We start from the raw sequence: 112,249 nt of genomic DNA, 5'->3' as shown, positions 1-112,249 counted from the left end.
GCGCCGCCGCGCCGCGGCCGCTGGCTGTGGCTCGCCACCGCCGGCCTGGCGGCCGCCGGCTTCGCGCTGCTCGTCGCACGCCCGCTGCATGCGCAGCCCGCCGACGCGCCGCGCCAGAAGACCGAGAGCCCCTACTTCTTCGTCAAGAGCGATTCGCCCGACGTGGACCGCCTGCCGCTGAAGGGCACCGACGTGCAGGTGCGCATCTCCGGCGTGATCGCCGACGTCACCGTCACGCAGACCTACCGCAACGAGGGCCAGCGGCCGATCGAGGCGAAGTACGTCTTCCCCGGCTCGACCAAAGCCGCGGTCGGCGGGCTGAACGTGCGCCTGGCCGACCGCCTGATCACCGCGCAGATCCGCGAGAAGCAGCAGGCGAAGATCGAGTACGAGACCGCGAAGAAGGAAGGCAAGACCGCCGCCCTGCTGGAGCAGCACCTGCCCAACGTCTTCCAGATGAACGTCGCCAACATCCTGCCCGGCGACGACGTGAAGGTGGAGCTGCGCTACACCGAGCTGCTGGTGCCGCAGGGCGGCAACTACCAGTTCGTCTTTCCCACCGTCGTCGGGCCGCGCTACAACAGCCCGCAGTCGTCGCAGGCGAACGCGAAGTGGGTCGCGCAGCCGACGCTGCGCGCGGACGTGGCACCGGACACGCGCTTCACGCTCAAGGCCAGCATCGACACGCCGCTGGGCATCAAGGAAGTGCGCTCGCTCACGCACGCCATCGACGTCAAGAAGGACGGCGAAGGCCGCCACGCCGACGTGGTGCTCACCGCCGACGGCCGTCCGCTGGACAACCGCGACGTGGTCATCGACTACCGCCTCGCCGGCGAGAAGATCGAGTCGGGCCTGATGCTCCACAAGGGCCAGGGCGAGGGTGCGGAGAACTTCTTCCTCGCCATGATCGAGCCGCCCAAGGCCGTGCCGGCCAGCGCCATCAGCCCGCGCGACTACATCTTCGTGGTCGACATCTCGGGCTCGATGCACGGCTTCCCGCTCGACACCGCCAAGACCGTGCTGGAGCGCCTGATCGGCGGCCTGCGGCCCAGCGACACCTTCAACGTGCTGCTGTTCTCGGGCAGCAACCGGATGCTGAACGCGCACTCCGTGCCGGCCACGCGCGCCAACATCGAGCAGGCGATGGCGACGATCAGGAACTACAACGGCAGCGGCAGCACCGAGCTGATCCCGGCCCTGAAGCGCGCCTACGCCGAGCCCAAGGCAGAGGGCGTGTCGCGCAGCATCGTGGTCGTCACCGACGGCTATGTCACCGTCGAGCGCGAGGCCTTCGATCTGGTGCGCCGCAACCTGAACAAGGCGAACCTGTTCTCCTTCGGCATCGGCTCCTCGGTCAACCGGCACCTGATGGAAGGGCTGGCGCGCGCCGGCATGGGCGAGCCCTTCATCATCACCGACCCGGTGCAGGCACCCGAGCAGGCGGCGCGCTTCCGCCGCATGATCGAATCGCCCGTGCTGACCAACGTGCGCGCCGTGTTCTCCGGCCTGGACGTCTACGACGTGGAGCCCGCGGTGCTGCCCGACGTGCTGGGCGAGCGCCCGGTGATCGTCTTCGGCAAGTGGCGCGGCGAAGCCCGTGGCGGCGTCACCATCGAAGGCCGCAGCGCCGCCGGCCCCTGGAAGCAGGAAGTGCGCATCGACGGCCGCACCCCGCAGGACGCCCCGGCCCTGCGTGCGCTGTGGGCGCGCCACCGCATCGCCGCGCTGAGCGACCAGGAGGCGCTGGAGGGCGGCGACGGCCAGCGCCAGGCCATCACCGGCCTGGGCCTGAAGTACAGCCTGCTGACGCAGTACACCAGCTTCATCGCGGTGGACAAGGTGGTGCGCAACACCGCGGGCAGCACCGCCGTCGACCAGCCCCTGCCGCTGCCGCAGGGCGTGAGCGAGAACGCGCTCGGCGCCGAGGTGCCCAGCACGCCGGAACCCGAGGTGTTCGGCGCGATGGCGGTGGCGCTGTCGATGCTGCTGATGCTGCGCCGGCGCGCGCGCCGCCACGACCCGCGCAAGCACACGGCATGAGGAACCGGCCATGACGCTCACGCACCTCGCCACCCGCCACCCGCGCTGGCTCGACGCCGGCATCCGGCTGGACCGCGTGCCGCCCGCCGCCTGGCTGGCCGCGCAGGCGCTCACCCTGTGGCCCACCTGGCGATGGATGGCGGCGCGCCTGGCCGACGGTTCCGACGACCCGCTGGGCCTGCTGGCCCTGGCCGCCCTCGCGGCCTTCGCCTGGCAGCAGCGGCGCGAGCTGCGCGCGGCGCCGCGCCTGGGCCTGCTGGCCTGCGCAGGCGCGTTGACGCTGGCGGCCAGCCTGCTGCGCGCCGGCCTCCTCGGCCTGCCCGCGCTGCCTCCGCTGGCCGCCGGCCTGCTGGCCGTGCTGGCGCTGGCGGCCGGCCTGCTCGCCTTCCTGCCGCGCCGGCAGGCCGCGGCGCCGGTGCTGGGCCTGGCGGTGCTGGCGCTGCCGCTGCTCTCGTCGCTGCAGTTCTACGCCGGCTACCCGCTGCGCGTCCTCACCGCCGAGGCGGGGCGCTGGCTGCTGGCGCCCTTCTTCGACGTGGCGCGCGAGGGCAGCAGCCTGTGGATCGACGGGCAGCTGGTCATCGTCGATGCGCCCTGCTCCGGCGTGCAGATGGTGTGGCTGGGCTACTTCACCGCCTGCGCGGTGGCGCTGTTCCTGATGCGGTGCACCGACCGGCGCTTCCTCGCCCGCCTGCCCGCCGTCAGCGCGCTGGTGCTGGCCGGCAACGTGCTGCGCAACGCCGTGCTGGTCGGCCTCGAGGGCGCGGGCCGGCCGCTGGCGCCGTGGGCGCACGAGGCGCTGGGCCTGGCCGTGCTGGCGGCCGTGTGCGGCGGCATCGCCTGGGCCATGCTGCGGCCGGCCGGCGCTGCGGCAGCGCCGCGCGCGAACCCGGGAGACCGCCATGCGCTGGCCTGACGCCCCGTGGTCCGCCCGCTGCTTCGCCAACACCTTCGCGCACCGCGTGCTGCACAAGGCGCTGTTCGCCCTGGCGATGGCGCTCTGCCTGGTGGCCACCTTCGCGGGCGGGCACGAGGGTGGCCCCTCGCTCGCCGCGTCCACCGCGCACGAGTGGCCGCGCGAATGGGACGGCGCGCCGCTGCGCCCGCTGGCCCTGAGCGCCGTCGAGGCCCGCTTCGCCCGCCAGTTCCCCGGCGACATCGCGCGCATGACCGACGAGCGCCACCTCTACGTGCTGCGCCACGTCGTGCGGCCCACCCGCATGCTGCATCCGGCGGCGGACTGCTACCGCGCGCTGGGCTGGCGCATCGAGCGCACACGCCTGGAGCGCGACGAACAGGCGCGCCTGTGGCGCTGTTTCCACGCCCGGCGCGACACAAGTGGCGCTTTGCGCGTGTGCGAGCGCATCGAGGACGCCGCGGGCCAGGCTTTCACCGACACTTCGGCCTGGTACTGGGCCGGGGTGGGCGGACGCTCCACCGGCCCGTGGCAGGCGGTGACGGTCGTCACGCCGCTGTGAGCCTGGATCCGCGAGAGGGAGTGTGTGAAGAAGGCCTTGCGTTTCGTGCTGTGGAGCCTGCTGGCGCTGCTGCTGACGGCGGCGGTGGCACTGGCCCTGATCGTGAAGATCGCCCTGGCGCCGGCGAAGGACGAGTGGGCGATGCAGCGCCGCATCGGCCCGCTGACGCTGGACCTGGGCGTGCCCACGCTGATCCGCCTGGCCACCACGCCCTGGTTCGCGCCCTGGCTCGACGGCCGGCGCTTCGACACCGCGCACGGCCCCGTGCAACTGCACTGGAACGAGGAGCGCCGCCAGCTGCAGGTGCGCTGCGCGCCCTGCCAGGCGGCCGTGCCCGCGCTGGGGCCGCAGCCGCTCAGGCTGGAGCACCTGGGCATCACCGTGCGCCGCGACGCCGGCCGGCTGGCCGGCGAGCTGGAGGCGGTGCCGCCACAGGGCACGCCCAACGGCGGCCCCCTGCAGGGCCGGTGGACCGGCCTGCTCACGCAGCGTGACCTGCGCGTGGAGGCCGACCTCGCCGACGCGCCCATCGCCCGCTGGTACGCGGTGCTCACGCCCGAGCTGCCCGAACTGCAGCGCGCGCAGATCGGCGGCACCGCCGGGCTGAAGGTGCAGTTCACGCTGCCGGGCGGCGCGGCAGGCCCGCTCGGCGTGCAGCCGCGCGTGGCGCAGTTCACCGTCGCCGGCCTGGGCACCGAGGCGATGCTGGGCGCGCGCACCGCCTGCGGCCCCGGCGCCGGCCTGCGGGCCGACAGCTGGCTGGCGCGCGCCGTGATCGCCGCCGAGGACCAGCGCTTCTTCCAGCACCCCGGCTACGACCTGGTCGAGCTGGCCGCCGCCTTCGACCGCAACCAGCACAAGGGCGGCATCGACCGCGGCGGCAGCACCATCACCCAGCAGCTCGCCAAGATGCTGGTCACCGGCAGCGAGCGCACGCTGGAGCGCAAGCTGCGCGAGATGCTGTACGCGGTGGAGATGGAGCAGACCCTGGGCAAGGCGCGCATCCTGCAGCTCTACCTGGACAACGCGCCCTGGGGCCGCGTGTGCGGCGCCGAGGCGGCGGCGAAGTCGTACTTCCGCCGCAGCGCGCTGCGGCTGGAGCCGGCGCAGGCCGTGTGGCTGGCGTCCATGCTGCACGCGCCGAGCCTGGCGGCGGAGCGCTGGGCGCGCGAGGGCGCGCTCGACCCGCAGCGCGTGAAGTGGGTGGCCGAAGGCGTCCGCGGCATCTCGCGCGCGCAGCGCGAGAGCCTGCTGCGTGCGGTGGACAAAGCCCGCTATCCCTGGCTGGCGGACTAGCCGGCCGGGCGCTCCAGCCGCATCCGTAGCGCCGACGAGACGACCCCCGGCCCGCCCCGCGGCGGTGCGCGCCGCGCGGCCCGGCGCTGGCACATGTCTTGCGATGGTGCGCCCATGCCAGACCTCCCGGCACCCCCGCCCGCGGCCATCGAGATCGTCGCGCTGACCAAGCGCTATGCCCCCGGCACGCCGGCCGCCGTGGACGCCATCGACCTGCGCATCGCCGCCGGCAGCTACTGCTGCCTGCTGGGGCCCTCGGGCTGCGGTAAGAGCACCACGCTGCGCATGATCGCCGGCCACGAGCGCGCCACCAGCGGCGACATCCTGCAAGGCCACCGCAACATCACCGACCTGCCGGCCGCCGAGCGCGGCACGGCCATGATGTTCCAGAGCTTCGCGCTCTTCCCGCACCTGTCGGCGCTGGACAACGTCGCCTTCAGCCTGAAGATGAAGGGCGTGGCGAAGGCCGAGCGCCACCGCCGCGCGCAGGACCTGCTCGACCGCGTGGCGATGGGCCATCTCGCCGCGCGCAGGCCGGGCGAACTCTCGGGCGGCCAGCAGCAGCGCGTGGCGCTGGCGCGCGCCCTCATCACGCAGCCGAAGGTGCTGCTGCTGGACGAGCCCCTGTCGGCGCTGGACCCCTTCCTGCGCATCCAGATGCGCGCCGAGCTGCGCCGCTGGCAGAAGGAGCTGGGCCTGACCTTCGTGCACGTCACCCACAGCCAGGAAGAGGCGATGGCCCTGGCCGACACGATGGTGGTGATGAACCACGGCCTGATCGAGCAGGTCGGCTCGCCGCACGGGGTCTACAACCATCCGGCCAGCGAGTTCGTGGCGCGCTTCATGGGCGGCCACAACGTGCTGTTCACGCCCGCCGGGCCGATCGCCGTGCGCAACGACCACATGCGCATCGCGCCGGCGGACGCTTCGTCCCCGGGCCTGCCTGCCACGGTGACCGACGTCGAGTACCAGGGCACCTACGTGCTGCTCGGCCTGCAGTTGGCCGAGGCGCCGCCCGGCAAGGCCGGCGTGTCGGTGCAGCTGCCCGAGGCCGCCTTCGACGCGCGCCCCTACGCCGTGGGCGAGGCCGTGCACCTGGGCTGGGCCGATGCGCATGCGCGGCCGCTCGGCCCCGGCGCCGTGCGGCCCGGCGAGGGTCCCGCCGCGGCCGCGCCGCCCGCCGCCGATCCGGCGCTCGCGCCCGACGCCACCGCGCTGCCGGCCGTGGCGTTCTGAACTTCTTCTTCTTTTTCCGCAACCGCCATCACGAAAGAGGCATCCGATGTCCGCACCCGACCGCACCGCCCGCCCAGCAACGATCAAGCGCCGCACGCTGCTGCAGGGCACGGCGGGCATCCTCGCGTCCGGCATCGCGCCCTTCGTGCACGCGCAGGAGAAGGTGCTGCGCTACCTGGGCACCGCGGTGAACCAGGACAAGGCCATCGCCGAGAAGTTCAAGGCCGACACCGGCATCGAGATCCAGTATGTGGCCGTCACCACCGACGACGTGACCAAGCGCGCCGTCACCGCGCCCAACAGCTTCGACCTGATCGACACCGAGTTCTTCTCGCTCCGGAAGATCGTGCCCACCGGCAACCTCAAGGGCATCGACGCCCGGCGCGTGAAGAACGCCGACAAGATCACCACCCTCTTCACCAGGGGCGAGGTCGCCGGCAAGGCCGTGGGCGACCAGGGCACGGCGCCCAAGAAGGTGATCTTCCTGGAAGGCGAGAAGAGCAAGGCCTTCGCCAAGGCGCCGACGCAGTGGATGACGCTCATCCCCACCACCTACAACGCCGACACGCTGGGCATCCGGCCCGACCTGATCAAGCGCCCGATCGAGAGCTGGGCCGAACTGCTCAACCCCGAGTTCAAGGGCAAGGCCGCGATCCTGAACATCCCCTCCATCGGCATCATGGACGCGGCGATGGTGGTGGAGGCCAAGGGCCTGCACAAGTACAAGGACAAGGGCAACATGAGCAAGGCCGAGATCGACCTGACGATCAGGACGCTCATCGAGGCCAAGAAGAGCGGCCAGTTCCGCGCGCTGTGGAAGGACTTCAACGAGTCGGTCAACCTCATGTCATCCGGCGAGGTGGTGATCCAGTCGATGTGGAGCCCGGCCGTCACCGCCGTGCGCAGCAAGGGCATCGACTGCGTGTTCCAGCCGCTCAAGGAGGGCTACCGCGCCTGGGCCTCGGGCTTCGGCCTGCCGGCCACGCTGTCGGGCCGGAAGCTCGATGCCGCCTACGCCTTCATCGACTGGTTCCTCGACGGCTGGGCCGGCGCGTACCTCAACCGCCAGGGCTACTACAGTGCCGTGCTGGAGACCGCCAAGGACAAGATGGAACCCTACGAGTGGGCCTACTGGATGGAAGGCAAGCCCGCCGCGCAGGACATCAGGAGCCCGCAGGGCGTGGTGATCGCCAAGGCCGGGAGCGTGCGCGACGGCGGCAGCTACGAGCAGCGCATGGGCGGCATCGCATGCTGGAACGCCGTGATGGACGAGAACGAGTACATGGTCCGAAAGTGGAACGAGTTCGTGGCCGCCTGACCTCGCAGCGATGAGCGCACCAGCGACCGCCGGTCACGCGGCTGCCCAGCCCCTGCACACCGTCAGGGCCTGGTGGCAGGCGGCGCCCTTCGCGCTGGTGTTCGCGCTGTTCTTCATCGTCCCGCTGGCCCTCATCGCGATGGTCAGCCTGTGGGACTTCAACGAGTACGAGCTGATCCCGGCGCTCTCGCTGCGCAACTACTTCAGCATCTTCGAGGGCTGCTCGCATCTCACCGACAACGGCGACCTGTGCGTCACGCTGTCCACCTACCTCTCGACGCTGAAGTTCTGCCTGCTGGTGTGGGCCATCACGCTGGTGCTGGGCTTCGCGGTGGCCTGCTTCCTGGCCTTCCACGTGCGCTCGCCGGGCATGCAGACGCTGCTGTTCGTGCTGTGCACCGTGCCGTTCTGGACCAGCAACGTCATCCGCATGATCTCGTGGGTGCCGCTGCTGGGCCGCAACGGCCTGGTCAACCAGACGCTGCAGGGCATCGGGCTGATCGACACGCCCATCGAGTGGCTGCTGTTCTCCGACTTCTCGGTCGTGCTGGCCTTCGTGCACCTGTACACGATGTTCATGATCGTGCCGATCTTCAACAGCATGATGCGCATCGACCGCTCGCTGCTGGAGGCCGCCACCGACGCCGGCGCCAGCGGCTGGCAGACGCTGTGGAACGTGATCGTGCCGCTGTGCAAGACGGGCATCATCATCGGCTCCATCTTCGTCGTCACCATCGTGATGGGCGACTTCGTCACCATCGGCGTGATGGGCGGCCAGCAGATCGCCTCGGTGGGCAAGATCATCCAGGTGCAGACCAGCTACCTGCAGTTCCCGCTGGCGGCGGCCAACGCGGTGATCCTGCTGGCGGTGGTGCTCATGATCATCTGGGGCCTGACGCGGCTCGTGGACATCAGAAAAGAACTCTGACCATGCAGGCCCGCACCTCCGATGCCCGCGCGCCCGGCTTCTGGCCGCTGGCCCTCGTGTTCGCGCTGTTCGTGCTGTTCATGTACGGCCCGATGTTCGCGATCTTCACGCTCAGCTTCCAGGGGCCCGAAGGCGGCCTCACCTTTCCGATGCGCGGCACGTCGCTGCACTGGTTCCGGCAGCTCGCCGAGGGACTGGGCACGGTGGACATCGCCGCCGCCTTCCGACGCTCGCTGATGCTGGGCGCGGTGGTGATGCTGCTGACGGTGGTGCTCTCGGTGCTGGCCGGCCTGGCCTTCCGCAAGCGGCTGGCCGGCGGCAACGCGCTCTTCTACGTCGCGGTGGCCAGCCTCATCATGCCGAGCATCATCGTCTCGCTGGGCATCGGGCTGCAGTTCCGCCTGCTCGACACCGGCCTCAAGGCGGCGCTGGCCGCGATGGGCGCCGAAAGCACGCTGGAGGACTACGGCACCGCGCTGGGCCTGCTCACCTCCGCGCTGGGCGCGCACCTCACCTGGACGCTGCCCTTCGGCCTGCTGATCATGTTCGCCGTGTTCAACCGCTTCAACCCGGCCTACGAGGAGGCGGCGCGCGACCTGGGCGCCTCGCCCTGGCAGAGCTTCCGCCACGTGGTGCTGCCGCTGATCGGCGCCTCGGTGGTGGGCATCGGCATGTTCGGCTTCACGCTGAGCTGGGACGAGATCGCCCGGACCTCGCAGGCCATCGGCGACGTCAACACGCTGCCCCTGGAGCTGCAGGGCCTGACCTCCACCGTCACCACGCCGGCCATCTATGCGCTGGGCACGGTGACGACGGTGGTGTCCTTCCTGGTCATCGGCATCGCGCTCGGCGGTGCGGCGCTGCTGCGCCGGCGGGCGTCGAAGCGGCGCGGCTGAAGCGCGCCGCCCATCGCCATGCCGGGCCTGCTGCTCGTCAACCCCAACACCTCGGCCGGCGTGAGCGGCCTGCTGCAGCAGCACATGCGCCTGGCGCTGGGCGATGCGGCCGCCGTCCACACTCTCACGGCCCGCTTCGGCGCGCCCTACATCGCCTGCGAGGCCAGCTACGCCGTGGCGCAGCATGCGGTGCTCGATGCATGGGCCGTCGCGCAGGCGCAGGGCCTGGCGCCCTCGGCCGTTCTGATCGGCTGCTTCGGCGACCCTGGCCTGTTCGCCCTGCGCGAGGGCGCGGGCGTGCCGGTGGGCGGGCTGGCCGAGGCGGCCTTCGCCGCCGCGGCGCGCCACGGCCGCTTCGCCGTCGTCACCGGCGGCGAGCGCTGGAAGCCGATGCTGCAGCGGCTGGCGCAGGCGCTGGGCCGGGGCGAACGCCTGGCCGGCGTGCACACCGTGACGCCCAGCGGCGCCGAGCTGCTGGCCGACCCGCAGGGCGCGCGGGCCCTGCTCGCGCAGGCCTGCCGCGAGGCGGCCGAACGCTTCCGCGCCGATGCCGTGGTGCTCGGCGGCGCGGCGCTGGCCGGCATGGCCGCGGATATCGCGCCGCAGGTGCTGGTGCCGCTGGTCGACAGCGTGCAGGCCGGTGCGGAATGGGCGCGCGCTGCCGTGGCGCAACCGCTCGCACAGGACGCCCCAGCCGGTTTCGGCGTGCCGTGGCACAACGTCTCGCCTGAATTGGCCGCGCTGGGTTGATAGCGGCGGCGTCTCATCGACAAGGGCCGTTCAGGCTGAGCTTGTCGAAGCCCCGCGCCGCGCTTCGACAGGCTCAGCGTGAACGGGTGGGGGCGTCGAACGCACCTCCGCCTCGGCTGACGCCGGAGGCCGGGCCCTCTTCCGATGTCGGCGGCGCACCGCGGCCGTAACGGCGCCTGCGCCGTCAACACCTCCGGCACAGCGGTCTCACCATAACTGCACCATGAAGACCCCCACGATCCGCAAGGGCCAGGCGCCGGGCACCCTGGACCGCGACGAATTCCGCCTGCGCTTCATGCAGGACTTCCAGGACCCGGCCTTCGCGGCGGAGGCCGGCGCGCTGGCGCGGCTCGAGGCCATCGCCTGGCAGGCCTACGACGAAGGCCGCAAGTCGCCCGCCACGCGCAGGGCGGGGCCGGGCCACGCGGACCCGGACTACGAACTCTCCGTGGACTGGATCGAGGCCCGCGCCCGCATCGACGCGGCACAGGCGGCCTGGGGCCGGCCGGAGACGCCCTCGCGCGTGCTGCTGGTCAACGGCTCGCCGCGCAACGACGGCACCTGCCCGGGCGAAGTCTCCAAGACCTGGCGCCTGGCCAACATCGCCCGCGAGGAACTGGAAGCCTCCGGCCTGCAAACCGACCTGCTGGACCTGAGCCTGCTCGCCTCCGGCTACGGCCGGCACATCCACCCGTGCAAAGGCTGCGTCTCCACCGCCATGCCGCTGTGCCACTGGCCGTGCAGCTGCTATCCCAACCACGCGCTGCGCCAGACCGGCGACTGGATGAACGAGATCTACGCGCGCTGGGTCGCGGCGCACGGCGTCATCGTGCTCACGCCCACCCACTGGTACCAGGCCACGAGCGCGCTCAAGCTGATGATCGACCGGCTGGTGTGCGCCGACGGCGGCAACCCCGACCCCACCTCCACCCACGGCAAGACGGTGGACGAGGCCAAGGCGCTCGAACTGCAGGGATGGGACTACCCCAAGCACCTCGAGGGCCGCGTCTACGGCGTGGTGGTGCACGGCGACGTGGCCGGGATCGAGGGCCTGCGGCGCAGCCTCAGCGACTGGCTGGACTGGATGGGCCTGATCGACGCCGGCACGCAGGCGCGGCTGGACCGCTACATCGGCTACTACCAGCCCTACGCCGACAGCCACGACGCCCTGGACGCCGACCCGGCGCTGCAGGAGGAGGTGCGCAACGTCGCGCGCGCGGTCGTCCATGCGGTGGGCGAGCTGCGCGCGGGCCGCCTGAGCCGCCCCGACGCCGGCCTGGGCCGGCCGCGGCCGAAGTGAGCACAACTGCGCGCCGCCTTCATCCTTCTTTACCTTCGCTCACCCCGCGTTGACCCCGCTCTCATGGACCGGACAAGCGGGCCTTCCACACTGCGTCTCACCTGCTGCACACATCGCCTGCAGCAGCAACCCAGGAAAGGAAGGACTCGCATGATCTCTCTTCGCCAACGTGTTCTGTGGGCCGGCGTGCTGGCCTCCGCCGCCTTCGCCGCCTCGGCCCAGACGCCGCCCGCCGCCGCCGAACCGGCCGCGCCTGCGCAGGCCCAGTCGGCGGCTCCGGCCAAGCCGCATGCCGAGCGCAAGGACTTCGCCAAGCGCTTCGAGCGCATGCAGCAGCGCCGCGCCGAGCGCATGGCTGCGCTGAAGGACAAGCTGAAGCTGAGCACCGCCCAGGAAGGCGCGTGGAACACCTACGCCGCCGCCGTGCAGCCGTCGCGCGACGCCAAGCCGCCGCAACGCCCGGACCGCGCCGCGTTCAGCCAGCTCACCACGCCCGAGCGCCTGGACCGCATGCAGGCCCGCCAGGCCGAGCGCGCCGCGCTGTTCGCCAAGCGCGCCGACGCGATCAAGGCCTTCTATGCGCAGCTCTCGCCCGAGCAGCAGAAGACCTTCGACACCGAAGGCATGCGCATGGGGCCGCGCGGCCACGGCCACCATCGCCACCACGGTCCGCGCCATCAGCCGGCCGGCGGCGAGGCAGGGCAGCAGGCGCCCAAGAGCTGAGCCGCACCGCGGGGGCGTGCCCCCGGTCGGCCCACAGGCCCGCGGCATCCGCCGCGGGCTTTTTTGTCGCCGGGCCGCCCCAAGACAAAAAAGCATCCCCTCGGGGGATCGGGCAAGCGCGAAGCGGTTGACCGAGGGGCTTTTTTTGTGCTCAGTTCGGCGTGCCGGTGCGCGTCGTCGGGTTGGTCGGCACGTTGTTCGGGCGTTCGCCCGTGTCACCGAAGGGGCGCGGCTGGTGCAGGGCTTCCTGCCGCACCTCCCCGCGCGTGCGCTGGCTCACCATCGGGGTGGCATTGGGCTGGTGGTTGGTGGTGGTGCTGGCCTGGCCGGGCGGCGTGTTGCTGTTCGCCAGGTTGTGGTTGTTCATGCGCGCCTCGGCCTTCACGCTGGCGCGCGAGTTGGGCATCGCCGTGTCCGGGCTTTGCGTGGGGTTGGGCACGCCGGTGCGCGACAGGGTGCTGCCCTCGCCCGTGGTCTGGGGCGTGGCAGGCGCGATCTGGGCCACGGCGGCGGCGCCGGCTGCCAGCAGCGTGGCGGCGATCGCGGGAGCGAAGCGGTGGGCATGGGTCTTCATGGCGGTTTCCTTTCGTCGTCGTTCGGGAAGGCGCGGTGGCGCGCGATCCCTTGCCCCCAAGGTACGTGCTGCGGTGCGGTGCGGGGTGTCGGGGCAGCCTGCGCCGCGCTGTAGGAAACGGGGCATGCCGGGCCGTACGCAGTGCCGGCGGGCGGGAACATTTGGCGCGTTCCTACAGGGGTCGGCCCGCCGGGCCGGTACAAAGGGCAAGTGTCCCTCCTGTCGCCCGCCCAACTTCCCCTGGCCGCTGCAGCACCCCAGAAATCGCTGAAGGTGATGACGGTCAACACCCACAAGGGCTTCACCGCGTTCAACCGCCGCTTCATCCTGCCGGAGCTGCGCGACGCGGTGCGCACCGTGGGCGCCGACGTGGTGTTCCTGCAGGAGGTGCTGGGCACCCATTCGCAGCACGGGCAGAAGATCGACAACTGGCCCGAGGCGCCCCACTACGAATTCCTCGCCGACACCATGTGGCCGCAGTTCGCCTACGGCCGCAATGCCGTCTACCCGAAGGGGCACCACGGCAACGCGGTGCTGTCGAAGTTCCCGATCGTGCACCACCGCAACCACGACGTCTCGGTGGCCGGGCCGGAGCGCCGCGGCCTGCTGCACTGCGTGCTGCGCCTGCCCGGCCGGCCGCTGGACGTGCACGTGATCTGCGCCCACCTGGGCCTGGCCGAGACGCACCGCCAGCAGCAACTGGAGCTGCTGTGCCACATCGTGCAGGACGAGGTGCCCGCCGATGCGCCGCTGATCGTGGCGGGCGACTTCAACGACTGGCGCAACCGCGCGCACGGCGTGCTGGAGGAGGGTGCGGGGCTGCGCGAGGTGTTCCGCCATGCCAACGGCGCGGCGGCGCGCACCTTCCCGGCGCGCTTCCCGGTGCTGCCGCTGGACCGCATCTACGTGCGCAACGCCGAGGCGCATGCGCCGGTGGTGCTGCCGCGGCGCCCCTGGTCGCACCTGTCGGACCATGCGCCGCTGGTGGCGGAGGTGCTGCTGTGAACCGCTGGCACGGGGGCAACCGCGTCGAACTGCTGGAGAACGGCGAGACCTTCTTCCCGCGCGTGTTCGAGGCCATCCGCCAGGCGCGGCGCGAGGTGATCGTCGAGACCTTCATCCTCTTCGAGGACAAGGTCGGCCTGGGCCTGCATGCCGCGCTGTGCGAGGCCGCGCGCGGCGGCGCCAAGGTGGACCTGATGATCGACGGCTTCGGCTCGCCCGACCTGTCGGCCGGCTTCCTCGGCACGCTGGCCGAGGCCGGCGTGCGGGTGCGCGTGTTCGACCCCGGCCGGCGCCTGTTCGGCCAGCGGCTGAACGTGTTCCGCCGCATGCACCGCAAGATCGTCGTCGTCGACGGCGAGCGCGCCTTCGTCGGTGGCATCAACTACTCGGCCGACCACGTGATGGACTTCGGCCCCAAGGCCAAGCAGGACTACGCGGTGGAGCTGGCCGGCCCGGTGGTGGCGGACATCCACCGCTTCGTGCTGCGCGCGATCGCGCTCGGCGGCAAGGGCGCGCGATGGTTCCGCCGGCGCCTGGACCACACGGCCGACGCCGCGGTCGAGCCGGTCGGCGGTGCCGAGGTGATGTTCGTCAGCCGCGACAACCGCCGCCACACCACCGACATCGAGCGCCACTACCTGGCGGCCATCCGCAGCGCGCGCGAGCGCATCGTCATCGCCAACGCCTACTTCTTCCCCGGCTACCGCATCGTCAAGGCGCTGCGGCGCGCGGCCCGGCGCGGCGTGGACGTGCGCCTGATCCTGCAGGGCGAGCCCGACATGCCCATCGTCAAGACGGCCGCCAGCATGCTCTACCACCACCTGCTGCATGCCGGCGTGCGCATCCACGAGTACTGCGAGCGCCCGCTGCACGGCAAGGTGGCGGTGGTCGACGGGGCCTGGAGCACCGTCGGCTCCAGCAACCTCGACCCGCTGAGCCTCTCGCTCAACCTGGAGGCCAACGTGATGGTGCGCGACCGCGCCTTCAACGCCGAGCTGTCGGGCCGGCTGGAGCACCTCATGCGCACGAGCTGCCAGCAGGTGGAGGCCTCGCAGCTCCAGGAATGGAGCGTCTGGCGGCTGGTGCGCAGCTTCTTCGTCTTCCATTTCATGCGCTGGTATCCCTCGTGGGCCGGCTGGTTGCCCCGGCACGTGCCGCGGCTGGAGCCGGCCCGGCCCCCCGTGCAGCCCGGTGACGCGCCGCCGCAGCCGCAGGGCCCGGCGGCGCAGACCGATGCGGCCTGATCGGCAGCAGACCCGCATCGGCACCATGGCCTGCTCTTCCGCCTCCCAGGCCACCGCCCAGGCAGGCGCGCCGTCGCGCCGCCACGCGCCGGCGGCGGCCTGGCGGCGCTGGCGCGGATGGCCGTGGGTGCGGCGCATCGCCATCGCGGTCTTCCTCGGCGTCGTCGTGGTGCTGCTGGCCAACCAGGCGCGCGCCATCGCGTGGGGCGAGGTCCTCGCCGCGATGCGTGCCTACCCCTGGCAGGTGCTGGCGCTGGCCGCCGGCTTCGCCGCGCTGAGCCACCTGCTGTACGCGACCTTCGACCTGATCGGGCGCCACTACACCGGCCACGCACTGCGCACCGGCCCGGTGATGGCGATCACCTTCGTCAGCTACGCCTTCAACCTCAACATGGGCACGCTGGTGGGCGCGGTGGGCATGCGCGCGCGGCTGTACGCCCGCCTCGGGCTGGACGCGCCGGCCATCGCGCGCATCGTGGGCAGCAGCATGCTCACCAACTGGCTGGGCTATTGCCTGCTGGCGGGCCTGGCCTTCCTGCTGTGGCCGCTGGCGATGCCCGAGGACTGGCACCTGGGCCGCATCGCGCAGCGCGTGCTGGGCGCGGCGCTGATCGCCGTGGCGGCCGCTTACCTGCTGGCCTGCGCCTTCTCGCCGCGGCGCGAGTGGCGCGTGCGCGGCCACGAGATCGCCCTGCCTTCGCTGCGGGTGGCCCTGGTGCAACTGGCGCTCTCGTGCGCCAACTGGAGCGCGATGGGCGCCGCCATGGCCGTGCTGCTGCAGGGCGCGGTGCCCTACCCGATGGCGCTGGGCGTGCTGCTCATCGGCGCGGTCGCCGGCCTGCTCTCGCGCGTGCCGGCGGGGCTGGGCGTGCTGGAGGCGGTGTTCGTCGCGCTGCTGGCGCCGCCGCTCACCCAGGCCGGGATCATCGCGGCGGTGCTGTGCTACCGCGCGATGTACTACTGGCTGCCGCTGGGGGTGGCGGCGCTGCTGTACCTGGGCATGGAGGCGAACGCGCGCCGGCTGGCGGTGGCGGCGCCGCGCTGAGCCGGCTCAGCCGCCGGCCACCGCCGTGCGCATCCTGCGCTGCGCGGTCTGGATGGCGGCCGAGTGGCTGTTGAGCTGCTGCAGCATGCCGTTGAGTTCGTTCAGCACCTTCGGGTCGCTCACCGTGAAGGTGCTGCCGGAGATCTGGATCTGCGACTTGTGCGCGTCCACGTAGTCGCCGATCCGGATGGCGCCGTCGAACACCGCGTCCAGGGCCGGGAACACGTCCCGGAAGATGCCGGCCGGCGTGGTCACGGTCTTGTCGTAGGCCTTGTCGAACACCGCCTTCAGGTCCTCCGGCTGCTGGAGCTGCGCGCGCGCCGCGTCGGCCCTGGCCAGGTTCTCGTCCAGCGCGCGGCGCATCTGCTGCACGCCCTCGCGCACGCTGCGCAGGTCGTCGCGCCGCGCCACCACGTCCGACAGCGAGCGCAGGGAGCCCTTCGCGACGATGCCGTCCATCTGCTGCGCGGTCCGGTTCATCGCCGTGTTGAAGTCGGTGATCACCGTGTAGTGCTGCGCATAGGCACCGAAGGGCTTCTTCTGTTCCTCGGTCGGCTGCGGCACGCGCACGCCGGGGCGGTCGATCACGCGCGTCTGCAGGAACTGGATGAAGGCGGCCCGCTCCTCGGGCTCCTTGCTGCCGCAGCCGGCGAGCAGCAGCCCGGCCAGCATCAGCGCGCATGCGTGCGCGAACCAGGTCGGAATTCTCGGGGCCATGCGCCGCTCCTGCAGGAAATGAGGGCGCCATCTTAGGCACCGCGGCGGGGCCGCCGTCAGCCGACGGATGGCCTATGGCCTTCTTCCGCCTTCGGCCTGTTCTTCAGAAGCGCACGGCGTAGCGCAGCCGCACGAAGTTCTCGCCCGGGTTGGGCTTGCGAATGCCGGCATTGGAGAAGTGCTGCAACCGCAGCGACAACTCGTGCTGCCCATGCGCGCCGAAGCTGTAGCCGGCGCCCAGCACCTCGGTGAACTGGAAGGCGGTGCTGAAGTCGCGCGAGGGCGTGTCGTAGACGTGGTCCATCACCGTGGCGCCCACGCCGCCCTCCACGAACCAGGGCGAGCGCCCCTGGTCGAAGCGCAGCCGCCAGGTGCCGATCACGCCGATCTGCGTGTACTCGCGGCGCAGGCTGCCCACGGGGGCGCGCCACTGGCTGGCGAACACGTCCCAGTAGAACGAGAGTGCGCCGGCCCGCACCGATTGCCGGGGCGTCCAGGGGAACAATGCGCCGGCGCTCAGCACCGTGGTGTCGCCGCTGTCGTGCGGCGCCTGGCCCGCCTCGACGTACACGCCGACGTCGCGGTCCTCGAAGGCCAGCGCCGCGGGCGAGGCCAGCATCGCCGCCGCGGCGGCGGCGCCCCATCCCAGCACGCGGCGCGCGCCGGGGGGCAGGAAGCCTTGTTTGTTGTGCATGGCTTTTCAGCTCCGATCTGCGGCCAGGCCGTCCGGACCGCGCTCGGCGCTGCCGGGTCAGCCTTTGCCCCGGCAGCAATCTTGCGCCGATCCGGCCGGCCGTGCACGGGCTGCCGTGCGCATCCCCGGGTAGGACATGGCCTCGCCCTCGCTCAGCGCGCCGAGGTGAGCGTGATGAGCGCGATCTCCGAGGGCGCGCCGAAGCGCTTGGGCGGGCCCCAGTAGCCGGTGCCGCGGCTGACGTACACCCACATCGCCTGCAGCCGGTGCAACCCCGCGGTGAAGGGCTGCTGCAGCGGCACGAACAGGTTCCACGGGAAGAACTGTCCGCCGTGCGTGTGGCCCGACAACTGCAGCGAGAAGCCCGCCTCCGCCGCCGCGGCGGCACTGCGCGGCTGGTGCGCCAGCAGCACGCGCGTGTGCACCAGCGGCGGCGCATCGTGCAGGGCGCGCTGCGGGTCGCTGGCGTGCGCCGGCACGAAGTGGCCGGCCGTGTAGTCCGTCACCCCCGCCACCAGCAGCGCGCACTCGAACAGCTCCTCGTCCGTCTGCGCGCCGTGCGTGCTGCGCGTCTGCAGCACCACGTGCTCGTTGAGCAGCACGCGCAGGCCCAGACGGCGCAGCTCGTCGATCCAGTCCGGCGCGCCGGCGTAGTACTCGTGGTTGCCCGTCACCACGAAGGTGCCGTGCCGCGCCTTCAGCCGCGCCAGGGGCGCGACGTGCTCGCGCAGTTCGGGCACCGTGCCGTCCACCAGGTCGCCGGTGATGGCGACCATGTCCGCGCCCAGCGCGTTGACCGCGTCGACGACGCGCTGCAGGTAGCGCTGCCGGATGGTGGGGCCCACGTGCAGGTCCGACAACTGCGCGATGGTGAAGCCGTCCAGCTGCGAGGGCAGCCCCTCGATCGGCACCTGCACCCGGCGCACCGCCGCCGTGCGGCGCGCGTTGACGTAGCCGGCCAGCGTCACCAGCGTGGCCAGCGCCACGACGGCGATGGCGCTCGCGCCCTCCCAGCGCGGCCAGTCCGGCGCCGCGCCGGCGGCCCAGGCGCCGGCCCATGCCAGCAGCAGGCCGGCGTCGCGCACCAGCGTGAGGAGGAACAGCGACGAGAACCAGCCCATCACCAGCAGGCCGGCCCACTGCACCACGGCCCACAGCCGGTGCGGCCCGCGCCGGCGCACGAAGGGCAGCGGCATGCACACCGCCGACAGCGCCAGCAACACCGCCACCACCGGCCAGGCAGGCGTGGCCGCCGCCAGCGCCGGCAGCAGGCGCAGGGCGACGAACACGTGCACGAGGGTCGTCAGAACGGTGAGGGAGGCCAGGGGCATGGCAGGGGTATGTTGCGGCGCAGCATACGACGAATCCGGGTTGTCTGCTCGGCGCCGCGCCGACCGGCGGATGGGGCTGGGCTGCTCTTCAAACAGGAGCAGCAGATGCAGCCCGCGCGGGGCTTTGCAAGGCTTCTTGCGACGATGTCTCAGGGATCGGAATCGGCCGCGAAAGTTCGGCCGGAAACGAGACATCCTGCCGGTGCGGACGCCGGCTGCCGGAGGAGGAGGACCGCGGTCAGTCGCCCTTGGCGGCGCCCTGCGCCAGCGCCTGGCGTGGCAACGTGGCCGAAGCCATGTCAAAGTTGGAGGGCCAGACGAACAGCGCCCGGCCCGGCGCGCCCAGCCCGATGGTCAGCGTCTGCTGCAGCGTCAGCGGGCCGATGGTGGCCTCCACGTCATAGGTGCCGGGTGCGAGGCGGGCCAGCATCAGCGGACCATGGGCCTGGGCCGACAGCACGTGATCGCCGTTGTACTTGTTGCGCACCTTCACCTGCACCGGCTCGGAGAACTCGCCGCGCCGGCCGCGTGCGACCGCGAACTCCAGCGTGGCGGCCCAGCGCGGGGACACCATGTCCATGAAGGCCAATTCTTGCTGGCTGGCGCCGCCGCACATGTACTCGACGCCCTCGGGCGCCATGCGGATCGGTGGGTTGGAGGCGGCATTCGCCGCGGCGGCCAGCAGCAACAGCGCGCTGGCGGCCGAGGCGACAAGAGCAGGGAGCTTCATGGCGGGGCGACGCAGGAGGAGAAGAAAAGAGGCGATCGGAGGCGGGCAAAGCTGCGGCCGGCCGCCGTCGGATTCTGCGTAGCAAGAGTCGGGCTCAGCGTCGGTATTTACGCCAATCGCTACGGAATCGATAGCGTTCCGACAAGGCAGGCTGCTGTCCTGGAGGCTCGACAGCATCGCCTGCCCGTGTGTCGGCAGCATGAAAGCGCCGTGCGTGCGCGCCCGCCTACAGCCGCGCGGGCCGGCGCCCGGGGCATTCGCCTTGCGGCCGTCGCCACAATGGGGCCCTGGGCGTGGCGCGAACACCGGCCACTGCCCGGGCCCCAACCCCCAGCCTTATCCCGGCGAGGAACTGCCATGCCCGACACCGCCGACACCGATTTCGACCCCGACAACTCTTCCGTCACCGCCCCGTCCAGCCTGCGCGACTGGCTGCAGGTGCTCAAGGAGGCCGACGAGCGCCGCCCCGACCTGCCGGGCGAGCACCTGATCGTGCTGGGCCTGGGCGTCGTGCTGCTCCTGTCCGCAGGCCGCAGCGGCTCCTTGCTGGGCCGGCTGGTCAAGGCGGGGGCCGGCGGCGCGCTGATCGGCCGCGCCGCCAGCGGCACCGGCGGCGTCGCGCGGCTGGCGCGCCTCGTTGCCAGCGTCACCGGCCGGCCGCTGCCCGGTCGCTGAGCCCTGCGCCAAGGGAAAAAGAAAAAGGCCCTCTGCCGAAGCAGAAGGCCTTTCGTCGTGCTGTCGTGTGGCGCAGGCTTACAGGGTCGGTGCCGAATGCGCGGCTTCGCGGGCCTCGGCGCGCACCGTGGCGCGGTCGAGCTGGCCGGCGAACACGGGTTGCTGCGATGCCGCTTCGCCATACAGGTCGCCGGCGCGGGCGGCCTGGATCGCGCCTTCGCGCACCGCGGTGCGCGAGACCGCCGAGTTCGAGGGCAGCGCGGTGACACCGGCGAAGGCCGCTTCACCGAACTGGTCGCCCAGGCGCGCGGCCTGCCGCGCTTCGGCGGCGACTTCGGCGCGGCTGCGCACCGAGTCGATGCTCAGCACGCCTTCATAGACTTCGGCGTGCGCCGAGCCGGCCACGCCCAGCAGGGCAAGCATCGTGGCACCGAGGAGTTGGGAGGTCTTCTTCATGGCAATTCCTTTCATTCGAATATCGATCAGTGGATGAATGTCGAACCGGTATCGGGGGGCGCCGTCCTTCGCTTGTCGCTCGGGGCGGCCACCGCAGCGGTGCCGAGTCCATCCAGAACCGCCTCTCACCTCGCTTCATGTCTACCGGTGGGCGGCGTCGTTCTGTGAGGAGAAGTGTGCGCCGAAAGCATAGGGAAAACCCGCAACTCGCGGAACCGCGGCGTTCACGCAGCGGAAACAATCGGGTGGATGCGGTCAAGAAAAAGGCCGCACGAGGCGGCCTTTACGGGAGGAAGTGGGATCGCCTTTCTTCGGCTCACACGTCGATGTTCGCCGCCCGGAGCGCATTGGTCTCGATGAAGTTGCGCCGCGGCTCGACCTCGTCGCCCATCAGCATGGTGAACACGCGGTCGGCCTCGATGGCGTCGTCGATCTGGACCTTCAGCAGGCGGCGCACCTCGGGGTCCATCGTGGTCTCCCACAACTGCTCGGGGTTCATCTCGCCCAGGCCCTTGTAGCGCTGGCGGCTGGTGGCGCGCTCGGCTTCGCTGAGCAGCCAGGCCATGGCGCCGCGGAAGTCGCTGACCTTCTCTTCCTTGGCCTTGTCGCCCTCGCCACGCCGCACGGCGGCGCCCTCGCCCAGCAGGCCGCGGAAGGTGTGGGCCGCCTCGGCCAGCGCGGCGTAGTCGGCGCCGTGCACGAAGTCCTGCGTGATCACGCTGCTCTTGATGTTGCCGTGGTGGCGGCGGCTGATGCGCAAGAGCGGCTTGTCGGTGCGCGCGTCGAACTCGTTCGACACCTCGGCCGGCGCGCCGTTGCTGTTCAGCTCGCGCAGCTTGGCCTGCAGCGCCACGGCGCTGGCCTCGGCCTCGGGCGTGGTGTCCAGGTTCAGCGCCACGCCGTCGGCGATGGCACGCAGCGCCTCCACGTCCATGAAGGCGCCCAGGCGCTCGATCACGGCCTCGGCGAGCTGGTGCTTGCGGGCCAGCTCGTCCAGCGTCTCGCCGCGGATCACATTGGCCGCCGGCACGGAGCCGTCAGGCGACCTTCCTGTGATGACGCTGGCGTCCTTCAGCGCCACCCTGAGCAGGAAGGCGTCGAGCGCCGAGCCGTCCTTGAGGTACTGCTCCTCCTTGCCGACCTTGACCTTGTACAGCGGCGGCTGCGCGATGTAGATGTGGCCGTTCTCCACCAGCTCGGGCATCTGGCGGTAGAAGAAGGTCAGCAGCAGCGTGCGGATGTGCGCGCCGTCCACGTCCGCGTCGGTCATGATGATGATGCGGTGGTAGCGCAGCTTGGCGATGTCGAAGTCGTCGGCGCCGCTCTTGCCGCTCTCGGCGCTGGCCTTGCCGATGCCGGTGCCCAGGGCGGTGATGAGCGTGACGATCTCGTTGCTGGTCAGCAGTTTCTCGTAGCGCGCCTTCTCCACGTTCAGGATCTTGCCGCGCAGCGGCAGGATCGCCTGGAACTTGCGGTCGCGCCCCTGCTTGGCGCTGCCGCCGGCGGAGTCGCCCTCTACCAGGTAGATCTCGCACTGCGAGGCGTCCTTCTCCTGGCAGTCGGCCAGCTTGCCCGGCAGGCCCATGCCGTCGAGCACGCCCTTGCGGCGCGTCATCTCGCGCGCCTTGCGCGCCGCCTCGCGCGCGCGGGCGGCCTCGACGATCTTGCCGCAGATGATCTTGGCGTCGTTCGGGCGCTCTTCCAGGTAGTCGGTCAGCGCCTTGGCGACGATGTCCTCCACCGGCGCGCGCACCTCGGAGCTGACCAGCTTGTCCTTGGTCTGGCTGCTGAACTTGGGCTCGGGCACCTTCACGCTCAGCACGCAGCACAGGCCCTCGCGCATGTCGTCGCCGCTGACCTCGACCTTGGCCTTCTTGGCCAGCTCGTTGCTCTCGATGTACTTGCCGATCACCCGCGTCATCGCCGCGCGCAGGCCCGTCAGGTGCGTGCCGCCGTCGCGCTGCGGGATGTTGTTGGTGAAGCAGAGGACCTGCTCGTTGTAGGCGTCGTTCCACTGCATCGCGACTTCCACCGAGATGCTGGTGCCGGGGATGCCGCCGTAGCTGTCGGCCGGGCGCTCGCCGATCGCATAGAAGGCGGTGGGGTGCAGCACTTTCTTGGCGCCGTTGATGAACTCGACGAAGCCCTTCACGCCGCCGGCGCCGGAGAAGTCGTCCTCCTTGCCGGTGCGCTCGTCGACCAGGCGGATGCGCACGCCGTTGTTCAGGAACGAGAGTTCGCGCAGCCGCTTGCTGAGGATCTCGTAGTGGAAGTCGCTGTTCTCCTTGAAGATCTCGGTGTCGGGCAGGAAGTGCACCTCGGTGCCCCGCTTGTCCGTCTCGCCGGTGATCCGCATGGGCGAGACCTCGACGCCGTCGACCTGCTCCAGCAGGCGGTTCTGCACGAAGCCCTTGCTGAACTCCAGCACGTGCACCTTGCCCTCCTGGCGCACCGTCAGGCGCAGCATCTTGCTGAGGGCGTTCACGCAGGACACGCCCACGCCGTGCAGGCCGCCCGAGACCTTGTAGCTGTTCTGATTGAACTTGCCGCCCGCGTGCAGTTCGGTCAGCGCGATCTCGGCCGCCGAGCGCTTGGGTTCGTGCTTGTCGTCCATCTTGATCCCGGTCGGGATGCCGCGGCCGTTGTCGGTCACGCTGATGGAGTTGTCGGTGTGGATGGTCACGACGATGTCGTCGCAGAAGCCCGCCAGCGCCTCATCGATGGAGTTGTCCACCACCTCGAACACCAGGTGGTGCAGGCCGGTGCCGTCGGAGGTGTCGCCGATGTACATGCCAGGACGCTTGCGCACCGCCTCCAGCCCTTCGAGGATCTGGATCGAGCCGGCGTCGTAGCCGCCGCCGTTGCCCTGCGGCGGGGTCTGGGGGGTCTCGGGCTGCTGCTGGTTGTCGCTCATCTTCGTACTCGTCCTTCCGGTCGGTTCCCTGGTTTTCTTCGGCTCATCAAAGACAAAACCCGCGGAAGCCCGCGGGGTGTCTGCGCAAGTCGCCACGCTGCGCGCGGCGGCGTCAGATTCGCATCGGCATCACGACGTACTTGAAGTTCGCGTCGTCGGGAATCGTGACCAGCGCCGAGCTGTTGCCGTCCTGCAGTTCCAGCTTGACCATGTCCTGGCTCATGTTGGCCAGCGCGTCGATCAGGTAGCTCACGTTGAAGCCGATCTCGATCGCGTCGCCGCCGTAGTCGATGTCCAACTCGTCCACCGCCTCTTCCTGCTCGGCGTTGTTCGACGCGATGCGAAGCGTGCCGGGCTCGATGTTCAGGCGCACGCCCTTGAACTTCTCGGAAGTCAGGATGGCGGTGCGCTGCAGGCTGGCCAGCAGCGCGGCGCGGCCCAGCGTGACGCTGTTCTTGTGGTTCTTGGGGATCACGCGGTTGTAGTCGGGGAACTTGCCCTCGACCAGCTTGGTGACGAACTCCATGCCGCCGAAGCTGAACTTCGCCTGGTTGTTGGCGAACTGCATCTCGATGGCCGGCGCGTCCTCGCCGCCCGCGTCCGAGAGCAGGCGCTGCAGCTCGATCACCGTCTTGCGCGGCAGGATCACCTCCTGCTTGGGCACTTCCACGTCCAGCGTGGCCGAGGCGAAGGCCAGGCGGTGGCCGTCGGTGGCCACCAGGCTGAGCTGCTGGCCCTCGGCCACGAACAGGATGCCGTTGAGGTAGTAGCGGATGTCGTGCACCGCCATGGCGAAGGACACCTGGCCCAGCAGGTTCTTCAGCGTCCTCTGCGGCACGCTGAAGGCCGGGCCGAAGCTGGCCGACTCCTGCACCAGCGGGAAGTCCTCCGCCGGCAGGCTTTGCAGGGTGAAGCGGCTCTTGCCGCCCTTGAGCACCAGCTTGCTCTGGCTCGACTCCAGGCTCACCACCTGGTCGGCCGGCATGGTGCGCAGGATGTCGATCAGCTTGCGCGCGCCCACCGTGGTGGTGAAGGCGCCCTCGTCGCCGCCCAGCTCGGCGGTGGTGCGGATCTGGATCTCCAGATCGCTGGTGGTCAGTTGCAGCTGACCGCCGGCCTTGCGGATCAGCACGTTGGCCAGGATCGGCAGCGTGTGCCGCCGCTCGACGATGCCCGCCACCGACTGGAGGGCCGCCAGCACCTGGCTTTGGGGAGCCTTCAGAACAATCATGAATCGACCTTTTCTCTCTTCGTCCTCGATCTTGACTCTTGCGTGTGTTCGCGCGAGCGCCCTGCATTGTCTCCGGCCCGCGTGAACACTTTGCTCATCCCTTGAGCGTCTGTTCCAGCACGTGGAGCTGCTGGTTCAGCTCCGTGAGCTGCTGGCGCTCACCCGCGATCTTGCGCACCGCGTGCAGCACGGTGGTGTGGTCGCGGCCGCCGAACAGCTCGCCGATCTCCGGCAGGCTCTTCTGCGTCAGCTCCTTGGCCAGGTACATCGCGATCTGGCGCGGCCGCGCGATGGAGGCCGGGCGCTTCTTGCTGTACATGTCGGCGACCTTGATCTTGTAATAGTCGGCCACCGTCTTCTGGATGTTCTCCACGCTGATCTGCCGGTTCTGGATCGACAGCAGGTCGCGCAGCGCCTCGCGCGCCAGCTGGATGGAGATCTCCTTCTGGTTGAAGCGCGAGTACGCCAGGATCTTGCGCAGCGCCCCTTCGAGCTCGCGCACGTTGGAGCGCACGTTCTTCGCCACGAAGAAGGCCACCTCCTCGGGCATTTCCGCGCCCTCGGCCAGCGCCTTGTTGATCAGGATCGCCACGCGCATCTCCAGCTCCGGCGGCTCGATCGCCACCGTGAGGCCGGAGTCGAAGCGCGAGACCAGCCGCTCGTGGATGTCCGTCAGGCCCTTCGGGTAGGTGTCGCTGGTCATCACGATGTGCGACTTCTTCGCCAGCAGGGCCTCGAAGGCGTTGAAGAATTCCTCCTGCGTGCGGTCCTTGTTGGCAAAGAACTGCACGTCGTCGATCAGCAGCAGGTCGAGCGAGTGGTAGCGCTCCTTGAACTCGTCGAAGGTCTTGCGCTGGTAGGCCTTGACCACATCCGAGACGAACTGCTCGGCATGGATGTAGAGAACCTTGGCCTGAGGCTGGTCGGCCAGCAGCTTGTTGCCCACCGCATGCATCAGGTGCGTCTTGCCCAGGCCGACGCCGCCGTAGATGAAGAGGGGGTTGTACAGGTGGCCCGGCGTGCCCGCCACGTGCATCGCCGCGGCACGCGCCATGCGGTTGGCCGAGCCCTCCACCAGCGTGTCGAAGGTGAGCTGCGCGTTGAGCCGGTTGCGAAAGCCCCCGGCCGGTTCCTCGGCGGCGCCGACCGCTTCGCGCGGCAGCTCGGCTTCGGCCACGGCGGGCATCGCGACCGGCATGCGGACGGGCATTTCCCGCGGAGCAAGCGCTAACTCAATGGCCACGGGCTGGCCGGAGAGCTTCTCGGCCATGTCGGCCAGGCGGGCAGCGTACTGGGCGCGGATCCAGTCCAGCTTGAAGCGGTTGGCGACGAAGACCGTCATCCGCCCCAGGTCGTCTGTGACCTGCGCGGTCAGGGGCTTGATCCAGGTGTTGAACTGCTGCTCGGACAGCTCCTGCGCGAACTGGTCGACGCAGGCCTGCCAGAGGCTGGCGCCCACCCCTTCAGCCGACATGGCGGGGTGGTTCAAGGCGTTGTCCCTCGGGCATCGAATGGTTGTTGGTGGTGTGGATAGCGGGGGCCGGCATGCCGCCGCGATTCTAACTTGTCAAAAACTTATCCACACCCCTTGACGGGGCCGCCGAAACCCGCTTGATGTCCGACGGAAGTTGCGGTGCGGCAAATCTTTGCGATAATCGCGGGTTCTCTTGAGTCCGCACGTCGGCCTGGCCCGGCAGGGCGGAATTCCCCAAGCCCGCCACCCCGGAGGCCCTGGCACGTCGCTCGTCGCTCTTGATCGAGCGGCCGTGGCCCGAAGCCTTCCGGCGGGCCGCCCTGTCCTTGGAAGAAGAAGCATCATGAAACGCACCTACCAACCGTCGAAGATCCGCCGTGCCCGCACCCACGGCTTCCTGGTCCGCATGAAGACCCGTGGCGGCCGCGCCGTCATCAACGCCCGCCGCGCCAAGGGCCGCAAGCGCCTGGCCGTCTGAGGCTGCGGGCCGTCGGGCGCGGGGGCGGGATCGGCACATGCGCCGGCTCCGCACGCGCGCCCAGTTCCAGGCGGCCCTGTCGGCTGTGACCGTGGCGCGGACCGCGCATTTCGCCCTGCATCGCTGTGCGCTCGCCGCTCCCGCTGCGGGCGCGGCGGCGGCGCAACCTCCTCTTTTCCAGCCTGCCGACGACGTCTGGCTCGGCGCGATGGTGCCCAAGCGCTGGGCGCGTCGCGCCGTCACGCGCAACGCCATCCGGCGGCAGATCTATGCCCTGGCCGAAGGCGCGGCGCTGCCGCAGGCCGCCCACGTGGTGCGGCTGCGCGCCGGCTTCGACCGCAGCCGCTTCGTGAGCGCCAGCTCGGACGCGCTCAAGCGCGCCGTGCGGGCCGAACTCGAACAGCTCTTCGCGCGCGCCGCGCGGGCCGACGCATCGTGATGCGGCGCCTGCTCATCGCCGTGGTGCGCGGCTACCGGCTGCTGCTCAGCCCCTGGCTGGGCGGCGCCTGCCGCTTCACGCCGACCTGCTCGCTCTATGCCATCGAGGCGCTCGAGCGGCACGGCGCCGCGCGCGGCAGCTACCTCGCGGCGCGGCGCCTGGTGCGCTGCCAGCCCTGGTGCGCCGGCGGGTACGACCCGGTGCCGGCCGCCGCCGGCCGCCGCGGCCCCGGGCTGTTCTCCTCACTGACCTCCGACAAGAAGTCTTCATGAACGACATTCGCCGCACCATCCTCTGGGTGATCTTCGGGTTCTCGCTGGTGATGCTGTGGGACCAATGGCAGGTCCACAACGGCCGCAAGCCGACCTTCCTGCCCTCGGCGCACCAGACCGCGCAGACCACGCCGGCCGACGCCCCCGCCGGCGGCGGCACCCCCGCCCCCGGCGCACCGGCCGCCACGGCGCCCGCCACCCTGCCGACCGCGGCGGACGGGCCCGCGGCCGTCGCGGCGCAGAAGGTCGAGATCGAGACCGACGTGTACAAGGCCACCCTCGACGGCCAGGGCGGCACGCTGGCGCGCCTGGAGCTGACGCAGTTCGACGAGGAGCTCAACAAGGGCGGGCTGATCCCCCTGGCGCGCAGGCTGGCCGGCATGGAGCCGCTGCCGGTGATCGACCGCAACGTGGTGCTCATGGACGACGGCGTGCCCGCCAACCGCTACCTGGCGCAGACCGGCCTGCTCAATCCGGTGGCCGGCGGCCCGGCCTTCCCGACGCACCTGGCGCCGATGGCCGTGCGCCCCGGCCCCCACAGGCTGGCGGACGGCCAGGACACCCTGGAGGTGGTCTTCGAGTCGCAGCCGGTGGGCGGCCTCAAGTACGTCAAGACCTACGTGTTCAAGCGCGGCCAGTACGTGATCGGCGTGAAGCACGAGGTCGTCAACGTCGGCGACCAGCCGCGCGAGCCGCAGCTGTACCTGCAGCTGCTGCGCCACGGCGCCGAGCAGAGCGGCACCATGTTCGGCACCAGCACCTTCACCGGCCCGGCTGCCTATACCGAAGAGAAGAAGTTCCACAAGATCAGCTTTGCCGACATCGCCAAGAACAAGGCCGAGGTGCCGCCGGCCTCCAGCACCGGCTGGGTCGCGATGGTGCAGCACTACTTCGCCTCGGCCTGGCTGCTGGAGCCGACGCACGAGGCCGGCCTGAAGCGCGAGTTCCGCGTGCAGGGCCCGGAGACGCTGGGCAACAACCTCTATGCCGTGGCGATGGTCGCCAGCCTGCCGGCGGTGGCGCCCGGCGCTTCGCAGACCGTCGAGACGCAGCTGTTCGCCGGCCCCGAGGAGGAGAAGAAGCTCGAGACCCTGGCGCCCGGGCTCGATCTGGTCAAGGACTACGGCATCTTCGCCATCATCTCCAAGCCGCTGTACTGGCTGCTCGACCAGCTGCACAAGATGCTGGGCAACTGGGGCTGGGCCATCGTCGCGCTGGTGGTGCTGCTGAAGGCGGCCTTCTACTGGCTCAACGCCAAGGCCTACGCCAGCATGGCCAAGATGAAGGCGATCAACCCGCGCATCATGGAGATGCGCGAGCGCCTGAAGGAAAAGCCGCAGGAGATGCAGCAGGAGATGATGCGCATCTACCGCGAGGAGAAGGTCAACCCGCTGGGCGGCTGCTTCCCGATCCTGATCCAGATCCCGGTGTTCATCGCGCTGTACTGGGTGCTGCTGTCCTCGGTGGAGATGCGCCACGCGCCCTGGATCCTGTGGATCAAGGACCTCTCGGCGCCCGATCCGTGGTTCATCCTGCCCCTGGTGATGACGGCCACCACGCTGCTGCAGACCTGGCTCAACCCCACGCCGCCGGACCCGATGCAGGCCCGGCTGATGTGGATCATGCCGCTGGTGTTCAGCGTGATGTTCTTCTTCTTCCCGGCCGGCCTGGTGCTGTACTGGATCACCAACAACGTGCTGTCGATCGCCCAGCAGTGGGTGATCAACAAGCGCCTGGGCGTGCTCGGCACGAAGAAGACCAAGTAGCCGCGCCGTCCGACGACGCGCCGGAAGGGGCCGCCGCTGCGCGGCCCCTTCCCGTTTTTGCTGGAAGAATCGCCGCATGCTGGCCCAGTTCGACGATCCCATCGCCGCCGTCGCCACCGCGTCGGGACGCGGTGCGGTGGGCATCGTGCGCGTGTCGGGCCGCGGCCTCGCGCCGCTGGCGCAGGCCCTGTGCGCGCGCGCCCTGGCGCCGCGCGAGGCCACCTACCTGCCCTTCCTCGACGCGGCGGGCCAACCCATCGACCACGGCCTGGCGATCTTCTTCCCCGCCCCGCGCTCCTTCACCGGCGAGGACGTGCTGGAGCTGCAGGCCCACGGCGGCCCGGTCGTCCTGCAGCTGCTGCTCGCGCGCTGCCTGGAGGCCGCCGCCGAGGCCGACCCCGCCACCGGCCGCCCGCGCCTGCCCAACCTGCGCGTGGCGCAGCCCGGCGAGTTCAGCCGCCGCGCCTTCCAGAACGGCAAGATCGACCTGGCGCAGGCCGAGGCCATCGCCGACCTGATCGACGCCAGCACCGAGGCCGCCGCGCGCAGCGCCGGCCGCTCGCTGGGCGGCGCCTTCTCGCGCGAGGTCCACGTGCTGCGCGACGCGCTGGTCCACCTGCGCATGCTGGTGGAGGCGACGCTGGACTTCCCGGAGGAGGACATCGACTTCCTGCGCCAGGCCGATGCGGCGGGCCAGCTCCAGGCGCTGCAGGACCGGCTCGCCGCGGTGCAGCAGCGGGCCCGCCAGGGCGCGCTGCTGCGCGAGGGCATCCGCATCGTCATCGCCGGCCAGCCCAACGCCGGCAAGAGCTCGCTGCTCAACGCGCTGGCCGGCGCCGAACTGGCCATCGTCAGCAACATCCCCGGCACCACGCGCGACGTCGTCTCGCAGACCATCCAGATCCAGGGCGTGCCTCTGCACGTCATCGACACCGCCGGCCTGCGCGACAGCGGCGACGAGGTCGAGCGCATCGGCATCGAGCGCGCCTGGGGGCAGATCGAGGAGGCGGACGCGCTGCTGTTCCTGCACGACCTGACGCGTGCCGGCCTGCCCGACTACCGGGCGGCGGATGCCGCCATCCGCGCCGCCCTGGCCGAGCGCCTGCCGGCGCAGGTGCCCGTGCTGGAGGTGTGGAACAAGGCCGACGCGGTGCCGCAGGCCGCCGTGCCCGAGGGTGGCCTGCGCCTGTCGGCCCGCACCGGCGACGGGCTGGACGCCCTGCGCCAGCGCCTGCTGGCGCTGGCCGGCTGGCAGGCCATGCCCGAAGGTGTCTACCTGGCGCGCGCCCGGCACGTTGAAGCCCTGGCGCGCGTGGGCGAACACCTCGCCCTGGCCCATGCCCACCTGCACGCCGCCGCGGCGCCCCTCGACCTGCTGGCCGAGGAGCTGCGGCTGGCGCAGAACGCGCTGAACGAGATCACGGGAGAATTCGGCGCCGACGAGCTGCTCGGCGTGATCTTTTCGCGCTTCTGTATTGGAAAGTAAGAGAAAGCGCCGAACAATGGCGCACCCATCACGAGAACCACCATGCCCGCCACCATCCAGGATCTGTGCCAGGCCATCGCCCAGAACACCAGCGACGATGCCTTCGCACCCGCCCTCCAGCCGGCGCAGTGGGAGGTGCTGGGCTCGTACCTGCAGTCCTTCGAGCTGGCGCCGACGCAGACGCTGATCGACGAAGGGGCGCACGACCGCTCGCTGTTCTTCGTCGAGTCCGGCTCGCTGAGCGTGCACCGCCTGTCCAGCAAGGGCGAGGTGCAGATTGCGATCGTCAACGCCGGCTCGGTCGTCGGCGAGGGCTCCTTCTTCTCGCGCCAGCCGCGCTCGGCCAGCGTCACGGCCGCGGGCGCCTGCCGCATGTGGCGGCTGACGCCGCTGCGCTTCAGCGAGATGGGCAACCGGCAGCCGGGCATCGCGCTGGAACTGGCGATGGCGCTGGGCCTGGTGCTGTCGCGGCGCCTGGGCCACAAGGCGCGGCGTGTGGCCGTGACCTGACGGCACGTGTAACAGCGCCACTTTTCTTTACACAACACTGTCTCCGCCCTATACCATTGTTACAAACAGTGGTAGGAGCCTTGGAATGCCTGTGGTATGCGGCGCCTGCGGCGTGGAGAACCGGGACGCAGCCAAGTTCTGTCGCAGCTGCGGCGCGCGGCTGGGCGCCGGCGCCCAGCCTGCCGCCGACGAAGGCGAGTGGCCGGTCACCATGCCGGCCGACCTGGACGAGGCAGACCCGGACCCGGGCGAGCGTACCGTCATCCTGCCGTCGCCCCGAGCCGGCCGCACTCCCGCACCGCCGCCCGCGGCGCCTGCTCCGGCGGCCGTGCATGCGCCGTCACCACCAGCGCCGCCGCCATCGCGCGGCAAGGCCCCGCTGGTGGCCGGCGTGTTGGCCGCTGCCGTCGTGCTGGCCATCGGGGCGGGCGTCTATCTGATGCGCGATCGCGGCGGACCGACGGCCGTTGCCGAAGCCCCTGTGCCTGCGCTCCCCGCGCCACCGCCCGTCGCGCCTCCGCCGGCGCCCGAGCCGCCGCCCGTGGCGGAACCCCCTGCCGCGCCGCCGGCGCCGCCCGCACCCGAGCCGGCGCCGCCCGTGCAGGAGGCAGCTCCGCCTGCGCCTGCCCCTTCACCGCGCGCCGCGGCGCCCCGTCCCGCCGCGGTACGCAAGCCGGCTCCGGCGCCTGTGCCCGCCCCGCCTCCGCCGGTGGCCGAGGCGCCTGCGCCTCCCGCACCGCCGCCTCCGCCGCCCGCGCCCGAGGCCGCATGTGCCGGGCAGAACTTCATCGCCCGGGCGCGCTGCCTGGTGGCGGAATGCGCCAAGCCCGCGCAGCGCGCGCATCCGCAGTGCGAGGCGGTGCGGCGCCAGCAGCAGGCAGAGGAAGAGCGGCGCAACCCGACGTACGCCAATTGAAGCGGCGCGAGCCACGAGAACACCATGGCCGCTCTGCCGCGCCCGCCCCACTTCTCCCGCCCGGTGCGTCCTGCGGCGGACAGGCACTCTTCTGACATCCCCCCGCGGAGGCCCGCATGACGCAAGGCCCTGCCGGCACCCCGCCGACGCCGCACTGCGCTGCCTGCGGCGCCGACCTGGCCGCGGACGCGAGCTTCTGCCCGGCCTGCGGGGCCGTGGTCTTCACCCAGCCCGTTCGCCTGTCGGCCTTCTCGCCATTGGACGCGGCGGACGATCCGGACCGCCCGCCGGGCTGGTGGCGTCGCACCGGCTGGATGTCGCTGGCGCTGGCGGCGATCGCGGTGCTGGGGCTGGGCGGCGTGGCCATCGCGACCCGGCCGGAGCCGATGCCGGACGTCTCGCCGCAGGCGCTGCGTGCCGCGCTGGAGCGCGGCGACGCGCAGTCGCGCGACCCCTTGTGCATGGCCAACGGCCTGGCCTATGACGCGCAGCCGGTGCATGTCCAGGCCGGCGATGCGGCAACGCTGTCGTGGATGGACACGCTGGCCGCGGCCGGCCTGTACGAGCGCGAGCCCGACGAGCCGGCCGGCGAGTCGGAGCCGCCGGCGCTGCGCACCTATGCGCCGCGCCCCGAACTGACGGACTGGACGGGCGGGCGGCAACTGTGCATCGCGCGCGGACTGCGCCTGGCCTCGGTGCGCGGCATCGGCGCCGTCGGGCCCACGCGCGTGCGGGGCCAGGTGTATCCGGGCGTGGCGGCCGAGGTGGTCTGGTCGCTCGACGGCGCCGCGCCCTGGCTGGCGTCGCCGGAGGTCGCCGATGCCTTCGCCCGGCAGCTGCCGGCCTGGCGCGGCGGGCGCTGGCAGGTGAGTCCGCAGGGCTGGCGCCTGATGCAGCAGCGCCGCTTCTTCCTTTACCGGGACGAGTGGATGACGGCCGAGCGGCTGGAGCGCGTCGCCGGCCTGCCGCCGCGCTAGCCGCGCTGCAGCCTGTCCACCGCCGCCGCCAGTGCGCCCGGCTTGCCCGAGAGCACCAGCGTATCGCCGTCGGCCAGCACCGTGTCGTCATGCGGATCGGCCGGCTGCCCGCCGTGGCGGCGCAGGCTGGCGACCCGCACGCCCACCGCATGCAGCGCGAGCTGCGCCAGCGGCTGGCCGATGGCGCGCGCGCCCGGGGCCAGGGTGAGCGTGTCCAGCCGCTCGTAGTCCAGCTCGTCGCCGGCGTCGTCGTCGGCCCCGTGGAAATAGCCGCGCAGCAGGTTGTAGCGGGCGTCGCGCTGTTCCTGCGCCAGCCGGATCACGCGCCGCATCGGCACGCCCACCAGCGCCAGCGCGTGGCTGGCCAGCATCAGCGAGCCCTCGATGGCCTCGGGCACCACCTCGGTGGCGCCGGCGGCCTGCAGCTTCTCCAGGTCGCGGTCGTCCTGCGTGCGCACGATCACCGGCACCTGCGGCGCATGCGAGCGGGTGTGGGCCAGCACCTTCATCGCGCCCGGCACGTCCAGGTAGGTGACCACCACCGCGCTGGCGCGCGCCAGGCCGGCGGCCATCAGCGCCTGCAGGCGCGCGGCGTCGCCGAACACCACCGAATCGCCCGCGGCGGCGGCCTGGCGCACGCGGTCCGGGTCCAGGTCCAGCGCCATGTAGGGGATGCCCTCCCGCTCCAGCATGCGCGCCAGGTTCTGCCCGCAGCGGCCGTAGCCGCAGATGATCACGTGGCGCGCCGTGTTGATGGTCTTGCGCGCGATCTGCGTCATCTGCAGCGACTGCTGCAGCCAGTCGCTGGCCACCAGCTTGCGCACGATCGCCTCGCTATACAGCACGATGAAGGGCGTGGCCAGCATCGACAAAATCATCGCGGCCAGCACCGGGCTGGCCAGCCATTCCGGCAGCAGCGAGCGCCCCTGCGCCAGCGCCAGCAGCACGAAGCCGAACTCGCCCGCCTGCGCCAGGTACAGGCCCGTGCGCAGCGACACGCCTGTGGTCGCGCCCAGCAGGCGCGCCAGCAGCGTCACCAGCGCCAGCTTGAACAGCAGCGGCAGCACCAGCAGCAGCGCCACCAGCACCCAGTGGTCCACCACCACGTGCCAGTCCAGCGACATGCCGATGGTGATGAAGAACAGGCCCAGCAGCACGTCGTGGAAGGCGCGGATGTCGGTCTCCACCTGGTGCTTGTATTCCGTCTCCGACACCAGCATGCCGGCGATGAAGGCGCCCAGCGCCAGCGACAGCCCGGCCTGCTCCGTCAGCCAGGCCAGGCCCAGCGTGACCAGCAGCAGGTTCAGCATGAACAGCTCGTCGCTGCGGCGGCGCGCCACCAGCGTGAGCCACCAGCGCATCACCCGCGGGCCGCCGTACAGCAGCAGCCCGACCAGCACCGTGGCCTTGAGCATGGCCAGGCCGAGCGCCTTGGCCAGCGCCTCCGGCGGCGCGCCCAGCGCCGGCACCAGCACCAGCAGCGGCACCACCGCCAGATCCTGGAACAGCAGCACGCCCATCACGCGGCGGCCGTGCTCGCTCTCCAGCTCCAGCCGCTCGGCCATCAGCTTGACCACGATCGCCGTGCTGCTCATCGCCAGCGCGCCCGACAGCGCCAGCGCCGTCTGCCAGCCCAGTTGCCAGCGCGGCGGCAGCACGCGCGACAGCGCCAGCGCGCCGATAGTGGCGGCCAGCATGGTCAGCGTCACCTGCAGCGCGCCCAGCCCGAACACGTGCTTGCGCATCGCCCGCAGCTTGGGCAGGCTGAACTCCAGGCCGATCACGAACATCAGGAACACCACGCCGAACTCGCCCAGGTGCTTGATGCCCTCGTCGTTGTCCGAGAGCCTGAGCGCGTGCGGCCCGATCAGCACGCCCGCCACCAGGTAGCCCAGCATCGGCGGCAGCTTGAAGGAGCGGCAGGTCACCACGCCGAGCACCGCGGCCAGCAGGTACATCAGCGTGAGTTCGAACGAGCGCATGGCCGGATGCTAGCAAGGGGCTTGCCGCCGTGCCGGCCGATAAAATTCCGCGATGCCCTCCCTGCCCCTGGATTCCGACGCGCTGCTGGCGCGCGCCCGCGCGACCTTCGACATCGAGTCCGCGGCCGTGCTCGGGCTGAAGGCGCGGATCGGCCCCTCCTTCATCGAGGCGGTGCGCCGCATCCTCGAGGTGCGCGGCCGGGTGGTCGTGATGGGCATGGGCAAGAGCGGCCACGTCGGGCGCAAGATCGCCGCCACGCTGGCGTCCACCGGGACGCCCGCCATGTTCGTCCACCCGGCCGAGGCCAGCCACGGCGACCTGGGCATGATCAAGGCGGTGGATATCGTGCTGGCCATCTCCAACAGCGGCGAGAGCGACGAGCTGGCCGCCATCCTGCCGGTCGTCAAGCGCCAGGGCGTGCCGCTGATCGCCATGACCGGCGGGCGCGAATCCTCCCTGGCCCGACATGCCGACGTCGTGCTCGACAGCGGCGTCGAGAAGGAGGCCTGCCCGCTCAACCTCGCGCCCACCGCCAGCACCACCGCGCAGATGGCGCTGGGCGATGCGCTGGCCGTCGCGCTGCTGGACGCGCGCGGCTTCGGCGCCGAGGACTTCGCCCGCTCGCACCCCGGCGGCGCGCTGGGCCGCAAGCTGCTCACCCACGTCAGCGACGTCATGCGCAGCGGCGAGGCCGTGCCGCGCGTGGCGCCCACGGCCGGCATCTCCGAGCTGATGCGCACGATGAGCATCCAGGGCTTCGGCGCGGCGGCCGTGATGGGCGAGGGCGGCCGGGCCGAGGGCATCTTCACCGACGGCGACCTGCGCCGCCTGATCGAGGCCGGCGCCGACCTGCGCACGCCCACCGCCGCCGACGTGATGCACCGCGGCCCGCGCACCATCCGCGCCGACGCGCTGGCGGTCGAGGCCGCGGAGCTGATGGAGCAGCACGGCATCACCCGCCTGTTCGTGGTCGACGCTGAAGGCCGGCTGGTCGGCGCGTTGAACACCACCGACCTGATGCGGGCCAAGGTCATCTGATGCCGGCCGTGCATTTCGCGCCCGAGCTGCTGCTGGCCGCGCAGGACGTGCGCGTCGCCTTCTTCGATGTCGACGGCGTGCTCACCGACGGCGGCGTGTACTTCAGCGCCGAGGGCGAGACGCTCAAGCGCTTCTCCATCCTCGACGGCTACGGCCTGCAGCTGCTGCGCCGCGCCGGCATCGAGCCGGTGGTGATCACCGGGCGCGACTCGCAGCCGCTGCGCGTGCGGCTGGAGGCGCTGGGCGTCGCCCATGCGCGCTACGGCGTCAGCGACAAGCGGCCGGCCGCCGAGGCGCTGCTGGCCGAATTGGGCCTGGGCTGGGCGCAGGCCGCCGCCATCGGCGACGACTGGCCGGACCTGCCGGTGCTGCGGCGCGCCGGCTTCTCCGCCGCGCCCGCCAACGCCCACGCCGAGGTGCGGGCCGCCGTGCGCCACGTCACCGCCGCCCGCGGCGGCGAAGGCGCGGCGCGCGAGTTCTGCGACCTGCTGCTCCTGGCCGGCGGCCACTACCAGCGCCTGCTCGACGCGGCCGAGGGAGCGGCCTCCTGATGGCGATGGACTTCAAGCAAGGCTGGGCGCTGCTGCGCATGGCGCTGGACCGCGCCAGCCTGTACCTGCCGATCATCCTGATGGGCGCGCTGGCGCTGGGCACCTACTGGCTGGTACGCAACGCGCCGCGGCTGGTCCAGCCGGCGGCCAAGGAGGCGCCGATACACGAGCCCGACTTCTTCATGCGCGACTTCACCGTCAAGAACTTCCTGGGCACCGGCCAGCTGCGCAGCGAGATGACGGGCAAGGAGGGCCGGCACTACCCCGACACCGACACGCTGGAGGTCGATCAGGTGCGCGTGCGCTCGATCTCGCCCCAGGGCCTGGTCACCCACGCCAGCGCCGACCGCGGCCTGTCCAACGGCGACGGCAGCGAGATCCAGCTCTTCGGCAACGCCATCGTGGTGCGCGACGCGGCCGTGCAGCCCAACGGCCGCGTGCTGCCGCGGCTGGAGTTCCGCGGCGAGTTCCTGCATGCCTACGTGGACACCGAGCGCGTGCGCTCGGACCGGCCCGTCATCCTCACCCGCGGCAGCGACCGCTTCACCGCCGACGCGATGGACTACGACCACCTCTCCGGCGTGGCCAACCTGCAGGGGCGGGTGCGCGGCTTCATCGCGCCACCCACCCCCGGCGCGCGGCGCTGACGCCATGCCACAGGCCGGCCCCCTGGTCTTCATCACCGGCGCTTCCAGCGGCATCGGCCAGGCGCTGGCCGCGCGCTATGCGGACGCGGGCTGGCGTCTGGCCCTGGTGGCGCGCCGCGTGACGGAAGTCCAGGCATGGGCGGACGCGCGCGGCCTGGGCGCCGAGAACTGCCGGGTGTACGGCGCCGACGTGGCCGACATCGACAGCATCGCCGCCGCCGGCCGGGCCTGCATCGACGCCCAGGGGCTGCCCGACGCGGTGATCGCCAACGCCGGCGTCAGCATCGGCATGGACACCGCCGAGCGCGAGGACCTGGACGTGATGGCGCAGACCTTCGCCATCAACAACGTCGGGCTGGCTGCCACCTTCCATCCCTTCGTCGCCGCCATGCGCCGGCGCGGCAGCGGCCGGCTGGTCGGCATCGCCAGCGTGGCCGCCATCCGCGGCCTGCCCGGCCATGGCGCCTACTGCGCCAGCAAGGCCGGCGTCGTGGCCTACTGCGAGAGCCTGCGCGGCGAACTGCACGGCAGCGGCGTCAAGGTCGTGACCCTGTGCCCCGGCTACGTCGACACGCCGCTCACGCGCGGCAACCGCTACGGCATGCCTTTCCTGCTGCAGGCCGACGCCTTCGCCGACCGGGCCTTCCGCGCCATCGAGGCCGGCACCAGCTACCGCGTGATCCCGTGGCAGATGGGCGTGGTCGCCAAGCTGATGCGCCTGCTGCCCAACGCCCTGTTCGACCGGCTGGCCCAGGGCCGCGGCCGCAAGAAGCGGCGCAGCGAGCAGTGACGGCCGGCCCAACGAAAAGGGCTCCCGAGGGAGCCCTTTTTCGCAAGATCCTGATGCGGCTCGCCTGAGCCGCACCGGATGCATCAATAACCGCTGTTGCCGCCGCCGTAGCCGCCGCCACCGCCGCCGCGATGACCACCACCGCCGCCGCCGCGCGGGCCGGTGCCGTAGGGGCTGCGGAAGCTGCCGTCGTTGCCGCCGCCACCACCACCGCCGCGGCCGCCGTAGCCGCCGCCACCGCCGCTGCGGCCACCGCCGCCATAGCCGCCGCCACCACCACCGCCGTAGCCGCCACCACCGCCGCCGTAGCCACCGCCGCCACCACCGTAGCCACCGCTACGGGGCGGGCGCGGCTCCATCGGGCGCGCTTCGTTCACGACCACGCTGCGGCCGCCCAGCGGCTGGCCGTTCATGCCCTGAATGGCGGCCTGCGCCTCGGCATCGCTGCCCATTTCCACGAAGCCGAAGCCCTTGGAGCGGCCGGTTTCACGCTCCATCATGACCTTGGCGCTGGTCACCGCGCCGAATTGGCTGAACGCCTGCTCGAGATCGCCGTCGCGCACCGAATAGGGCAGGTTGCCGACGTACAGTTTGTTGCCCATCAAGGGACTCCTATGAACACGAAAGAAAAGCGATGGAGTCCCGGGCGCGGGGACTGCCCCTTGTCTGAGGCAGGCCCGGCGAAACTGACCGATCACCCGATGGCCCGGCTGCCAAATGCAGGCCGAACGCCCGACCATTATGGGTGATTTATGTGCGGCGCCAACAGGAATTTGCCCCTGAATTGACCACTTGCGGCTTTCTTGTTGAAAGTAAGTATTCACTGATAAAAATGCGGCCGCGCAGAGCCTCGCGCGCATGGCTAGAATGCGCCCCGTCATTGGGGAGTAGCCGCCTTCCGCCGCCGCGCGAGAGGGCCTGCGTCAACAAACTTGCCTTGCCCCCACGCGAGGCATGGCGCCGGCAGTGAGAACCTGGCGAGACCATTGACTGCGCAGCTTCGGGAAAAAGGCCGAAGGGCTGCGTGGTCAATCGTGTCCTTCGGCCGAGGAACCCCACATACCCACATGGAAGCCTTTCTGGTGGCCACCGGCATCGTCGCGCTGGCCGAAATGGGCGACAAGACCCAACTTCTGTCCCTCGTGCTCGCCGCACGATTTCGCAAACCCTGGCCGATCGTGCTGGGCATCTTCGCCGCCACGGTGGTCAACCATGCGCTGGCCGGCGCGGTGGGTGCGTGGGTCACGCGCGTGCTGGGGCCGGACGTGCTGCGCTGGATCCTCGGCGTCTCCTTCATCGCGATGGCGGCGTGGATGATGATCCCCGACAAGCTCGACGAGGACGACACGCCGCGCACCTCGCGCTTCGGTGTCTTCGGCACCACGCTCATCGCCTTCTTCCTGGCCGAGATGGGCGACAAGACGCAGATCGCCACCGTGATGCTGGCCGCGCGCTTCACGCAGGACTACGTGCCGGTGGTGATCGGCACCACGCTGGGCATGATGCTGGCCAACGCGCCGGTGGTGTGGCTGGGCGAGCGCATCGTGCGCAAGGTGCCGATCCGGCTGGTGCACGGCGTCTCGGCCGTCATCTTCCTGGTGCTCGGCGTGGCGGCGCTGGCCGGCTGGGGCGCGTGACGGCGCCCGCGCCTATACTTCGCCTCGCGCCGATTTGCTCCAGCTTGCGGGCGCTTAACAAGTTCAGCTAAAGACGGACGCGGCACGAACCCGGCTCGTTTTTGGCGAGGCCGGGTTTTCTTTTTCTCCTCCATGTCCTTCGACGTCACGCCGCAATCCATGTCCTTCGCCGCGCCGCTGGCGCTGCGAAGCGGCGCCTCCCTCGGCGACTACACGCTGGCCTACGAGACCTACGGCACGCTCAACGCCGAGCGCAGCAACGCCGTGCTGGTATGCCACGCGCTCAACGCCTCGCACCATGTGGCCGGCCGCTACGCCGGCCAGCCGAAGTCCGAAGGCTGGTGGGACAACATGATCGGCCCGGGCAAGGCGGTGGACACCGACCGCTTCTTCGTCATCGGCATCAACAACCTGGGCTCCTGCTTCGGCTCCACCGGGCCGATGCACGTGAACCCCGCCACCGGCCGCGTCTACGGCGCCGACTTCCCGGTGGTGACGGTGGAGGACTGGGTCGATGCCCAGGCCCGCCTGCTCGACGCGCTGGGCATCGACACGCTGGCCGCGGTGATGGGCGGCAGCCTGGGCGGCATGCAGGCGCTGTCGTGGACGCTGCAGTACCCCGAGCGCGTGCGCCACGCGGCCGTGATCGCCAGCGCGCCCAACCTCAATGCCGAGAACATCGCCTTCAACGAGGTCGCGCGCCGCGCCATCGTGACCGACCCGGACTTCCACGGCGGCCATTTCTACGAGCACGGCGTGGTGCCCAAGCGCGGCCTGCGCATCGCGCGGATGATCGGCCACATCACCTACCTCAGCGACGACGTGATGAACGAGAAGTTCGGACGTGAGCTGAGGGAGGGCGTGGTCCGCTACACCACGCAGGACGTCGAGTTCCAGATCGAGAGCTACCTGCGCTACCAGGGCGACAAGTTCAGCGAGTACTTCGACGCCAACACCTACCTGCTGATCACCCGCGCGCTGGACTACTTCGACCCGGCCGGCGGACACGGCGGCGACCTCGCCGCCGCCCTGGCGCGCGCCACGGCGAAGTTCCTGCTGGTGAGCTTCTCCACCGACTGGCGCTTCTCGCCGCAGCGCAGCCGCGAGATCGTCAAGGCGCTGCTGGACAACCGGCGCAGCGTCAGCTATGCGGAGATCGACGCGCCGCACGGCCACGACGCCTTCCTGCTGGACGACGTGCGCTACCTGGGCGTGGTGCGCGCCTGGTTCGAAGGCATCGCGGGGGAGCTGCAATGAACGACCAGGTCATCCATGACGCGATCGTGCGCCTCGTGCCGCAGGGCGCACGCGTGCTCGACCTGGGCTGCGGCGACGGCACCCTGCTCGCGCGCCTGATGCGCGAGCGCGATTGCAGCGGCTACGGCGTCGAGATCGCCGACGGCAACGTGCTGCAGTGCGTGCGCCGTGGCGTGCAGGTGCTCCAGCTCAACCTCGACGAGGGGCTGACGATGTTCGAGGACGCCAGCTTCGACGTGGTGCTGCAGATCGACACGCTGCAGCACCTGCGCAACGCCGAGGTGATGCTGCGCGAGACCGCGCGCGTGGGCCGCACCGGCATCGTCGCCTTCCCCAACTTCGCGCACTGGCCCAACCGCGTCAGCGTGGCGCGCGGACGCATGCCGGTCACGCGGCGGCTGCCCTACCAGTGGTACGACACGCCCAACATCCGCGTCGGCACTTTCAAGGACTTCGAGATCCTCGCGCGCAAGAACCGCCTGCGCATCCTCGATGCCTTCGGCCTGCAGGACGGCCGCGAGGTGCGCTGGCTGCCCAACGCGCGCGCGGGCACGGCGGTCTTCCGCTTCGAGCGGGGCTGAAGCAGGCCGCTGCATGGCCTTCACCCTCGCCGCCGCGGCACACGCCGAGTTGCTGGTGCGCAAGAGCCGCTTCATCGCCTGCGTGCAGCCGGTGCCCGACCGCGCGGCGGCGCAGGCGGTCGTGGCGCGGCTGCGCGCAGAGCATCCTGCCGCCACGCATGTGTGCTGGGCGCTGATGGCCGGCGGCCAGTCCGCGGCGGTGGACGACGGCGAGCCGGCGGGCACCGCGGGCCGCCCGATGCTGGAAGTGCTGCGCCACCGCGAACTCGAGGGTGTGCTGGCCACCGTGGTGCGCTACTTCGGCGGCGTGAAGCTGGGCGCGGGCGGGCTGGTGCGCGCCTACGCCGAGAGCGTGACGCAGGCCCTCAAGGACGCGCAGCCGGTGCCGCTGCGGCGCATGCGCCCGCTGCGCTGCGCGCTGCCCTATGCCGCCGAAGGCGCGGTGCGGCGCGAGCTGGCGGCGGCCGGCGCGCAGATCGAGGACGTCGCGCACGGCAGCCTGGTGGAGATCGGCTTCGCGGTCGCCGAGGACGATGCCGACGCGCTGGTCGCGCGCATCGGCGACGTGACGCAGGGCCGCGCCGGATGGCTGTGAGCGCTGCGCGCGGGGACGCAACGAAGAAGGAAGTACTCCCCGACGCCCGCCCTCGGGGATTTGGTTACCGATCTTGCGTAATGAAGTGCAGCTCGCTGGTGAGCGCTCCCTACCATGCACCTTTTCCCCGAGGAGCACCCATTGGCATCGCAATCCCCCTTCTTCGGCAAGCGCGACCGTGACACCGACGCTGCGAATTCCCGTCCCGCGCCCCTGATGGGCGGCACCAATCTCTCGGGCACTCCCGTCACGCCTTCTTCGTCGCTCGGCACGTCCGGCACCGCCGCCGCCGTCAGCAACGGGGCGGTCAAGGAAGGCGGCAGCAAGCTCACCGTCGGCCCGAACATCAAGCTCAAGGGCGTCGAGATCACGGACTGCGACACGCTGGTGGTCGAGGGCACGGTCGAGGCGACCATGGACTCGCGCGTGATCCAGATCGCCGAGTCGGGCGCGTTCAAGGGCTCGGTCTCGATCGACATCGCCGAGATCCGCGGCCAGTTCGACGGCAACCTCACCGCCCGCGAGAAGCTGGTGATCCACGCCACCGGCAAGGTCACCGGCAAGATCCGCTACGGCAAGGTCGTCATCGAGGAAGGCGGCCAGCTCTCCGGCGAGGTGAGCGTGGGCACCGGCGGCAGCGAAAGCAGCAGCACCAACAGCAGCGGCAAGCCGGCACTGCAGGCCGCGGCCTGATCTTTCCGGCCGTTCACTTCCCGCGCCCGCGTTTCGGGGGCGCGGGCTCCGGCTCGGGCGGCGTCCAGCCCAGCCGCTGCAGCAGCGCCTGCGCCGCCGCGGGCGCACGCTCCTTGGCGCCATTGATGAAGTAGACGAAGGTGGGCCGTTCGCCCGCCCATCCCTTCGCGCGCTCGGCCCATGCGTCCAGGGCCCGGGGCGCATAGCCTGCCGGGTGGCCTGATTCGGCCCGCATCAGCCGGGCATAGGCGATCGGTCCCTGCGGCTCGTCGAAAGAGGGGAATTTCTCCGCGTCGGTGAACACCGTCGACACGCCGTACTTCGCTGCCAGCGCGCGGTAGGCCTCGCACAAAAAGCTCGGGTGCCGCACGTCCATCACGTGCTGCAGCGTGCGGCTGCCCGCCTTCTTCGGCAGCAGCGCGAGGAAGGCCTCGAAGTCCTCCGCCTCGAAGGCCTTGGTGGGCATGAACTGCCACACGATGGGCCCCAGCTTCGCGCGCAGCTCCTCCAGGCCGCTGCCTGTGAAGCGCGCGACGGAGTCCCCGGCGGCGCCCAGCACCTTGCGGTTGGTCGCGAAGCGGTTGGCCTTGAGCGAGAAGATGAAGCCGTCGGGCGTCTCGTCGTGCCACTTGCGGAAGGTGGGCGGCTTGAAGGTGCTGTAGTAGGTGCCGTTGACCTCGATGGCCGTGAGGCGGCGGCTGGCGTGCTGCAGCTCCCGGGCATGCGCCAGGCCCTCGGGGTAGAAGCTGCCGCGCCAGGGCTCGTAGGTCCAGCCGCCGATGCCGACGCGGACGGTGGATGGCTTCTTCGCAGGGCTCAAGAGACGCTCCGGGTTGATCCGGCGCACTCTACGCGTGGCGCGTTCCGGGCGCAAAATGGCCCGCTCGATCCTCCCCACGTACCAACTCGGAGAAGCTTCCGATGAACGCACCCCTGCACCGCGAAATCCCGGCCGGCCTGCTCGATGCCGAGCGCGCCCTGGCCGACGTCTCCTCGAAGTGGGACGGCGACATCGTGCGCCAGCTCACCGACTACATCGCCATCCCCGCCAAGTCGCCCGGCTTCGACCAGGACTGGGTGCAGCACGGCTACCTGGAGACGGTGCTGCGCAATGCCGCGCAGTGGGTCGAGGCGCAGAAGGTCGAAGGGCTGAAGCTGGAGATTGTGCGCCTCGAAGGCCGCACGCCGGTGCTGTTCTTCGAGGTGCCCGCCAGCGGCACGTCGATGACCGACACGGTGCTGATGTACGGCCACCTGGACAAGCAGCCCGAGTTCACCGGCTGGCGCAAGGACCTCGGCCCCTGGACGCCCAAGTACGAGGACGGCCTGCTCTACGGCCGCGGCGGCGCCGACGACGGCTACGCGGTCTACGCCAGCATCGCGGCGGTGCAGGCGCTGAAGGCCCAGAAGGTGCCGCATCCGCGCATCGTCGGCCTGATCGAGACCTGCGAGGAGTCGGGCTCCTACGACCTGCTGCCCTACGTCGATGCGCTGCGGCCACGCCTGGGCAACGTGGCGCTGGTGATCTGCCTCGACTCGGGCGCCGGCAACTACGACCAGTTGTGGCTCACCACCTCGCTGCGCGGCATGGCCGGCGGCACGCTGAAGGTGGAGATTCTCACCGAGGGCGTGCACTCGGGCGACGCCTCGGGCCTGGTGCCGTCGAGCTTCCGCATCATGCGGCAGGTGCTCGACCGGCTGGAGGACAGCAAGACGGGCCGCTTGCTGCCGGCCAGCTTCCACTGCGAGGTGCCGGCCGACCGGCTGGCGCAGGCCAGGGCCACCGCCGCCATCCTGGGCGACGAGGTCTACAAGCGCTTCCCCTGGGCGCACTGGGACTGCGGCGGTTCGACGGCCTTCGCGCTGCCCACCACCACCGATCCGGTCGAGGCGCTGATCAACCGCACCTGGAAGCCCACGCTCAGCGTCACCGGCGCAGAGGGCTTCCCCGCGCTGCAGGACGCCGGCAACGTGCTGCGCCCCTCCACCGCCTTCAAGCTCTCGCTGCGCCTGCCGCCGCTGGTCGATGCGGCGACGGCGATGGCCGAACTCAAGACACTGCTGGAGGACAACGCGCCCTATCAGGCGAAGATCACCTTCGAGGGCGGCGGCGGCGCCACCGGCTGGAACGCGCCGGCGATGGTGCCGTGGTTCGAGGACGCGCTCAACGCCGCCAGCCTGGCCCACTTCGGCGCGCCCTGCGGCTACATCGGCCAGGGCGGCACCATCCCGCTGATGAACATGCTGAGCGCCGGCTTCCCGACGGCGCAGATGATGGTCTGCGGTGTGCTCGGCCCGAAGAGCAACGCGCACGGTCCGAACGAGTTCCTGCACGTGCCCTACGCCAAGAAGCTGACCGCCGCGGTGGCCGAGGTGATCGCCGCGCACGCCGCCACGGCGGCCGAGCCGGCCGCGGCCTGAACGGCACCCCTGCCGTGCGCGACGACGGCACGCCGGGGCTGACGCGGCCCGACGGCGCGACCCTGGCGCTGTATGAATGGCCCGCGGCGCAGCCGCCCCGCGCCGTCGTCCAGATCGTGCATGGCCTGGGCGAGCATGCCGGCCGCTACGCGCACGTGGCGCGCTGGCTCAACGAACGGGGCCTGGCAGTCTGCGCGCACGATCACTTCGGCCACGGCCGCTCCAGCGGGCCGCGCGGCGGCCTGCCGCATCCGCTGCGGCTGGTGGAGGACCTGGGCGCGGTCGTCGCACGCACGCGCGAGCGGCATCCCGGGCTGTCCCTCGTGCTGCTGGGCCACAGCCTGGGCGGCCTGGTGGCGTCCAGCTTCGTGGCCCGCGCGGCCGCACAGGGCGGGGTGCCGGTGGATGCGCTGGTGCTCTCCTCGCCTGCCATCGACCCGGGCTTGTCGCCCTTCCAGAAGGCGCTGGTCGCCGTGCTGTCGCGCCTGGCGCCTTCGCTGCGCGTGGGCAACGGGCTGGACGCCGGCTTCATCTCGCACGACCCCGCCGTGGTCGCCGCCTACCGCGCCGATCCGCTGGTGCACGACCGCATCGGTGCGCAGCTGGCGCGCTTCCTGGTCGACGAGGGGCCCGCCGTGCTGGCCGCCGCGCCGCGCTGGCCGGTGCCCACGCTGCTGCTGTATGCCGGCGACGACCGGCTGGTCAGCCCGGCGGGCAGCCGGGCCTTCGCGGCCGCGGCGCCGGCGGCTCGGCTGCGCGCGGTCTGCTTCGAGCCGCTGTACCACGAGCTGCTGAACGAGCGCGACGCCGCGCCGGTCTATGCCGCCCTGCAGCAGTGGCTGGGCGAGCAACTCGGCGGTTGAGGCTGAATCAGGCCGCCGCTTCGCGCCGCCGCGCGCCTGCCAGCCAGCCCAGCGCCAGCGCGATCAGCGCCACCGGCACCAGCGAGCCGATGTTCAGCCACTGCCAGCCCTGCGTGGTCACCAGCACGCCCGACGCGAAGGAGGTGACCGCCAGCGTGGCGAAGATGCAGAAGTTCAGCGCCGCCTGGACGCGGTCCTTCTCTTCCGGGCGGTAGGTGCCCAGCGCCATCGTGGTGCTGCCGGTGAAGAGGAAGTTCCAGCCCACGCCCAGCAGGAACAGCGCGGCCAGGAAGTGGTGCAGGTCCACGCCCGACAGCGCGATCGCGATGCAGCCCAGGTTGAGCAGCAGCCCGGCCGCCATCACCGGCAGCGCGCCGAAGCGGCGGATCAGGTGGCCGGTGAAGAAGCCCGGCGCGAACATGCCGATCACGTGCCACTGGAGCACGAAGGCGGCGTCGGAGAACGGCAGGCCGCACACGTCCATCGCCAGCGGCGTGGCCGCCATCAGCAGGTTCATCACGCCGTAGCCCAGCGCACCGCCGGCGGCCGCGACGATGAAGGCCGGCTGGCGCGCGATCTCGGACAGCGGCCGGCCGGCCGGCGCGCCCGCTGCGCGCACCGGCGGCGCCGGGAAGCGGATGAAGGCCATCGCCGCCATCGACAGCAGCGCCACGCCCGCCAGCGCCAGGTACGCGCCGGCAAAGGGCGCCGGCAGCCAGCCGCGCGTGTGCGACGCCAGGTTGGGGCCCACCACCGCGCCGATCAGCCCGCCCGCCATCAGCAGCGAGACCGCCTTCTCGCGCCAGTCCGGCCCCACCAGCTCCGCCGCGGCGAAGCGGTACAGCGTCGCGTTGGCGCTGTAGTAGCCCGCCACCAGCGTGGCCAGGCACAGCAGCGTGAAGCTGCGGGTGGAGGCCGCGGCGGCGCAGGCCAGCGCCGATGCGAAGGCGACGACCAGCCCGATCTGGAAGGAGCCGCGCCGGCCCCAGCGCCGCTGCGTGCGCGCCACGATGCCGGTGGACAGCGCGCCGCCGACCACGTAGCCCATCACCGGCAGCGTGGCCATCCAGGGGCGCGGCGCCAGCGAGAGCCCGACCAGCCCGTTGATGGCGATGAAGGCGACGTTGTTGGTGAGGAAGAGGCCCTGGCAGAGCACCAGCAGGCCGAGGTGGCGGTTCATGGCGGCGGTTGTAGCACCGGTCCTGCAGGGGATCAGGAGGCCAGCGCCAGCAGGCCGGCCAGGGCCGCCAGCGGCGCCGTCTCGGCGCGCAGGACGCGCGAGCCCAGCGTCACCGTCTGGAAGCCGCAGGCGCGGGCGGCTGCTTCCTCCTGCGCGTTCAAGCCGCCCTCCGGCCCGCCGAGCACGAGTACCGGGCCGGTGCCGGCGGCCTGCGCCAACGGGCGCGCATCCGGCGAGAAGCCCAGCAGCAGGCGGCCGGCCGGCGGCGCGCCCAGGCCGGCCAGCCAGGCGTCGAGCGGCTGCACCGCATGCACCGGCGGCACGCGGTTGCGCCCGCACTGCTCGCAGGCCGCGACGGCCACCGCCTGCCAGTGCGCCTGCTTCTTCTGCGCGCGCTCGCCCGCCAGGCGCAGCACGCCGTGCGCCGTCAGCAGCGGCTGGATGCTGGCGGCGCCCAGCTCGGCGGCTTTCTCCACCAGCCAGTCCATGCGCTCGTTGGCCGGCATGCCGACGGCCAGGTGCACCTCGCGCGGCGCCTCGCGCTCGACGGGATCGTGGGCACCGACGCGCACCTGCACCTCGCTGCGGCCCATGCGCTCCACCGTGGCCGCGTATTCGCCGCCGCGGCCGTCGAACAGCGTGAGGCCGTCGCCCGGCTGCAGGCGCAGCACCTGCACGTGCCGCGCCGCGCCCGGCGGCAGCGCGAGCGACTGGCCGCCGGCCAGCGCTTCGGGGCAGTGGATGCGCGGCATGGCCCGCGCCCTACATCCGGCCGAAGCTGAAGGCCTCGGTGGTGGCCGTGCCTTCGACCTGGTCCACCAGCCGCAGCAGTGGCGCCAGCTCGCGGTAGCGGCCGGCCGTGGCGCGGATGTAGGCGATGAAGCGCGGCGTGTCGGCCAGGTATTTCGGCTTGCCGTCGCGCAGCGTCAGGCGCGCGAAGATGCCGGCCACCTTGAGGTGGCGCTGCAGGCCCATCCACTCGACGGCGCGGTAGAAGTCGCCGAAGTCATCGTGGACCGGCAGCCCGGCCTTGCGCGCGGCCTGCCAGTAGCGCACGGTGATGTCGAGCACGAAGTCCTCCTCCCAGCTCAGGAAGGCGTCGCGCATCAGGCTGGCGATGTCGTAGGTGATGGGGCCGTAGACGGCGTCCTGGAAGTCCAGCACGCCGATCCGGTCGTCATCGATCATCAGGTTGCGCGGCATGAAGTCGCGGTGTACGTAAGCCGACGGTGCGCTCAGGTTGGCCTCCACGATTTGCGCGAAGGTCCTGTCCAGCGTCTCCTTCACCTTGCCCTCGACCGCGACGCCGCGGTGGCGCGCCAGGTACCAGTCGGGGAAGAGCTGCAGTTCGCGCGTGAGCAGCGCGGCGTCGTAGGGCGGCAGCACACCCGGCTTCGAGGCGCGCTGCCAGCGGATCAGCGCGTCGATGGCCTGCTCGTAGCGGGCGCGGTTGGCCTCGGGCCGTTCGCGGTCGATGAGGTCGAGCATCGTCTGCCGGCCCAGGTCGTCCAGCAGCATGAAGCCGTCGGCCTCGTGCCAGTCCAGCACCTGCGGTGCGGCGACGCCGGCCTCCTTCATGAGCGCCGCCACCTTCACGAAGGGCCGGCTGTCTTCCTTGTCGGGCGGCGCGTCCATCACGATGCGTGCCAGGCCGGGGGTGTCCGTGTCCACCCGCAGGTAGCGGCGGAAGCTGGCGTCGGCCGAGGCCAGGCGCACGGTTTCGGGCCGCAGCCGCTGCGCCGGCGCGATGCGCTCGATCCAGCGGCGGAAGGCCTCGGCGCGGGCCGGGTCGGCCCAGGTCAGGGGGGCGGGCACATCGGCCGGGAGCGGGGAGGCTGTCATGGATAATCGAAATTCTACGAATCCGCCCCGTCCCGCCGGCCGTCGGCGCCCGGCGGAACCCTGCCGCGCATCGGCCGCCAGGGCCGCCCGCCACCGTCGCTTCGAGATTGCTTCTTCCCGACCGATGCACGACCTGACCCGAGCCACCCGGCACCGCCGCACGCCGCCGTGGCCCCTGGCCCTGCTGACGCTTGCGATGCTGCAGGCGCAGGGGGCCTGGGCGCAGTCGCCTGCCGACGCGGACGCGCCGCTGGTGCTCAAGCGCTCGCCCATGCTGCAGGAGCAGATCCCGCGCGCCGAGCGCGGCAGCCGGCCCAGCATCATCGAGGGCGACAAGGTCTCGGGCCGGCCCGACCTGGAAACGGTGGTCGAGGGCAACGCCTCGCTGCGCCGCGGCGACACGGTCATCCACGCCGACCGGCTGGAATACCACCAGCCCGACGACCTGGCCAAGGCCAGCGGCAACGTGCGTGTCAACCAGGCCGGCAACGTCTACGAGGGGCCCAAGCTGGAGCTGAAGGTCGAGACCTTCGAGGGCTTCTTCGACAACGTGCGCTACCAGCTTCTGGCCACCGGCGCGCACGGCGATGCCGACCGCATCGACTTCGTCGACGCCGACCGCGCGATCGCGCGCCACGCCACCTACACCACCTGCCGGCGCGAGGACTACCCGGGCTGGATGCCCGCCTGGTTCCTTAGCGCCGCCAACCTGCGCACCGACAGCGAGGAGAACATCGGCACGGCCGAGAACGCGCAGCTGACCTTCATGGGCATCAGCACGCCGCCGATCCCGAGCGTGAGCTTCCCGCTGAGCAACGAGCGCAAGAGCGGCTTCCTGCCGCCGACCCTGGGCATCGACAGCATCAACGGCCTGGAGCTGGCGCTGCCCTACTACTGGAACATCGCGCCCAACCGCGACGCCACCTTCACGCCGACGGTGATGAGCAAGCGCGGCATCAACCTGTCCAACGAGTTCCGCTACCTCGAGAAGAGCTACAGCGGCGAACTGCGGCTGGACTACATGCCCAGCGACAACCTGCCCGAGAGCCGCCGGGCGGAGGCCGTGACGGAGGCACTGGAGAACGAGAACTACAGCCGCGCCAGCCAGCTCATGGCCGGCAGCGTGCGCCGCTCGCGCTGGGGCCTGTGGGCCAGGCACCGGCACAGCTTCAATGCGCGCGACCTGGGGCTGGATTCGCTCACCGCCAACATCAACCTCAACCGCGTCAGCGACGACGACTACTGGCGCGACTTCAACCGCACGCCCACGCTGATCACGCGGCTGCTGCCCAACGACGCCTCGCTCAACTGGAGCAAGGGGGACTGGAGCGGCCGGGTGCGCACGCTGTCCTACCAGACGCTGCGCTACGACGCCTCGCCGATCGTCCCGCCCTACGACCGGCTGCCCCAGCTCACGGCCAACTACGCCAAGTACGACTGGAACGGCTTCGACTTCACGCTGGGCACCGATCTCACGCGCTTCCGCGCCGACGTGCGCGAACAGGGCCAGCCCAATGCCGACCGCGCCTATGCGCTGGCGCAGTTGAGCCACCCGTTCATCACGCCCGGCGCCTACGTCATCCCCAAGGTGCAGTTGCACGCGGCCAGCTACAGCTTCGATGCGCCGCTGGCCGACGGCCGCACCTCCGCCACCAGCGCCGTGCCCACCTTCAGCGTGGACAGCGGCATGACCTTCGAGCGCGACACCTCGCTGTTCGGCCGCGCCTTCCGCCAGACGCTGGAGCCGCGCGCCTTCTACGTCCACACACCCTACCGCGCACGCCAGAACGCGCTGCCGGTGTACGACACGGCGGCCAACGACTTCAGCTTCGCGACCCTGTTCACCGAGAACGAGTTCTCCGGGCACGACCGCGTCTCGTCCACCCATGCGCTGACCCTGGGCCTGACCTCGCGCCTGCTCGACCCCGACACCGGCGCCGAACTGGCCCGCTTCGGCATCGCCCAGCGCCGGCGCTTCGACGACCAGAATGTCACGCTGTCCAGGCGCGTCGGCCGGATCGGCAGCACCACCGTCGTCACCGCCGGCACCTCGCCGGTGATCGAGCGGGCCAGCGACCTGCTGCTCGGCGCGCAGGTCAACCTGAGCCCCAAGTGGAGCCTGGACACCACCGTCCAGTACAACCCGGACGAGCGCCGCTCCAACCGCAGCACCGTCACCGCCCGCTACACGCCGGGCCCTTACCGTACGCTCAGCGCCTCGTACCGCTACCAGGCCGACCGCATCTCGACCAGCGGCGTGGGCAACGAGTCGATCGACGTGGGCTGGCAGTGGCCGCTGAACGACCTGTGGGGCGACAAGGGCAAGGACCTCGGCCCCGGCCGCGGCCAGGGCGGCGGCCGCTGGTATTCCGTCGGCCGGCTGAACTACAGCCTGCGCGACAAGGTCATGACCGACGCGGTGATCGGCCTCGAGTACGACGGCTGCTGCTACATCGGCCGCGTCGTGCTGGAGAAGATCAGCACCGGCGTCGCCACCTCGACCAAGCGCATCATGTTCCAGATCGAGTTCCTGGGCTTTTCCAGCATCGGCTCCAGCCCGATGCGCACCCTGCAGCTCAACGTGCCGCGCTACCAGCCGCTGCGCGGTCCGATCCCGGCACCCAGCCGCTTCACCAACTATGACTGAGACCACGAGCCGACGGCTCCCGGAGACCCGCGCCATGAAGACTTCCCTGCGCTCCACCCTGGCCATCGCCTGCGCCGCGGCGATGGCATGTGCCGGCCTCGCGCACGCGCAGTCGGGCAGCGCGCCCGCGCGGCGGGGCATCACGGACATCATGCGCTCGGGCCCGGCGGTCGTGCCGCCGGCCGCGCCCCGGCCCGCGCCCGTGCAACGCGGCCAGCGCATCGCCGAATACATCGTGGCGCTGGTCAATTCCGAGCCCATCACCAACACCGAGGTGCAGAAGCGCCTGAACCGCGTGTTGGACGAGGCCGGCCCCGAGGCGCAGCGCATGCCGCGCGAGGTGCTGGCGCGCCAGGTGCTGGAGCAGTTGATCTCCGAGCGCGCCCAGCTGCAGCTGGCCAAGGAACTGGGCATCAAGGCCGACGACGCCGCCGTCGACCAGGGCGTCGAGATCGTGGCCCGCCAGAACCAGGTCGGCGTGGTCGAACTGCAGCGCCGCGTGGCGCAGGCCGGCATCTCGCGCGAGGAGTTCCGCGGCAACATCCGCAACCAGATCATCCTCACCCGGCTGCGCGAGCGCGAACTGGAGTCGCGCACCAAGGTCAGCGATGGCGAGATCGCGCAGTACCTGGCTGCCCAGCAGAGCGGTTCGGCGGCGGCGCAGGACATCAACATCGCCCAGGTGCTGGTGGCCGTGCCCGAGAACGCCGGCGCCGCGCAGGTGGCGCAACTGCAAAGGCGCGCGGAAGACATCGCCCAGCGCGCCCGCGCAGGCCAGGACTTCGCCGCCCTGGTGACCGAGTACTCCGACGCGCCCGACAAGAGCGCCGGCGGCGCGCTCGGCCTGCGCAGCGCCGAGCGCTATCCGCCGCTGTTCGTCGAGGGCACGCAGTCCACGCCGGTGGGCGGCATCGCCGGCCCGGTGCGCTCGCCGGCGGGCTTCCACGTGCTGAAGGTGCTGGCGCGCGAGCGCGGCGCGGCCGCCGACGCCGTGGTGCGCCAGACCCAGTTGCGCCACATCCTCATCCGCCCCGACGCGAAGCGCACCCCCGAGGAGGCCGTGGCGCTGCTGCAGGACTACAAGCGCCGCATCCAGGGCGGCACCGCCGACTTCGCCGCGCTGGCGCGCGACCACTCGCAGGACCCCGGCAGCGCCAAGAACGGCGGCGAGCTGGGCTGGTCGGTGCCCGGCCAGTTCGTGCCCGAGTTCGAGGAGGCGATGGACCGCCTGCAGCCCGGCCAGATCAGCGACCCGGTGGTCACGCGCTTCGGCGTGCACCTGATCCAGGTCGAGGGCCGGCGCGACGCCAAGCTCAAGCCGGAGGAACTGCGCGAGGCGGCCCGCAACACGCTGCGCGACAAGAAGATGGAAGAGGCCTACGAGGCGTGGTCGCAGGAAGTGCGCGCCCGCGCCTACGTCGAGCTGCGCGAACCGCCGCAGATTTGAAAACACCCCCAGTCTCCGCGGACTTCGTTCCGCTCCGCCAACCCCCTCAAGGGGGCACACGCTGCGGCCTGGCAAAGCCAGTTCCGCGCGTGTTCCCGCATGGCCCGCTCCGCGGCCCTCGGAAAGAAGCGGCCCGCCTGGGGTCGCTCGGAGCACCGGCGGCATGAAGGCGCACGCCCCGCGCAAGCGCTTCGGCCAGCACTTCCTGGCCGACCTGGCCATCATCGATGCCATCGTGCGCGCCATCGCGCCGCGCCCCGGTGATCCCATGGTCGAGATCGGGCCGGGGCTGGCCGCGCTGACCCAGCCGCTGGTCGAGCGCCTCGGGCACCTGACGGTCATCGAGCTGGACCGCGACCTCGCCGCGCGGCTGCGTGCGCATCCGCAGCTCGACGTGATCGAGAGCGACGTGCTGCGGGTGGACTTCGGCGCCCTGGCCGACGCGTCGCCCGAGGGCCGGCGGCTGCGCGTGGTCGGCAACCTGCCCTACAACATCTCCACGCCCATCCTGTTCCACCTGCTGCCCTTCGCCGGCCGCATCGCCGACCAGCACTTCATGCTGCAGAAGGAGGTGATCGACCGCATGGTGGCAGCACCCTCGACCGGCGACTACGGCCGCCTGTCCGTCATGCTGCAGTGGCGCTACGAGATGGAGAACATCCTGGCCGTGCCGCCCCAGAGCTTCGACCCGCCGCCCCGGGTGGACAGCGCCGTCGTGCGCATGGTGCCGTGGGCGCAGCCGGCGGCGGTGGACGTGGCCGTGCTCGAGCCGCTGGTGCAGGCCGCCTTCAGCCAGCGTCGCAAGCTGCTGCGCCACAGCCTCGGCCGCTGGCTCGAGACGCGCGGCTACACGGGCGACTTCGACCTGCAGCGCCGCGCCGAGGAAGTGCCTGTGGCCGAGTACGTGGCCTTGGCCCAAGCTGCAGGCGAATAGGTATTGCGCGGCAAGTGCCGCGCCCCCAGTGAAGCGAAGCGCAACGGGCCGAAAGCAAAAAGGCCGGGGTCTCCCCGGCCTTTTTATCTGGCTGGACAACTTCAAGACGCAAAGCGTCTTGAAGTTTTCAGGCTGCCGACAGCCAATAGCTGCTGTTGAAGGGGCTGCTCATGCGCAGCGCCAGCGGCGACACGTCCACCAGCTTGTCGGTGGGCATCTTCTCCGCGGCGGGGTCCGCCTCCAGAGGGATGCCGTTCACGGCGGCGCCCTGCGCGCCTGCCACCTGGGCCTCGTTCGCCCGTTCCGCTTGGCCTGCTTGTGCGGAACGGGCTACAGAAAAGAATAGAAGCATCGGAAGGGTACCTTGCGGTCCCCCCAGTAGTCCGCCGCATCCCGGAAGATGTCCAGCAGTTGCTCGCGCGCTTCCTTGTCGAACTTGGCCGTGGCCGGGATCTGCTCCAGCACCACCACGAAGCCCGGCTGCGGGCCCGACTTGTGCAGCGGGTCGGTCATGCAGTCGTACAGCGCGTCGAAGTTCTTGCCGAAGTGGGCCGGGAACATGAACTGCTGCGCGATCAGGTCGAGCACGTCCTGCTTGCTCTGGGCATTGGCCAGGTTGGCGTACAGGAAGTGCTGGCCAGCCGCCTGCGCGGCCTCCTGCAGGTCGCTCACGCGAAAGGCGCGGATCGACTGCACGATGTTCGGCCGCACGCCCCGAAGGGGCTGCTGATTCATCTCCGTCTTGGTTTCCATGGTGATCAACGAAAAATCTCCCGGACGCGTCGGTGCGTCACCCCTGCCGACGAAGACCGTGCCTCATGGAACGATCTTCCTGAAACTCGCATAGTGGTCCGCGGTGTACCAGCAGGCCTCGGGCTGCGCCGGACGGCCGCCGCAGACGATGCGGCGGGCGCCGCGATGGCGAACCCCGGGCGTGGGGACCGTGTACTCGCGGTAGTGGCCGCGCCGCTCCCTGGGAAGCAGCCGCTCGCGGTTGCCGAACACCGTGCCGTCCTTGTCGTGGCGGAACGGGCCGCCGGCGAGGATGGTCCGGTAGGTCTGCCGGCCCTGCTCGGGCAGCTCCGCCAGCGTGATCGAACGCGCCCGGCTTTCAGCCGCCGCTACCACGCCACCACCTGCCGTCTCCCGCGCCGAGGCGTCCAGGCCACCTGCCATCCCCGCCCAGACGGTCGCCACGAAAACGCCAGTAAGCGCTAACTTGGATACCGAAAAAGAACGCGGGGCGGTTGCCGCCATGGTTGCTGCCATCAAGGCGCGAAAGGCTGAAGATGCGGGCTTTGACTTACGGGTTAACCCGCAAACTCAAGCCCGCCAGTGTGCATCAGGCCTGCCCAAAAAGCAAGCGCCTGCCCAAGGATTGGGCAGGTGCCAGGGGGCGCCGCCGTGCAGATAAGTTAGCGCACGCTGTCGGCGTAGGCCTTCAGCGGTCGGCGTTGGCGTCGGCCACCGTGAGGGCGGCCATGTTCACGATGCGCCTCACAGTGGCGCTGGCCGTGAGAATGTGCACAGGTTTGGCCGCACCGAGCAGCACCGGCCCGATGGCGATGTTGCCGCCCGCCGCCGTCTTCAGCAGGTTGTAGGCGATGTTGGCGGCGTCGATGTTGGGGAAGACCAGCAGGTTGGCGTCTCCCGCCAGGGCGCTGTGGGGCATGACGGCCATGCGCTGGCGGCCGTCGAGGGCCACGTCGCCGTGCATCTCGCCGTCCACCTCCAACCAGGGCGACTGGACGCGCAGCAGCTCCAGCGTGCGCCGCATCTTCAGCGCGCTGGGATGCTCGCTGGTGCCGAAGTTGGAATGCGACAGCAGCGCCGCCTTGGGCTTGAGGCCGAAGCGCATCATCTCCTCGGCGGCCATGGTGGTGATCTCGGCCAGTTCCTCGGGGGTCGGGTCGTAGTTGACGTGGGTGTCGACCAGGAAGACCTGGCGCTCGGGCAGCATCAGGCCGTTCATGCAGGCGTAGATGGGCACGTCCTGCGGGGTGCTGGCGCTGCCGCCGGGGCGCTTGCCGATCACCTGGTCGATGTAGTGCAGGTGGTTGGCGGTGGTGCCCCAGGTGCCGCAAATCAGGCCGTCCACCTCGCCCTTGTGCAGCATCATGGCGCCGATCAGCGTCAGGCGCCGGCGCATCTCGATCTTGGCCACCTGCATGGTGATGCCCTTGCGCTCGGTCATGCGGTGGTAGGTCTGCCAGAAGTCGCGGTAGCGCTCGTCGAAGTCGGTGTTGACGACGTCGTAGTCGCGCCCCTCCTGCAGGCGCAGGCCAAACTTCTCGACGCGCTGCGCGATGATGGCCGGCCGCCCGATCAGTGTGGGCCGGGCGATGCCCTCGTCCACCACGATCTGGCAGGCGCGCAGCACGCGCTCCTCCTCGCCCTCGGCGAAGGCCACGCGTTTCTTGGCGGCGCGCTTGGCGGCGTCGAAGATGGGCTTCATCGTCGTGCCGGAGGCATAGACGAAGTTCTGCAGCTTGTCGCGGTAGGCGTCCAGGTCCTTGATCGGGCGCGCGGCCACGCCGCTGGCCTCGGCCGCCTTGGCGACCGCGGGCGCGATCTTCATCATCAGCCGCGGGTCGAAGGGCTTGGGGATCAGGTATTCGGGGCCGAAGCTGAGCTTCTCGCCCACATAGGCGGCGGCCACCTTCTCGCTCTGCTCGGCCTGCGCCAGGTCGGCGATGGCGTGCACCGCGGCGATCTCCATCTCGTCGGTGATGGTGGTCGCGCCGCAGTCCAGTGCGCCGCGGAAGATGTAGGGGAAGCACAGGACGTTGTTGACCTGGTTCGGGTAGTCGGTGCGCCCCGTGGCCATGATCACGTCGCCGCGCACGCCGTGCGCCGCCTCCGGCATGATCTCCGGGTTGGGGTTGGCCAGCGCGAAGATCACCGGGTGGGCGGCCATCTTGGCCACCATCTCGGGCTTGAGCACGTTGCCGGCCGACAGGCCCAGGAACACGTCGGCGCCCTCGATCACCTCGCCCAGCGTGCGCGCCTCGGTCTTCTGCGCGAACTGGGCCTTGTCATCGTCCATCAGCTCGGTGCGGCCCTCGTAGACCACGCCGGCCAGGTCGGTCACGTAGACGTTCCCGCGCTTGAGGCCCACCTTCAGCAGCAGGTTCAGGCAGGCCAGGGCCGCCGCGCCGGCGCCGGAGGCGACCAGCTTGACCTGGCCGATGTCCTTGCCCGCCACCTTCAGCGCGTTGACCATCGCCGCGGCCACGGTGATGGCGGTGCCGTGCTGGTCGTCGTGGAAGACCGGGATCTTCATGCGCTTGCGCAGCTCGCGCTCGACGTAGAAGCAGTCCGGCGCCTTGATGTCTTCGAGGTTGATGGCGCCGAAGGTGGGCTCCAGCGCGGCGATCACCTCGACCAGCTTCTTCGGGTCCTTCTCGTCGATCTCGATGTCGAACACGTCGACGCCGGCGAACTTCTTGAACAGGAAGCCCTTGCCCTCCATCACCGGCTTGGAGGCCAGCGGGCCGATGTCGCCCAGGCCCAGCACGGCGGTGCCGTTGCTGATGACGGCCACCAGGTTGCCGCGGGCGGTGTACTTGAAGGCGTTGGCCGGGTCCTTGACGATCTCCTCGCAGGGCGCGGCCACGCCGGGCGAGTAGGCCAGCGACAGGTCGCGCTGGTTGAGCATCTGCTTGGTGGCCGAGATGGCGATCTTGCCGGGCACCGGCAGCTCGTGATAGGCGAGCGCGGCGCTGCGCAACTGGGCGCGCTTGTCTTCGGCGCTCAGGTTCTGGGACTCGGACATGGAAGGCGGCTCCTTGGATCCCCGTGTGGGCGCTCGCATGCGGTGGGCTCGATGGCCGGCGCGCGGGGTTGTCTGTCGTGTCGAAAAGGGGCGCCGATTGTAGGACGCGGCCTTGCGGCATGCCGCTGCCGCTTGCGCATGAGGCCATGCATGCCATAGGCCGCATGGCCGGGCGGGGCGGGCGCCGCGGCTATGGCAATATCCCCGTCCCATCCCACCCCGCCGAGCGAGGAGCGCGCACCATGGCCCTGATGGATTTCATCAAGAAGCAGTTCATCGACATCATCCAGTGGACGGAGACCGGCGACGGCACGCTCGCCTGGCGCTTCCCGATGCAGGAAATGGAGATCCAGAACGGCGCCTCGCTCACCGTGCGCGAGTCGCAGATGGCGGTGTTCGTCAACGAGGGGCAGGTGGCCGACGTCTTCGGCCCCGGCATGTACAAGCTGACGACGCAGACGCTGCCGGTCCTCACCTACCTGAAGAACTGGGACAAGCTCTTCGAGTCTCCCTTCAAGAGCGACGTCTACTTCTTCAGCACCCGCCAGCAGGTCGACCAGAAGTGGGGCACGCCGCAGCCCATCACCATCCGCGACAAGGACTTCGGCGCCGTGCGGCTGCGCGCCTTCGGCAACTACGCCTTCCGCGTCGCCGACCCGAAGCTGTTCCACACCGAGATCTCCGGCACGCGCGACACCTACACCGTGGCCGACCTCGACGGCCAGCTGCGCGGCCTGGTGCTGCAGAACATCAGCAATGCCATCGCCGCCAGCGGCGTGCCCTTCCTGGACCTCGCGGCCAACCAGATCCAGTTCGCCAACGCGCTGATGGCGCAGCTGAACCCCGAGTTCGGCAAGATCGGCCTGAAGCTGGAGGCGATGACGGTGCAGAACGTCTCGCTGCCCGAGGAGCTGCAGAAGATCCTCGACCAGCGCATCGGCATGGGCATGGTCGGCAACGACATGGGCAAGTTCATGCAGTACCAGACGGCGCAGGCGATCCCGAAGTTCGCCGAGGGCGCCGGCCAGGGCGGCAGCGGCATCGCGGGCGACGCGATGGGCCTGGGCGCCGGCGTGGCGCTGGGCCAGGTGCTGGCGCAGAACCTCGCGCAGGGCCTGAACCCGCAGGCCGCCGCGCAGGCGGCCGTGGCGGCGGCGGCCCCGGTGGCCGCGGTGAGTGCCAGCGACGTGATGGCCACGCTGGAGAAGCTGGGCGAGCTCAAGGACAAGGGCATCCTGACGCAGGAGGAGTTCGACGCCAAGAAGGCCGAGCTCCTGAAGAAACTCGTCTAGGCATTGATGACCGAGGACAGCGGCAGCCAGCGCCACTACCGGGCGCCCTGCCCCGGCTGCGGCGCGCCGGTGGAATTCCGCTCGGCGCAGTCGGCCTTCGCCGTCTGCCCCTACTGCCAGAGCACCGTCGCGCGGCAGGGCGAGCAGCTTGCGCGCATCGGCAAGATGGCGGAGCTGTTCGACGACTTCAGCCCGCTGCAGCTCTTCGCCACCGGGCGCATCCAGGACAAGCCCTTCACCCTCGTCGGCCGCCTGCAGTACGCCTACGAGGGCGGGCGCTGGACGGAGTGGATCGCGCAGCTCGACGGCGAGGGCGAGGACCGCATCGGCGTGCTCAGCGAGGACAACGGCGCCTTCGTCTTCTCGCTGCCCTACCCGCTGCAGCGCCCGGCGCCCGCGGCCGACAGCCTGCGCGTGGGCGTCACCACCGCCATCGACGGGCGCCCCTTCACCACCGCGTCGAGCCAGGAGGCGCGGCTGGTCTCCGCCCAGGGCGAGCTGCCGCGCCTGCCCGCCCTCGGCCAGCCCTTCCGCGTGGTGGAGCTGCGCAACGAGCAGGGGCTGGTGCTCAGCCTGGAATACGACAGCGACCCGCCCGGCGCGTGGCTGGGCCGCTCGGTGCAGCTGGACGAGCTGCAGCTGACCGGCCTGCGCGCCGAGTCGGCGAAGGAAGACAAGGGCCGCAGCTTCACCTGCCCGAACTGCGGCTCGCCGGTCACGCTCCACCTGGCCGACACCAAGAGCGTCACCTGCCCGCAGTGCAGCAGCATCATCGACACCAGCAGCGGCATCGGCGGCGAGCTGAAGTACGCCACCCAGCGCGAGCCGGTGCGGCCGCTGATCGACCTGGGCGCGACGGGCCAGCTCGAAGGCGCGCCGTGGCAGGTGGTCGGCTTCCAGCACCGCATGGGCCAGGAGCCCGGCGACGACGAGCAGTTCGGCTGGGACGAGTACCTGCTCTACAACAGGAAGCGCGGTTTCCTCTTCCTGGTCGACGCGGAGGACGGCTGGAGCGCCGTGCGCCCGACCACCGGCGCGCCGACCCTCGCGCAGAGCGGCCAGACGGCCCGCTACCTGGGCCGCACCTACCGCCAGCAGTACGCCTACGAGGCCGAGACCACCTACGTGCTCGGCGAGTTCTACTGGCAGGTGGCGCGCGGCCAGAAGACCAGCAACCGCGACTACGCCGACGGCAAGGGCGGCATCCTCTCGATGGAGCGCGGCGATGGCGAGATCACCTGGTCGCACGGCAGCAAGATCGACAGCGCGGCGGTGGCGGCGGCCTTCAAGCTCGACGCGAAGAAGGACCTGTTCCGGCGCGCCGACGCCTCGCCTGTGAGCGCGGCCTCCGGGCTGGGCTGCGGCACCATCATCGTGATCGCGGTGATCATCATCTTCCTGATGATCGTCCTGTCCACCTGCACCAGTTCGTCCGGCGGCAGCGGCTACCGCAGCTCGGGCGGTTCGTACGGCGGCTACTCCAGCGGCGGAGGCCACAAGTGAGCGCAACAACTTTTTCCGGAGGTCCTCATGATGGGATTTGAATGGCTCAAGCCGGCGGTGATCCTCGGGTCGCTGCTGTACGCCGTCATCGGCGTGGTGGTGTTCTGGGTGTGCTTCCTCATCATCGACAAGCTCACGCCGGTCGACCTGTGGGCCGAGATCGTCGAGAAGCAGAACAAGGCGCTGGGCATGGTGGTGGCCGCCATGTGCCTGGGCATTTCCATCATCGTCGCCGCGGCGATTCATTGAGCCCCCCAGCTTTTCCTGCCGCTGCGCGGCATGGAACGCCACCCCCGAGGGGGAGGCGCGGCCGCCTTGGGGCGGCCCGGCGGCGGGCGCATGAGCTTTTCATGACCGCCGCCGTCCGCGCCGGCCCCTCCCCCGTCGCAGTCGCCCTGCTGGCCAGCGTCTTCGTCGTCGCCGCCTGCGGGCTGGTGTACGAGCTGGCGGCGGCGGCGCTCAGCTCCTACCTGCTGGGCGACTCGGTGCTGCAGTTCAGCACCATCATCGGCACCTACCTGTTCGCCATGGGCGTGGGCTCGTGGCTGTCGCGCTGGTTCGAGCGGCAGCTGCCGGCGCACTTCCTGCGCATCGAGCTGCTGGTGGCGCTGGCCGGCGGCTTCCTGCCGGCGCTGCTGTTCATCGCCAACGCCTACGTGCCCGACGCCTTCCGGCTGCTGCTGTACGGCATGGTGATGATGGTGGGCATGCTGGTGGGGCTGGAGATCCCGCTGGTCATGCGCATCCTGCGGCGCGACATCCAGCTCAAGGACCTGGTCTCGCAGGTGCTCACCTTCGACTACCTCGGCGCGCTGGCGGTGTCGGTGGCCTTCCCGCTGGTGCTGGTGCCGCAGCTGGGCATGATCCGCACCGGCCTGCTGTTCGGGCTGATGAACGCGGCGGTGGGCGTGTGGGCCCTGTGGCTGTTCCGGCACGAGCTGCGGCGGCTGCCGGCGCACGCGCTGGCCTGCGGCCTCACGCTGGCCGCGCTGGGCACCGCCTTCGTGTTCTCCGAGCGCATCACCACGCTGGCCGAAGACCGCTTCTACCAGGACCGCATCGTCTTCGCCGCCAGCTCGCCCTACCAGCGCATCGTCGTCACGCGCGGCGGCGCGGGGCACCGGCTGTTCCTCAACGGCAACCTGCAGTTCGCCGAGCGCGACGAGTACCGCTACCACGAGGCGCTGGTGCATCCGGTGATGGCGGCGCAGGGCGCGCCGAAGAAGGTGGCGGTACTCGGCGGCGGCGACGGCATGGCGGTGCGCGAAGTGCTCAAGTACCCCTCGGTGGAACAGGTCACGCTGGTCGAGCTGGACCCGAACATGACGCGGCTGTTCACCGAGCACGAGACGCTGGCCGCGCTGAACGGCCATTCGCTCGCCTCGCCCAAGGTGAAGGTCGTCAACACCGACGCTTTCCGGTGGTTGCAGGAAGATGGCGAGCTTTTCGACGTGGTGATCGTCGACTTCCCCGACCCCACCAACTTCGCCATCGGCAAGCTCTTCACCAACAGCTTCTACGCGCTGCTCGACAAACGCCTCGCGGCCAGCGGCTACGCGGTGATCCAGACCACCTCGCCGCTGGTGGCGCGCAGGAGCTTCTGGACGGTGGTGCAGACGGTGGAGTCGGTGGGCCTCACGGCCACGCCCTACCACGCGCACGTGCCCAGCTTCGGCGAATGGGGCTTCGTCATCACCAGCCGCCGTCCCTGGCGCCTGCCCGAGGCCCTGCCGCCGGGCCTGCGCTTCCTCTCGGCGCAGACGCTGCCGCTGCTGTTCGACTTCCCCCGCGACATGGACCGCGTGCCGGCCGAGGTCAACCGCCTGTCGAACCAGGTGCTGGTGACGACCTACGAGCAGGAGTGGGGCAAGGTCGTGGGGCACTGATGCGCCGCCGCGACTTCCTCGGTGCCGGCGCGGGCGCCCTCGCGCTGGCCGGCTGCGACGCGCCGCCCGGCATCGAGGGCGGCTTCACCGGCATCGACGTCACGCGCGGCCATGCGCTGCGCGACGGCCGCTGGCGCGATGCGGCGCCGGCCGAGACGCGCCGCACGCGCGTCGTCATCGCCGGCGGCGGCGTGGCGGGGCTGGCGGCGGCGCGGGCGCTGCGGCTGGCCGGCGTCGACGACTTCGCGCTGCTCGAACTGGAGGACGAGGCCGGCGGCAACGCGCGCGGCGGGCGCGTCGGCGGCCTCGCCTGCCCGCTCGGCGCGCACTACCTGCCCACGCCGGGCGACGACGCGCACGAGGTGCAGGACCTGCTGGAGGAACTGGGCCTGCGCCGGCGCGTGGCCGGCCGCTGGGAATACGACGAGCGCCACCTGTGCCACAGCCCGCAGGAGCGCCTGTTCTTCCGCGGCGAATGGCAGGACGGCCTGCTGCCTCTGCACGGCGTGGACGAGGCCACGCTCGCGCAGTACCGCCGCTTCGCGCAGCGCGTGGACGCACTGCGCCGCGCCGCGCACTTCGCCATCCCGACGCTGCGCGCGCCGCTGGCGCCCCTGCTGCTCGAACTCGACGCCCTGCCCTTCGCCGCGTGGCTGGACCGCGAGGGCCTGTCCGACCCGCACCTGCGCTGGTACCTCGACTACTGCTGCCGCGACGACTACGGCGCCGGCATCGCGCACGTCTCGGCCTGGGCCGGCATCCACTACTTCGCCAGCCGCCACGGCTTCCACGCGCCGGGCGAGGACGACGACGGCGAGCGCGACGCCGTGCTCACCTGGCCCGAAGGCAACGGCTGGCTCACCCGCCGCCTGGCCGCGCCGCTGGGCGAGCGGCTGCATGCCGGCCAGGTGGCCGTGCGCATCGCCGAGGTGCGCGGCGGCGTCGAGGTCGATGCGTGGGACGCGCGCGCGCAGCGCCTCGTGCGCTGGCAGGCCGCGCAGGCCGTCGTCGCCCTGCCCGTCTTCGTCGCCGCGCGCATCGTCGAGGGTGCGCCGCCCTTCCTGCGCGAGGCCGCGGCCCGGGTGCGGCACGCGCCCTGGCTGGTCGCCAACGTGCACCTGCGCGCGCCGCTGCAGGACCGCCCCGGCGCCGCGCCGAGCTGGGACAACGTGGTGTACGGCGCGCGCGGCCTGGGCTACGTGGACGCCAACCACCAGGCGCTGGACCCGACGCCGCGCGCCACCGTCCTGAGCTGGTACCGGCCGCTGGGCCCCAGCGCCTTCGACGGCGCGGACGCGGCCGAGGGCCGCCGGCGGCTGCTCGATGCGCCCTGGACCGCCTGGCGCGACGAGCTGCTGGCCGAACTCGCCGTGCCGCACCCGGACCTGCCGCGCCTGGCGACGCGCATCGAGATCACCCGCTACGGCCATGCAATGGCGATGCCCACACCCGGGCTGCTGGCGCGCATCGGCGGCCTGCCGCACCGGGCCGGCCGCCTCCTGTTCGCGCATGCCGACTGGTCGGGCTACTCGATCTTCGAGGAGGCGTTCACGCGCGGGCACCTGGCCGGCACGCTCGCCGCGGCCTGAGGCATCGGCCGGGCCCTACGCGCCGGTGCGAACCCGCGTGCCGCCGAAGATGTTGTTGCGCGGCACCGGCAGCCGGATGAAGTCGTGCGGGAAGCCCTGCGGCACGGCGCTCGCGGCATCCAGGCGGCGCAGCTCTTCGTCGCCCAGTTGCAGTTCCAGCGCGCCCAGGTTGTCCTCGAACTGCGCCAGCGTGCGCGCGCCCACGATCGGGATGGCGCCGCGCCCCGGCCGCTGCAGCAGCCAGGCCAGCGCCACCTGCGCCGGCGAGCGGCCCAGCGCCTGCGCGACGGCCTTCACCGTCTCGGCGATGTCCAGGTTGCGCTCGCTGAGCATGTCGTGCGTCAGTGCCACCTGCTGGCGCGTGCCGCGCACGGTGAGCGACTGCGCATCGCCCTGCGCCAGCGCGGCGCGGTCGTACTTGCCGGCCAGCACGCCCATGCCCAGCGGCGACCACGCCGTCACGCCCAGGCCCAGCGCCTCGGCCATCGGCACCAAGTCGCGCTCGACCGTGCGCTGCACCAGGCTGTACTCGACCTGCAGCGCCACCAGCGGCGTCCAGCCGCGCAGCGCGGCCAGCGTCTGCATGCGCGCCACCTGCCAGGCCGGCGTGTCGGAGATGCCGGCGTACAGCAGCTTGCCCTGGCGCACCAGGTCGTCGAAGCCGCGCATCACCTCCTCCACCGGCGTGGTGCCGTCCCAGATGTGCAGGTACAGCAGGTCGATGTAGTCGGTGCCCAGGCGCTTCAGGCTTTCCTCGACCGCGCGCACCAGGCTCTTGCGGTGGTTGCCGCCGCCGTTGGGGTCGCCCGGGTGCAGGTTCAGCGAGTACTTGGTCGCCAGCACCAGCCGGTCGCGCCGGCCGGCGGCGAAGCGGCCCAGCAGCGCCTCGCTGCTGCCGCCGGTGTAGAAGTTGGCGGTGTCGACGAAGTTGCCGCCGCGCTCGACGTACAGGTCGAAGATGCTGCGCGCCTCGCCCTCGTCGGCGCCCCAGCCCCAGTCGGTGCCGAAGGTCATCGTGCCCAGCGCCAGCGGGCTCACGCGCAGGCCGCTCGCGCCCAGCGTCAGGTAGTCGGTCAGTTCCATGGTGCGGTCCTTTCGGGAAAAAGAAGAAGTCGACGGGCCCGAAGGTAGACCGCCGATTCATCGGGAAAAAGCCGGTTGAGCCGCATGCGTCTTGAAGTGCCGCTTCATAATGGATCGCATGTCGCCCGAGCTGCTGCCCGCCATCGCCGCCTTCGCGCAGGTGGCGCGGCACGCCAGCTTCACCCGCGCGGCGGCGCAGATGGGCGTGTCGCCCTCGGCGCTCTCGCAGACTGTGCGCACGCTGGAAGCGCGCCTGGGCGTGCGCCTGCTGGACCGCAGCACGCGCCGCGTCGGCCTCACCGAACTCGGCCGCCAGTTCCTCGACGCCGCCGCGCCCGGCCTGGCGCAACTGGCGCAGGCGGTGGAGGGGCTGGACGAGCGGCGCGCCGCGCCGGCCGGCGTGCTGCGGCTGAACCTCTCCGGCGTGGCGGCGCGCGTGCTGCTGCTGCCGCACCTGGCCGACTTCGCCGCCGCGTACCCCGGCATCACGCTCGACCTGCACTGCGACAATCGCCTGCTCGACCTGGTGGCCGGCGGCTTCGACGCCGGCATCCGCCTGGGCGAGAGCCTGGCGCAGGACGTGGTGGCCGTGCCGCTGGGCGGCGCGCAGCGGATGGTGTGCTTCGCCGCGCCGCGCTACCTGCAGGGCCGGCGCCCGCCGCGCACGCCGCAGGAGCTGAAGGACCACGCCTGCGTCAACATCCGCCTCACGGCGGGCGGCCTGTACCGCTGGGAGTTCGCGCAGGCCGGCCGCGTGTTCGAGGTGGCGGTGCAGGGGCCGCTGGTGGCCAACGACAACGGCGTGCTGGTCGCCGCCGTGCGCGCCGGCGCCGGCATCGGCTGCGCCTTCGAGGGCGAGGTGCGGGCCGACTTCGAAGCCGGTACGCTGGTGCCCGTGCTGGAGCGCTGGTGGGCCAGCTTCCCCGGCTTCTACCTCTACCACACCAGCCGCGCGCAGATGCCGCGCAAGCTGCGCGCGTTCATCGACTTCATGCAGCCGCGCCTGCGCGAGGCGCCGCCGCAACGGCCCGCGCGCACCGGGCGCAAAGGAGCATGGCCATGACCTCCCCCGTTATCGTCCTCGGCGCCGGCATGGTCGGCACCTGCACCGCGCTGCATCTGGCGATGCGCGGCCACACGGTGGCGCTGGTCGACCGCCGCGAGCCCGGGCGCGAGACCTCCTACGGCAACGCCGGCATCATCCAGCGCGAGGCCGTCGAGCCCTACGCCTTTCCGCGCAGCATCGCCCGGCTGCTGGGCGTGGCGCTCAAGCGCGGGTCGGACGTCAACTACCACCTGCGCGCGCTGCCGCGCGTGGCCGGCGGGCTGGCGCGCTACTGGCGCCACTCCGGCGCCGCGCACTACCCGGCGATCGCGCAGGCCCATGCGCGCCTGATCGGGCACGCCACCAGCGAGCACGCGCCCCTGATCGCCGCCGCCGGCGCCGAGGACCTGGTCCGCCGCGAGGGCTACCTGCACATCTTCCGCGATGCCGCCGGCCTGGACGCGGCGCTGGCCGAGGCCGAAGCGCTGGCGCGCAGCCACGGGCTGCGCCACGCCGCGCTGGACGGCGACGCGCTGGCCGCCGCCGAGCCCGCGCTGCGCCGCCGCCTGGCCGGTGCGGTCCACTGGCTCGACCCCTGGAGCGTGAGCGACCCGGGCGAGCTGGTGGCGCGCTACGCGGCGCATTTCCAGCGCCTGGGCGGCACGCTGGTGCGCGGCGATGCGGCGACCCTGCGGCCCACCGCCACCGGCTGGCGGGTGCGCACCGACGACGGCCCGCTCGATGCCGAACACGCCGTCGTCGCGCTCGGCCCGTGGGCCGACCTGCTGCTGCGCCCGCTGGGCTACCGCCTGCCGCTGTTCGTCAAGCGCGGCTACCACCGCCACCACGCGGGCACCCCGGGGCCGCGGCTGCCGCTGTACGACGTGGCGCGCGGCCTGGTCATCGCCCCCATGCGGCGCGGCGTGCGCATCACCACCGGCGCCGAGTTCGCGCGTCGCGACGCGCCGGCCACGCCCTGGCAGCTCGGCCGCGCCGAGGCGCATGCGCGCGAGCTGCTCGACCTGGGCGAACCGGTGGAGCCGCAGCCCTGGCTGGGCGGGCGGCCCTGCACGGCCGACATGAAGCCGGTGATCGGCCCGGCGCCGCGCCACCGCGGCCTGTGGTTCAACTTCGGCCACGCGCACCAGGGCTTCACGCTCGGGCCGGTCAGCGGGCGGCTGCTGGCCGAGCTGATCGATGGCGAGGCGCCGCTGGTGGACCCGACGCCCTATTCGGCGCAGCGCTTCCCGTAGCGGGGAGGGGGTTACCGCCGCTCGACGACGATGGGCGCGAGGCGCAGGCCGTCGCGCAACTGCGCCTGCGCGGCGGCGGCTGCCTCGCGGCTGGGGTAGGGCCCGGCCTGCAGCCGGTGCGTGCCGCTTTCGCTGAACACGCGCAACTGCGGTGCCAGCGCCGGCAGCGTGCGGCCGGCCTGCGCCTGCAGGCCCTCGGCGCCGTCGCGCTCGCGGAAGGCGCCGAGCTGCACCCAGAAGCCCGCGGTGGCCGCCGCATCCTGCGGCGCGGGTGCGGCGGCCGGCGCGGCCGGAGTGGGTGGAGGCGTGGCGGCGGACGCCGGCGTCATCGGCGGCAGCTCGTCCACCTGCATGCTGCGAAAGCGCGGCGGCGGCGCGGTGCTGTCGCTGGCGGTGCCGGGCGGGGCAGGCTCCGCCGGCGCCTGGGCGAGCACCAGCGCCTGCGAGCGGTCTGTCGGGGTGGCGGCGACCGGCGCCACCCAGGCCGGCGGCACGGCGACGGCCTGCGCCGGCTCGGCGGCGGCCGGGGCAGGCGAGGGCGCCGCCGCGGCCGAGGCGAACTGCGTGCCGCCGTCGCGCCGCCAGGCGCCGGTGCGGATGTCCTCGTTGGTGAGGCGCTCGATCTCCACCGGCGCCACGCCGCGCAGCAGGTCGAGCTTGAGCGCGGCGGTGTAGCTCAGGTCGATGATGCGGCCGTCGTGGAAGGGGCCGCGGTCGTTCACCCGCACGATCGCCTCGCGGCCGTTGGCCGGGTTGCGCACGCGCACGTAGCTGGGCAGCGGCAGCGTCTTGTGCGCGGCCGTCATGGCGTACATGTCGTAGGGCTCGCCGCTGGCGGTGGAGCGGGCGTGGAAGCCGGTGCCGTACCAGGAGGCCAGGCCACGCTCGCGGAAAGGGCGGTCGTCGGTGATCGGCACGTAGCTGCGCCCGCGCACGCTGTAGGGCTTGCTGGTGCCGCCGCTGGCGCGGACGGCCTCCACGCGCGGCTCGGCGTCGGGCACGCTGGCCAGGTCCGGCGGCGGGGAGGAGGGGGCGCCGTCGCGGCCGATGCGTCCGCCGGGGCCGCTGGCGCAGCCGGCCAGCAGGGCGGCTGCCACCGCCGCGCCCATGCCCCAGGCGCGCAGCGCGCCGGCGTCGCCGCTGCGCGCGGGCTCAGCCAAAGACGGCCTCCCACAGCGCGCGCATGGCCTGCTGTTCCTTCGCCAGCGCCTCGGCCGGCACCTGCGTCGGCTCCTCGTTCAGCCGCGCGCGGTGCTGCACACGGCGCAGCTCGCGGTAGGCGGCGGCCGCGTCGCGGCCCACGCCCGGCGGCAGCAGGCCGGCCTCCTCGGCGCGCAGCAGCAGCGCGATGTTGCCGACGTTGGGGATCAGCTCGCGATGCTCGCGCGCGGCCGACAGCACCAGGAACTGCACCGCGAACTCCGCGTCCACCATGCCGCCGGGGCTGTGCTTGACGTCGAAGCGGCCGGGCTTGACCGGGTGCGCGGCGCGCACCTTCTCGCGCATGGCGACGATCTCGGCGCGCAGCGCGGCCACGTCGCGCGGGGCGGTGATGACGGCCTCGCGCACGGCGTCGAAGCGCTCGGCCAGCGACGTTCCGCCGCCGGGCCGCCCCAAGGCGGAACGCGCCCCCTCGGGGGGAAGCGAATCGCGCGAAGCGGGGAGCGTGGGGGCCACCTCGCCGCCGCCGGGCCGCCCCAAGGCGGCGAGCGCCCCCTCGGGGGGCAGCGAACCATGCGTAGCAGGGAGCGTGGGGGCCAGGTCATCGCCGAGCACGAAGCGCGCGCGCGTCATGGCCTGGTGCTCCCAGGTCCAGGCGGTGTTGCTGCCGCGGCCGAGCTGGTACTTCTCGTAGGCCTCGAAGGTGGTGCTCAGCAGGCCCGAGTTGCCGTTGGGCCGCAGCGCGGTGTCGATCTCGTACAGGTCGCCCTCGGCCGTCTTCACCGTGAGCCAGTTGATGAGCTTGCGCACGAAAGCGGCGTACACGTCGCCGGCCATCTCGTCGTCGTCGTCGTGCACGAAGACGATGTCCAGGTCGCTGCCGTAGCCCAGTTCCTTGCCGCCGAGCTTGCCGTAGCCGATGACGGCCATGCGCGGCGCCTCGCGGTGGCGGCCCCGCAGCAGGGCCCAGCACCAGCGGGCGGTGACGCGCAGCACCGTGTCGGCCAGGGCGCTCAGGTCGTCGGCCACCTGCTCGACGGTCAGGCGCCCGTCCACGTCGCGCGCCAGGGTGCGGAACACCTCGGCATGGTGCGCGCGGCGCAGCAGGCTCAGCAGGGCCTCCTCGTCGGCCTCGCCGGTGCTGCGCAGCGAGGAGCGCCGCGCCTCCAGCTCGGCCTCGAAGTCCTCGGCGACGAAGCGGCCGGCCAGCAGCTCGGCGCCGGCCAGTTCGTCGATCACGCCGGGGTGCTGCATCAGGTAGCGCGCCGGCCAGCGGGCCGCGCCGAGCAGGCGCAGCAGGCGCTCGTGCACACCGGGCCGCTCGACCAGCAGCGCCAGGTAGCTGTCGCGCCGCAGCAGCGGCTCCATCCAGTCGGCCCAGCGCAGGGCGGCGTCGATGCGCGCGGGTGCGGCGTCCGCCGCCTCGTCTTCGCCGTCGGGTGCGCGCAGCCACTGGCCGGTGCGGCGCACCAGCTGGTACAGGCGGGCGCGGGCGTCGTCGCGCAGGGCCTGCACGCGCGGGTTGTCGCACCAGGCGCGGATGCGTTCGGCCAGCGGCGGCGGCAGGTCGGCGAGCAGCTCGCCCAGGTCGGTGGGGGCCGGGGCGCGCGCGCCCTTGCTCCGGCAGTTGCCGTTGCACGGCTTGTCGCCGCCGAGCAGGCGGTCGAACTCCTGCGCCACGAACTCGCGGTGCGCGTCCAGCTCGGTGAGGAAGGCGCAGGTGCCGGGAAAGCCCATGGTGGCGGCGATCCAGGCCAGGTCCTCGTCGGCCACCGGCAGCATGTGGGTCTGCTGGTCGTCCAGGTACTGGATGCGGTGCTCGACCCGGCGCAGGAAGACGTAGGCCGCGGCCAGCGCGTCGGCCGCCTGCTGCGGCATCAGGCCGGCGCGCGCCAGGCGCTGCAGCGCGTCGAGGGTGGGGCGGGTGCGCAGCTCGGGGAACTGGCCGCCGCGCACCACCTGCAGCAACTGCACGGTGAACTCGATCTCGCGGATGCCGCCGCGCGAGAGCTTGACGTCGTTGGCCCGCTCGGGCCGGCCGGCGCTGCGGCGCGCGGCCTGTTCGCGGATCTGCCGGTGCAGGTCGCGCAGGGCGTCGAACACCGCGTAGTCGAGGTACTTGCGGAACACGAAGGGCAGCACCACGCCGCGCAGCGCCTGGGCCGAGCCGTCGGCCACGCAGGCGGCGGGCGCCACCACGCGGCTCTTGAGCCAGGCGAAGCGCTCCCACTCGCGGCCCTGCACCTGCAGGTATTCCTCCAGCGCGTCGAGCGAGACCACGCTGGGGCCGGAGTTGCCGTTGGGCCGCAGCGCCAGGTCGACGCGGAAGACGAAGCCGTGCTCGGTGGTGTCGCCGACCAGCGCGTAGACGCGCTTGACCGCGCGGGCGAAGTACTCCTGGTTGGACAGGCGCCCGCGCCCGTCGGGCAGGCCGGCGGTCTCGCCGTCGTGGTCGTACAGGTAGATCAGATCGATGTCGCTGGAGACGTTGAGCTCGCGCGCGCCCAGCTTGCCCATGCCGACGACCCAGAGCTGCGCACGGCCGGCATCGGGTCCGGGCGCGGCGGGCGCGCCGTGCAGCGCGTCCAGCTCGGCGAAGGCCTCGGCCACGGCGGTGTCGAGCGCGAACTCGGCCAGCTGCGTCACGGCGCGCGTCACGTCGGCCAGCTCGCAGCCGGCGTCGCAGTCCAGCACCACCAGGCGCTCCATGACGAGCTGGCGCACGATGCGCAGCGCGTCGCCCGCCGCGTCGCCGCGCCCGCGCAGGGCGGCGTAGGCGGCTTCCATGTGGGGGCGCAGCGGGGCGCCGGGCGGCAGCAGCGGCAGTTCGGCCGCGTAGCGGCGGCGCAGGCGCTGCACGAAGCGCGAATGGGCGGAGGCGGGCGGCACGGCGGAGGCCGGCGAGGAACCGGCGGGTGGGGCGCCGGTCATAATTTCCGACCCAGCGCGAGCCTCGATGAACGTCACGACGCCTTCCCCTTCACGACTGCTCAGGACGACCGCCCGGATCGCACGCGGACTGCTGTGGTTGCTGATCGCGGCATGGCTGGGGCTGCTGCTGTGCGTGGTCGTCCTACACGGCTGGATTGTGCCGCGAATCGGCGAGTGGCGCGGCGCATTGGAAGCACAGGCCACGCGGGCCATCGGGGTACCGGTGCGCATCGGCGCCATCGAGGCCCGCACCGAGGGCCTGTTCCCCACCATCGAGCTGCGCGACGTGGCGCTGCAGGACGCGCAGCAGCACGACGCGCTGCGGCTGGCGCGCGTGGTGGCGGGCGTGTCGCCGCGCTCGCTGTGGCACCTGAGCTTCGAGCAGCTCTACATCGAGCGCCCCGAGGCGCAGGTGCGGCGCGACGCGCAGGGCCGGCTGCACGTGGCCGGGCTCGACCTGTCGGCCGACGACGGCAGCGCCGGCGGCGAGCGCGCGGCCGACTGGTTCTTCGCGCAGCGCGAGCTGGTGGTCGAGGGCGGCACCGTGCAGTGGACCGACGAGCTGCGCGCCGCGCCGCCCCTGCTGCTGACCGACGTGCGCTTCGTCGCGCGCAACGGCGCGCGCAGCCACCGCCTGCGGCTGGACGCCACGCCGCCGGCCGGCTGGGGCGAGCGCTTCACGCTGATGGGCGTGTTCCGCCAGCCGCTGCTGTCGCTGCGCAGCGGCGACTGGCGGCGCTGGGACGGCGAGTTCTACGCCGAGCTGCCGCGCATCGACGTCACGCGGCTGGGCCGCTACGTCACGCTCGACGCGCGCATCCGCGAGGGCAGCGGCGCGCTGCGTGCCTGGATCGACGTGGAGGACGGCCAGCCCGCCGGCGGCGCGGCCGACCTCGCGCTGGCGCGCGTCGACGCCGTGCTGGGCGAGAAGCTGGAGCCGCTGGTGCTGCGCCAGCTCACCGGCCGGCTGACGGCGCGCAACACGCCGGAGCTGTTCGAGTTCTCCACCCGCGACCTGCAGTTCGCCACCGGCGACGGCGTGCGCTGGCCGGGCGGCAACGTGTGGTTCCGCCGCACGGCCGTCCAGGGCCGCACGCCCGAGAGCGGCGCGTTGCGCGCCGACCGCATCGACCTCGGCGCGCTGGCGCTGATCGCCAACCGCCTGCCGCTGGGCGACGAGATCCGCGGCGTCATCGCCCGCCGCGCGCCGCGCGGGCTGGTGGAGAACATCGACGCCGCCTGGCAGGGCCCGCTGGACGCGCCCGCCACGTACCAGGCCAAGGGGCGCGTGACGGGCCTGAGCCTGGCCTCCAGCGTCGAGGCCACCACGCCCGCCACCCGCATCGCGCAGGCGCGCGCACCGGTGGGCGTGCCCGGCATCCGCGGGCTGGACGCCAGCTTCGACATGACCCAGGCCGGCGGCCGCGCCACGCTCGCCATGGCCTCCGGCGCGCTGGAGTTGCCGGGCGTGTTCGAGGACCCGCTGCTGCCGCTGGACCAGATGAGCGGCACGCTGCAGTGGCAGCGCGAGGGCGAGCGCATCCAGCTCAGCCTGCCCGACCTGCGCTTCGCCAACGCCGACGCCGAGGGCAGCGCGCGCCTGGCCTGGCACACCAGCGACCCGGCGGCCTCGGGCAGCCGCTCGCGCTTCCCCGGCGTGCTGGACCTGCAGGGCCGGCTCAGCCGCGCCGACGGCACGCGCGTGCACCGCTACCTGCCGCTGGACATCCCGCAGGAGGTGCGCCACTACGTGCGCGACGCGGTGAGCAAGGGCCGCGCGAGCGAGGCCGACTTCCGCCTGCGCGGCGACCTGTGGGACATGCCCTTCAAGGACCCGGCCAAGGGCGAGTTCCGCATCGCCGCCAAGGTGCAGGACGTGCAGTACGCCTACGTGCCGCACGAGCAGAACGGCCAGCCCCCGGCCTGGCCGGCGCTGGGCAGCCTGTCGGGCGATCTGGTCTTCGACCGCGCCGGCATGCAGGTGGCCAACGCCCGGGCGCGGCTGGCCGCGGCGCCGGCGGTCGAGCTGCTGCGCGGCGAGGCGCGTATCCCGGACCTGGAGCACGCGGTGCTGTCGGTCGATGCGCAGGCGCGCGGCCCGCTGGGCGACGTGCTGCGCCTGGGCGCGCCGCTGGCCGGCGGCGCGCGCGACTTCCTCGCCGGCCTGCACGCCGAGGGCGGCGGCGACTACCGGCTGAAGCTGGAGCTGCCCATCCAGGCGATGGACCAGGCCAAGGTGCAGGCCCGCGTCGCGCTGGCCGGCAACACGCTGCAGCTGGCGCCCCACACGCCCGCCTTCACCCAGGCGCAGGGCGCGCTGGACTTCACCGAGCGCGGCTTCAGCCTGGGCGGCCTGCAGGCCCGCCTGGCCGGCGGCGAGGTGCGCGTGGAGGGCCAGGGCCGCTGGGACGGCAGCGGCGACGAGCTGGACCTGCGCGCCAGCGGCCGCCTGACGGCCGAGGGCCTGCGCGAGGCGAGCGAGGTGGCCTGGCTGGCGCCGCTGGCGCGCCGCGCCGAGGGCGCCACCGACTACAGCGTCAGCGTCCGCCAGCGCCGCGGCACGCCGGAGTTCAGCGTCGCCAGCGATCTGCGCGGCCTGGCGCTGGACCTGCCCGCGCCGCTGGGCAAGAGCGCCGAGGCGGCGCTGCCGCTGCGCGTGGCGCAGACCGCGCTGCGCCCGGGTGCCGAGGGCGCCGCCGCCGGCGAGCAGCTGGAGGCGACGCTGGGCAGCGTCGCCTCGGCCCGGCTGCTGCGCGACACCGCGGGCGCCGCGCCGCGCCTGACGCGCGGCGCCGTCCACATCGGCGCCGAGGCGGTCGAGGCGGGCGCGCTGCCCCATGCGGGCCTGCTGGCCAACGTGGTGCTCGACCGGCTCGACGTCGACGAATGGCGGCGCCTGCTCTCCGACGGCGCCGGCGCGCTCGACGCGCAGACGCCGGCGGCGCAGGCTTCGGCGCCTGCCGCCACCGCCTGGATGCCCGACCTGGTGGCGATCCGCGCCGGCACCTTCCGCGTGGCCGGCCGCACCCTGCACGACGTGGTGCTCGGCGGCTCGCGCGAGGGCGAGCTCTGGCGCGCCAACATCGACGCGCGCGAGCTCAGCGGCTATGCCGAGTACGGCAGCCAGTCCGCCGGGCGCCTGTACGCGCGGCTGGCCCGGCTGAAGATCGCCCCGAGCGAGGCGCGCGAGGTCGAGACGCTGCTGGACGAGCAGCCCGACGACCTGCCGGCGCTGGACGTGGTGGTCGACGACTTCGAGCTGCTGGGCAAGCGCCTGGGCCGTGCCGAGATCGACGCCGTCAACCGCGGCGGCCGCGAGCGCGAGTGGCGGCTGAACAAGCTGGTGCTGTCCACGCCCGAGGGCGTGTTCAACGCCAAGGGCAGCTGGGCGGCCCCCGCCGGCGCCGGGCCGGGCGCGGCGCGGCGCACGGCGATGGACTTCCAGCTCGACATCCAGGACGCCGGCGCGCTGCTGGAGCGCTTCGGCATGCGCGGCGTGCTGGCGCGCGGGCGCGGGCAGATGAGCGGACAGGTGCAGTGGCGCGGCTCGCCCTTCTCCATCGACTACCCCAGCCTGGGCGGCCAGGTGCACCTGGACGTGGCCTCGGGCCAGTTCCTCAAGGCCGACCCCGGCATCGCCAAGCTGCTGGGCGTGCTCAGTCTGCAGGCGCTGCCGCGGCGGCTGACGCTGGACTTCCGCGACGTGTTCAGCGCCGGCTTCGCTTTCGACTTCATCCGCGGCGACGCGCGCATCGCCAGCGGCACCGCCTCCACCAACAACCTGCAGATGAAGGGCGTCAACGCCGCGGTGCTGATGGACGGGCAGGCCGACATCGTGCGCGAGACGCAGGACCTGCGCGTGGTCGTCGTGCCCGAGATCAATGCCGGCACCGCCGCGCTGGTGGCCACCGCCATCAACCCGGCCGTCGGCCTGGGCGCCTTCCTGGCGCAGATGGTGCTCAGCCGCCCGCTGGCCGTGGCCGCCACGCAGGAGTTCCACATCGACGGCACCTGGGCCGACCCCAAGGTGAACAAGCTGGAGCGGCGCCACCTGCCCGAACTGCCGAAGCTGCCGGCGCTGCCGCACCTGCCCGAGCTGTCCGAATTGCCCAAGTTGCTGCCGCTGCCGCCGGGCGGCAGCACACCCGCCACGAAGGAGACTCCACCATGAAGATCGCTGCCGTGCAGATGGTGTCCGGCGTCTCGCGCGAGGCCAACCTGGCCCGCGCGCACGCCCTGCTGGCCGAGGCCGCCGCCGGCGGCGCCGAGCTGGCCGTGCTGCCCGAGTACTTCTGCCTGATGGGCCACCGCGACAGCGACAAGCTGCCGCTGGCCGAGACGCCGGGCGAGGGCCCGGTGCAGCGCTTCCTGGCCGACGCGGCGCGCGAGCTGGGCCTGTGGATCGTCGGCGGCACGCTGCCGATGCGGGTGGAGGGCGATGCGCAGCACGTCTTCAACACCAGCCTGGCCTTCTCGCCGCAGGGCGAGTGCGCCGCGCGCTACGACAAGATCCACCTCTTCTGCTTCGACAACGGCCGCGAGCGCTACGACGAGGCGCGCGTCATCGCGCCCGGCGCGCGGCCGGTCGTCTTCGAGCTGCCCTCGCGCGACGGCCACCGCTGGCGCGTCGGCATGAGCGTGTGCTACGACCTGCGCTTCCCCGAGCTGTACCGCGCGCTGGCCGGGCAGGGCGCCGACCTGCTGCTGGTGCCCGCCGCCTTCACCCACACCACCGGCAGCGCGCACTGGGAGCTGCTGCTGCGCGCCCGCGCTGTCGAGAACCTGTGCTGGGTCGCCGCGCCCGCACAGGGCGGCACGCACGAGAACGGCCGCCGCACCTGGGGCCAGACGCTGGTGACCGACCCCTGGGGCCAGGTGGTCGCGCAGCGCGCCGAAGGCGAGGGCGTCGTCCTCGCCGACCTCGACATCGCCCGCCTGGCGCAGTGCCGCACGCAACTGCCGGCCCTGGGCCACCGCGTCCTGTGAAAGCGCCGTGAGCGAACCGCCGCAGGCCGCCCTCGACCTCCCCGCCACGCCGCCGGCGCCGTGGCGCCGCACCTTGCGGGCGCTGCGCTCGCTGTGGCGGCGCTGGTTCCTGTGGGTGCTGCTGGCCGTGCTGGTGATGGGGCTGCTGGTCACCGTGGTGTGGCTGGCCGGCCGGCACGAGGTGGAACAGGTGCAGGCGCGGCTGGACCGCGACACCGCCGACGCCGTGGCCGACCTGCGCGCCGGCCTGGCGCGCAACGTGCAAAGCCTGCAGACGCTGCAGGCCGCCCCCCAGGACCCCGCGCAATGGGGCGCGGTCGCCGCCGAGCTGCTGCGCGGGCACCGCGAGTGGCTGCGCATCGAGTGGCGCGACGCCCGGTTCGGCCTGCTGCACGCCGCCGACACGCCCTACCGCCCCGAGGTCTTCGACCCCGCCGAGCGTGTCGAGGCCTCGCCCGACCTGGTGATGGCCTGCACCGCCGCGCGCCGCCAGCGCAGCGCCGCCTATGCGCCCAGCCACTACGTGCCGTTCGTGCAGCCACCGGGCACGGCCGGCGGCCTGGAGGTGATGGACCTGTGCCTGCCGCTCGAATCGGGCGGCTACCTGGTGGCCGCCTACGGCCTGCGCGGCATGCTCGGCGAGATGCTCGGCCCGGCCCTCATGCGCGGCCAGGAGGTCTCGCTGGCCGAGACCGACGGCACCCGCCTGGTGAGCCTGGGCACGGCGCGTCGCGTGGGCAACCGCGTGTTCACCGCGCAGCAGCTGCTGGACCTGCCGGGCAACGCGCTGGTGCTGCGCGTGGACGGCTGGCGCACCGCGCCCGACCTGTTCCCCAACGTGCTGACCGGGCTGGTCACCGCCATGTCCATCGCGCTGGTGTCGGTGCTGGTGCTGCTGGCGCGCGACACGCGCCGGCGCGAGCAGGCCGAGGCCGAACTCTCCGACGCCCTGGCCTTCCGCAAGGCGATGGAGGACTCGGTCATGACCGGCCTGCGCGCGCGCGACCTGCAGGGCCGCATCACCTACGTCAACCCGGCCTTCTGCGAGATGGTGGGCTTCGCGCCGGAGGAGCTGCTGGGCGCCTCGCGCGACGTGCCCTACTGGCCGTCCGAGCTGGCGCACGAGTACTGGCAGCGCCAGCGCCAGCGCCAGGCCAGCGGCGACTTCGCGCGCGAGGGCTTCGAGTCGGTCTTCCAGCGCAAGGACGGCACGCGCTTCCCGGTGCTGATCTTCGAGGCCCCGCTGGTCAACGCGCAGCGCGTGCAGACCGGCTGGATGAGCGCTTTCATCGACATCAGCGAGCAGCGCCGCATCGAGGAGATCTCGCGCGCCAGCCAGGAGCGCCTGCAGGCCAGCGCCCGGCTGGCCGCCGTGGGCGAGATGGCGTCGCTGCTCAGCCACGAACTGACGCAGCCGCTGGCGGCCATCGCCAGCTATGCCACCGGCTCGCTGAACCTGCTGGCCGACCCGGCCGCCGCGCCGGTGCCCGCGCCCGAGCGCGAGGACATCGCCATGGCCGTGCGCCGCATCGCCGAGCAGGCCGACCGCGCCGGCCAGGTGATCCGCAGCGTGCACGACTTCGTGCGCCGCCGCGACCGCACGCGCGAGGCCGTCGCGCCGCGCCTGCTGTTCGACGCGGTTCTGCCGCTGGTGGGCCTGCAGGCGCGCAAGCTCGGTGTGCGCATCGAGCTGGACGTGCCCGCCGACCTGCCCGCCGTGCAGTGCGACCCGACGCTGGTGGAGCAGGTGATCCTCAACCTCGCGCGCAACGGCATGCAGGCCATGGACGGCGCGCCGCCGGGCCAGCGCGTGCTGTGCCTGGCCGCGGCGCGCGTCGGCGGCCCCGTCAGCGCCGGCGCCGCGGCGCGGCGCTGGCTGGCCCTCAGCGTCACCGACCGCGGCAGCGGCATCGACGAGGCCACCGCGGCGCGGCTGTTCACCCCCTTCTTCACCACCCGGCCCGACGGCATGGGCCTGGGCCTGAGCCTGTGCCGCACGGTCGTGGAGCAGCACGGCGGCGAGCTGGTGCACGAGCCGAGCGCGCCGTGCGGCACCGTCTTCCGCTTCACGCTGCCGGTGGCCGGTGCCGCGCCCGCATTGCCGCCCACCGAAACGGCCGCGGCGCCCGGCTGAACCCGCGCGCCGCCACGGAGCTTTTCACGCATGCAACCCCCCATCGATGCCCGGATCTTCATCGTCGACGACGACGCCAGCGTGCGCGAGGCGCTGGCCTGGCTGCTGCGCTCGCGCCGCCTGGACAGCGAGCACTACGCCAGCGCCGAGGCCTTCGAGCAGCGCCTGGCCGACGCCCCCGCCATCGACCAGCCGCGCTGCCTGCTACTGGACGTGCGCATGCCCGGCATCAGCGGGCTGGTGCTGTTCGACCGGCTGGCCGAGCGGCAGCTGCTGGCCGAGATGCCGGTGATCTTCCTGACCGGCCACGCCGACGTGCCGACCGCGGTGGACGCCGTCAAGCGCGGCGCCTTCGACTTCTGCGAGAAGCCCTTCTCGGACAACGCGCTGGTAGACCGCATCGAGCACGCGCTGGCCGCCTCGCAAGAGGCCATCGACGCGCGGCGCGCGCGCCAGTGCATCCAGCGGCGCGTGCAGGAGCTGACCGAGCGCGAGCGCGAGGTGATGCGCCGCGTGGTGGAGGGGCTGCCCAACAAGCTCATCGCCGAGCAGCTGTCGATCAGCGTGCGCACGGTCGAGGTGCACCGCGCGCGCGTGTTCGACAAGATGGAGGTGCGCTCCGCGGTGGAGCTGGCCAACCTCCTGCGCGGGGTGGTGGACGGCGCGGCGTGAAGCGCGCCGCCCGGCGCCCGGCCGCCGTCAGCCCTGCGGCGCGCGCTCGCCCACGTAGATCTCGACGCGCCGGTTCTGCGCGCGGCCGGCGTCGGTGCGGTTGTCGGCCACCGGCTCGTGCGAGCCGCGGCCCTCGATGCGGAAGATCGCCGCGTTCACGCCGCGCGACACCAGGTAGTCGCGCGTGCTGGCGGCGCGGTCCACCGACAGCGGGTTGTTGATCGCGTCGGAGCCGGTGTTGTCGGTGTGGCCGATGATGCGCACCTCCGCCGCCGGGTTGTTGCGCAGGCCGCCGGCGAACTGGTCGAGCACCCCGGCCAGCTGAGGCTTGATGTTGGCGCGGCCGGTGTCGAAGCCCGCATCGCTGGGGATCGCCAGCTTCAGTTCGTTGTTGGCCGTCTGCGAGACCGCGATGCCCGTGCCCTGCGTGGCCTGCTCCATCTGGCGCTTCTGCGCCTCCATGCGCTGCGACCACAGGTAGCCGCCCAGCGCGCCCACGCCGGCGCCGATGGCCGCGCCGGCCGCGGCCGTGCGGCTGTTGCCGGCGGCCGCGCCGATGGCGGCCCCGCCCAGCGCGCCGGCGCCGGCGCCGACGCCCACGTTGCGCTGCGTGTCGGACATGCCCGCGCAGCCGGTCAGCGCGACGGCGAGGGCGGCAGTGCTCAGAACGATCTTGTGATGCATGGTGGTGTGCTCCTTTGCTTGCGGGATGGATGCCGCCGGCGCGGTGGACGCAGCGGCGACAGGAGGCGCAGTGTCGGCCCGCATTCGCGCCGGCATGTGGCGGCGGTGGTATCGAACTGTGAGTTCCGGACCGAACGTGACGTAAATCACCGTAGCACAGGGTGCGCCGCGCGGCGGCCCGCCGGGCGTCCTTGCGCCGCTGCCTCACGCGGGCACGCGCCGCCGTCCGACAGGCGCGGCGGGCAGGCGTTCAGCGCGGCGTCTCGTCGTCCTCGCGCCCCGGCAGTTCGCCGCGCCGGCGGCCGTGGAACATGGTCCACCAGACGATGAGGACGAGCACGGCCAGGGCCGCGAGGGCTTCGAGCAAAATCAGGAGCATGAGATCTGCATTTGCGGCGCGCCTGGCGCCGGCGCTGGCGATCGTAGCAATGCTGGCCGGCTGCGCCCTGGGGCCCTCGAAGCCGCCGCGCGTGCCCGAGCCGCGTTCCATCGACACCGCCCCCGCTCCGCTGCCACCGCTCACCGGCCCGCTGACCCATCCGAAGACGCGCTGGGTGCCGGTGGCCTGGGCCGAGCTGCCCGGCTTCGACGAGGACACCACCAGCGAGGGCTGGGTCGCGCTGCTGGCCAACTGCCAGCGGCCCAACGCCGCCTTCGCGCCGCTGTGCGGCGAGGTGCGGCGCCTGGCCATCGCCAGTCCCGAGGAACAGCGCGCCTTCCTCATGGAGCGGCTGCAGCCCTACCGCGTCGAGGCGCCGGGCGGGCAGAGCGAAGGCCTGCTCACCAGCTACTACGAGCCCGTCTTCGACGCCACGCGCCAGCCGAGCGCGACGCACGCCGTGCCGCTGTACGGCCTGCCGCCGGGCGCCGGGCGCGGCCGCGCCTGGTACACGCGCCAGCAGATCGACACCGACCCGCAGGCCCAGGCCGCCCTGCGCGGACGCGAGATCGCCTGGCTGGCCGACCCGATCGACGCGCTGATGCTGCACATCCAGGGCTCGGGGCGCCTGCGCATCACCGAGCCCGACGGCCGCCAGCGCATCGTGCGGCTGGCCTTCGCCGGCACCAACGAGCAGCCCTACCGCAGCGTGCAGGGCTGGCTGGCGGGGCAGGGCGTCTCGCCCATCGGGCGCTGGCCCGAGGACGTAAAGGCCTGGGCCGTCCAGAACCCGCAGCGCGTGCCGCAGATGCTGTGGAGCAACCCGCGCTACACCTTCTTCCGCGAAGAGCCGCTGGGCGAGGTGGACGCCGCCTTCGGCCCGCGCGGCGCCCAGGGCGTGCCGCTGACGGCCGGCCGCTCCGTGGCGGTGGACCGCGACGCCATCCCCTACGGCACGCCGCTGTGGCTGTGGTCGGCCGGGCCCACCGCGCAGCTGCAGCGCCTGGTGGTGGCGCAGGACACCGGCAGCGCCATCGTCGGCGCCGTGCGGGCAGACTTCTTCGCCGGCACCGGCGCCGAGGCGGGCCGCTTCGCCGCGCGCATGAAGCAGCCGCTGCGGCTGTGGGCGCTGTGGCCGCGCGGGCTGGACCCGTCGGGCACCGCCGTGTCACGCAACTGACATTCGTGTTTCGTGCCCGTGTCATGCGGGCTGCCTACCGTCCCGGGCTGTTCTGACCAGCCCTGACGGAAGGCAAAAACCATGACGGCCCCACGAAGCCTCGGCACCCCCGCCATCGACCCCGATGACATCGGCCACAACCCCACCGACAACCCCGCCAGCCCGCCGCTGGCCGACCTGGTCGCCGCGCGCCTGAGCCGGCGCCGCATGCTGGGCTTCGGCCTGGCCGGCGGCGGCAGCGCGCTGCTGGCCGCCTGCGGTGGAGGCGGCGGGGGCGGCGGCTTCCCGATCCTGCCCGCGCCGGCCCCCAGCCCCGCGCCGGCGCCCGCACCTTCGCCGGCCCCCGCCCCTGCACCGGCGGCCCCGCTGGAGCTGAAGTTCAACCCCGTCGCCAAGAGCCTGGCCGACGTGGTGAGCGTGCCCGCCGGCTACACCGCCACCGTGCTCTACCGCCTGGGCGACCCCATCGCCGCGGGCGTGCCCGCCTACGCCAACGACGGCAGCGACGACCCCGCCACCTACGACCGCCGCGCCGGCGACCACCACGACGGCATGACCTTCTTCGGCCTGGCCAGCGGCGCGTGGAACCCCACGGCCGCCGACCGCGGCCTGCTGGTGATGAACCACGAGGCCATCACGCCGCTGTTCCTGCACCCGGCCGGCCAGACCACCAGCGGCAGCGGCGCGGCGCAGGTGCGCACCGTGGCTGGCGAGGTGCAGCGCGAGTTCTACCTGCACGGCGTGAGCGTGATCGAGGTCGTCAAGGACGGCGCCGGCGCGTGGAGCTACAAGCAGGATTCCGCCTTCAACCGCCGCGTCCACACGCTGACCGAGATGGAATTTTCCGGCCCGGCGGCGAAGTCCGACGCGCTGAAGACGAAGTTCTCGCCCGACGGCAGCAAGACCCGCGGCACCGTCAACAACTGCGCCAACGGCACCACGCCCTGGGGCACCTACCTCACCTGCGAGGAGAACTGGGCCGGCTACTTCCGTCGCATCGCCGCCGACGACACCGGCCGCACCGCGAAGGAGACCGCCTCCTTCGCGCGCTACGGCGTGGCCGGCAACGGGCGCGAGCTGTGGGCCACCGTCACGCCCGACACCGCCGACGGCCTCTACGGCCGCTGGAACACGCAGGCCCTGGGCGCCACCGCCACGGACGACTACCGCAACGGCCACAACACCTACGGCTGGGTGGTCGAGATCGACCCGTTCGACCCGGCCAGCACGCCGAAGAAGCGCACCGCGCTGGGCCGCTTCGGCCACGAGGGCGCCTGCCTCGGCCCGGTCGCCGAAGGCAAGCCGCTGGTCTGGTACATGGGCGACGACTCGCGGGGCGAGTACCTCTACAAGTTCGTGTCGGCCAAGGCCTGGGACCCGGCCGACATCGGCGGCGGCACCGCGGCCGGCGACAAGTACATGGACGAGGGCAGGCTCTACGTCGCGCGCTTCGACGCCGACGGCACCGGCGTGTGGCTGGAGCTGGCGCTGGGCGTCAACGGCATCACCGGCAGCAACGCCGCCTACGCCTTCGCCGACGCGGCCGACGTGGTCGTCAACGCGCGCCTGGCGGCCGACGCGGCCGGCGCCACCAAGATGGACCGCCCCGAGTGGACGGCGGTCAACCCGAAGAACGGCGACGTGTACCTCACGCTGACGAACACCAACGCCTCCTCGCGCCCCATCACCGCCACCGATGCGGCCAACCCGCGCTTCTACGACGACCCCAAGGGGCCGGCGCAGACGGCGCAGAAGGGCAACCCCAACGGCCACATCATCCGCTTCGCGGACGACGGCGGCGACCCGGCGGCCACCACCTTCACCTGGGACGTGTACCTCTTCGGCGCCCGCGCCACCGCGCCGGCGGACGTCAACGTCTCGCAGCTGTCCGACGATAACGACTTCTCCAGCCCCGACGGCATGTGGTTCAGCCACGCCAGCCCCGGCCTGCTGTGGCTGGAGACCGACGACGGCGCCTACACCGACGTGACCAACTGCATGCTGCTGGCCGCGCTGCCCGGCAGCGTCGGCGACGGCGGTCCGCGCACCATCACCAACGTGGACGGCGCCACCACGGCGCAGCAGGACACCTTCGTCGGCCAGGCGCCGGGCGATGCAGGGCTGCGGCGCTTCCTGGTCGGCCCGGCCGACTGCGAGCTGACCGGCATCGCCGAGTCCGGCGACGGCCGCGCGCTGTTCGTCAACATCCAGCACCCGGGCGAGACCACGCCGGTGGCGGACATCGGCGACCCGTCGAAGTTCGGCAGCCACTGGCCCGAGGGCGGCACGGCGCGCCCGCGCTCGGCCACGCTGGTCATCACCAAGGACGACGGCGGCCTGATCGGGCTGTGAACGGCGGCGCCGATGCCCCGGCCCATCCGCCGGGGCATCGGCGCCCATTGCGTCAGATGGGCAGCTGCGTGCTCGACAGCACCTGCTTCAACACCATGAAGGTGCGCACCTGCCGCACCCCCGGCAGGTACAGCAGCTGTTCGGCATGCAGCCGGTTGTAGCTCTCGGCGTCGCGCGTGCGCAGCAGCATGAAGTAGTCGAACTCGCCCGTCACCACGTGGCATTCGAGGCAGCCGGAGACCTTCTGGGCCGCCTTCTCGAAGGCCGCGAAGGACTCGGGCGTGGAGCGGTCGAGCACCACGCCGATCATCACCAGCGTGCCGCAGCCCAGCGCGCGCGGCTCCAGCAGCGCGACGATGCCGCGCACCAGGCCCTGCGCCTTCAGGCGCTCCACCCGCCGCAGGCAGGCCGGCGGGCTGAGGTGCACCTTCGCCGCCAGCGCCACGTTCGAGATCGAGGCATCGCGCTGCAGCTGGCGCAGGATGGCGCGGTCCGTGCGGTCGAGTTCCGTCGGGTTCTGCAATTTTGTTGCGCGATTGCGGTTCTTCATGGGGGTTGCCGGTTGCGATCCGGCCAGATTGGGGGTGTCAGTTTCGCCAGAAGCCCCAAGTTTGCAACCCTGTGAACCGCGCTCCTTCCTACGATTTCGCCCAGGGCAAGGCCATCCCGGCCTGCCGCCACCCGAGATCGCCGCCATGAACCTCCGGAAGTTTCCCCGCCATGCGCTCACCTTCGGCCCCACGCCGATCCACCCGCTGCGGCGCCTGTCCGCCCACCTGGGCGGCGAGGTCCAGCTCTATGCCAAGCGAGAGGACTGCAACAGCGGCCTGGCCTTCGGCGGCAACAAGACCCGCAAGCTCGAGTACCTGATCCCCGACGCCATCGAGGGCGGCTACGACACGCTGGTGTCCATCGGCGGCGTGCAGTCGAACCAGACGCGCCAGGTGGCCGCCGTGGCCGCGCACCTGGGTATGAAGTGCGTGCTGGTGCAGGAGAACTGGGTCAACTACGCCGACGCCGTGTACGACCGCGTGGGCAACATCGAGTTGTCGCGCATCCTGGGCGCCGACGTGCGGCTCGACGCGGCGGGCTTCGACATCGGCATCCGCAGGAGCTGGGAAGAGGCCATGGAGAGCGTGCGCAGCGCCGGCGGCCGGCCCTTCCCGATCCCGGCCGGCTGCTCGGAGCACCCGAAGGGCGGCCTCGGCTTCGTCGGCTTCGCCGAAGAGGTGCGGCAACAGGAGAAGGAACTGGGTTTCCGCTTCGACTACATCGTGGTCTGCTCCGTCACCGGCAGCACGCAGGCCGGCATGGTGGTCGGCTTCGCGGCCGACGGCCGGGCCGACCGCGTGATCGGCATCGACGCCTCGGCCAAGCCGCAGCAGACCTTCGACCAGATCCTGCGCATCGCCAGGCACACGGCCGGGCTGGTGGAACTGGGGCGCGACATCACCGACGAGGACATCGTGCTCGACACCCGCTTCGGCGGCCCCGAGTACGGCCTGCCCAGCGAGGGCACGCTCGAGGCCATCCGCCTGTGTGCGCGCACCGAGGGCATGCTGACCGACCCCGTGTACGAAGGCAAATCCATGCAGGGCATGATCGAGAGGGTGCGCCGCGGCGAATTCCCTGCCGGATCGCGCGTGCTGTACGCGCACCTGGGTGGCGCGCCGGCCCTGAGCGCCTACAGCTACATCTTCCGCAACGGCTGAGATCCGCGCGCGGCGCCCGTCCGCCGGCCTGCCGCGTTCATGCCACCGGCACCGTGCCGCCGTCGATCACGTACTCGGTGCCGGTGATGCCGGCCGCCTGCGGCGATGCGAGGAAGGCGACCAGTTCCGCCACCTCCCGCGGCCGCGCCGGCCGGCCGAGGGGGATGCCGCCGAGCGAGCGCATCAGCTGCTGGCGGGCCGACTCGATGTCGCCGCCCTGCTCGCCGGCCAGGCGCTCGAGCAGCGCGGTGGCGGCCTCGGTCTCCACCCAGCCGGGCGCCACGCGCACCACGCGCACGCCCCGCGGCCCCGCCTCCTTCGACAGGCTCTTGCTGTAGGTGGACAGGGCGGCCTTCGCCGCGGCATAGGCGGTGGTCGACTCGGGCAGCGGCAGCATCCGCTGGATCGACGTCACGTGGACCACCACGCCCACGCCGCGCGCCAGCATGCCGGGCAGCAGCGCGCGGTCCAGCCGCACGGCGGCCAGGAGGTTGAGGTCCAGCGCGTCGTGCCACTGCGCGTCGTCCAGCGCCGCGAAGCCGCCGGCCGGGGCCGCCGAGCCGCCGGCGGCGTGCACCAGGATGTCCACGCCGCCCAGGCGCGAGTCGACGGCGCGGGCCACGTCGGCGCAGCCATCGGCGCGGCCCAGGTCCGCCGCCACGAAGGCGTCGCCGTCGATGCCGGCGGGCGCGCTGCGCGCCGCCACCATCACCGTGGCGCCGGCCTCGCGCAGCCGCGCGGCCACGGCGGCGCCGATGCCCCGCGTGCCGCCCGTGACCAGCGCCCGGCGCCCTTCGAGCGCCACCGGCAGCCGGATGCGCAGCGAGGCGATGCGTCCTTCCTCGACCTCGAACTCGTGCATCAGGTCCGCCTGCCCGCCCGGAAAGTTGCCTGTCACGTGGGCCAGCAGCCGGTACACGCCGCCCTCGCGCGCCAGGCCGAGGGGCACGAGGCGATAGGCCGTGCGGGCCTCGGCGTCCGCCTTCCAGGCCTGGATGGCCGGCAGGCCCTGGTGCACGCGCCCCTCGTCGTGCACCTGGGCCCCAGGGTGGAAGCAGGCCGCGGCGCCGGCCGCGTCGTCCAGGGCGCGCCAGGCGAGATAGCGGGTCAGGGCGTCGGGCATGGGCACGGCAGGCATGGGATCGGTCGCGTCGTTGTGATGCCCGCATGCTCGGATTACGCTCGGCCGATGGGAAGTACGCACCAGAAGGTAAGCGCCGCGGCGGCCCCGCGCCGCAAGGCCTACACGCCCCTGGCGGCGGCCATCGACGTGGAGGTCTGCCATCGGCTGCTGCGGGGGCGCTGGAAGCTGCTGATCCTGTTCCACCTGTTCGGCGGGCAGGTGCGGCGCTTCTCCGACCTGCAGCGCAGCATCGCCGGCATCTCGCAGAAGATGCTGGCCCAGCAGCTGCGCCAGCTGGAGGAGGACGGCCTGGTCGAGCGCACCGTGCAGGCCGAGCGCCCGCCGGTGGTGGACTACCGGCTCACCCCCTGGGGGCAGCAGCTGTGCCCGGCGCTGGACGGCCTGCTGCAGTGGCTGGAACAGCGCGGGCGCCCGGCCGGTGCCGCCGTGCTCAGCGCGGCAGCGGCAGCGGCAGCGCCGTCTTGTAGCGCACCTGCTTGAGCGCGAAGCTGGAGCGGATCTTCTCGATGCCGGGGATCGGCGTGAGCTGCTCGAGGATGAACTTCTCCAGCGCCGCCATGTCGGCCACGGCGACGCGGATCAGGTAGTCGCTGTCGCCGGTCATCAGGTAGCACTCCATCACCTCCTCGTGCTCGGCGATGCGGTGCTCGAAGGCCGCGAGCGCTTCCTTCGACTGCGCCCGCAGGCTGATCGAGATGAACACGTTCAGCCCCAGCCCGAGCGCCGGCGCGCTGCACAGCGCCACGTAGCGGGCGATCACGCCCGCGGCCTCCAGCGCCTTCACCCGCGCCAGGCAGGGCGAGGGCGAGAGGTGCACCCGGCGCGCCAGCGCCACGTTGGTCAGCGCGCCGTCGCGCTGCAGCTCGTCGAGGATGCGCAGGTCGATGGCGTCCAGTTCCATGATGTGCCGTCGAATGATGTTGGTGCGGCAGTTTATGCCGCCGCAGCAGGGCAGTGCCGCGCATTTCGATACCCCATTCCGCGGCCGCCGGCCTAGAGTGCGGGGCATGAACGCCCCGCTTTCCGCCGACCAGATGAACGCCCTGCTGTCCCGCGATGCCCTGCCTGCCGACCCCGACCCGGCCGAGACCGCCGAATGGCGCGAGGCCTTCCTGGCGCTGGTCGAGGCGCAGGGCCCGGAGCGCGCGCGCTGGATGCTGGACGAACTGGCCCGCCTGGCCCGCGCCGGGCGCATCGGCTGGCAGCCCGAGCTGGCCACGCCGTACGCCAACACCATCGGCGTGGACCAGCAGCCGGTCTTCCCGGGCGACCTGGCCGTTGAGGAGCGCCTGGCCTCGCTGATGCGCTGGAATGCGCTGGCGATGGTGGTGCGCGCCAACCAGGCGTATGGCGAACTCGGCGGCCACATCGCCAGCTACGCCAGCGCGGCGGACCTGTTCGAGGTCGGCTTCAACCATTTCTTCCATGCGCGCGCGGCCGAGCCGCGCCGGGCCGCCCCAAGCGGCGAGCGCCCCCCTCGGGGGGGCAGCGACCCACACGAAGTGGGGGAGCGTGGGGGGCAACATCTGGGCGACCTCGTGTTCTTCCAGCCGCACAGCTCGCCCGGCGTGTACGCCCGCGCCTTCCTCGAAGGCCGGCTCACCGAAGCCGACCTCTCGCACTACCGCCAGGAGATCACCGCGCCCTCTCACGGCGCACGGGGTTTGTCCAGCTACCCGCACCCGTGGCTGATGCCGGACTTCTGGCAGTTCCCGACCGGCTCCATGGGCATCGGCCCGATCAGCAGCATCTACCACGCGCGCTTCATGCGCTATCTCACGCACCGCAACTTGCTCGACTGCGAAGGCCGCAAGGTGTGGGGCGTGTTCGGCGACGGCGAGATGGACGAGCCCGAGTCGATGAGCGCCCTCACGCTCGCCGCGCGCGAGAAGCTCGACAACCTGGTGTGGGTGGTCAACTGCAACCTGCAGCGCCTCGACGGCCCGGTGCGCGGCAACGGCCGCATCATCGACGAGCTGGAGAAACTCTTCGCCGGCGCCGGCTGGAACGTCGTCAAGCTGGTCTGGGGCAGCGACTGGGACGGCCTGTTCGCCCGCGACGCGCAGGGCGCCCTGCTGCGCGCCTTCGCCGACACGGTGGACGGCCAGATGCAGACCTTCGCCGCCAAGGACGGGCGCTTCAACCGCGACCACTTCTTCGGCCAGAGCCCCGAACTGCAGCGCCTGGCGCAGGGCATGACCGACGAGCAGATCGACCGCCTCAAGCGCGGCGGGCACGACCTGGTGAAGATCCACGCCGCCTACGCCGCCGCCGCGGCGCATCGGGGTCAGCCGACCGTGATCCTCGCCCACACCAAGAAGGGCTACGGCATGGGCGCGGCCGGGCAGGGCCGCATGACCACGCACTCGCAGAAGAAGCTCGAGGGCGACGACCTGATCGAGTTCCGCAACCGCTTCAACCTGCCGCTCACGGACGCGCAGGCGACCTCGCTGGCCTTCTACAGGCCGGCCGAGGACAGCCCCGAGATGCGCTACCTGCGCGAGCGCCGCGCCGCGCTGGGCGGCGCGCTGCCGCGGCGCGAGACGGCCTGCGACGTGGTGCCCGTGCCGCCGCTGGCCAGCTACGCGAAGTTCGCCACCGAGGCCGCCGGCAAGGAGATGAGCACGACGATGGCCTTCGTGCGCCTGCTCGGCGGCCTGCTCAAGGACAAGGCGCTGGGCCCGCGCGTCGTGCCCATCGTGGCCGACGAGGCGCGCACCTTCGGCATGGCGAATCTCTTCAAGCAGGTCGGCATCTACTCCAGCGTCGGCCAGCGCTACGCGCCGGAGGACATCGGCTCGGTGCTCAGCTACCGCGAAGCGCTGGACGGCCAGATCCTGGAGGAGGGCATCAGCGAGGCCGGCGCCATCGCGAGCTGGACGGCCGCGGCCACCAGCTACAGCGTGCACGGGCTGGCGATGCTGCCCTTCTACATCTACTACTCGATGTTCGGCTTCCAGCGCGTGGGCGACGCCATCTGGGCCGCGGCCGACCAGCGCGCACGCGGCTTCCTGCTGGGCGCCACCTCGGGCCGCACCACGCTGGGCGGCGAAGGTTTGCAGCACCAGGACGGCAGCAGCCACCTGGTGGCGGCCACCATCCCCAACTGCAGGGCGTGGGACCCGGCCTTCGCCGGCGAGATGGCCGTGATCCTCGACGCCGGCATGCGCGAGATGCTGGTCGAGCAGAAGGACGTCTTCCACTACGTCACGCTGATGAACGAGAACTACGCGCAGCCCGACGTGCCCGAGGCGGCGCATGCGGACATCCTGCGCGGCTGCTGGCGCTACGAGGGCTGGCAGCGCCCCGAAGGCGCGCCGCCGGCCAGGCGCAAGGTCGCGCTGCTGGGCTCGGGCGCGATCCTCACCGAGGTGGTGAAGGCTGCGCAGCAGCTCGCGCTGGAGGGCATCGAGGCGGCCGTCTTCAGCGTCACGAGCTGGAGCGAGCTGGCGCGCGACGGCCAGGCCTGCGAGGCGCGCGCGCTGGCCGGCGAGGCCGAGCCCGGCACGCCCTTCGTCGCGCGGCAGCTGGCCGGCAGCGAGGGCCCGGTCATCGCCGCCACCGACTACGTGCGCGCCGTGCCCGAGAGCGTGCGCGCCTTCGTGCCGGCGGGGCGGCGCTACCTCACGCTGGGCACCGACGGCTTCGGCCGCAGCGACACGCGCGCGGCGCTGCGCGGCTTCTTCGGCGTGGACGCGGCGCACATCGTGCGGGCCGCGAAGTTCGCGCTCGGCTGACTCCGCTCAGCGCGGCGGCAGGTTGCGCGCCGTGGCCAGCAGCGTGGCGCACAGCGTCTCCTTCGCGCCGTCGACGGCATGGACCTCGGCCGCGCACACGCTCAGCACGCGTCCTGCATCGACCACCCGGCCCCGCGCGCGCAGGTGCGTGCCGGCCGCCGGCGCCAGCAGCTTGAGCGTGCCGTCGATGGTGGCGTTGGCCCAGCCGGGCGGCAGCAGTGTGCCCGCCGCCGACACGGCGGCGAAGTCGGCGATGGCGTAGACCGCGGTGGCCTGCAACTGGCCGGGGCGGAAGCAGAAGGCATCGAGCACCGGCATGCGCAGCACCGTCTCGCCGGGCGCGAGGTGGTCGAACTGCAAGTGGAGGGTGGCGGCCATGGGCATCGCCAGCACCGCCTGGCGCACGCGTTCGCAGGCATCGTTCATCGAAAGCCTCCTGATGAAAAAGAACAGGAATGCAGTCTGCGAACCTTCGCACCGCGCCAGGGTTGCTAGGCTTGGCGCCATGAGGATTTCCGAGCTGGCCCGCCGCAGCGGCGTCTCCGCCAACCGCCTGCGCCGCTACGAGGCGCAGGGGCTGCTGAAGGCGCGGCGCCTGGACTCGGGCTACCGCGAGTTCGCCGAGGGCACGGAGCGCGAGGCCGTCTTCATCGCCATGAGCCGCGACCTGGGCTTCACCCTCGCGCGCATCGCCGAGGTGCTGCCGCGCTACCGCTCGGGCCGGCTCACGGTGGCCGACATGGAGGCGCTGATGCGCGAGCGCATCGCCGAGGTCGATGCCGAGATCGCCGCCCGCCGTGCCTTGCGTCGCAAGCTCGTCTCGCACATCGCCTGGCTGCGCGAGCGAGAGGCGCGGCGGGCAGCCGCTGCGCCCGCGCCGCGCAATGCCTTCACCCAGGCGCGGCGCACGCGGCGGTAGAGTCGCCGCCATGCCCCGCTTCGCCGCCAACCTCTCGATGCTCTACACGGAGCTGCCCTTCCTCGAGCGCTTCGCCGCCGCCGCGGCCGACGGCTTCGAGGCCGTGGAGTACCTCTTCCCCTACGACTTCGCGCCGGCCGACCTCGCCGCGCGGCTGCGCGATCACGGCCTGCAACAGGTGCTGTTCAACACCCCGCCCGGCGACTGGGCGGCCGGCGAGCGCGGCCTGGCCTGCCTGCCGGGCCGCGAAGCCGGCTTCCGCGACGCGGTGGCCAAGGCGCTGGACTATGCCCAGGCGCTCGATTGCCCGCGCATCCACCTGATGGCCGGCCTGGTGCCCGAGGGCCGCACGCGCGACGAACTGCGCCCGCTGTACATCGACAACCTGCGCCGCGCCGCCGAGATGGCGGCGCAGGCCGGCCGCGAGGTGCTGATCGAGCCGATCAACACGCGCGACATCCCCGGCTTCTTCCTCAACCGGCAGGACGAGGCGCACGCCATCGTGCAGGCCGTCGGCGCACCGAACCTGAGGGTGCAGATGGATCTTTACCACTGCCAGATCGTCGAGGGCGACGTGGCAATGAAGATCCGCCAGTACCTGCCCACCGGCCGCGTCGGCCACTTCCAGATCGCCGGCGTGCCGGGGCGGCACGAGCCCGACGTGGGCGAGCTGCACCACCCCTATCTGTTCGACGTGATCGACGAGGTGGCCGCGCAGTGCGGCTGGCAGGGCTGGGTCGGCTGCGAGTACCGGCCGGCGGGCGGCACCCGCGAGGGGCTGGGCTGGATGCGGCGCGGCCCTAGTCGGCCGTGATGCCGCCCTTCTTCACCACCTCGGCCCAGCGCGCGGCGTCCTTGGCCACCAGGCGGGCGAAGTCGCCGGGGCTGGAGACGGCGGGCACCATGCCCTGCGTCTCGAAGGCGGCCGCCACGTCCGGCTGGCGCAGGATGCCGGCGATCGCGCCGTTCAGGCGCTCGACGATCGCCGGCGGCGTGCCCTTGGGCGCGAGCACGCCGTACCACATGTCGACGCTGCCGGTGTCGATGCCGGCCTCGGCCAGCGTCGGCACGTCGGGCAGCTGCGGCACGCGCTGGTCGCTGCCCGCGGCCAGCGCCTGCAGCTTGCCCGCCCTGATGTGCGGCAGCGCCACGTGGACAGGCAGGAACATGAAGTCCAGGCGGCCGCCCAGCAAGTCGGTGACGGCGCCGGCCGTGCCCTTGAAGGGCACGTGCAGCATCTCGATGCCGGCCTTCTGCGTCAGCAGCGCCATCGCCAGGTGGTGCGGCGTGCCGACGCCGGGCGTGCCGTAGGTCAGCGCACCGGGGCGGGCCTTGGCCTCGGCCACCAGCGCCGGGACGGTGGCGGCCTTCTGCGCCGACGGGTTGCGCACCAGCAGCAGCGTGCCCCAGGAGGTCTGCGCCACCGGCGCGAAGTCGCTGACCGGGTCGTAGGGCAGCGACTTGTACAGGCTCTTGTTCATCACCAGCGTGCTGACCTGCACCAGCAGCGTGTAGCCGTCGGGCGCGGCGCGCGCCACGCGCTCGCTGCCGATGTTGCCGCTGGCGCCCGGCACGTTGTCGACGACCACCGGCTGGCCCAGCACCTGCGGCAGGCGCGCCGACAGCTGGCGCGCCACCAGGTCGATGCCCGTGCCCGGCGTGTAGGGCACCACCAGCGTGATCGGCCGGTCCGGCCAGGCCCACGCGGACGCGGCCATGGCGCAGCCGGCCGCGAAGATGGACATCCAACGAAGCATTCCGAATCTCACCTCTTGTCTCCTTTTGCCGGCCCGTCCGGCTGCAGGTGGTCTGCGCTGCGTCAAGGCATGGCGCCTCGAACGGTGGCATTAGGCCATCGACGCACGGACAAAGAGAAATTCAGGAATCACATGAATTCATATGAGTTCCATATGGGATGCGCAGGACGGCGTCAGCGCGACATCCGCGGCAGGTCTTCCGACAGCACCTCGTCGAAGTCCTTCATCGCCTGGGTCTGGGCCGCGCCGCGGCGCGCGATCCGGTAGAAGCCCAGCTTCATCTGCGGGCTGCCCAGCAGGTCGATCTGGACGCTGTGGCGCCGGCAGGCGGCCACGGCGAAGGTCGGCATGACGGCCACGCCGAAGCCCGCCTCCACCATCGAGATCATGGTGGCGATGAAGCTCACCGGCTGGCTGCTTTCCTGCGCCACGCCGAGCTTGTGCAGGTGCAGGTCGACGGCGCGCTGGATCGGGTTGTCCGCGGGCAGCGTGATCAGGCGCGCCGAGCGCAGCGAGGCCCAGCTGGCGCGCCCCAGCGCCGTGGGCGGCGCACCGGCGGGCGAGACCCGCATCAGCGGGAACTGCGCGATCTGGCGGCGCACCAGCCCGGCGCTGACCTTGAAGAAGAAGCCCAGGCCGATGTCGGCCGCGCCCGACTCCACCGCCTCCTGCACGCCGCCCAGGTTGTCGTCCATCAGCTGGATCCGGATGCCGGGATGGTCGTCGCGGAAGCGCGCCAGCATGTGCGGCAGCAGATGGGACGACACCAGCGGCGTGGCCGCGATGCGCAGCTGCTGGCGCGTGCGCTTGCCCATGGCGTCCATCTCGGCCGTGGCGTCGTCCAGCTGCGCCAGGACGGACTCGGCGACGACGGCGAAGCGCCGGCCCGCCTCGGTCAGCACCACTGCGCGCGTGGTGCGGTCGAACAGGCGCGCGCCCAGTTGCCGCTCCACCTCGCGCACGAGGATGCTCAGGCCCGCCTGCGTCATATGCACCCGCTCGGCCGCGCGCGTGAAGCTGCCGGCGCGGGCGACGTGCAGGAAGGCCCGGATCTGGCGCGTCGAGAGATTCATATGGCGTCATTATCAGTTCATGTCATAGCTAAATTTGCCTGATGCATCGGCCTGGTGCCTAATTTCCGGATCCACGGAAAAGAGAGAGCAAGCAGCATGTCGAAGCAGGAGATTTCGCGGGACCAGGACTGCCAGGTCGCCATCGTCGGCGGCGGGCCGGTGGGCATGGGGCTGGCCATCGAGCTGGGGCAGCGCGGCATCCGCTGCACGCTGGTCGAGCGGTACCCCGAGCCGCAGCCCATCCCCAAGGGCCAGAACCTGACGCAGCGGACCATGGAGCACTTCCATTTCTGGGGCGCGGAGCAGGCGCTGCGCGCGGCGCGCACCATTCCCCCCGAGTACGGCATCGGCGGCCTGACCGCCTACGGCTCGCTGCTCGGCCCCTACCACTACGACTGGCTGCAGCGCGACCTGGTGCGCCCCTACTACTTCACCGCCAACGAGCGGCTGCCGCAGTACGCCACCGAGGCGGTGCTGCGCGCGCGCGTGGCCGAGCTGCCCTCGGTGCGGGTGCTCTACGGCTGGGAGGCGACGGCGGTGGCGCCCGCGGACGACCACGTGACGCTGACCGTGGCCGAGCGCGGCGGCGGGGCCGCGCGGACGCTGCGCGCGGACTGGCTGGTGGGCTGCGACGGCAGCCGCTCGTTGGTGCGCACGCAGGCCGGCATCACGCAGACGCTGTCGGACCACGACCGGATGATGGTGCTGCTGGTGTTCCGCTCGCGCGGGCTGCACGAGCTGCTGGCGCGCTACCCCGGCAAGTCCTACTACAACGTGCTGCAGCCGCAACTGGACGGCTACTGGAAGTTCTTCGGGCGGGTGGACCTGGGCAGCACCTGGTTCTTCCATGCGCCCGTCCCGCCGGGCACCACGCGCGACAACTTCGACTTCCGCCGCTACCTGCACGAGGCCGTGGGCGCGGAGTTCGAGGTCGAGTTCGAGCACATCGGCTTCTGGGACCTGCGCTTCGCCGTCGCCGACACGTACCGGGCGGGGCGGGTGTTCATCGCCGGCGACGCGGCGCACAGCCACCCGCCTTACGGCGGCTACGGCGTCAATACCGGCTTCGAGGACGCGCGCAACCTGGGCTGGAAGCTGGCGGCGGTGCTGCAGGGCTGGGGCGGCGAGGCGTTGCTGGACTCGTACGACAGCGAGCGCAGGCCGGTCTTCGAATCGACCGCGCGCGACTTCATCGCCCGGTCGATCGAGACCGACCGGCAGTTCCTGCATGCGTTCGACCCCGGGCGCGACCGTCCCGCCTTCGAGCAAGCGTGGCGCGCGCGCAGCGAGGGCGCCGTGGGCGAGGTGCATGCCTTCGAGCCGAACTACGAAGGCTCGCCGGTGGTGGCGCCGTGCCCCGACGGCCGGGGGACGGGCGGCAGCGCGGTCGGCTCGCACGCCTTCCAGGCCCGCCCCGGGCATCACCTGGCGCCGGCGCGGCTGTCCTCGGGCGCCAACGTCTACCAGCGGCTCCAGGGTCGCTTCACCCTGCTGGCCTTCGGCGCGGAGCAGGAGAAGGTGGAAGCCCTGCGGGCGGTGGCGCGGTCGGCCGGCTTGCCGCTGGATGTGGTCGAGGACACGGCCGCGGACGAGCGGGCGCGCTACGACGCCCGCCTGATCCTGGTGCGGCCCGACGAGTTCGTCGCCTGGACCGACGCGGCCGATGCCGGGCCGTTCGACGCGCAGCGGATCCTGCAGTCGTGCGCGGGGCGCCCGGCCGCCCTCGCCGCGGCGTAAAGCGAAGCTAGCGCGTGATGACGTAGCGCTTCACCACCGGCGGCACCTCGCCTTGGTGGAAGGCCAGCCGCCGCTCGCGCAGCGCGAGGTCGGCGGCGGTGGCCCGGCTGTAGCGGCGCTGGTGCTCCGTCCACGACTCGTCGACGATCTGCTCCACGTAGCGCTCCGGCTGCGACACGTCGTGCAGCAGCTCCCAGCCGATGGCGCCTTCGCCCAGCCGCGCGCGGCGGGTGTGCTGCATCACCACGTGGAAGGCGGCGGCGCGCGCCGGGTCGATCAGGTATTCCACCGTCACCAGCACGCGGCCGCTCTCGGCCGGCGCGTCCGGCATCGGGTGCGCCGGCCAGCCGGCCTGCGCCGGGCTCATGTCGTCCTCGCCCACATGGTCCGTCACCGTGCGGATCGCCAGCCACATGACCAGGACGCCGCTGACGGCCGAGACCATCAGGCTGGTCTGCATGCTGCTGACCTCGGCCACCTGGCCCCACAGCGCGGCGCCGAAGGCGCTGGCGCCCATGATCGCCATCTGGTACATCGCCATGCCGCGCGCGCGCACCCAGTCCGGCAGCGCGAGCTGGGCCGAGACCGAGAGCGAGTTGGCCGTGGTGATCCAGGCCGCGCCGCCGAAGAACATCGCCGGCACCGCCACCCAGGCGTTGGGCGCCACCGCCATCACCAGCGTGGCGGCCGAATGCAGCGTGGCCCCGCGGATCACCATCTGGTCGCGCCCGTAGGCCTGGCGCAGCCGCGGCATCACCAGCACGGCGCCGATGGCGCCGGCGCCCATCGAGGCCAGCAGCAGCGTGAAGGTGCCCGCGCCGCCGCCCTGCAGGCCGCGCGCCAGCAGCGGCAGCAGCGCCAGCAGGGCGGTGGAGTGCAGGAAGAAGATCGCGATGCGCGTGAGCACCGCCCGCATGCGCGGCGACTGCCGCACGAACTGCACGCCCACCCGCATCGCGCTGATCAGCCGCTCGCGCCCCAGCGGATGGGGCCGGTGCTCGCGCCGCCAGCGCAGCACCACGAAGCCCGAGGCCACGCACAGCACCGCGTTGAGAGCGAACACCCACACGCTGCCGGCGCTGGCGATCAGCACGCCGGCGGTCAGCGGGCCGATGATGCGCGAGGCGTTCATCGCGATGCCGTTCAGCCCCAGCGCAGCCGGCAGCTGCGTGCGCGGCACCAGCTCGGGCACGATGGCCGAGAACACCGGCCAGCGCATCGCCAGGCCGATGCCGTTGGCGAAGGTCAGCACCAGCAGCAGCGGCGCGGTCATCAGGTCCAGCGCGATGGCCGCGCACAGCACCACCGCCGCGCCGGCCAGCCAGAACTGGGTCACCACCAGCCAGCGGCGGCGGTCCAGCATGTCGGCCAGCGCGCCGCTGGGCAGGCCCAGCAGGAACACCGGCAGCGTGGAGGCCGACTGCACCAGCGCCACCCACACCGGCGAGGTGGTCAGCGTGGTCATCATCCAGGCGGCCGCCACGTCGTTCATCCACATGCAGACGTTGGCCATGAGCCAGGTGGTCCACAGCATGCGGAACACCGGCAGCTTCAGCGGCTCCAGCGCGGCCCAGCGCGACGGGCGGGGCTTGAGCGGCGAGAGGGGGGGCGATTCTTCGGGGGTGATGGGTGGCATCGGCAGGCGATTGTCGCGGCGGATCGGCCGCCGGTCCGCCGGGGGCCGACAATGCCGACTTCGCTGATCCGCCACGGCCCCGGCCGGACCGCACCATCGCATGCAGCACGAGGTTCTTTCCGCCCACGACATCTTCGCCCACGTGCGCGTCGTCATGGGCATGGTCATCGGCCTGGGGGTCACGCGGCTGCTCTCGGGCGTCGCGCGCATCGTGCAGCACCCGCGGCAGTACCGGCTCCACGCGGTGCACCTGGCCTGGGTCGCCTCGGTGCTGCTGGCGCTGGTGCACTTCTGGTGGTGGCAGTTCGGGCTCAACCAGATCGAGGTCTGGACCTTCGGCACCTACCTCTTCGTCATCGGCTACGCGATCGTGCTGTTCCTGCTGTGCGCGCTGCTCTTTCCCGACAGCATGCAGGACTACGCGGGCTACGAGGACTACTTCTACACGCGCCGCGCCTGGTTCTTCGGCCTGCTGGCCGTCACCTACCTGCTCGACGTGATCGACACCTTCATGAAGGGCGAGGCGCACTTCGCGCGCTTCGCCCGCGAGTACCTGGTGCGCACGCCGATCCTCGTGGTCCTGTGCCTGGTGGCGGCGCGCACCGCCAGCCGGCGCTTCCATGCCCTGTTCGTCGCCGCCACGCTGGCCTACCAGCTGTCGTGGATCTTCCGGCTCTTCGACACCCTGGACTGAGCGGCGCCGGCGCGGCCGAGCTCACCGCTCCAGGTGCCCCAGCGGCAGCGCCCGGCTGGCCTTGACCTCGCCCAGCGAGAAGCTGGTGTGCAGGTCCTTCACGTTGGGCAGGTTCATCAGGTGCTCGCGGGCGAAGCGCGAGAAGCCGTCCAGGTCCTGCGCCACCACCTGCAGCTCGAAGGTGCCGGTGCCGCTGATGTAGTGGCAGCTCACCACCTCGGGCATCTGGCGGATCGCCTCCTCCAGCCGGCGCGTGGCGTCGAGCGTGACGCGCTCGGTGTCCACCCGCACGAAGGCCAGCACGCCCAGCCCGATCTTGTGGCGGTCGATCTCGGCGTGGTAGCCCTTGATGTAGCCGGCCGCCTCCAGCGCCCGCACGCGCCGCCAGCACGGCGCCGCCGACAGGCCCACGCGGCTGGCCAGCTCGGCGTTGGTCAGACGCGCATCGGCCTGCAGTTCTTGCAGGATGGTCAGGTCATACTTATCGATCTTTTCCATTAGGCCTTCATTGTCGCAATGTTGTTTCTTGGAGGGGGCCTTTGGAGGCATCAAAAGCAAACACCTGTCGCAGCTCCGGGCATACACTTTGCGAGCATCATGGCGACGGGGAGGCGTTCCACCCGAACGCCGATCCGCCGAACAGCCACGCCCACAAGGCACAGCCTGGAGACACCACGATGAACGCCCCCCTGCCGGAACACATCCGCAAGGCCCTGGAGACCGTCACCCTCGACGACAAGTACAGCCTCGACTACGGCCGTGCCTTCATGAGCGGCGTGCAGGCCCTCGTGAAGCTGCCCATGCTGCAGCGTCTGCGCGATGCGCAGCAGGGGAAAAACACCGCTGGTTTTGTCAGCGGATACCGCGGCTCCCCCCTGGGCGGCTACGACCAGGCGCTGTGGAAGGCCAGCAAGTACCTCAAGGCGCAGAACATCGTCTTCCAGCCCGGCGTGAACGAGGAGCTGGCGGCCACGGCCCTGTGGGGCACGCAGATGCTGGGCTTCTCGCCGAAGGACCGGCAGAAGTTCGACGGCGTGTTCGGCATCTGGTACGGCAAGGGCCCGGGCGTGGACCGCTGCTCCGACGTCTTCAAGCACGCCAACATGGCCGGCACCACGCCCTGGGGCGGCGTCATCGCGGTGGCCGGCGACGACCACATCTCCAAGAGCAGCACCGCCGCGCACCAGAGCGACCACATCTTCAAGGCCTGCGGCACGCCGGTGTTCTTCCCGGCCAACGTGCAGGAGATCCTCGACCTGGGCATCCACGCCTTCGCGATGAGCCGCTTCTCGGGCGTGTGGTCGGGCATGAAGACGATCCAGGAGATCGTCGAGTCGAGCGCCACCGCGATGATCGACCCGGAGCGCGTGGAGATCGTCACGCCCGAGGACTTCGAGATGCCGCCCGGCGGCCTGCACATCCGCTGGCCCGACGCGCCGCTGGAGCAGGAGGCGCGCCTGATGCACTACAAGTGGTACGCCGCGCTGGCCTACATCCGCGCCAACCGGCTCAACCACAACGTGATCGAAGGGCCCCATGACCGCTACGGCATCATGGCCAGCGGCAAGGCCTACAACGACACGCGCCAGGCGCTGCACGACCTGGGCCTGGACGACGAGGCCTGCCGCCAGCTCGGCATCCGCCTGCACAAGGTGGGCGTGGTGTGGCCGCTGGAGGCGCAGCTCACGCGCGAGTTCGCCACGGGCCTCTCGGAGATCCTGGTGGTCGAGGAAAAGCGCCAGGTCATCGAGTACCAGCTCAAGGAGGAGCTGTACAACTGGCGCGCCGACGTGCGGCCCAACGTGCTGGGCAAGTTCGACGAACTGGGCGAGGACCACTCCGGCGGCGAATGGTCCATGCCCAACCCCACGGCCAGCACGCTGCTGCGCGCCAATGCCGACCTGAACCCGGCGCTGATCGCCCGCGCGCTGGTCAAGCGCCTGAAGAAGACCGGCGTCCTCGAATCCGGCGGCGCCGACATGGTGGCGCGCGTCGATGCGCAGATGGCCATCCTGGAGGCCAAGGAGCGCTCGATGCAGGTGCTGAACGCCGGCGGCGTGCAGGGCGCGGACCGGGTGCCGTGGTTCTGCTCCGGCTGCCCGCACAACACCAGCACCGTGGTGCCCGAGGGCTCGCGCGCCATGGCCGGCATCGGCTGCCACTACATGGCCAACTGGATGGACCGCGCCACCTACGGCTTCACGCAGATGGGCGGCGAGGGCGTGCCCTGGGTCGGCCAGGCGCACTTCACCACCGAGCAGCACATCTTCGCCAACCTGGGCGACGGCACCTACTTCCACAGCGGCCTGCTGGCCATCCGCCAGAGCATCGCGGCGGGCGTGAACATCACCTACAAGATCCTCTACAACGACGCCGTGGCCATGACCGGCGGCCAGCAGGTGGGCGAGCGGCCGGAGGGCCACTCGGTGCTGCAGATCGCCGAGAGCATGCATGCCGAGGGCGTGGCGAAACTGGTCATCGTGACCGACGAGCCGGGCAAGTACGACGGCACGAAGATCCCGGGCAGCTACGGCGGCGAGCCGGTGCGCGTGCGCCACCGCAACGAGCTGGACGAGGTGCAGCGCGAGCTGCGCGAGACGCCCGGCACCACCGTCCTCATCTACGACCAGACCTGCGCCACCGAGAAGCGCCGCCGCCGCAAGCGCGGCACGATGGTGGACCCGGCCAAGCGGGTCGTCATCAACGAGCTGGTGTGCGAGGGCTGCGGCGACTGCAGCGTGCAGAGCAACTGCCTGTCGGTGGAGCCGCTGGAGACCGAGTTCGGCCGCAAGCGCACCATCAACCAGAGCAGCTGCAACAAGGACATGAGCTGCCTGAAGGGCTTCTGCCCCAGCTTCATCACCGTCGAAGGCGGGCAGCTCAAGAAGAAGGCCAAGTCCAAGGCGGCGACGCCGGCGGAGCTGGGCGAATTGCCCGAGCCGGCGCTGCCCGCGCTGCGCGGCGGCCAGGTGTGGGGCATCGTGGTCGCCGGCGTCGGCGGCACCGGCGTCATCACCATCGGCCAGCTGCTGGGCGTGGCGGCGCACATCGAGGGCAAGGGCATCGTCACGCAGGACGCGGCCGGCCTGGCGCAAAAGGGCGGCGCCACCTGGAGCCACGTGCTGATCGGCGACACGCAGAACGACATCCGCACCACCCGCGTGGGCACCGCGGCGGCCGACCTGATCCTGGCCTGCGACCCGATCGTCACCGTCAACGCCGAGACGCTGGCGCGCATGCGCGAGGGCCGCACCCACGTGGCGCTCAACAGCCACAGCGCGCCGACGGCCGGCTTCGTGAAGAACGCCAACTGGCAGAACCCGCAGGAGGCCTGCGCGGTGCAGATCACCAAGGCCGTGGGCGAGGCGCACATGGGCGTCTTCGACGCCGATGCCGCCGCCACGCAGCTCATGGGCGACACCCTCTATGTCAACCCGATGATCCTGGGCTACGCCTGGCAGAAGGGCTGGATCCCGCTGTCGCACGCGTCGCTGATGCGCGCCATCGAGCTCAACGCGGTGGCGGTGGAGGCCAACAAGGCCGCCTTCGAGTGGGGCCGCCAGGCGGCGCACCGCCCGGCCGAGCTGGCGAAGCGGCTGAACCCCGGCCAGGTGATCGAGTTCAAGAAGCGCGACACCGTCGAGTCGCTGGTGGCGCGGCGCGTGGAATTCCTCACCGGCTACCAGAACGCCGCCTATGCCGGCGAATACCGCGCCTTCGTCGAGCGGGTGCAGCAGGCCGAGGCCGCGCTCGGCAAGACCTCGCTGGCCGAGGCGGTGGCGCGCTACCTGTTCAAGCTGATGGCCTACAAGGACGAGTACGAGGTCGCGCGGCTGCACAGCGACCCGGCCTTCCTGGCGAAGGTGAACGGCATGTTCGAGGGCGACTTCAAGCTGAACTACCACCTCGCGCCGCCGCTGACCGCGAAGCGCAACGCCAAGGGCGAGCTGGTGAAGAAGCAATACGGGCCGTCGATGCTCACCGCCTTCCGCCTGCTGGCGAAGCTCAAGGGCCTGCGCGGCACGGCGCTGGACGTCTTCGGCCGCACCGAGGAGCGCCGCACCGAGCGCGCGCTGGTCGGCGAGTACCGCGCCGCCATCGACGAGGTGCTGGCCGGCCTCACGACCGACAACCACGCGCTGGCGCTGGAGATCGCGGCGCTGCCGGAGCAGATCCGCGGCTACGGCCACGTCAAGGAGCGCAACCTGGCGGCGGTGCGCACCCGCTGGGCCGACCTGATGGCCCGCTGGCGCCAGGGCGGCACGCCGGCGCGCGCGGCCGCCTGAGCGCGCCGGGCGCCGCAATCTCCCGGCCGGCGCGCCGGGTAAGCCGGCGCCGGGCCGTGGGCCGACGCATACAATTGCAAGGTTTTGCGCGGCCCCGCGCCGCGCCATGAGGCCGCCGCCACCGGCGGCCGGCCCGTTCCGGGAGTCCCCCGGATGGCCGCGCGGACCCGCGTGTCCGCGCGGCTTTCGTCCTTGCTTCCCTTCCTCCGCTGGAGACCCTCGTGTTCATTTCCACCGCCTACGCCCAGACCGCCCCCGCCGCAGGTGGCGGCGACATGATGTCCTCGCTCGCCAGCATGCTGCCGCTGCTGCTGATGTTCGTGGTGCTGTACTTCATCATGATCCGCCCGCAGATGAAGCGCCAGAAGGAAACGCGCGCCATGCTCGAAGCCCTGGCCAAGGGCGACGAGGTGGCCACCGCCGGCGGCGTGCTCGGCCGCATCAGCGCGCTGGGCGACCAGTTCCTGACGCTGGAGATCGCCAACGGCGTCGAGGTGAAGGTGCAGCGCAGCGCCGTCGTGCAGGTTCTGCCCAAGGGTTCATATAAGTGATCACCCCCAGCCTGCGCGGACCTTGGCCTGCCCTGAGCCTGCCGAAGGGTTCCGCTCCGGCAACCCCCTGCAAGGGGGCACACGCAGCGGCCCGGCAAAGCCGGTTCCGCGCGTGTTCCCGCATGGCCTGCTCCGCGGCCTTCTGAACGAAGTTCGCCGCCGCAATTCTTCAGGTAACCAGCGATGAACCGCTATCCGGTCTGGAAGTACGCGATCATGGGGATCGTGCTGCTCCTGGGGCTGATCTACGCCCTGCCCAACTTCTTCGGCGAGGCGCCCGCGGTGCAGGTGTCGTCGGCCAAGTCCATCGTGAAGGTCGACGCCTCGACCCAGGCGCGCGTGGAGCAGGTGCTCAAGGACGCCGGCGTCGCCCCCGACCTGGTGACGCTGGACGCCAGCTCGGTGCGGGCCCGCTTCGTCACCACCGACGACCAGCTCAAGGCGCGCGACGTGCTGCAGCGCGCGCTGGTGCCCGATCCGTCCGACCCGCCCTACACCGTGGCGCTGAACCTGCTGTCGCGCTCGCCGGCATGGCTCACGGCGCTGCACGCCTTCCCCATGTACCTGGGCCTGGACCTGCGCGGCGGGGTGGACTTCGTGCTGCAGGTGGACATGAAGGGCGCGCTGGACAAGCGCGCCGAGACCTTCGCCGGCGACCTGCGCACGGCCTTGCGCGACAAGAGCATCCGCGGCAGCGCCATCACCCGCAACGGGCAGGAGCTCGACGCGCGCTTCCGCGACGCCGCCGCCAAGGACGCGGCGAAGAACGTCATCACCGACCAGTTCCCCGACCTGACGGCAGTGGAGAGCCAGGAGGGCAACGACTGGAAGCTCGCCATCGCCATCAAGCCGGAAGCCGCGCGCCGGCTGCAGGACCAGGCGCTCAAGCAGAACATCACCACGCTGCACAACCGCATCAACGAGCTGGGCGTGGCCGAGCCGGTGATCCAGCAGCAGGGCCTGGACCGCATCGTCGTGCAGCTGCCCGGCGTGCAGGACACGGCCAAGGCCAAGGACATCCTGGGCCGCACCGCCACGCTGGAGATGCGCCTGGTGGACGAGAGCCCCGAGGGCCGCGCCGCCGCCATGGGCGGCGGCCCCGTGCCCTTCGGCTCGGAGCGCTTCCCCACCCGCGGCGAGGGCTCGGTGGTGGTCAAGAAGCAGGTGCTGACCACCGGCGAGAACCTCACCGACGCGCAGGCCGGCTTCGACTCGCAGAAGCAGGAGCCCACCGTCACGCTGAACATGGACGCCAAGGGCGGGCGCATCATGCGCGACGTCAGCCGCGAGAACATGAACAAGGCGATGGCCATCGTCCTGTTCGAGAAGGGCAAGGGCGAGGCCATCTCGGTGGCGACCATCCGCGGCGAGCTGGGCACGCGCTTCTCCATCTCGGGCGCGATGGGCATCACCGAGGCCAACGACCTGGCGCTGCTGCTGCGCGCCGGCTCGCTGGCCGCGCCGATGGAGATCATCCAGGAGCGCACCATCGGCCCCAGCCTGGGCGCCGACAACATCGAGAAGGGCTTCAAGAGCGTCGCCTACGGCTTCCTGGCGATCATGCTCTTCATGTGCGCGTACTACGCCCTGTTCGGCGTGTTCTCGTCGATCGCGCTGGCGGTGAACCTGCTGCTGCTGGTGGCCATCCTGTCGCTGCTGCAGGCCACGCTCACGCTGCCCGGCATCGCGGCCATGGCGCTGGCGATCGGCGTGGCCATCGACTCCAACGTGCTGATCAACGAGCGGGTGCGCGAGGAACTGCGCGCCGGCGCCTCGCCGCAGGCGGCCATCCACGCCGGCTACGACCGCGCCTGGAACACCATCCTGGACTCCAACGTCACCACGCTGATCGCCGGCCTGGCGCTGCTGGCCTTCGGCTCCGGGCCGATCCGCGGCTTCGCGGTGGTGCACTGCATCGGCATCGTCACCTCCATGTTCTCCGCCGTGTTCTTCTCGCGCGGGCTGGTCAACCTCTGGTACGGGCGCAAGAAGAAGCTCAAGGCGGTGTCCATCGGCACGGTCTGGAAGCCCGACACCGACACGGCCCTGCCGGCCGACGCGAAGTAAAGGAGCGGCCGCATGGAGTTCTTCCGCATCCACCGCACCATCCCGTTCATGCGCCACGCGCTGGTGCTGAACGCGATCTCGATCATCACCTTCATCCTGGCGGTGTTCTTCCTGTTCCACCGCGGGCTGCACCTGTCGGTGGAGTTCACCGGCGGCACCGTGATGGAGGTCGCCTACACCCAGCCCAAGGACGTGGGCAAGGTGCGCGAGGTCGTCAGCGGCCTGGGCTATCAGGACGTGCTGGTGCAGGCCTACGGCAGCCCGCGCGACATCCAGATCCGCCTGCCCGTGCGCCAGGGCCTGACCTCGCAGCAGCAGAGCGACCAGGTGATGGACGCGCTCAAGGCCGAGGACCCCGCCGTCGAGCGGCGCGGCCTGGAGTTCGTCGGCCCGCAGGTCGGCGACGAACTGACCACCAACGGCCTGAAGGCGCTGGCGATGGTGGTGGTGGGCATCATGGTCTACCTGGCCTTGCGCTTCGAGTGGAAGTTCGCCCTGTCCACCGTCATCGCCAACCTGCACGACGTGGTCATCATCCTGGGCTTCTTCGCCTTCTTCCAGTGGGAGTTCTCGCTGGCGGTGCTGGCGGCGGTGCTGGCGGTGCTGGGCTACTCGGTCAACGAGTCGGTGGTGATCTTCGACCGGGTGCGCGAGACCTTCCGGCGCCAGCGCAAGCTGTCCACGCCGGAGGTGATGAACTACGCCATCACCTCCACCATCAGCCGCACCATCATCACCCACGGCTCCACCCAGCTGGTGGTGCTGTCGATGTTCTTCTTCGGCGGCCCGACGCTGCACTACTTCGCCCTGGCGCTGACCATCGGCATCTGCTTCGGCATCTATTCCTCCTGCTTCGTGGCCGCCTCCATCGCCATGTGGCTGGGCGTCAAGCGCGAGGACCTGGTCAAGGGCGGCGGCAAGCCGGGCCGCGACCCGGACGATCCGAACGCCGGCGCGGTGGTCTGAACACCGTCGGAAAAGGCCCGCTTGCGGGCCTTTTCGCCGTGATGGCGCACCGGCCGTGACGGCTTGGGTGTCACGATAGGCTGCGGTGCGTTACCATTTTTGTCCGCACCCTCCCCATACATGAGCACAGCGCCACCCTCCGAGTCCGCCCGGAAGCTCGCCCAGCAGACGCGCGAGCGTTTCGTGGGCGCCATGGACGCGGCCATCGTGACGGCCGCGCAGGCCGTCCGGGACCGGCTCATGACGCTGGCCAACGAGGTGGCGACGGCCCGCGAGATGCAGGAGCACCGCGACAACCTGGTCGCCTACCGCAGCGCCGAGTCGGGCTGGGTCTCGCTGGCGCGCGCGCAGTGGCGCAAGGCCCTCGGCGCGGGCAACGCCGCCGGCGCCTCGACCATGCATTCGCTGCGCCTGGAACTGGTGGGCGACGAGGTGGTGGAGAACAACATCCTGTCCTCGCGCCTGGCGCTGGCGCTGCAGGACAAGGCCAATTTCGAACTCAACGACCTGCGCCTGCGCGTCCAGCACCTCGAGGGCAAGGCGGACCTGGATGGCCGGGACGTGCTCAAGCCCGAATTCCTGGCCAAGCTGCTGGTCGAGCAATGGCTGGCCGCCGGCATGAGCCGCCAGTTGTGGACGCAGGTGCAGAGCCTGCTGCACGTGCAACTGGGCGAGGCGGCGCTGCGTGCCTACAAGGACGCCAACGCCTTCCTCGTCGAGCACGGCGTGATGCCGGAGATCGACCTCAAGCGCCTGGTGCGCCGGCCCGGTGCGGCCGCGGCGTCGGGCTCGGCCCCGCTGGGCGGCAGCTTCGCCGGCACGCCGGCCACGGGCTCGATGTCCATGACCGCCAGCACGGCTGCGGCCGCCCACTGGCGCGCGCACGGCGGTGCGGTGCACGAGATCCCGCCCGGCATGGCCGGCTTCGCGCCCGCGGCCATCGGCGTGCGGCCCTCGGGCCCCCTGGCGCCGCCGGGGCTGGGTGCCGACGCGGCGGCCGCCGGCCAGGGCGCCTCGCCGCTGGCGATGGCCCGCCAGCGGGCGCAGGGCGTGCTGCTCAGCCTGCGGCGCTTCGTCGGCGCCGCCATGGGCGGCGCGGGGGAGGCCGTCTTCGGCGCGGCCGCGCCGGCGCTGGGCGGAACCGGGGGTGGCGGCGGTGCGGCGGCCGGCGCCGCCTCGCCGGCCTTCATGGCCGCCATCGCGGACGCGGGCGCGGCCTACCAGGCCGGCAGCTCGGTCTACGTGGTGGGCACCGACGTGGCCGGGGGCGCCGCGGCGGTCCAGCGCAGCGCGGCCGAACTGCGCCGCCGCTCCAACGAACTCAAGCGCCAGGCGCCGACCACGGCGGACAAGGCCACCGTCGAGATCGTCGCGCTGATGTTCCAGGCCATCCTGGCGGAAGAGCGCATCCCCTTCTCGGCGCGCGTGTGGTTCGCCCGGCTGCAGATGCCGGTGCTGCGCGTGGCCATTGCCGAGCCGGAGTTCTTCGGCACCCTGCAGCACCCGGCGCGCATGCTGATCGACCGCATGGGCTCGGTGGTGATGGGCTTCGACGCCGCCGCCATCTCGGGCAGCGCGCTGGAGGGCGAGATCCGCCGCGTGGTGCAGGTCATCGAGCAGTACCCGGAAACCGGCCAGCGCGTCTTCAAGCTGGTGTACGACGAATTCGTCGCCTTCCTCAACAAGTACCTCACGCAAGGCGACGCCACCAAGAAGCTGATGAGCGTGGCGCAGCAGGTCGAGCAGAAGGAGACGATGGCGATCCAGTACACCATCGAGCTGCGCAAGATGCTCAACGACATGCCGGTGCGCGACGAGATCCGGGAGTTCCTGTTCAAGGTGTGGGCCGAGGTGCTGGCGCTGGCCGCGCTGAAGTACGGCGGGCAGGACGAGCAGACCGCCACGCTCAAGCGCGTCGCCTCCGAGCTGGTCTGGGCCGCCAGCGCCAAGCCCAACCGCAGCGACCGCGCCCGCGTCATCCAGGAGCTGCCCAAGCTGCTGCAGCGGCTGCGCCAGGGCATGGAGCTGCTGGGCGTGACCGGCGCGCCGCAGGAGGAGCACATCAAGACCATCGGCAAGACGCTGTCGGACGCCTTCATGTCCAAGACGGCGGTCATCCCGTCGGCGCAGATCGAGGCCATGGCCTCGCGCCTGGCCAACCTGGAGGAGGTCGTCCAGGACGACAACGGCACCGAGCTGCCGATGGACACCGGCAGCGTCGAGCTGCTGCTGGGCGTGGACGCGGACTCGATCGAGGTGGTGGCCAACACCGGCGCCAAGGTGACCGAGGACATGCTGGCCTGGGCGCACGAGCTGCAGGTGGGCAACTGGTTCATGCTCGACCACAACGGCCGCGCCAGCCAGGTGCAGTTCGTCTGGCGCAGCGAGCGCAAGCACCTGCACCTGTTCGCGGCGCCGGACGGGCGCAAGTTCCTCATCCAGGCCGGGCGCCTGGCCGCCTACCTGCAGGCCGGCCTGCTGGTGCCGGCCGAGGAGGAAACGCTCACCGTGCGCGCCACGCGCGAGGCGCTGGCCAAGCTGGACGCGAATCCCGAGCGCCTGTTGAGCTGAGCGGTCGGGTCAGGCGCTGGCGAGCCGCTGGAACAGGCCGCCGGGCAGGCGGCCGACATGGCCGTCCAGCTCCAGCTCCAGCAGCCGCGCCTGCAGCGTGGCCGCATCCAGGCCGGTGCGGGCGGCCAGCGCGTCCAGGCTCGCCGGGTCGTGGCCCAGGGCGTCCAGCAGGGCGTCGCCGTCCCGCGGCAGGGCGGCGGGCGCCTCCGCGGCGGGGGTGCGGCCGGCGCCGGGCCGCAGTTCCTCCAGGATGTCCTGCACCGACTCCACCAGCTTGGCGCCCTGCCGGATGAGGGCGTGGCAGCCGCGCGACTGCGGCGAGTGGATCGAGCCCGGGATGGCGAAGACCTCCCGGCCCTGTTCCACCGCCAGGCGCGCGGTGATGAGCGAACCGGAGGCCAGCGCCGCCTCGACCACCAACGTGCCGCGCGACAGCCCGGCGATCAGCCGGTTGCGCCGCGGGAAGTTGGGCGTCAGCGGCGGCGTGCCGAGCGGGAACTCGCTGAGGATGATGCCGCGCCCGGCAATGCGGTGCGCCAGGTCGCGGTGCCGCGCGGGGTAGACGCGGTCCAGCCCGGTGCCGACCACCGCCACGGTGACGGGCGGCGCGGCCCCCGCCGCTTCCAGCGCGCCTTCGTGCGCGGCCCCCGCCGCTTCCAGCGCGCCTTCGTGCGCGGCCCCCGCCGCTTCCAGCGCGCCTTCGTGCGCGGCGCCGTCGATGCCCAGCGCCAGGCCCGACACCACGCACAGCCCGGCGCCGGCCAGCGCCCGCGCGAACAGGCGTGCGTCGATGGCGCCCTGCGGCGTCGGGTTGCGGCTGCCGACCACGGCCAGGGCCTGCGGCCCGAGGTCGCGCAAGCGCACGCCGCGCGCGCCCAGCGTGTACAGCAGCGGCGGCGGATCGGCGGTCTGCAGCAGGGCCTGGGGATAGTCGTCGTCGGCCAGCGTCAGGATGCGGCGCTCGGCGCCGTCCTCCGGCGTCTCTTCGAGCCAGCGCCATGCGGCGTCCAGCGCCGCATCGAAGCCCTCGGGCGGCTCGCGCAGGGCCCGGGCACGCGCCGCGCCGCACAACTGTTCCAGGGCCGGCTCGCCCTGGGCGAAGACGGTATCGGGCAGGCCGAAGGCCGCGAGCAGGCGCCGCGCCTGACCGTCGCCCACGCCGGGCGTGAGCGTCAGGCGCAGCCAGCCGGCCAGTTCATCGCGCTCCATCCCGCGCGACTGTAGCGGTGCCTACACCTTCTCAGGGATTGGCCAGCAGGTCGCCGGCGCGTGGCGTGTCGTTGATCTCGAGCACCAGCGCGTAGGACACGCGCGAGAAGGTGCGGAACACCATCAGCAGGCCGATGCGCTCGTTGGGCAGCTTGAGCGTCTCGCGGGTGCCGCTGGTCTTGTCGACGATGGTCTCGCCGTTCTTCAGGATGGCCAGCACGTGGCCGCTTTCCATGCCGTCGTTGCGGCCCTTGTTGATGGCCACCACCTGGTTCTGGCTGGCGTAGCTCACGGCGTTGCCGTAGACGGACACGATGCGCCCGCCTTCGATGGCCTGCGCGGGCGCGCGGGGCACGTAGCTGACCAGTTGGCGCGGCGGCTCGGGCAGCAGGCGGTCGCCGGCGCGGATCTCCTCGCGCGCCGACACCACGTCCACCGTGGCCGGCACGACGGCCGTGAGCTCCTTGCCGTCCTTCATCTGCGTCTCGGTGGACTCGCCGCGCTCCAGCCGGACCTTGCCCAGGTACTGGCCCTCGTAGCCGAGGATTTCGCCCGTGCCCGGGTCCTTCAGCGGCGTGGCGTTGCGGAACACGCGCAGCTGCTGGCTGGGGCCGGGCGGCATCGCCAGCGGCGCGTCCGGCTCGCCGCGGGCGTAGGCGCGGTCGCCGCGCGAGAGCAGCACGCGGTCCTCGTTGCCGGCCACGATGCGCGGCGCGCGCGAGAACACGCTCTCGTCGTCCACCACCTCCGGTTCGGTGAGGAAGGGCTCGATCAGCGAGGGGTTCAGCGTCGGCAGCGACAGGTCGGAGGCGGACTCGTAGCGCGTGCGCGGCGAGAGCTTGACCGTGCCGCCGCTGCCGCCCCGGCGCGTCGACAGGCGGGCGCGGCCGCCGGTCTTGTCGAGGTACAGCACCTGCCCCGGGTAGATGCGGTGCGGGTTGGCGATGTCCGAGAGGTTCATGCCCCACAACTCCGGCCAGCGCCAGGGGCTCCGCAGGTACATGCGCGAGATCGCCCACAGCGTGTCGCCGCGCCGCACCGTGTACTCGTCCGGCGCATTGGGCGCCAGCTCCGACAGCGGCACGCCCTGCTGCGCTGTCTGCTGGGCGATGGCCCGCTGCTGCGGCGTGATGGGGTAGTTCTGCGCGCCGGCCGGGCCCGCTGCGGCCGCGGCGAGGAGCGCGGCGGCCAGCGCGAGGGCGTTGGGATGCGGGCGAGGGCTGAGGCGGGTGTTCTTCATGGACGAATGGTTGCCCACCTTCGCAGCGCCATGCGCCTTGGGAGGTGAACAAATACTCACAATTTGCAACGAATTTTGCGCCCAAGCCCACCGCACGGCAACGGCAATCGCGTCACTTCGGGGCGCCGGGTTGCGGAAATGACGAAAATAGCGACAACTTTTGCCCGATTCATGGCCCTGCGAACCATTCTGAGCTACCCCGACCCCCGCCTTCACACGGTCGCCAGGCCCGTGGCGGCGGTGGATGAGCGCGTCCGCACCCTGGTGGCGGACATGATCGAGACCATGTACCACGCCAACGGCATCGGCCTGGCGGCCACGCAGGTCGACGTGCACGAGCGGGTGGTGGTGATCGACGTCTCCGAGGAGCGCAACGAGCCCCTGGTGCTGATCAACGCCGAGATCACCTGGGCCAGCGACGAGACCGTGGTCAACGAGGAGGGCTGCCTGTCGGTGCCCGGCATCTACGACGGGGTGGAGCGCGCCACCGCCGTCCGGGTACGCGCCCTGGACGAGCACGGCGCCGAGCGCGAGATCGAGGCCGAGGGCCTGCTGGCCGTGTGCATCCAGCACGAGCTGGACCACCTGCGCGGCAAGGTCTTCGTCGAGTACCTGTCGCCGCTCAAGCGCAACCGCATCAAGACCAAGCTGCTCAAGCAGCAGCGCGAGGACCAGCGCGCCGAGCCCGGCGAAAGGCGGCGCGCATGAGGGGCCTCTTCCTGGCCACCGCGGCGCTGGCGGCGGGCCTGCTGGCCGGCTGCGCCAGCGAGCCCACCCGCCTGCCCCTGGGCGTGAGCCGCGCCGAGGCCCTGCAGCGCCTGGGTGCGCCCACTGCCACTTACCCCCTGGCAGGCGGCGGCGAGCGCCTGCAGTACTCGCGCCAGCCGGCCGGCTTCGACGTGAACAACGTCGACCTCGATGCCACGGGCAGGGTCGTGGCTGTCTCGTCGGTCATGAGCGATGCCTGGTTCGACCGCGAGATCCGCGTGGACGCATGGCGCGTGCCCGACGTGCTGCGCACCTTTGGGCCGCCCGAGCAG

The 112,249-nt window shown here is 71.8% G+C and carries 98 protein-coding genes and 1 riboswitch (2 of these 99 only partly in view); of the genes, 64 read left to right on the top strand and 34 right to left on the bottom strand.

Annotated features, from left to right (window positions below; translation table 11 throughout):
* The 11 genes from Q392_RS05325 to Q392_RS05275 form a co-directional block, all read left to right on the top strand.
* Positions 1–2,040: the 3' portion of a VIT and vWA domain-containing protein gene (locus Q392_RS05325; protein ID WP_051952923.1), read on the top strand. The gene continues 30 nt to the left of window position 1, outside the view; 2,040 of the gene's 2,070 nt are visible here — the last part of the coding sequence; its start codon lies beyond the left edge, outside the window; the stop codon is at positions 2,038–2,040.
* A 10-nt stretch (positions 2,041–2,050) separates the two neighbouring features.
* Entirely contained in the window at positions 2,051–2,956 is a 906-nt protein-coding gene (gene xrtQ, locus Q392_RS05320; RefSeq protein WP_051952921.1) for an exosortase Q, read from the top strand.
* The gene (locus Q392_RS05315) at positions 2,943–3,518 is read left to right on the top strand and encodes a hypothetical protein (protein ID WP_038202480.1); all 576 of its coding nucleotides are present in this window, start codon (positions 2,943–2,945) and stop codon (positions 3,516–3,518) included. Before xrtQ ends, Q392_RS05315 begins: the two co-directional genes overlap by 14 nt.
* 45 nt (positions 3,519–3,563) lie before the next feature.
* On the top strand, positions 3,564–4,814 hold the full coding sequence (locus Q392_RS05310) for a biosynthetic peptidoglycan transglycosylase (protein ID WP_245610647.1): 1,251 nt from the start codon (positions 3,564–3,566) through the stop codon (positions 4,812–4,814).
* Positions 4,815–4,928: 114 nt separating this feature from the next.
* Positions 4,929–6,050 carry an ABC transporter ATP-binding protein gene (locus Q392_RS05305; protein WP_038202473.1) on the top strand — a complete coding sequence of 374 codons (1,122 nt, stop codon included), beginning with the start codon at positions 4,929–4,931 and terminating at the stop codon, positions 6,048–6,050.
* Between the two features lie 46 nt (positions 6,051–6,096).
* Complete coding sequence (locus tag Q392_RS05300) at positions 6,097–7,368, top strand: ABC transporter substrate-binding protein (RefSeq protein ID WP_038202469.1); 1,272 nt, start codon at positions 6,097–6,099, stop codon at positions 7,366–7,368.
* A gap of 10 nt (positions 7,369–7,378) precedes the next feature.
* Positions 7,379–8,296 carry an ABC transporter permease gene (locus Q392_RS05295; RefSeq protein WP_038202466.1) on the top strand — a complete coding sequence of 306 codons (918 nt, stop codon included), beginning with the start codon at positions 7,379–7,381 and terminating at the stop codon, positions 8,294–8,296.
* A gap of 2 nt (positions 8,297–8,298) precedes the next feature.
* Positions 8,299–9,192: an ABC transporter permease gene (locus Q392_RS05290; protein ID WP_038202463.1), complete on the top strand. Its 894-nt coding sequence runs from the start codon at positions 8,299–8,301 to the stop codon at positions 9,190–9,192.
* A gap of 18 nt (positions 9,193–9,210) precedes the next feature.
* Positions 9,211–9,942, top strand: coding sequence for an aspartate/glutamate racemase family protein (locus Q392_RS05285; protein WP_038202460.1), 732 nt, complete (start codon positions 9,211–9,213; stop codon positions 9,940–9,942).
* 223 nt (positions 9,943–10,165) lie between these two features.
* A complete protein-coding gene (locus tag Q392_RS05280; protein ID WP_038202458.1) occupies positions 10,166–11,242 on the top strand; it encodes a flavodoxin family protein in 1,077 nt (358 codons plus the stop codon).
* 150 nt (positions 11,243–11,392) lie between these two features.
* Positions 11,393–11,965 carry a Spy/CpxP family protein refolding chaperone gene (locus tag Q392_RS05275; RefSeq protein WP_038202455.1) on the top strand — a complete coding sequence of 191 codons (573 nt, stop codon included), beginning with the start codon at positions 11,393–11,395 and terminating at the stop codon, positions 11,963–11,965.
* Positions 11,966–12,116: 151 nt separating this feature from the next.
* Here the strand turns inward: Q392_RS05275 and Q392_RS05270 are convergent, their stop codons facing one another.
* Positions 12,117–12,539 (bottom strand): hypothetical protein, encoded by a 423-nt coding sequence (locus tag Q392_RS05270; RefSeq protein ID WP_038202449.1) that lies wholly within the window; start codon positions 12,537–12,539, stop codon positions 12,117–12,119.
* Between the two features lie 276 nt (positions 12,540–12,815).
* On the opposite strand from Q392_RS05270, the gene Q392_RS05265 reads away from it, so the two are divergent.
* Genes Q392_RS05265 through Q392_RS05255 form a run of 3 tightly spaced genes read left to right on the top strand, consistent with a single transcriptional unit; the run spans position 12,816 to position 15,833 of the window.
* Positions 12,816–13,544 carry an endonuclease/exonuclease/phosphatase family protein gene (locus tag Q392_RS05265; protein ID WP_084216848.1) on the top strand — a complete coding sequence of 243 codons (729 nt, stop codon included), beginning with the start codon at positions 12,816–12,818 and terminating at the stop codon, positions 13,542–13,544.
* The gene (clsB, locus tag Q392_RS05260) at positions 13,541–14,788 is read left to right on the top strand and encodes a cardiolipin synthase ClsB (RefSeq protein WP_038202446.1); all 1,248 of its coding nucleotides are present in this window, start codon (positions 13,541–13,543) and stop codon (positions 14,786–14,788) included. Before Q392_RS05265 ends, clsB begins: the two co-directional genes overlap by 4 nt.
* A gap of 25 nt (positions 14,789–14,813) precedes the next feature.
* The gene (locus tag Q392_RS05255; protein ID WP_084216860.1) at positions 14,814–15,833 is read left to right on the top strand and encodes a lysylphosphatidylglycerol synthase transmembrane domain-containing protein; all 1,020 of its coding nucleotides are present in this window, start codon (positions 14,814–14,816) and stop codon (positions 15,831–15,833) included.
* A 6-nt stretch (positions 15,834–15,839) separates the two neighbouring features.
* Here the strand turns inward: Q392_RS05255 and Q392_RS05250 are convergent, their stop codons facing one another.
* The 4 genes from Q392_RS05250 to Q392_RS05235 all read right to left on the bottom strand — a co-directional run bounded on the left by Q392_RS05250 (position 15,840) and on the right by Q392_RS05235 (position 19,305).
* Complete coding sequence (locus Q392_RS05250) at positions 15,840–16,550, bottom strand: DUF3053 domain-containing protein (protein ID WP_038202444.1); 711 nt, start codon at positions 16,548–16,550, stop codon at positions 15,840–15,842.
* 103 nt (positions 16,551–16,653) lie between these two features.
* Positions 16,654–17,244, bottom strand: coding sequence for an acyloxyacyl hydrolase (locus tag Q392_RS05245; RefSeq protein ID WP_038202442.1), 591 nt, complete (start codon positions 17,242–17,244; stop codon positions 16,654–16,656).
* Between the two features lie 152 nt (positions 17,245–17,396).
* Positions 17,397–18,575 carry a metallophosphoesterase gene (locus Q392_RS05240; RefSeq protein ID WP_038202440.1) on the bottom strand — a complete coding sequence of 393 codons (1,179 nt, stop codon included), beginning with the start codon at positions 18,573–18,575 and terminating at the stop codon, positions 17,397–17,399.
* Positions 18,576–18,813: 238 nt separating this feature from the next.
* The gene (locus tag Q392_RS05235) at positions 18,814–19,305 is read right to left on the bottom strand and encodes a hypothetical protein (RefSeq protein ID WP_038202438.1); all 492 of its coding nucleotides are present in this window, start codon (positions 19,303–19,305) and stop codon (positions 18,814–18,816) included.
* Between the two features lie 357 nt (positions 19,306–19,662).
* Between Q392_RS05235 and Q392_RS05230 the strand changes: the two genes are divergently transcribed.
* Complete coding sequence (locus Q392_RS05230; RefSeq protein WP_051952919.1) at positions 19,663–19,980, top strand: hypothetical protein; 318 nt, start codon at positions 19,663–19,665, stop codon at positions 19,978–19,980.
* A 78-nt stretch (positions 19,981–20,058) separates the two neighbouring features.
* Here Q392_RS05230 and Q392_RS05225 read toward each other — a convergent pair whose 3' ends face one another.
* The 4 genes from Q392_RS05225 to dnaA all read right to left on the bottom strand — a co-directional run bounded on the left by Q392_RS05225 (position 20,059) and on the right by dnaA (position 26,055).
* Positions 20,059–20,436 (bottom strand): hypothetical protein, encoded by a 378-nt coding sequence (locus tag Q392_RS05225; RefSeq protein WP_038202436.1) that lies wholly within the window; start codon positions 20,434–20,436, stop codon positions 20,059–20,061.
* Positions 20,437–20,752: 316 nt separating this feature from the next.
* On the bottom strand, positions 20,753–23,350 hold the full coding sequence (gyrB, locus tag Q392_RS05220) for a DNA topoisomerase (ATP-hydrolyzing) subunit B (RefSeq protein ID WP_051952917.1): 2,598 nt from the start codon (positions 23,348–23,350) through the stop codon (positions 20,753–20,755).
* A 112-nt stretch (positions 23,351–23,462) separates the two neighbouring features.
* Positions 23,463–24,581: a DNA polymerase III subunit beta gene (gene dnaN, locus Q392_RS05215; RefSeq protein ID WP_038202434.1), complete on the bottom strand. Its 1,119-nt coding sequence runs from the start codon at positions 24,579–24,581 to the stop codon at positions 23,463–23,465.
* Positions 24,582–24,675: 94 nt separating this feature from the next.
* Positions 24,676–26,055 carry a chromosomal replication initiator protein DnaA gene (gene dnaA, locus Q392_RS05210; RefSeq protein ID WP_038202433.1) on the bottom strand — a complete coding sequence of 460 codons (1,380 nt, stop codon included), beginning with the start codon at positions 26,053–26,055 and terminating at the stop codon, positions 24,676–24,678.
* A gap of 343 nt (positions 26,056–26,398) precedes the next feature.
* Between dnaA and rpmH the strand changes: the two genes are divergently transcribed.
* From rpmH to Q392_RS05170, 8 genes are all read left to right on the top strand, one after another.
* Positions 26,399–26,533, top strand: a complete 135-nt coding sequence (rpmH, locus tag Q392_RS05205; protein WP_006299042.1) for a 50S ribosomal protein L34 — start codon at positions 26,399–26,401, stop codon at positions 26,531–26,533.
* Positions 26,534–26,570: 37 nt separating this feature from the next.
* Positions 26,571–26,972: a ribonuclease P protein component gene (locus tag Q392_RS05200; RefSeq protein ID WP_038202429.1), complete on the top strand. Its 402-nt coding sequence runs from the start codon at positions 26,571–26,573 to the stop codon at positions 26,970–26,972.
* The gene (gene yidD / locus Q392_RS05195; protein ID WP_038202427.1) at positions 26,972–27,244 is read left to right on the top strand and encodes a membrane protein insertion efficiency factor YidD; all 273 of its coding nucleotides are present in this window, start codon (positions 26,972–26,974) and stop codon (positions 27,242–27,244) included. Before Q392_RS05200 ends, yidD begins: the two co-directional genes overlap by 1 nt.
* A complete protein-coding gene (gene yidC, locus Q392_RS05190) occupies positions 27,241–29,010 on the top strand; it encodes a membrane protein insertase YidC (RefSeq protein WP_038202426.1) in 1,770 nt (589 codons plus the stop codon). The genes yidD and yidC overlap by 4 nt, the downstream gene beginning before the upstream one ends.
* Before the next feature lie 76 nt (positions 29,011–29,086).
* Positions 29,087–30,496, top strand: a complete 1,410-nt coding sequence (gene mnmE / locus Q392_RS05185; RefSeq protein ID WP_038202424.1) for a tRNA uridine-5-carboxymethylaminomethyl(34) synthesis GTPase MnmE — start codon at positions 29,087–29,089, stop codon at positions 30,494–30,496.
* Positions 30,497–30,538: 42 nt separating this feature from the next.
* Positions 30,539–31,006 carry a Crp/Fnr family transcriptional regulator gene (locus Q392_RS05180; RefSeq protein ID WP_038202423.1) on the top strand — a complete coding sequence of 156 codons (468 nt, stop codon included), beginning with the start codon at positions 30,539–30,541 and terminating at the stop codon, positions 31,004–31,006.
* Between the two features lie 85 nt (positions 31,007–31,091).
* Entirely contained in the window at positions 31,092–31,922 is an 831-nt protein-coding gene (locus Q392_RS05175; protein WP_038202422.1) for a DUF7577 domain-containing protein, read from the top strand.
* A gap of 116 nt (positions 31,923–32,038) precedes the next feature.
* On the top strand, positions 32,039–32,899 hold the full coding sequence (locus Q392_RS05170) for a zinc ribbon domain-containing protein (RefSeq protein WP_038202420.1): 861 nt from the start codon (positions 32,039–32,041) through the stop codon (positions 32,897–32,899).
* On the opposite strand, the gene Q392_RS05165 is transcribed toward Q392_RS05170, so the two are convergent.
* The gene (locus Q392_RS05165) at positions 32,896–34,881 is read right to left on the bottom strand and encodes a monovalent cation:proton antiporter family protein (protein ID WP_038202418.1); all 1,986 of its coding nucleotides are present in this window, start codon (positions 34,879–34,881) and stop codon (positions 32,896–32,898) included. The genes Q392_RS05170 and Q392_RS05165 overlap by 4 nt on opposite strands.
* Positions 34,882–34,933: 52 nt before the next feature.
* On the opposite strand from Q392_RS05165, the gene Q392_RS05160 reads away from it, so the two are divergent.
* From Q392_RS05160 to Q392_RS05145, 4 genes are read left to right on the top strand one after another with little or no spacing between them, the layout of a single operon-like run.
* Positions 34,934–35,920, top strand: a complete 987-nt coding sequence (locus tag Q392_RS05160) for a KpsF/GutQ family sugar-phosphate isomerase (RefSeq protein WP_038202416.1) — start codon at positions 34,934–34,936, stop codon at positions 35,918–35,920.
* Positions 35,920–36,471 (top strand): KdsC family phosphatase, encoded by a 552-nt coding sequence (locus tag Q392_RS05155; RefSeq protein WP_038202414.1) that lies wholly within the window; start codon positions 35,920–35,922, stop codon positions 36,469–36,471. Before Q392_RS05160 ends, Q392_RS05155 begins: the two co-directional genes overlap by 1 nt.
* The gene (gene lptC, locus Q392_RS05150; protein WP_038202412.1) at positions 36,471–37,118 is read left to right on the top strand and encodes an LPS export ABC transporter periplasmic protein LptC; all 648 of its coding nucleotides are present in this window, start codon (positions 36,471–36,473) and stop codon (positions 37,116–37,118) included. The genes Q392_RS05155 and lptC overlap by 1 nt, the downstream gene beginning before the upstream one ends.
* A gap of 4 nt (positions 37,119–37,122) precedes the next feature.
* On the top strand, positions 37,123–37,908 hold the full coding sequence (locus tag Q392_RS05145; protein WP_038202410.1) for an SDR family oxidoreductase: 786 nt from the start codon (positions 37,123–37,125) through the stop codon (positions 37,906–37,908).
* Positions 37,909–37,991: 83 nt separating this feature from the next.
* Here Q392_RS05145 and Q392_RS05140 read toward each other — a convergent pair whose 3' ends face one another.
* Positions 37,992–38,510 carry an RNA recognition motif domain-containing protein gene (locus Q392_RS05140; protein WP_038202409.1) on the bottom strand — a complete coding sequence of 173 codons (519 nt, stop codon included), beginning with the start codon at positions 38,508–38,510 and terminating at the stop codon, positions 37,992–37,994.
* A gap of 268 nt (positions 38,511–38,778) precedes the next feature.
* Positions 38,779–38,958, top strand: a riboswitch (yybP-ykoY riboswitch).
* A 17-nt stretch (positions 38,959–38,975) separates the two neighbouring features.
* Between Q392_RS05140 and Q392_RS05135 the strand changes: the two genes are divergently transcribed.
* From Q392_RS05135 to Q392_RS05115, 5 genes are all read left to right on the top strand, one after another.
* Positions 38,976–39,545: a TMEM165/GDT1 family protein gene (locus tag Q392_RS05135; protein ID WP_038202408.1), complete on the top strand. Its 570-nt coding sequence runs from the start codon at positions 38,976–38,978 to the stop codon at positions 39,543–39,545.
* A 132-nt stretch (positions 39,546–39,677) separates the two neighbouring features.
* Positions 39,678–40,802 carry a homoserine O-succinyltransferase MetX gene (gene metX, locus Q392_RS05130; RefSeq protein WP_038202407.1) on the top strand — a complete coding sequence of 375 codons (1,125 nt, stop codon included), beginning with the start codon at positions 39,678–39,680 and terminating at the stop codon, positions 40,800–40,802.
* On the top strand, positions 40,799–41,383 hold the full coding sequence (gene metW / locus Q392_RS05125) for a methionine biosynthesis protein MetW (protein ID WP_038202405.1): 585 nt from the start codon (positions 40,799–40,801) through the stop codon (positions 41,381–41,383). The genes metX and metW overlap by 4 nt, the downstream gene beginning before the upstream one ends.
* 13 nt (positions 41,384–41,396) lie before the next feature.
* Positions 41,397–41,978, top strand: coding sequence for an IMPACT family protein (locus Q392_RS05120; RefSeq protein ID WP_038202402.1), 582 nt, complete (start codon positions 41,397–41,399; stop codon positions 41,976–41,978).
* 141 nt (positions 41,979–42,119) lie between these two features.
* Positions 42,120–42,671: a bactofilin family protein gene (locus tag Q392_RS05115; protein ID WP_038202399.1), complete on the top strand. Its 552-nt coding sequence runs from the start codon at positions 42,120–42,122 to the stop codon at positions 42,669–42,671.
* A 13-nt stretch (positions 42,672–42,684) separates the two neighbouring features.
* Here the strand turns inward: Q392_RS05115 and Q392_RS05110 are convergent, their stop codons facing one another.
* Positions 42,685–43,491, bottom strand: a complete 807-nt coding sequence (locus tag Q392_RS05110; protein WP_038202396.1) for a DUF72 domain-containing protein — start codon at positions 43,489–43,491, stop codon at positions 42,685–42,687.
* 101 nt (positions 43,492–43,592) lie between these two features.
* Between Q392_RS05110 and Q392_RS05105 the strand changes: the two genes are divergently transcribed.
* Positions 43,593–45,092: a M20 family metallopeptidase gene (locus tag Q392_RS05105; RefSeq protein WP_038202392.1), complete on the top strand. Its 1,500-nt coding sequence runs from the start codon at positions 43,593–43,595 to the stop codon at positions 45,090–45,092.
* A gap of 14 nt (positions 45,093–45,106) precedes the next feature.
* Complete coding sequence (locus Q392_RS05100) at positions 45,107–45,955, top strand: alpha/beta hydrolase (protein WP_038202389.1); 849 nt, start codon at positions 45,107–45,109, stop codon at positions 45,953–45,955.
* 7 nt (positions 45,956–45,962) lie between these two features.
* Here Q392_RS05100 and Q392_RS05095 read toward each other — a convergent pair whose 3' ends face one another.
* Genes Q392_RS05095 through Q392_RS05085 form a run of 3 tightly spaced genes read right to left on the bottom strand, consistent with a single transcriptional unit; the run spans position 45,963 to position 48,977 of the window.
* Entirely contained in the window at positions 45,963–47,135 is a 1,173-nt protein-coding gene (locus Q392_RS05095) for an MFS transporter (protein ID WP_038202386.1), read from the bottom strand.
* Positions 47,136–47,167: 32 nt separating this feature from the next.
* Positions 47,168–47,887, bottom strand: coding sequence for a 16S rRNA (uracil(1498)-N(3))-methyltransferase (locus tag Q392_RS05090; RefSeq protein WP_038202383.1), 720 nt, complete (start codon positions 47,885–47,887; stop codon positions 47,168–47,170).
* 10 nt (positions 47,888–47,897) lie between these two features.
* Positions 47,898–48,977, bottom strand: coding sequence for an aminoglycoside phosphotransferase family protein (locus Q392_RS05085; RefSeq protein ID WP_038202361.1), 1,080 nt, complete (start codon positions 48,975–48,977; stop codon positions 47,898–47,900).
* A 124-nt stretch (positions 48,978–49,101) separates the two neighbouring features.
* Between Q392_RS05085 and Q392_RS05080 the strand changes: the two genes are divergently transcribed.
* The 3 genes from Q392_RS05080 (at position 49,102) to rsmA (ending at position 54,005) form a co-directional block, all read left to right on the top strand.
* Positions 49,102–51,624 carry an LPS-assembly protein LptD gene (locus Q392_RS05080; RefSeq protein ID WP_038202358.1) on the top strand — a complete coding sequence of 841 codons (2,523 nt, stop codon included), beginning with the start codon at positions 49,102–49,104 and terminating at the stop codon, positions 51,622–51,624.
* A gap of 34 nt (positions 51,625–51,658) precedes the next feature.
* Entirely contained in the window at positions 51,659–53,071 is a 1,413-nt protein-coding gene (locus Q392_RS05075) for a peptidylprolyl isomerase (RefSeq protein WP_038202343.1), read from the top strand.
* A 163-nt stretch (positions 53,072–53,234) separates the two neighbouring features.
* Positions 53,235–54,005 (top strand): 16S rRNA (adenine(1518)-N(6)/adenine(1519)-N(6))-dimethyltransferase RsmA, encoded by a 771-nt coding sequence (gene rsmA, locus Q392_RS05070; protein ID WP_038202341.1) that lies wholly within the window; start codon positions 53,235–53,237, stop codon positions 54,003–54,005.
* Between the two features lie 127 nt (positions 54,006–54,132).
* On the opposite strand, the gene Q392_RS34025 is transcribed toward rsmA, so the two are convergent.
* From Q392_RS34025 to Q392_RS05055, 4 genes are all read right to left on the bottom strand, one after another.
* Positions 54,133–54,264 (bottom strand): hypothetical protein, encoded by a 132-nt coding sequence (locus tag Q392_RS34025; protein ID WP_281173390.1) that lies wholly within the window; start codon positions 54,262–54,264, stop codon positions 54,133–54,135.
* Positions 54,265–54,335: 71 nt separating this feature from the next.
* Complete coding sequence (locus tag Q392_RS05065) at positions 54,336–54,758, bottom strand: barstar family protein (RefSeq protein ID WP_038202760.1); 423 nt, start codon at positions 54,756–54,758, stop codon at positions 54,336–54,338.
* A 63-nt stretch (positions 54,759–54,821) separates the two neighbouring features.
* Positions 54,822–55,262, bottom strand: a complete 441-nt coding sequence (locus Q392_RS05060; RefSeq protein ID WP_038202339.1) for a guanyl-specific ribonuclease — start codon at positions 55,260–55,262, stop codon at positions 54,822–54,824.
* Positions 55,263–55,446: 184 nt separating this feature from the next.
* The gene (locus tag Q392_RS05055; RefSeq protein WP_038202337.1) at positions 55,447–57,780 is read right to left on the bottom strand and encodes an NADP-dependent malic enzyme; all 2,334 of its coding nucleotides are present in this window, start codon (positions 57,778–57,780) and stop codon (positions 55,447–55,449) included.
* A gap of 242 nt (positions 57,781–58,022) precedes the next feature.
* Here Q392_RS05055 and Q392_RS05050 point away from each other — a divergent pair, with 242 nt between their 5' ends.
* The 5 genes from Q392_RS05050 (at position 58,023) to Q392_RS05030 (ending at position 64,050) form a co-directional block, all read left to right on the top strand.
* On the top strand, positions 58,023–59,072 hold the full coding sequence (locus tag Q392_RS05050; protein ID WP_038202334.1) for an SPFH domain-containing protein: 1,050 nt from the start codon (positions 58,023–58,025) through the stop codon (positions 59,070–59,072).
* Between the two features lie 6 nt (positions 59,073–59,078).
* Positions 59,079–60,575 carry a DUF4178 domain-containing protein gene (locus Q392_RS05045; protein WP_038202331.1) on the top strand — a complete coding sequence of 499 codons (1,497 nt, stop codon included), beginning with the start codon at positions 59,079–59,081 and terminating at the stop codon, positions 60,573–60,575.
* 30 nt (positions 60,576–60,605) lie between these two features.
* Positions 60,606–60,824, top strand: coding sequence for a DUF350 domain-containing protein (locus Q392_RS05040; protein ID WP_038202756.1), 219 nt, complete (start codon positions 60,606–60,608; stop codon positions 60,822–60,824).
* A 101-nt stretch (positions 60,825–60,925) separates the two neighbouring features.
* Entirely contained in the window at positions 60,926–62,461 is a 1,536-nt protein-coding gene (locus tag Q392_RS05035) for a polyamine aminopropyltransferase (RefSeq protein ID WP_038202328.1), read from the top strand.
* The gene (locus Q392_RS05030) at positions 62,461–64,050 is read left to right on the top strand and encodes an FAD-dependent oxidoreductase (protein ID WP_038202326.1); all 1,590 of its coding nucleotides are present in this window, start codon (positions 62,461–62,463) and stop codon (positions 64,048–64,050) included. Before Q392_RS05035 ends, Q392_RS05030 begins: the two co-directional genes overlap by 1 nt.
* 15 nt (positions 64,051–64,065) lie before the next feature.
* Here Q392_RS05030 and Q392_RS05025 read toward each other — a convergent pair whose 3' ends face one another.
* Positions 64,066–65,133 carry an aldo/keto reductase gene (locus Q392_RS05025; RefSeq protein WP_038202313.1) on the bottom strand — a complete coding sequence of 356 codons (1,068 nt, stop codon included), beginning with the start codon at positions 65,131–65,133 and terminating at the stop codon, positions 64,066–64,068.
* Positions 65,134–65,242: 109 nt separating this feature from the next.
* Here Q392_RS05025 and Q392_RS05020 point away from each other — a divergent pair, with 109 nt between their 5' ends.
* Together Q392_RS05020 and Q392_RS05015 are read left to right on the top strand one after the other, a co-directional pair.
* Entirely contained in the window at positions 65,243–66,196 is a 954-nt protein-coding gene (locus Q392_RS05020) for a LysR family transcriptional regulator (RefSeq protein WP_425425162.1), read from the top strand.
* Positions 66,193–67,431 carry an NAD(P)/FAD-dependent oxidoreductase gene (locus Q392_RS05015; protein ID WP_038202311.1) on the top strand — a complete coding sequence of 413 codons (1,239 nt, stop codon included), beginning with the start codon at positions 66,193–66,195 and terminating at the stop codon, positions 67,429–67,431. The genes Q392_RS05020 and Q392_RS05015 overlap by 4 nt, the downstream gene beginning before the upstream one ends.
* 11 nt (positions 67,432–67,442) lie before the next feature.
* Here Q392_RS05015 and Q392_RS05010 read toward each other — a convergent pair whose 3' ends face one another.
* Positions 67,443–68,591, bottom strand: a complete 1,149-nt coding sequence (locus Q392_RS05010) for a septal ring lytic transglycosylase RlpA family protein (protein ID WP_038202308.1) — start codon at positions 68,589–68,591, stop codon at positions 67,443–67,445.
* On the bottom strand, positions 68,584–71,523 hold the full coding sequence (gene glnE, locus Q392_RS05005) for a bifunctional [glutamate--ammonia ligase]-adenylyl-L-tyrosine phosphorylase/[glutamate--ammonia-ligase] adenylyltransferase (RefSeq protein WP_038202305.1): 2,940 nt from the start codon (positions 71,521–71,523) through the stop codon (positions 68,584–68,586). The genes Q392_RS05010 and glnE overlap by 8 nt, the downstream gene beginning before the upstream one ends.
* Positions 71,524–71,548: 25 nt before the next feature.
* Here glnE and Q392_RS05000 point away from each other — a divergent pair, with 25 nt between their 5' ends.
* The 4 genes from Q392_RS05000 to Q392_RS04985 are packed head-to-tail and all read left to right on the top strand — an operon-like array spanning position 71,549 to position 79,315.
* Positions 71,549–75,694 (top strand): YhdP family protein, encoded by a 4,146-nt coding sequence (locus Q392_RS05000; RefSeq protein ID WP_084216844.1) that lies wholly within the window; start codon positions 71,549–71,551, stop codon positions 75,692–75,694.
* Entirely contained in the window at positions 75,691–76,509 is an 819-nt protein-coding gene (locus Q392_RS04995) for a carbon-nitrogen hydrolase family protein (protein WP_038202302.1), read from the top strand. Before Q392_RS05000 ends, Q392_RS04995 begins: the two co-directional genes overlap by 4 nt.
* 7 nt (positions 76,510–76,516) lie before the next feature.
* Positions 76,517–78,643 carry a PAS domain S-box protein gene (locus tag Q392_RS04990; protein ID WP_051952915.1) on the top strand — a complete coding sequence of 709 codons (2,127 nt, stop codon included), beginning with the start codon at positions 76,517–76,519 and terminating at the stop codon, positions 78,641–78,643.
* A gap of 30 nt (positions 78,644–78,673) precedes the next feature.
* Positions 78,674–79,315, top strand: coding sequence for a response regulator transcription factor (locus tag Q392_RS04985; protein ID WP_038202299.1), 642 nt, complete (start codon positions 78,674–78,676; stop codon positions 79,313–79,315).
* Between the two features lie 27 nt (positions 79,316–79,342).
* Here the strand turns inward: Q392_RS04985 and Q392_RS04980 are convergent, their stop codons facing one another.
* Both Q392_RS04980 and Q392_RS34020 read right to left on the bottom strand, forming a co-directional pair.
* The gene (locus Q392_RS04980) at positions 79,343–79,999 is read right to left on the bottom strand and encodes a YiaD family glycine zipper/OmpA-like lipoprotein (RefSeq protein WP_038202296.1); all 657 of its coding nucleotides are present in this window, start codon (positions 79,997–79,999) and stop codon (positions 79,343–79,345) included.
* Positions 80,000–80,249: 250 nt separating this feature from the next.
* A complete protein-coding gene (locus Q392_RS34020; protein ID WP_281173389.1) occupies positions 80,250–80,378 on the bottom strand; it encodes a hypothetical protein in 129 nt (42 codons plus the stop codon).
* Between Q392_RS34020 and mltA the strand changes: the two genes are divergently transcribed.
* Complete coding sequence (mltA, locus tag Q392_RS04975; protein WP_038202293.1) at positions 80,377–81,558, top strand: murein transglycosylase A; 1,182 nt, start codon at positions 80,377–80,379, stop codon at positions 81,556–81,558. The two genes, Q392_RS34020 and mltA, sit on opposite strands and share 2 nt — an antisense overlap.
* 81 nt (positions 81,559–81,639) lie before the next feature.
* Positions 81,640–83,910 carry a PhoX family protein gene (locus Q392_RS04970; RefSeq protein WP_038202278.1) on the top strand — a complete coding sequence of 757 codons (2,271 nt, stop codon included), beginning with the start codon at positions 81,640–81,642 and terminating at the stop codon, positions 83,908–83,910.
* Between the two features lie 52 nt (positions 83,911–83,962).
* On the opposite strand, the gene Q392_RS04965 is transcribed toward Q392_RS04970, so the two are convergent.
* Positions 83,963–84,460, bottom strand: a complete 498-nt coding sequence (locus tag Q392_RS04965; RefSeq protein ID WP_038202275.1) for an Lrp/AsnC family transcriptional regulator — start codon at positions 84,458–84,460, stop codon at positions 83,963–83,965.
* A 145-nt stretch (positions 84,461–84,605) separates the two neighbouring features.
* Here Q392_RS04965 and Q392_RS04960 point away from each other — a divergent pair, with 145 nt between their 5' ends.
* Positions 84,606–85,622 carry a 1-aminocyclopropane-1-carboxylate deaminase gene (locus tag Q392_RS04960; RefSeq protein ID WP_038202272.1) on the top strand — a complete coding sequence of 339 codons (1,017 nt, stop codon included), beginning with the start codon at positions 84,606–84,608 and terminating at the stop codon, positions 85,620–85,622.
* A gap of 37 nt (positions 85,623–85,659) precedes the next feature.
* Here Q392_RS04960 and Q392_RS04955 read toward each other — a convergent pair whose 3' ends face one another.
* Positions 85,660–86,439 (bottom strand): SDR family oxidoreductase, encoded by a 780-nt coding sequence (locus Q392_RS04955; RefSeq protein ID WP_038202743.1) that lies wholly within the window; start codon positions 86,437–86,439, stop codon positions 85,660–85,662.
* Between the two features lie 372 nt (positions 86,440–86,811).
* Between Q392_RS04955 and Q392_RS04950 the strand changes: the two genes are divergently transcribed.
* On the top strand, positions 86,812–87,246 hold the full coding sequence (locus Q392_RS04950; RefSeq protein ID WP_051952913.1) for a winged helix-turn-helix transcriptional regulator: 435 nt from the start codon (positions 86,812–86,814) through the stop codon (positions 87,244–87,246).
* Here Q392_RS04950 and Q392_RS04945 read toward each other — a convergent pair.
* Positions 87,197–87,667 carry an Lrp/AsnC family transcriptional regulator gene (locus Q392_RS04945; RefSeq protein ID WP_038202269.1) on the bottom strand — a complete coding sequence of 157 codons (471 nt, stop codon included), beginning with the start codon at positions 87,665–87,667 and terminating at the stop codon, positions 87,197–87,199. The genes Q392_RS04950 and Q392_RS04945 overlap by 50 nt on opposite strands.
* Positions 87,668–87,773: 106 nt before the next feature.
* Here Q392_RS04945 and aceE point away from each other — a divergent pair, with 106 nt between their 5' ends.
* Complete coding sequence (gene aceE, locus Q392_RS04940; RefSeq protein WP_038202267.1) at positions 87,774–90,503, top strand: pyruvate dehydrogenase (acetyl-transferring), homodimeric type; 2,730 nt, start codon at positions 87,774–87,776, stop codon at positions 90,501–90,503.
* Positions 90,504–90,509: 6 nt separating this feature from the next.
* On the opposite strand, the gene Q392_RS04935 is transcribed toward aceE, so the two are convergent.
* Positions 90,510–90,929, bottom strand: coding sequence for a PaaI family thioesterase (locus Q392_RS04935; RefSeq protein WP_038202264.1), 420 nt, complete (start codon positions 90,927–90,929; stop codon positions 90,510–90,512).
* A 79-nt stretch (positions 90,930–91,008) separates the two neighbouring features.
* Here Q392_RS04935 and Q392_RS04930 point away from each other — a divergent pair, with 79 nt between their 5' ends.
* Together Q392_RS04930 and otnI are read left to right on the top strand one after the other, a co-directional pair.
* On the top strand, positions 91,009–91,422 hold the full coding sequence (locus Q392_RS04930; protein ID WP_051952911.1) for a MerR family transcriptional regulator: 414 nt from the start codon (positions 91,009–91,011) through the stop codon (positions 91,420–91,422).
* A 10-nt stretch (positions 91,423–91,432) separates the two neighbouring features.
* Entirely contained in the window at positions 91,433–92,236 is an 804-nt protein-coding gene (otnI, locus tag Q392_RS04925; protein ID WP_038202261.1) for a 2-oxo-tetronate isomerase, read from the top strand.
* Here the strand turns inward: otnI and Q392_RS04920 are convergent.
* Positions 92,223–93,167, bottom strand: coding sequence for a tripartite tricarboxylate transporter substrate binding protein (locus tag Q392_RS04920; RefSeq protein ID WP_038202258.1), 945 nt, complete (start codon positions 93,165–93,167; stop codon positions 92,223–92,225). The two genes, otnI and Q392_RS04920, sit on opposite strands and share 14 nt — an antisense overlap.
* Before the next feature lie 185 nt (positions 93,168–93,352).
* Positions 93,353–94,252, bottom strand: a complete 900-nt coding sequence (locus Q392_RS04915) for a LysR family transcriptional regulator (RefSeq protein ID WP_038202254.1) — start codon at positions 94,250–94,252, stop codon at positions 93,353–93,355.
* Positions 94,253–94,348: 96 nt separating this feature from the next.
* Between Q392_RS04915 and Q392_RS04910 the strand changes: the two genes are divergently transcribed.
* On the top strand, positions 94,349–95,989 hold the full coding sequence (locus Q392_RS04910) for an FAD-dependent monooxygenase (RefSeq protein WP_038202251.1): 1,641 nt from the start codon (positions 94,349–94,351) through the stop codon (positions 95,987–95,989).
* Positions 95,990–95,996: 7 nt separating this feature from the next.
* Here the strand turns inward: Q392_RS04910 and Q392_RS04905 are convergent, their stop codons facing one another.
* A complete protein-coding gene (locus Q392_RS04905) occupies positions 95,997–97,625 on the bottom strand; it encodes an MFS transporter (RefSeq protein WP_038202248.1) in 1,629 nt (542 codons plus the stop codon).
* A gap of 100 nt (positions 97,626–97,725) precedes the next feature.
* Between Q392_RS04905 and Q392_RS04900 the strand changes: the two genes are divergently transcribed.
* Entirely contained in the window at positions 97,726–98,319 is a 594-nt protein-coding gene (locus tag Q392_RS04900) for a hypothetical protein (protein WP_038202245.1), read from the top strand.
* A 21-nt stretch (positions 98,320–98,340) separates the two neighbouring features.
* On the opposite strand, the gene Q392_RS04895 is transcribed toward Q392_RS04900, so the two are convergent.
* Positions 98,341–98,817, bottom strand: coding sequence for an Lrp/AsnC family transcriptional regulator (locus tag Q392_RS04895; RefSeq protein WP_038202243.1), 477 nt, complete (start codon positions 98,815–98,817; stop codon positions 98,341–98,343).
* Between the two features lie 179 nt (positions 98,818–98,996).
* Here Q392_RS04895 and Q392_RS04890 point away from each other — a divergent pair, with 179 nt between their 5' ends.
* The 5 genes from Q392_RS04890 to Q392_RS04870 all read left to right on the top strand — a co-directional run bounded on the left by Q392_RS04890 (position 98,997) and on the right by Q392_RS04870 (position 108,760).
* Positions 98,997–102,605, top strand: a complete 3,609-nt coding sequence (locus Q392_RS04890) for an indolepyruvate ferredoxin oxidoreductase family protein (protein ID WP_038202240.1) — start codon at positions 98,997–98,999, stop codon at positions 102,603–102,605.
* A gap of 221 nt (positions 102,606–102,826) precedes the next feature.
* Positions 102,827–103,156: a preprotein translocase subunit YajC gene (gene yajC / locus Q392_RS04885; protein WP_038202237.1), complete on the top strand. Its 330-nt coding sequence runs from the start codon at positions 102,827–102,829 to the stop codon at positions 103,154–103,156.
* Between the two features lie 183 nt (positions 103,157–103,339).
* A complete protein-coding gene (gene secD, locus Q392_RS04880; protein ID WP_038202234.1) occupies positions 103,340–105,223 on the top strand; it encodes a protein translocase subunit SecD in 1,884 nt (627 codons plus the stop codon).
* A 12-nt stretch (positions 105,224–105,235) separates the two neighbouring features.
* Positions 105,236–106,189, top strand: a complete 954-nt coding sequence (gene secF / locus Q392_RS04875; RefSeq protein WP_038202231.1) for a protein translocase subunit SecF — start codon at positions 105,236–105,238, stop codon at positions 106,187–106,189.
* Positions 106,190–106,309: 120 nt separating this feature from the next.
* Positions 106,310–108,760 (top strand): DUF1631 family protein, encoded by a 2,451-nt coding sequence (locus Q392_RS04870; protein ID WP_038202229.1) that lies wholly within the window; start codon positions 106,310–106,312, stop codon positions 108,758–108,760.
* A 9-nt stretch (positions 108,761–108,769) separates the two neighbouring features.
* On the opposite strand, the gene Q392_RS04865 is transcribed toward Q392_RS04870, so the two are convergent.
* Positions 108,770–109,969, bottom strand: coding sequence for a DNA-processing protein DprA (locus Q392_RS04865; protein WP_038202228.1), 1,200 nt, complete (start codon positions 109,967–109,969; stop codon positions 108,770–108,772).
* A 31-nt stretch (positions 109,970–110,000) separates the two neighbouring features.
* Positions 110,001–111,209 (bottom strand): LysM peptidoglycan-binding domain-containing protein, encoded by a 1,209-nt coding sequence (locus Q392_RS04860; protein ID WP_038202226.1) that lies wholly within the window; start codon positions 111,207–111,209, stop codon positions 110,001–110,003.
* A gap of 171 nt (positions 111,210–111,380) precedes the next feature.
* Here Q392_RS04860 and def point away from each other — a divergent pair, with 171 nt between their 5' ends.
* A complete protein-coding gene (gene def / locus Q392_RS04855) occupies positions 111,381–111,917 on the top strand; it encodes a peptide deformylase (protein WP_038202224.1) in 537 nt (178 codons plus the stop codon).
* Positions 111,914–112,249 carry the 5' portion of a hypothetical protein gene (locus Q392_RS04850; protein WP_038202211.1) on the top strand. The gene runs 165 nt beyond the window's last position, so 336 of the gene's 501 nt are visible here — the first part of the coding sequence; it begins with the start codon at positions 111,914–111,916; its stop codon lies beyond the right edge, outside the window. Before def ends, Q392_RS04850 begins: the two co-directional genes overlap by 4 nt.

Source organism: Xenophilus azovorans DSM 13620 (assembly GCF_000745855.1).
GTDB classification, from domain to species: Bacteria; Pseudomonadota; Gammaproteobacteria; order Burkholderiales; family Burkholderiaceae_C; genus Xenophilus; species Xenophilus azovorans.
Note: the sequence above shows the minus strand (reverse complement) of the source record. Positions and strands in the feature narration are given on the sequence as shown.

What these genes read in the sequence shown, in the direction of transcription:
- Q392_RS05050 (WP_038202334.1), top strand. Translation starts at nt 58,023, where the DNA reads ATGGCCCTGATGGATTTCATCAAGAAGCAGTTCATCGACATCATCCAG.
- Q392_RS04950 (WP_051952913.1), top strand. Translation starts at nt 86,812, where the DNA reads ATGGGAAGTACGCACCAGAAGGTAAGCGCCGCGGCGGCCCCGCGCCGC.
- Q392_RS05175 (WP_038202422.1), top strand. Translation starts at nt 31,092, where the DNA reads ATGCCTGTGGTATGCGGCGCCTGCGGCGTGGAGAACCGGGACGCAGCC.
- Q392_RS05085 (WP_038202361.1), bottom strand. Translation starts at nt 48,977, where the DNA reads ATGACAGCCTCCCCGCTCCCGGCCGATGTGCCCGCCCCCCTGACCTGG.
- Q392_RS05000 (WP_084216844.1), top strand. Translation starts at nt 71,549, where the DNA reads ATGAACGTCACGACGCCTTCCCCTTCACGACTGCTCAGGACGACCGCC.
- Q392_RS05020 (WP_425425162.1), top strand. Translation starts at nt 65,243, where the DNA reads ATGGATCGCATGTCGCCCGAGCTGCTGCCCGCCATCGCCGCCTTCGCG.
- Q392_RS04890 (WP_038202240.1), top strand. Translation starts at nt 98,997, where the DNA reads ATGAACGCCCCCCTGCCGGAACACATCCGCAAGGCCCTGGAGACCGTC.
- Q392_RS04900 (WP_038202245.1), top strand. Translation starts at nt 97,726, where the DNA reads ATGCAGCACGAGGTTCTTTCCGCCCACGACATCTTCGCCCACGTGCGC.
- Q392_RS04930 (WP_051952911.1), top strand. Translation starts at nt 91,009, where the DNA reads ATGAGGATTTCCGAGCTGGCCCGCCGCAGCGGCGTCTCCGCCAACCGC.
- Q392_RS05240 (WP_038202440.1), bottom strand. Translation starts at nt 18,575, where the DNA reads ATGCCCCTGGCCTCCCTCACCGTTCTGACGACCCTCGTGCACGTGTTC.
- Q392_RS04965 (WP_038202275.1), bottom strand. Translation starts at nt 84,460, where the DNA reads ATGAAGAACCGCAATCGCGCAACAAAATTGCAGAACCCGACGGAACTC.
- Q392_RS05090 (WP_038202383.1), bottom strand. Translation starts at nt 47,887, where the DNA reads ATGCCGCGCATCCACTGCCCCGAAGCGCTGGCCGGCGGCCAGTCGCTC.
- mnmE (WP_038202424.1), top strand. Translation starts at nt 29,087, where the DNA reads ATGCTGGCCCAGTTCGACGATCCCATCGCCGCCGTCGCCACCGCGTCG.
- def (WP_038202224.1), top strand. Translation starts at nt 111,381, where the DNA reads ATGGCCCTGCGAACCATTCTGAGCTACCCCGACCCCCGCCTTCACACG.
- aceE (WP_038202267.1), top strand. Translation starts at nt 87,774, where the DNA reads ATGAACGCCCCGCTTTCCGCCGACCAGATGAACGCCCTGCTGTCCCGC.
- Q392_RS05055 (WP_038202337.1), bottom strand. Translation starts at nt 57,780, where the DNA reads ATGTCCGAGTCCCAGAACCTGAGCGCCGAAGACAAGCGCGCCCAGTTG.
- rpmH (WP_006299042.1), top strand. Translation starts at nt 26,399, where the DNA reads ATGAAACGCACCTACCAACCGTCGAAGATCCGCCGTGCCCGCACCCAC.
- Q392_RS04960 (WP_038202272.1), top strand. Translation starts at nt 84,606, where the DNA reads ATGAACCTCCGGAAGTTTCCCCGCCATGCGCTCACCTTCGGCCCCACG.
- Q392_RS05295 (WP_038202466.1), top strand. Translation starts at nt 7,379, where the DNA reads ATGAGCGCACCAGCGACCGCCGGTCACGCGGCTGCCCAGCCCCTGCAC.
- Q392_RS05270 (WP_038202449.1), bottom strand. Translation starts at nt 12,539, where the DNA reads ATGAAGACCCATGCCCACCGCTTCGCTCCCGCGATCGCCGCCACGCTG.
- Q392_RS05030 (WP_038202326.1), top strand. Translation starts at nt 62,461, where the DNA reads ATGCGCCGCCGCGACTTCCTCGGTGCCGGCGCGGGCGCCCTCGCGCTG.
- metX (WP_038202407.1), top strand. Translation starts at nt 39,678, where the DNA reads ATGTCCTTCGACGTCACGCCGCAATCCATGTCCTTCGCCGCGCCGCTG.
- Q392_RS04895 (WP_038202243.1), bottom strand. Translation starts at nt 98,817, where the DNA reads ATGGAAAAGATCGATAAGTATGACCTGACCATCCTGCAAGAACTGCAG.
- Q392_RS05265 (WP_084216848.1), top strand. Translation starts at nt 12,816, where the DNA reads ATGACGGTCAACACCCACAAGGGCTTCACCGCGTTCAACCGCCGCTTC.
- Q392_RS05250 (WP_038202444.1), bottom strand. Translation starts at nt 16,550, where the DNA reads ATGGCCCCGAGAATTCCGACCTGGTTCGCGCACGCATGCGCGCTGATG.
- yidD (WP_038202427.1), top strand. Translation starts at nt 26,972, where the DNA reads ATGCGGCGCCTGCTCATCGCCGTGGTGCGCGGCTACCGGCTGCTGCTC.
- Q392_RS05275 (WP_038202455.1), top strand. Translation starts at nt 11,393, where the DNA reads ATGATCTCTCTTCGCCAACGTGTTCTGTGGGCCGGCGTGCTGGCCTCC.
- Q392_RS05225 (WP_038202436.1), bottom strand. Translation starts at nt 20,436, where the DNA reads ATGAAGAAGACCTCCCAACTCCTCGGTGCCACGATGCTTGCCCTGCTG.
- Q392_RS04970 (WP_038202278.1), top strand. Translation starts at nt 81,640, where the DNA reads ATGACGGCCCCACGAAGCCTCGGCACCCCCGCCATCGACCCCGATGAC.
- otnI (WP_038202261.1), top strand. Translation starts at nt 91,433, where the DNA reads ATGCCCCGCTTCGCCGCCAACCTCTCGATGCTCTACACGGAGCTGCCC.
- Q392_RS04920 (WP_038202258.1), bottom strand. Translation starts at nt 93,167, where the DNA reads ATGTCCATCTTCGCGGCCGGCTGCGCCATGGCCGCGTCCGCGTGGGCC.
- Q392_RS04865 (WP_038202228.1), bottom strand. Translation starts at nt 109,969, where the DNA reads ATGGAGCGCGATGAACTGGCCGGCTGGCTGCGCCTGACGCTCACGCCC.
- Q392_RS05080 (WP_038202358.1), top strand. Translation starts at nt 49,102, where the DNA reads ATGCACGACCTGACCCGAGCCACCCGGCACCGCCGCACGCCGCCGTGG.
- Q392_RS05065 (WP_038202760.1), bottom strand. Translation starts at nt 54,758, where the DNA reads ATGGAAACCAAGACGGAGATGAATCAGCAGCCCCTTCGGGGCGTGCGG.
- Q392_RS05135 (WP_038202408.1), top strand. Translation starts at nt 38,976, where the DNA reads ATGGAAGCCTTTCTGGTGGCCACCGGCATCGTCGCGCTGGCCGAAATG.
- Q392_RS05155 (WP_038202414.1), top strand. Translation starts at nt 35,920, where the DNA reads ATGCCGGCCGTGCATTTCGCGCCCGAGCTGCTGCTGGCCGCGCAGGAC.
- Q392_RS05300 (WP_038202469.1), top strand. Translation starts at nt 6,097, where the DNA reads ATGTCCGCACCCGACCGCACCGCCCGCCCAGCAACGATCAAGCGCCGC.
- secF (WP_038202231.1), top strand. Translation starts at nt 105,236, where the DNA reads ATGGAGTTCTTCCGCATCCACCGCACCATCCCGTTCATGCGCCACGCG.
- Q392_RS05315 (WP_038202480.1), top strand. Translation starts at nt 2,943, where the DNA reads ATGCGCTGGCCTGACGCCCCGTGGTCCGCCCGCTGCTTCGCCAACACC.
- Q392_RS05255 (WP_084216860.1), top strand. Translation starts at nt 14,814, where the DNA reads ATGGCCTGCTCTTCCGCCTCCCAGGCCACCGCCCAGGCAGGCGCGCCG.
- Q392_RS05165 (WP_038202418.1), bottom strand. Translation starts at nt 34,881, where the DNA reads ATGCGCTCGTTCGAACTCACGCTGATGTACCTGCTGGCCGCGGTGCTC.
- Q392_RS05035 (WP_038202328.1), top strand. Translation starts at nt 60,926, where the DNA reads ATGACCGCCGCCGTCCGCGCCGGCCCCTCCCCCGTCGCAGTCGCCCTG.
- Q392_RS05180 (WP_038202423.1), top strand. Translation starts at nt 30,539, where the DNA reads ATGCCCGCCACCATCCAGGATCTGTGCCAGGCCATCGCCCAGAACACC.
- Q392_RS05245 (WP_038202442.1), bottom strand. Translation starts at nt 17,244, where the DNA reads ATGCACAACAAACAAGGCTTCCTGCCCCCCGGCGCGCGCCGCGTGCTG.
- metW (WP_038202405.1), top strand. Translation starts at nt 40,799, where the DNA reads ATGAACGACCAGGTCATCCATGACGCGATCGTGCGCCTCGTGCCGCAG.
- Q392_RS04985 (WP_038202299.1), top strand. Translation starts at nt 78,674, where the DNA reads ATGCAACCCCCCATCGATGCCCGGATCTTCATCGTCGACGACGACGCC.
- Q392_RS05200 (WP_038202429.1), top strand. Translation starts at nt 26,571, where the DNA reads ATGCGCCGGCTCCGCACGCGCGCCCAGTTCCAGGCGGCCCTGTCGGCT.
- Q392_RS05025 (WP_038202313.1), bottom strand. Translation starts at nt 65,133, where the DNA reads ATGGAACTGACCGACTACCTGACGCTGGGCGCGAGCGGCCTGCGCGTG.
- Q392_RS04995 (WP_038202302.1), top strand. Translation starts at nt 75,691, where the DNA reads ATGAAGATCGCTGCCGTGCAGATGGTGTCCGGCGTCTCGCGCGAGGCC.
- Q392_RS05280 (WP_038202458.1), top strand. Translation starts at nt 10,166, where the DNA reads ATGAAGACCCCCACGATCCGCAAGGGCCAGGCGCCGGGCACCCTGGAC.
- Q392_RS04980 (WP_038202296.1), bottom strand. Translation starts at nt 79,999, where the DNA reads ATGCATCACAAGATCGTTCTGAGCACTGCCGCCCTCGCCGTCGCGCTG.
- Q392_RS04910 (WP_038202251.1), top strand. Translation starts at nt 94,349, where the DNA reads ATGTCGAAGCAGGAGATTTCGCGGGACCAGGACTGCCAGGTCGCCATC.
- Q392_RS05140 (WP_038202409.1), bottom strand. Translation starts at nt 38,510, where the DNA reads ATGGGCAACAAACTGTACGTCGGCAACCTGCCCTATTCGGTGCGCGAC.
- Q392_RS05305 (WP_038202473.1), top strand. Translation starts at nt 4,929, where the DNA reads ATGCCAGACCTCCCGGCACCCCCGCCCGCGGCCATCGAGATCGTCGCG.
- Q392_RS05060 (WP_038202339.1), bottom strand. Translation starts at nt 55,262, where the DNA reads ATGGCGGCAACCGCCCCGCGTTCTTTTTCGGTATCCAAGTTAGCGCTT.
- Q392_RS05095 (WP_038202386.1), bottom strand. Translation starts at nt 47,135, where the DNA reads ATGAACCGCCACCTCGGCCTGCTGGTGCTCTGCCAGGGCCTCTTCCTC.
- dnaA (WP_038202433.1), bottom strand. Translation starts at nt 26,055, where the DNA reads ATGTCGGCTGAAGGGGTGGGCGCCAGCCTCTGGCAGGCCTGCGTCGAC.
- mltA (WP_038202293.1), top strand. Translation starts at nt 80,377, where the DNA reads ATGAGATCTGCATTTGCGGCGCGCCTGGCGCCGGCGCTGGCGATCGTA.
- rsmA (WP_038202341.1), top strand. Translation starts at nt 53,235, where the DNA reads ATGAAGGCGCACGCCCCGCGCAAGCGCTTCGGCCAGCACTTCCTGGCC.
- Q392_RS04945 (WP_038202269.1), bottom strand. Translation starts at nt 87,667, where the DNA reads ATGGAACTGGACGCCATCGACCTGCGCATCCTCGACGAGCTGCAGCGC.
- Q392_RS05075 (WP_038202343.1), top strand. Translation starts at nt 51,659, where the DNA reads ATGAAGACTTCCCTGCGCTCCACCCTGGCCATCGCCTGCGCCGCGGCG.
- secD (WP_038202234.1), top strand. Translation starts at nt 103,340, where the DNA reads ATGAACCGCTATCCGGTCTGGAAGTACGCGATCATGGGGATCGTGCTG.
- Q392_RS05120 (WP_038202402.1), top strand. Translation starts at nt 41,397, where the DNA reads ATGGCCTTCACCCTCGCCGCCGCGGCACACGCCGAGTTGCTGGTGCGC.
- Q392_RS34020 (WP_281173389.1), bottom strand. Translation starts at nt 80,378, where the DNA reads ATGCTCCTGATTTTGCTCGAAGCCCTCGCGGCCCTGGCCGTGCTCGTC.
- glnE (WP_038202305.1), bottom strand. Translation starts at nt 71,523, where the DNA reads ATGACCGGCGCCCCACCCGCCGGTTCCTCGCCGGCCTCCGCCGTGCCG.
- Q392_RS05040 (WP_038202756.1), top strand. Translation starts at nt 60,606, where the DNA reads ATGGGATTTGAATGGCTCAAGCCGGCGGTGATCCTCGGGTCGCTGCTG.
- Q392_RS05170 (WP_038202420.1), top strand. Translation starts at nt 32,039, where the DNA reads ATGACGCAAGGCCCTGCCGGCACCCCGCCGACGCCGCACTGCGCTGCC.
- yidC (WP_038202426.1), top strand. Translation starts at nt 27,241, where the DNA reads ATGAACGACATTCGCCGCACCATCCTCTGGGTGATCTTCGGGTTCTCG.
- Q392_RS05105 (WP_038202392.1), top strand. Translation starts at nt 43,593, where the DNA reads ATGAACGCACCCCTGCACCGCGAAATCCCGGCCGGCCTGCTCGATGCC.
- Q392_RS05290 (WP_038202463.1), top strand. Translation starts at nt 8,299, where the DNA reads ATGCAGGCCCGCACCTCCGATGCCCGCGCGCCCGGCTTCTGGCCGCTG.
- Q392_RS04870 (WP_038202229.1), top strand. Translation starts at nt 106,310, where the DNA reads ATGAGCACAGCGCCACCCTCCGAGTCCGCCCGGAAGCTCGCCCAGCAG.
- lptC (WP_038202412.1), top strand. Translation starts at nt 36,471, where the DNA reads ATGGCGATGGACTTCAAGCAAGGCTGGGCGCTGCTGCGCATGGCGCTG.
- Q392_RS05045 (WP_038202331.1), top strand. Translation starts at nt 59,079, where the DNA reads ATGACCGAGGACAGCGGCAGCCAGCGCCACTACCGGGCGCCCTGCCCC.
- Q392_RS05235 (WP_038202438.1), bottom strand. Translation starts at nt 19,305, where the DNA reads ATGAAGCTCCCTGCTCTTGTCGCCTCGGCCGCCAGCGCGCTGTTGCTG.
- Q392_RS04915 (WP_038202254.1), bottom strand. Translation starts at nt 94,252, where the DNA reads ATGAATCTCTCGACGCGCCAGATCCGGGCCTTCCTGCACGTCGCCCGC.
- Q392_RS04860 (WP_038202226.1), bottom strand. Translation starts at nt 111,209, where the DNA reads ATGAAGAACACCCGCCTCAGCCCTCGCCCGCATCCCAACGCCCTCGCG.
- gyrB (WP_051952917.1), bottom strand. Translation starts at nt 23,350, where the DNA reads ATGAGCGACAACCAGCAGCAGCCCGAGACCCCCCAGACCCCGCCGCAG.
- Q392_RS04935 (WP_038202264.1), bottom strand. Translation starts at nt 90,929, where the DNA reads ATGAACGATGCCTGCGAACGCGTGCGCCAGGCGGTGCTGGCGATGCCC.
- Q392_RS04905 (WP_038202248.1), bottom strand. Translation starts at nt 97,625, where the DNA reads ATGCCACCCATCACCCCCGAAGAATCGCCCCCCCTCTCGCCGCTCAAG.
- dnaN (WP_038202434.1), bottom strand. Translation starts at nt 24,581, where the DNA reads ATGATTGTTCTGAAGGCTCCCCAAAGCCAGGTGCTGGCGGCCCTCCAG.
- xrtQ (WP_051952921.1), top strand. Translation starts at nt 2,051, where the DNA reads ATGACGCTCACGCACCTCGCCACCCGCCACCCGCGCTGGCTCGACGCC.
- Q392_RS05230 (WP_051952919.1), top strand. Translation starts at nt 19,663, where the DNA reads ATGCCCGACACCGCCGACACCGATTTCGACCCCGACAACTCTTCCGTC.
- Q392_RS05145 (WP_038202410.1), top strand. Translation starts at nt 37,123, where the DNA reads ATGCCACAGGCCGGCCCCCTGGTCTTCATCACCGGCGCTTCCAGCGGC.
- Q392_RS05285 (WP_038202460.1), top strand. Translation starts at nt 9,211, where the DNA reads ATGCCGGGCCTGCTGCTCGTCAACCCCAACACCTCGGCCGGCGTGAGC.
- Q392_RS05015 (WP_038202311.1), top strand. Translation starts at nt 66,193, where the DNA reads ATGACCTCCCCCGTTATCGTCCTCGGCGCCGGCATGGTCGGCACCTGC.
- Q392_RS05160 (WP_038202416.1), top strand. Translation starts at nt 34,934, where the DNA reads ATGCCCTCCCTGCCCCTGGATTCCGACGCGCTGCTGGCGCGCGCCCGC.